Annotated in this window: 105 protein-coding genes, 2 tRNA genes and 1 riboswitch (2 of these 108 cut by a window edge); of the genes, 69 read left to right on the top strand and 38 right to left on the bottom strand. The window is 72.0% G+C overall.

The genetic code is table 11. The annotated features are described in order from the left end of the window. The 3 genes in view from OG440_RS05710 to OG440_RS05700 are tightly spaced (each overlapping or abutting the next) and all read right to left on the bottom strand, a layout consistent with a single transcriptional unit that may run on beyond the window. Window positions 1-515 carry the 5' end (the start) of a thiolase family protein gene (locus OG440_RS05710; protein ID WP_406005732.1) on the bottom strand. The gene continues 700 nt to the left of window position 1, outside the view, so only the first 515 of its 1,215 coding nucleotides appear in the window; the start codon lies at window positions 513-515; the stop codon falls past the left edge of the window. Beyond that, a complete protein-coding gene (locus OG440_RS05705; protein ID WP_406005731.1) occupies window positions 512-1,159 on the bottom strand; it encodes a CoA transferase subunit B in 648 nt (215 codons plus the stop codon). Before OG440_RS05705 ends, OG440_RS05710 begins: the two co-directional genes overlap by 4 nt. Next, on the bottom strand, window positions 1,159-1,941 hold the full coding sequence (locus OG440_RS05700; protein WP_406005730.1) for a CoA transferase subunit A: 783 nt from the start codon (window positions 1,939-1,941) through the stop codon (window positions 1,159-1,161). The genes OG440_RS05705 and OG440_RS05700 overlap by 1 nt, the downstream gene beginning before the upstream one ends. A gap of 212 nt (window positions 1,942-2,153) precedes the next feature. Between OG440_RS05700 and OG440_RS05695 the strand changes: the two genes are divergently transcribed. Further along, window positions 2,154-2,630 carry a MarR family winged helix-turn-helix transcriptional regulator gene (locus tag OG440_RS05695; protein WP_406005729.1) on the top strand — a complete coding sequence of 159 codons (477 nt, stop codon included), beginning with the start codon at window positions 2,154-2,156 and terminating at the stop codon, window positions 2,628-2,630. A gap of 82 nt (window positions 2,631-2,712) precedes the next feature. On the opposite strand, the gene OG440_RS05690 is transcribed toward OG440_RS05695, so the two are convergent. Then, window positions 2,713-3,708, bottom strand: coding sequence for a DUF3048 domain-containing protein (locus OG440_RS05690; RefSeq protein WP_406005728.1), 996 nt, complete (start codon window positions 3,706-3,708; stop codon window positions 2,713-2,715). 373 nt (window positions 3,709-4,081) lie between these two features. Here OG440_RS05690 and OG440_RS05685 point away from each other — a divergent pair, with 373 nt between their 5' ends. Further along, a complete protein-coding gene (locus OG440_RS05685) occupies window positions 4,082-5,272 on the top strand; it encodes a zinc-dependent alcohol dehydrogenase (protein ID WP_406005727.1) in 1,191 nt (396 codons plus the stop codon). Window positions 5,273-5,733: 461 nt separating this feature from the next. On the opposite strand, the gene OG440_RS05680 is transcribed toward OG440_RS05685, so the two are convergent. Next, window positions 5,734-6,822, bottom strand: coding sequence for an ATP-dependent DNA ligase (locus OG440_RS05680; protein WP_406005726.1), 1,089 nt, complete (start codon window positions 6,820-6,822; stop codon window positions 5,734-5,736). Between the two features lie 111 nt (window positions 6,823-6,933). On the opposite strand from OG440_RS05680, the gene ligD reads away from it, so the two are divergent. Further along, window positions 6,934-7,971, top strand: coding sequence for a non-homologous end-joining DNA ligase (ligD, locus tag OG440_RS05675; protein ID WP_406005725.1), 1,038 nt, complete (start codon window positions 6,934-6,936; stop codon window positions 7,969-7,971). A 10-nt stretch (window positions 7,972-7,981) separates the two neighbouring features. Here ligD and OG440_RS05670 read toward each other — a convergent pair whose 3' ends face one another. Further along, the gene (locus tag OG440_RS05670; RefSeq protein ID WP_406005724.1) at window positions 7,982-10,147 is read right to left on the bottom strand and encodes an OmpL47-type beta-barrel domain-containing protein; all 2,166 of its coding nucleotides are present in this window, start codon (window positions 10,145-10,147) and stop codon (window positions 7,982-7,984) included. A gap of 44 nt (window positions 10,148-10,191) precedes the next feature. Next, on the bottom strand, window positions 10,192-12,669 hold the full coding sequence (locus OG440_RS05665; RefSeq protein WP_406005723.1) for a ThuA domain-containing protein: 2,478 nt from the start codon (window positions 12,667-12,669) through the stop codon (window positions 10,192-10,194). A 199-nt stretch (window positions 12,670-12,868) separates the two neighbouring features. Between OG440_RS05665 and OG440_RS05660 the strand changes: the two genes are divergently transcribed. Next, on the top strand, window positions 12,869-13,957 hold the full coding sequence (locus tag OG440_RS05660) for a multicopper oxidase domain-containing protein (protein ID WP_406005722.1): 1,089 nt from the start codon (window positions 12,869-12,871) through the stop codon (window positions 13,955-13,957). Between the two features lie 146 nt (window positions 13,958-14,103). Further along, window positions 14,104-15,129 carry a LacI family DNA-binding transcriptional regulator gene (locus tag OG440_RS05655; RefSeq protein WP_406005721.1) on the top strand — a complete coding sequence of 342 codons (1,026 nt, stop codon included), beginning with the start codon at window positions 14,104-14,106 and terminating at the stop codon, window positions 15,127-15,129. A 101-nt stretch (window positions 15,130-15,230) separates the two neighbouring features. Here OG440_RS05655 and OG440_RS05650 read toward each other — a convergent pair whose 3' ends face one another. Next, a complete protein-coding gene (locus OG440_RS05650) occupies window positions 15,231-16,022 on the bottom strand; it encodes a VOC family protein (RefSeq protein ID WP_406005720.1) in 792 nt (263 codons plus the stop codon). A gap of 290 nt (window positions 16,023-16,312) precedes the next feature. On the opposite strand from OG440_RS05650, the gene OG440_RS05645 reads away from it, so the two are divergent. Then, entirely contained in the window at window positions 16,313-16,558 is a 246-nt protein-coding gene (locus OG440_RS05645; protein WP_406005719.1) for a WhiB family transcriptional regulator, read from the top strand. A gap of 390 nt (window positions 16,559-16,948) precedes the next feature. Here OG440_RS05645 and OG440_RS05640 read toward each other — a convergent pair whose 3' ends face one another. The 4 genes from OG440_RS05640 to OG440_RS05625 all read right to left on the bottom strand — a co-directional run bounded on the left by OG440_RS05640 (window position 16,949) and on the right by OG440_RS05625 (window position 21,429). Next, window positions 16,949-17,923: an acyl-ACP desaturase gene (locus OG440_RS05640; RefSeq protein WP_406005718.1), complete on the bottom strand. Its 975-nt coding sequence runs from the start codon at window positions 17,921-17,923 to the stop codon at window positions 16,949-16,951. A 216-nt stretch (window positions 17,924-18,139) separates the two neighbouring features. Then, window positions 18,140-18,916 (bottom strand): dimethylargininase, encoded by a 777-nt coding sequence (gene ddaH, locus OG440_RS05635; protein WP_406005717.1) that lies wholly within the window; start codon window positions 18,914-18,916, stop codon window positions 18,140-18,142. 206 nt (window positions 18,917-19,122) lie between these two features. After that, window positions 19,123-20,745, bottom strand: a complete 1,623-nt coding sequence (locus tag OG440_RS05630) for an ABC-F family ATP-binding cassette domain-containing protein (protein ID WP_406005716.1) — start codon at window positions 20,743-20,745, stop codon at window positions 19,123-19,125. A gap of 267 nt (window positions 20,746-21,012) precedes the next feature. Next, window positions 21,013-21,429, bottom strand: a complete 417-nt coding sequence (locus OG440_RS05625; protein ID WP_406005715.1) for an SsgA family sporulation/cell division regulator — start codon at window positions 21,427-21,429, stop codon at window positions 21,013-21,015. Window positions 21,430-21,653: 224 nt separating this feature from the next. On the opposite strand from OG440_RS05625, the gene OG440_RS05620 reads away from it, so the two are divergent. The 4 genes from OG440_RS05620 to mmpA all read left to right on the top strand — a co-directional run bounded on the left by OG440_RS05620 (window position 21,654) and on the right by mmpA (window position 24,317). Further along, a complete protein-coding gene (locus OG440_RS05620; RefSeq protein WP_406005714.1) occupies window positions 21,654-22,799 on the top strand; it encodes a WD40/YVTN/BNR-like repeat-containing protein in 1,146 nt (381 codons plus the stop codon). 50 nt (window positions 22,800-22,849) lie between these two features. Continuing rightward, on the top strand, window positions 22,850-23,179 hold the full coding sequence (locus OG440_RS05615; protein ID WP_406005713.1) for a plasmid stabilization protein: 330 nt from the start codon (window positions 22,850-22,852) through the stop codon (window positions 23,177-23,179). Between the two features lie 77 nt (window positions 23,180-23,256). Continuing rightward, window positions 23,257-23,961 carry an endonuclease V gene (locus OG440_RS05610; RefSeq protein ID WP_406005712.1) on the top strand — a complete coding sequence of 235 codons (705 nt, stop codon included), beginning with the start codon at window positions 23,257-23,259 and terminating at the stop codon, window positions 23,959-23,961. Window positions 23,962-24,170: 209 nt separating this feature from the next. Further along, window positions 24,171-24,317 carry a morphogenic membrane protein MmpA gene (gene mmpA / locus OG440_RS05605; RefSeq protein ID WP_020129438.1) on the top strand — a complete coding sequence of 49 codons (147 nt, stop codon included), beginning with the start codon at window positions 24,171-24,173 and terminating at the stop codon, window positions 24,315-24,317. Window positions 24,318-24,342: 25 nt separating this feature from the next. Here mmpA and OG440_RS05600 read toward each other — a convergent pair whose 3' ends face one another. Further along, window positions 24,343-25,515, bottom strand: a complete 1,173-nt coding sequence (locus OG440_RS05600) for a saccharopine dehydrogenase family protein (protein ID WP_406005711.1) — start codon at window positions 25,513-25,515, stop codon at window positions 24,343-24,345. Between the two features lie 185 nt (window positions 25,516-25,700). On the opposite strand from OG440_RS05600, the gene OG440_RS05595 reads away from it, so the two are divergent. The 3 genes from OG440_RS05595 to OG440_RS05585 are packed head-to-tail and all read left to right on the top strand — an operon-like array spanning window position 25,701 to window position 30,472. Next, window positions 25,701-26,981, top strand: coding sequence for a CaiB/BaiF CoA transferase family protein (locus OG440_RS05595; protein WP_406005710.1), 1,281 nt, complete (start codon window positions 25,701-25,703; stop codon window positions 26,979-26,981). Window positions 26,982-27,020: 39 nt separating this feature from the next. Further along, window positions 27,021-28,235 carry an acetyl-CoA C-acetyltransferase gene (locus tag OG440_RS05590; RefSeq protein WP_406005709.1) on the top strand — a complete coding sequence of 405 codons (1,215 nt, stop codon included), beginning with the start codon at window positions 27,021-27,023 and terminating at the stop codon, window positions 28,233-28,235. 41 nt (window positions 28,236-28,276) lie between these two features. Continuing rightward, window positions 28,277-30,472 (top strand): 3-hydroxyacyl-CoA dehydrogenase NAD-binding domain-containing protein, encoded by a 2,196-nt coding sequence (locus OG440_RS05585; RefSeq protein ID WP_406005708.1) that lies wholly within the window; start codon window positions 28,277-28,279, stop codon window positions 30,470-30,472. 37 nt (window positions 30,473-30,509) lie between these two features. Here OG440_RS05585 and OG440_RS05580 read toward each other — a convergent pair whose 3' ends face one another. Beyond that, window positions 30,510-31,250: a MerR family transcriptional regulator gene (locus tag OG440_RS05580; protein WP_406005707.1), complete on the bottom strand. Its 741-nt coding sequence runs from the start codon at window positions 31,248-31,250 to the stop codon at window positions 30,510-30,512. 218 nt (window positions 31,251-31,468) lie between these two features. Between OG440_RS05580 and OG440_RS05575 the strand changes: the two genes are divergently transcribed. The 3 genes from OG440_RS05575 (at window position 31,469) to OG440_RS05565 (ending at window position 34,465) form a co-directional block, all read left to right on the top strand. Continuing rightward, a complete protein-coding gene (locus OG440_RS05575; protein ID WP_406005706.1) occupies window positions 31,469-32,944 on the top strand; it encodes an amino acid permease in 1,476 nt (491 codons plus the stop codon). A gap of 73 nt (window positions 32,945-33,017) precedes the next feature. Then, complete coding sequence (locus OG440_RS05570) at window positions 33,018-33,500, top strand: Appr-1-p processing protein (RefSeq protein ID WP_406005705.1); 483 nt, start codon at window positions 33,018-33,020, stop codon at window positions 33,498-33,500. A gap of 5 nt (window positions 33,501-33,505) precedes the next feature. Continuing rightward, window positions 33,506-34,465, top strand: a complete 960-nt coding sequence (locus OG440_RS05565; protein WP_406005704.1) for an adenosine kinase — start codon at window positions 33,506-33,508, stop codon at window positions 34,463-34,465. Window positions 34,466-34,539: 74 nt separating this feature from the next. Here OG440_RS05565 and OG440_RS05560 read toward each other — a convergent pair whose 3' ends face one another. Next, window positions 34,540-36,033 (bottom strand): M1 family metallopeptidase, encoded by a 1,494-nt coding sequence (locus OG440_RS05560; protein ID WP_406005703.1) that lies wholly within the window; start codon window positions 36,031-36,033, stop codon window positions 34,540-34,542. 200 nt (window positions 36,034-36,233) lie between these two features. On the opposite strand from OG440_RS05560, the gene OG440_RS05555 reads away from it, so the two are divergent. After that, window positions 36,234-38,177 carry a Xaa-Pro dipeptidyl-peptidase gene (locus OG440_RS05555; protein WP_406005702.1) on the top strand — a complete coding sequence of 648 codons (1,944 nt, stop codon included), beginning with the start codon at window positions 36,234-36,236 and terminating at the stop codon, window positions 38,175-38,177. Between the two features lie 14 nt (window positions 38,178-38,191). Here OG440_RS05555 and OG440_RS05550 read toward each other — a convergent pair whose 3' ends face one another. Further along, window positions 38,192-39,154, bottom strand: a complete 963-nt coding sequence (locus OG440_RS05550; protein WP_406005701.1) for an FAD-dependent oxidoreductase — start codon at window positions 39,152-39,154, stop codon at window positions 38,192-38,194. A gap of 149 nt (window positions 39,155-39,303) precedes the next feature. Here OG440_RS05550 and OG440_RS05545 point away from each other — a divergent pair, with 149 nt between their 5' ends. After that, window positions 39,304-40,944 carry an ABC-F family ATP-binding cassette domain-containing protein gene (locus OG440_RS05545; RefSeq protein WP_406005700.1) on the top strand — a complete coding sequence of 547 codons (1,641 nt, stop codon included), beginning with the start codon at window positions 39,304-39,306 and terminating at the stop codon, window positions 40,942-40,944. Between the two features lie 133 nt (window positions 40,945-41,077). Here OG440_RS05545 and OG440_RS05540 read toward each other — a convergent pair whose 3' ends face one another. From OG440_RS05540 to OG440_RS05530, 3 genes are all read right to left on the bottom strand, one after another. Further along, on the bottom strand, window positions 41,078-43,492 hold the full coding sequence (locus OG440_RS05540) for a Tex family protein (RefSeq protein ID WP_406005699.1): 2,415 nt from the start codon (window positions 43,490-43,492) through the stop codon (window positions 41,078-41,080). 81 nt (window positions 43,493-43,573) lie between these two features. After that, entirely contained in the window at window positions 43,574-43,705 is a 132-nt protein-coding gene (locus tag OG440_RS05535) for an LPFR motif small protein (protein WP_330347479.1), read from the bottom strand. 168 nt (window positions 43,706-43,873) lie between these two features. After that, window positions 43,874-44,623 carry an enoyl-CoA hydratase/isomerase family protein gene (locus OG440_RS05530; RefSeq protein ID WP_406005698.1) on the bottom strand — a complete coding sequence of 250 codons (750 nt, stop codon included), beginning with the start codon at window positions 44,621-44,623 and terminating at the stop codon, window positions 43,874-43,876. Between the two features lie 349 nt (window positions 44,624-44,972). On the opposite strand from OG440_RS05530, the gene OG440_RS05525 reads away from it, so the two are divergent. Further along, window positions 44,973-45,491: an ATP-binding protein gene (locus OG440_RS05525; protein WP_406011261.1), complete on the top strand. Its 519-nt coding sequence runs from the start codon at window positions 44,973-44,975 to the stop codon at window positions 45,489-45,491. A gap of 3 nt (window positions 45,492-45,494) precedes the next feature. Here the strand turns inward: OG440_RS05525 and idi are convergent, their stop codons facing one another. Both idi and OG440_RS05515 read right to left on the bottom strand, forming a co-directional pair. After that, window positions 45,495-46,088 (bottom strand): isopentenyl-diphosphate Delta-isomerase, encoded by a 594-nt coding sequence (gene idi / locus OG440_RS05520; protein ID WP_406005697.1) that lies wholly within the window; start codon window positions 46,086-46,088, stop codon window positions 45,495-45,497. A gap of 186 nt (window positions 46,089-46,274) precedes the next feature. Then, window positions 46,275-47,216: a cation diffusion facilitator family transporter gene (locus tag OG440_RS05515; protein WP_406005696.1), complete on the bottom strand. Its 942-nt coding sequence runs from the start codon at window positions 47,214-47,216 to the stop codon at window positions 46,275-46,277. 542 nt (window positions 47,217-47,758) lie between these two features. Here OG440_RS05515 and OG440_RS05510 point away from each other — a divergent pair. From OG440_RS05510 to OG440_RS05415, 20 genes are all read left to right on the top strand, one after another. After that, a complete protein-coding gene (locus OG440_RS05510; RefSeq protein WP_406005695.1) occupies window positions 47,759-49,597 on the top strand; it encodes a DUF5941 domain-containing protein in 1,839 nt (612 codons plus the stop codon). Further along, on the top strand, window positions 49,594-50,346 hold the full coding sequence (locus OG440_RS05505; RefSeq protein ID WP_406005694.1) for a sugar phosphate nucleotidyltransferase: 753 nt from the start codon (window positions 49,594-49,596) through the stop codon (window positions 50,344-50,346). Before OG440_RS05510 ends, OG440_RS05505 begins: the two co-directional genes overlap by 4 nt. Further along, window positions 50,334-51,395 (top strand): iron-containing alcohol dehydrogenase family protein, encoded by a 1,062-nt coding sequence (locus tag OG440_RS05500; RefSeq protein ID WP_406005693.1) that lies wholly within the window; start codon window positions 50,334-50,336, stop codon window positions 51,393-51,395. The genes OG440_RS05505 and OG440_RS05500 overlap by 13 nt, the downstream gene beginning before the upstream one ends. Further along, window positions 51,373-52,152 (top strand): CDP-alcohol phosphatidyltransferase family protein, encoded by a 780-nt coding sequence (locus OG440_RS05495; protein WP_406005692.1) that lies wholly within the window; start codon window positions 51,373-51,375, stop codon window positions 52,150-52,152. Before OG440_RS05500 ends, OG440_RS05495 begins: the two co-directional genes overlap by 23 nt. Then, window positions 52,149-53,033: a glycosyltransferase family 2 protein gene (locus OG440_RS05490; protein WP_406005691.1), complete on the top strand. Its 885-nt coding sequence runs from the start codon at window positions 52,149-52,151 to the stop codon at window positions 53,031-53,033. Before OG440_RS05495 ends, OG440_RS05490 begins: the two co-directional genes overlap by 4 nt. 100 nt (window positions 53,034-53,133) lie before the next feature. Further along, a complete protein-coding gene (locus tag OG440_RS05485) occupies window positions 53,134-54,063 on the top strand; it encodes an ABC transporter permease (protein WP_406005690.1) in 930 nt (309 codons plus the stop codon). After that, window positions 54,056-54,847 (top strand): ABC transporter ATP-binding protein, encoded by a 792-nt coding sequence (locus OG440_RS05480; protein ID WP_406005689.1) that lies wholly within the window; start codon window positions 54,056-54,058, stop codon window positions 54,845-54,847. The genes OG440_RS05485 and OG440_RS05480 overlap by 8 nt, the downstream gene beginning before the upstream one ends. A 360-nt stretch (window positions 54,848-55,207) precedes the next feature. Then, window positions 55,208-56,110, top strand: a complete 903-nt coding sequence (gene hpnC, locus OG440_RS05475; RefSeq protein WP_406005688.1) for a squalene synthase HpnC — start codon at window positions 55,208-55,210, stop codon at window positions 56,108-56,110. Then, window positions 56,107-57,057: a presqualene diphosphate synthase HpnD gene (gene hpnD, locus OG440_RS05470; RefSeq protein WP_406005687.1), complete on the top strand. Its 951-nt coding sequence runs from the start codon at window positions 56,107-56,109 to the stop codon at window positions 57,055-57,057. Before hpnC ends, hpnD begins: the two co-directional genes overlap by 4 nt. Next, a complete protein-coding gene (locus OG440_RS05465) occupies window positions 57,057-57,209 on the top strand; it encodes a DUF6380 family protein (protein ID WP_406005686.1) in 153 nt (50 codons plus the stop codon). The genes hpnD and OG440_RS05465 overlap by 1 nt, the downstream gene beginning before the upstream one ends. After that, a complete protein-coding gene (hpnE, locus tag OG440_RS05460) occupies window positions 57,206-58,627 on the top strand; it encodes a hydroxysqualene dehydroxylase HpnE (RefSeq protein WP_406005685.1) in 1,422 nt (473 codons plus the stop codon). The genes OG440_RS05465 and hpnE overlap by 4 nt, the downstream gene beginning before the upstream one ends. A gap of 110 nt (window positions 58,628-58,737) precedes the next feature. Next, window positions 58,738-59,766, top strand: coding sequence for a polyprenyl synthetase family protein (locus tag OG440_RS05455; RefSeq protein ID WP_406011260.1), 1,029 nt, complete (start codon window positions 58,738-58,740; stop codon window positions 59,764-59,766). A 119-nt stretch (window positions 59,767-59,885) separates the two neighbouring features. Continuing rightward, the gene (gene shc, locus OG440_RS05450; protein ID WP_406005684.1) at window positions 59,886-61,907 is read left to right on the top strand and encodes a squalene--hopene cyclase; all 2,022 of its coding nucleotides are present in this window, start codon (window positions 59,886-59,888) and stop codon (window positions 61,905-61,907) included. Then, window positions 61,907-62,548, top strand: a complete 642-nt coding sequence (locus OG440_RS05445) for a 1-hydroxy-2-methyl-2-butenyl 4-diphosphate reductase (protein WP_406005683.1) — start codon at window positions 61,907-61,909, stop codon at window positions 62,546-62,548. Before shc ends, OG440_RS05445 begins: the two co-directional genes overlap by 1 nt. A 5-nt stretch (window positions 62,549-62,553) precedes the next feature. Continuing rightward, a complete protein-coding gene (hpnH, locus tag OG440_RS05440) occupies window positions 62,554-63,576 on the top strand; it encodes an adenosyl-hopene transferase HpnH (protein ID WP_314219708.1) in 1,023 nt (340 codons plus the stop codon). 4 nt (window positions 63,577-63,580) lie between these two features. Then, complete coding sequence (gene ispG, locus OG440_RS05435; protein WP_406005682.1) at window positions 63,581-64,738, top strand: flavodoxin-dependent (E)-4-hydroxy-3-methylbut-2-enyl-diphosphate synthase; 1,158 nt, start codon at window positions 63,581-63,583, stop codon at window positions 64,736-64,738. Between the two features lie 26 nt (window positions 64,739-64,764). Next, window positions 64,765-66,687: a 1-deoxy-D-xylulose-5-phosphate synthase gene (gene dxs, locus OG440_RS05430; RefSeq protein WP_406005681.1), complete on the top strand. Its 1,923-nt coding sequence runs from the start codon at window positions 64,765-64,767 to the stop codon at window positions 66,685-66,687. Then, window positions 66,684-68,069, top strand: coding sequence for an aspartate aminotransferase family protein (locus OG440_RS05425; protein WP_406005680.1), 1,386 nt, complete (start codon window positions 66,684-66,686; stop codon window positions 68,067-68,069). The genes dxs and OG440_RS05425 overlap by 4 nt, the downstream gene beginning before the upstream one ends. 130 nt (window positions 68,070-68,199) lie before the next feature. Next, the gene (locus OG440_RS05420; RefSeq protein ID WP_406005679.1) at window positions 68,200-68,832 is read left to right on the top strand and encodes a helix-turn-helix domain-containing protein; all 633 of its coding nucleotides are present in this window, start codon (window positions 68,200-68,202) and stop codon (window positions 68,830-68,832) included. After that, window positions 68,829-68,951, top strand: a complete 123-nt coding sequence (locus tag OG440_RS05415) for a DUF6126 family protein (protein ID WP_020129477.1) — start codon at window positions 68,829-68,831, stop codon at window positions 68,949-68,951. The genes OG440_RS05420 and OG440_RS05415 overlap by 4 nt, the downstream gene beginning before the upstream one ends. 88 nt (window positions 68,952-69,039) lie before the next feature. Here the strand turns inward: OG440_RS05415 and OG440_RS05410 are convergent, their stop codons facing one another. Next, entirely contained in the window at window positions 69,040-69,837 is a 798-nt protein-coding gene (locus OG440_RS05410; RefSeq protein ID WP_406005678.1) for a tyrosine-protein phosphatase, read from the bottom strand. A gap of 219 nt (window positions 69,838-70,056) precedes the next feature. Between OG440_RS05410 and OG440_RS05405 the strand changes: the two genes are divergently transcribed. The 5 genes from OG440_RS05405 (at window position 70,057) to OG440_RS05385 (ending at window position 76,433) form a co-directional block, all read left to right on the top strand. Further along, window positions 70,057-72,132 carry an alpha-galactosidase gene (locus tag OG440_RS05405; RefSeq protein ID WP_406005677.1) on the top strand — a complete coding sequence of 692 codons (2,076 nt, stop codon included), beginning with the start codon at window positions 70,057-70,059 and terminating at the stop codon, window positions 72,130-72,132. Window positions 72,133-72,400: 268 nt separating this feature from the next. Continuing rightward, window positions 72,401-72,595: riboswitch (cyclic di-AMP (ydaO/yuaA leader) on the top strand. A 4-nt stretch (window positions 72,596-72,599) separates the two neighbouring features. Next, complete coding sequence (locus tag OG440_RS05400; RefSeq protein WP_406005676.1) at window positions 72,600-73,556, top strand: peptidoglycan DD-metalloendopeptidase family protein; 957 nt, start codon at window positions 72,600-72,602, stop codon at window positions 73,554-73,556. Between the two features lie 296 nt (window positions 73,557-73,852). Then, a complete protein-coding gene (locus tag OG440_RS05395; RefSeq protein WP_406005675.1) occupies window positions 73,853-74,569 on the top strand; it encodes a DUF6250 domain-containing protein in 717 nt (238 codons plus the stop codon). Between the two features lie 126 nt (window positions 74,570-74,695). Then, window positions 74,696-75,481: an SGNH/GDSL hydrolase family protein gene (locus tag OG440_RS05390; protein ID WP_406011259.1), complete on the top strand. Its 786-nt coding sequence runs from the start codon at window positions 74,696-74,698 to the stop codon at window positions 75,479-75,481. Between the two features lie 190 nt (window positions 75,482-75,671). Beyond that, entirely contained in the window at window positions 75,672-76,433 is a 762-nt protein-coding gene (locus tag OG440_RS05385) for an SIMPL domain-containing protein (RefSeq protein WP_406005674.1), read from the top strand. Between the two features lie 159 nt (window positions 76,434-76,592). On the opposite strand, the gene OG440_RS05380 is transcribed toward OG440_RS05385, so the two are convergent. Both OG440_RS05380 and OG440_RS05375 read right to left on the bottom strand, forming a co-directional pair. Beyond that, entirely contained in the window at window positions 76,593-77,213 is a 621-nt protein-coding gene (locus tag OG440_RS05380; protein WP_406005673.1) for a TetR/AcrR family transcriptional regulator, read from the bottom strand. 58 nt (window positions 77,214-77,271) lie between these two features. Beyond that, window positions 77,272-78,459: a Glu/Leu/Phe/Val dehydrogenase dimerization domain-containing protein gene (locus OG440_RS05375; RefSeq protein ID WP_406005672.1), complete on the bottom strand. Its 1,188-nt coding sequence runs from the start codon at window positions 78,457-78,459 to the stop codon at window positions 77,272-77,274. A gap of 179 nt (window positions 78,460-78,638) precedes the next feature. On the opposite strand from OG440_RS05375, the gene OG440_RS05370 reads away from it, so the two are divergent. From OG440_RS05370 to OG440_RS05345, 6 genes are all read left to right on the top strand, one after another. Beyond that, the gene (locus OG440_RS05370; protein WP_406005671.1) at window positions 78,639-79,868 is read left to right on the top strand and encodes an MBL fold metallo-hydrolase; all 1,230 of its coding nucleotides are present in this window, start codon (window positions 78,639-78,641) and stop codon (window positions 79,866-79,868) included. Window positions 79,869-80,178: 310 nt separating this feature from the next. Beyond that, window positions 80,179-82,584 carry an ATP-binding protein gene (locus OG440_RS05365; RefSeq protein WP_406005670.1) on the top strand — a complete coding sequence of 802 codons (2,406 nt, stop codon included), beginning with the start codon at window positions 80,179-80,181 and terminating at the stop codon, window positions 82,582-82,584. Window positions 82,585-82,646: 62 nt separating this feature from the next. After that, window positions 82,647-83,081 (top strand): roadblock/LC7 domain-containing protein, encoded by a 435-nt coding sequence (locus OG440_RS05360; protein WP_062642785.1) that lies wholly within the window; start codon window positions 82,647-82,649, stop codon window positions 83,079-83,081. A gap of 2 nt (window positions 83,082-83,083) precedes the next feature. Beyond that, a complete protein-coding gene (locus tag OG440_RS05355) occupies window positions 83,084-83,455 on the top strand; it encodes a DUF742 domain-containing protein (protein ID WP_020129490.1) in 372 nt (123 codons plus the stop codon). Continuing rightward, window positions 83,433-84,089 carry a GTP-binding protein gene (locus OG440_RS05350; RefSeq protein ID WP_406005669.1) on the top strand — a complete coding sequence of 219 codons (657 nt, stop codon included), beginning with the start codon at window positions 83,433-83,435 and terminating at the stop codon, window positions 84,087-84,089. The genes OG440_RS05355 and OG440_RS05350 overlap by 23 nt, the downstream gene beginning before the upstream one ends. 62 nt (window positions 84,090-84,151) lie before the next feature. Continuing rightward, the gene (locus OG440_RS05345; RefSeq protein WP_406005668.1) at window positions 84,152-84,724 is read left to right on the top strand and encodes a GAF domain-containing protein; all 573 of its coding nucleotides are present in this window, start codon (window positions 84,152-84,154) and stop codon (window positions 84,722-84,724) included. 46 nt (window positions 84,725-84,770) lie between these two features. Here OG440_RS05345 and OG440_RS05340 read toward each other — a convergent pair whose 3' ends face one another. Next, complete coding sequence (locus tag OG440_RS05340) at window positions 84,771-85,376, bottom strand: GPP34 family phosphoprotein (protein WP_406005667.1); 606 nt, start codon at window positions 85,374-85,376, stop codon at window positions 84,771-84,773. Window positions 85,377-85,629: 253 nt separating this feature from the next. Here OG440_RS05340 and tdh point away from each other — a divergent pair, with 253 nt between their 5' ends. From tdh to OG440_RS05300, 8 genes are all read left to right on the top strand, one after another. Then, entirely contained in the window at window positions 85,630-86,658 is a 1,029-nt protein-coding gene (gene tdh, locus OG440_RS05335; RefSeq protein ID WP_406005666.1) for an L-threonine 3-dehydrogenase, read from the top strand. Between the two features lie 67 nt (window positions 86,659-86,725). Next, window positions 86,726-87,922, top strand: coding sequence for a glycine C-acetyltransferase (locus OG440_RS05330; protein ID WP_406005665.1), 1,197 nt, complete (start codon window positions 86,726-86,728; stop codon window positions 87,920-87,922). A 62-nt stretch (window positions 87,923-87,984) separates the two neighbouring features. Beyond that, window positions 87,985-88,887, top strand: coding sequence for a LysR family transcriptional regulator (locus OG440_RS05325; RefSeq protein ID WP_406005664.1), 903 nt, complete (start codon window positions 87,985-87,987; stop codon window positions 88,885-88,887). Window positions 88,888-88,933: 46 nt separating this feature from the next. Beyond that, on the top strand, window positions 88,934-89,530 hold the full coding sequence (locus OG440_RS05320) for a helix-turn-helix domain-containing protein (RefSeq protein WP_406005663.1): 597 nt from the start codon (window positions 88,934-88,936) through the stop codon (window positions 89,528-89,530). Further along, window positions 89,527-90,054 (top strand): GNAT family N-acetyltransferase, encoded by a 528-nt coding sequence (locus OG440_RS05315; protein WP_406005662.1) that lies wholly within the window; start codon window positions 89,527-89,529, stop codon window positions 90,052-90,054. Before OG440_RS05320 ends, OG440_RS05315 begins: the two co-directional genes overlap by 4 nt. 30 nt (window positions 90,055-90,084) lie before the next feature. Then, complete coding sequence (locus OG440_RS05310; protein WP_406005661.1) at window positions 90,085-90,444, top strand: MmcQ/YjbR family DNA-binding protein; 360 nt, start codon at window positions 90,085-90,087, stop codon at window positions 90,442-90,444. Window positions 90,445-90,545: 101 nt separating this feature from the next. Continuing rightward, window positions 90,546-90,622: transfer RNA gene (locus OG440_RS05305), tRNA-Pro, on the top strand. A 190-nt stretch (window positions 90,623-90,812) separates the two neighbouring features. Further along, complete coding sequence (locus OG440_RS05300; RefSeq protein ID WP_406005660.1) at window positions 90,813-91,493, top strand: sigma-70 family RNA polymerase sigma factor; 681 nt, start codon at window positions 90,813-90,815, stop codon at window positions 91,491-91,493. Window positions 91,494-91,573: 80 nt separating this feature from the next. On the opposite strand, the gene OG440_RS05295 is transcribed toward OG440_RS05300, so the two are convergent. The 5 genes from OG440_RS05295 to OG440_RS05275 all read right to left on the bottom strand — a co-directional run bounded on the left by OG440_RS05295 (window position 91,574) and on the right by OG440_RS05275 (window position 95,962). Then, the gene (locus OG440_RS05295; RefSeq protein WP_406005659.1) at window positions 91,574-91,999 is read right to left on the bottom strand and encodes a (2Fe-2S) ferredoxin domain-containing protein; all 426 of its coding nucleotides are present in this window, start codon (window positions 91,997-91,999) and stop codon (window positions 91,574-91,576) included. A gap of 2 nt (window positions 92,000-92,001) precedes the next feature. Further along, window positions 92,002-92,541, bottom strand: coding sequence for an NUDIX hydrolase family protein (locus tag OG440_RS05290; RefSeq protein WP_406005658.1), 540 nt, complete (start codon window positions 92,539-92,541; stop codon window positions 92,002-92,004). A 15-nt stretch (window positions 92,542-92,556) separates the two neighbouring features. Continuing rightward, window positions 92,557-93,702, bottom strand: a complete 1,146-nt coding sequence (locus OG440_RS05285) for an amidohydrolase family protein (protein WP_406005657.1) — start codon at window positions 93,700-93,702, stop codon at window positions 92,557-92,559. A 1-nt stretch (window position 93,703) separates the two neighbouring features. After that, complete coding sequence (locus OG440_RS05280) at window positions 93,704-95,107, bottom strand: glutamine synthetase (RefSeq protein WP_406005656.1); 1,404 nt, start codon at window positions 95,105-95,107, stop codon at window positions 93,704-93,706. Window positions 95,108-95,170: 63 nt separating this feature from the next. Further along, complete coding sequence (locus OG440_RS05275; RefSeq protein ID WP_406005655.1) at window positions 95,171-95,962, bottom strand: SAM-dependent methyltransferase; 792 nt, start codon at window positions 95,960-95,962, stop codon at window positions 95,171-95,173. 120 nt (window positions 95,963-96,082) lie between these two features. Here OG440_RS05275 and OG440_RS05270 point away from each other — a divergent pair, with 120 nt between their 5' ends. Both OG440_RS05270 and OG440_RS05265 read left to right on the top strand, forming a co-directional pair. Next, a complete protein-coding gene (locus OG440_RS05270; protein WP_406005654.1) occupies window positions 96,083-96,937 on the top strand; it encodes a Cof-type HAD-IIB family hydrolase in 855 nt (284 codons plus the stop codon). Window positions 96,938-97,020: 83 nt separating this feature from the next. After that, complete coding sequence (locus OG440_RS05265) at window positions 97,021-98,271, top strand: amidohydrolase (RefSeq protein ID WP_406005653.1); 1,251 nt, start codon at window positions 97,021-97,023, stop codon at window positions 98,269-98,271. A gap of 21 nt (window positions 98,272-98,292) precedes the next feature. Here OG440_RS05265 and OG440_RS05260 read toward each other — a convergent pair whose 3' ends face one another. From OG440_RS05260 to OG440_RS05245, 4 genes are read right to left on the bottom strand one after another with little or no spacing between them, the layout of a single operon-like run. Further along, entirely contained in the window at window positions 98,293-98,625 is a 333-nt protein-coding gene (locus OG440_RS05260) for a DUF3140 domain-containing protein (RefSeq protein ID WP_171400748.1), read from the bottom strand. A 34-nt stretch (window positions 98,626-98,659) separates the two neighbouring features. Further along, a complete protein-coding gene (locus OG440_RS05255; RefSeq protein ID WP_406005652.1) occupies window positions 98,660-99,142 on the bottom strand; it encodes a Dps family protein in 483 nt (160 codons plus the stop codon). Then, complete coding sequence (locus tag OG440_RS05250; RefSeq protein WP_406005651.1) at window positions 99,139-99,396, bottom strand: WhiB family transcriptional regulator; 258 nt, start codon at window positions 99,394-99,396, stop codon at window positions 99,139-99,141. The genes OG440_RS05255 and OG440_RS05250 overlap by 4 nt, the downstream gene beginning before the upstream one ends. Before the next feature lie 54 nt (window positions 99,397-99,450). Beyond that, a complete protein-coding gene (locus OG440_RS05245) occupies window positions 99,451-100,251 on the bottom strand; it encodes an alpha/beta hydrolase (protein ID WP_406005650.1) in 801 nt (266 codons plus the stop codon). Window positions 100,252-100,363: 112 nt separating this feature from the next. On the opposite strand from OG440_RS05245, the gene OG440_RS05240 reads away from it, so the two are divergent. Together OG440_RS05240 and OG440_RS05235 are read left to right on the top strand one after the other, a co-directional pair. Further along, window positions 100,364-101,551 (top strand): thiolase family protein, encoded by a 1,188-nt coding sequence (locus OG440_RS05240; protein WP_406005649.1) that lies wholly within the window; start codon window positions 100,364-100,366, stop codon window positions 101,549-101,551. 139 nt (window positions 101,552-101,690) lie between these two features. Continuing rightward, entirely contained in the window at window positions 101,691-102,464 is a 774-nt protein-coding gene (locus OG440_RS05235; RefSeq protein WP_406005648.1) for a sulfite exporter TauE/SafE family protein, read from the top strand. Between the two features lie 45 nt (window positions 102,465-102,509). On the opposite strand, the gene OG440_RS05230 is transcribed toward OG440_RS05235, so the two are convergent. From OG440_RS05230 to OG440_RS05220, 3 genes are read right to left on the bottom strand one after another with little or no spacing between them, the layout of a single operon-like run. Continuing rightward, window positions 102,510-104,591 (bottom strand): MDR family MFS transporter, encoded by a 2,082-nt coding sequence (locus tag OG440_RS05230; RefSeq protein WP_406005647.1) that lies wholly within the window; start codon window positions 104,589-104,591, stop codon window positions 102,510-102,512. Window positions 104,592-104,649: 58 nt separating this feature from the next. Further along, window positions 104,650-105,423 carry a precorrin-6A synthase (deacetylating) gene (cobF, locus tag OG440_RS05225; protein WP_406005646.1) on the bottom strand — a complete coding sequence of 258 codons (774 nt, stop codon included), beginning with the start codon at window positions 105,421-105,423 and terminating at the stop codon, window positions 104,650-104,652. Window positions 105,424-105,466: 43 nt separating this feature from the next. Then, on the bottom strand, window positions 105,467-105,997 hold the full coding sequence (locus OG440_RS05220; RefSeq protein ID WP_406005645.1) for a DUF309 domain-containing protein: 531 nt from the start codon (window positions 105,995-105,997) through the stop codon (window positions 105,467-105,469). A gap of 100 nt (window positions 105,998-106,097) precedes the next feature. Here OG440_RS05220 and OG440_RS05215 point away from each other — a divergent pair. The 5 genes from OG440_RS05215 to OG440_RS05195 all read left to right on the top strand — a co-directional run bounded on the left by OG440_RS05215 (window position 106,098) and on the right by OG440_RS05195 (window position 110,072). After that, window positions 106,098-106,174: transfer RNA gene (locus OG440_RS05215), tRNA-Pro, on the top strand. A 181-nt stretch (window positions 106,175-106,355) separates the two neighbouring features. Continuing rightward, entirely contained in the window at window positions 106,356-107,342 is a 987-nt protein-coding gene (locus tag OG440_RS05210; RefSeq protein ID WP_406005644.1) for an aldo/keto reductase, read from the top strand. A 92-nt stretch (window positions 107,343-107,434) separates the two neighbouring features. Further along, entirely contained in the window at window positions 107,435-108,007 is a 573-nt protein-coding gene (locus tag OG440_RS05205; RefSeq protein ID WP_406005643.1) for a TetR/AcrR family transcriptional regulator, read from the top strand. A 125-nt stretch (window positions 108,008-108,132) separates the two neighbouring features. Beyond that, window positions 108,133-109,311, top strand: a complete 1,179-nt coding sequence (locus tag OG440_RS05200; RefSeq protein WP_406005642.1) for an acyl-CoA dehydrogenase family protein — start codon at window positions 108,133-108,135, stop codon at window positions 109,309-109,311. Between the two features lie 2 nt (window positions 109,312-109,313). After that, window positions 109,314-110,072 carry an SDR family NAD(P)-dependent oxidoreductase gene (locus OG440_RS05195; protein ID WP_406005641.1) on the top strand — a complete coding sequence of 253 codons (759 nt, stop codon included), beginning with the start codon at window positions 109,314-109,316 and terminating at the stop codon, window positions 110,070-110,072. Between the two features lie 21 nt (window positions 110,073-110,093). Here the strand turns inward: OG440_RS05195 and OG440_RS05190 are convergent, their stop codons facing one another. Continuing rightward, window positions 110,094-110,879 (bottom strand): GntR family transcriptional regulator, encoded by a 786-nt coding sequence (locus OG440_RS05190; protein WP_406005640.1) that lies wholly within the window; start codon window positions 110,877-110,879, stop codon window positions 110,094-110,096. A gap of 586 nt (window positions 110,880-111,465) precedes the next feature. On the opposite strand from OG440_RS05190, the gene OG440_RS05185 reads away from it, so the two are divergent. Beyond that, window positions 111,466-112,485, top strand: coding sequence for a sugar ABC transporter substrate-binding protein (locus OG440_RS05185; RefSeq protein WP_406005639.1), 1,020 nt, complete (start codon window positions 111,466-111,468; stop codon window positions 112,483-112,485). Continuing rightward, window positions 112,485-112,788, top strand: the 5' end (the start) of a protein-coding gene (locus tag OG440_RS05180; protein ID WP_406005638.1) for an ABC transporter permease. 773 nt of this gene lie beyond the right edge of the window; the window shows 304 of its 1,077 coding nt (coding positions 1-304); it begins with the start codon at window positions 112,485-112,487; its stop codon lies off the right edge, out of view. Before OG440_RS05185 ends, OG440_RS05180 begins: the two co-directional genes overlap by 1 nt.

Raw genomic sequence — 112,788 nt, 5'->3', positions numbered from 1 at the left:
TCGGCCGACTCGCCCAGCGGGATCGTCCACTGCGGGTCCATCCGCGGATTGACCATCCGCCAGCCCAGCGTCGTCGAGTACACCTCGGTGTGCCCGGCCGGGAACGCCCGGTCCGACTTCGGCAGCACGTACGGCGCGCGGGTCATCGACTCCACCCCGCCGGCCACGACGACGGAGGCGTCGCCGACCGCGATCGCGCGGGCGGCCTGGACGACCGCCTCCAGACCGGAGGCGCACAGCCGGTTGACGGTGACACCGGGCACGGAGGTGGGCAGGCCCGCGAGCAGCGCGCCCATGCGGCCGACGTTGCGGTTCTCCTCGCCGGCCCCGTTGGCGTTGCCGAAGTACACGTCCTCGATACGAGCGGGGTCCAACGCGGGTGTACGGGCGACGAGTTCACGGATGGCGTGTGCGGCGAGGTCGTCCGGCCGTACCGGGGCCAGGGCGCCGTTGTAGCGGCCGATCGGGGTGCGGACCGCGTCGACGATGTAAACGGTCTTGAAACCGTTGCTCATGACGGGACCCCCTCGGCGAGCCGGACCTTGGCGGCAGTCTTCGTCACGATCTCCTCGGCGGTCACGCCCGGCGCGGTCTCCACCAGCACCAGGCCCTCCTCGGTGACGTCGAGGACACCCAGGTCGGTGATGATCTTGTTCACGCAACGCTTCCCGGTCAGGGGCAGCGCGCAGTCCGTGAGGATCTTGGGGCTGCCGTCCTTGGCGGTGTGCGTCATGACGACGATGACCGTACGGGCGCCGTGCACCAGGTCCATCGCCCCGCCGATCCCGGTGATCAGCTTGCCGGGGATCGCCCAGTTCGCCAGGTCGCCACGCTCGGACACCTGCATCGCGCCGAGCACGGCGACGTCGATGTGCCCGCCGCGGATCATGCCGAAGGACAGTGCCGAGTCGAAGAACGACGCGCCGGGCAGGACCGTCACGGTCTCCTTGCCGGCGTTGATCAGATCCGGGTCGACCGCGTCCTCGGTGGGGTAGGGGCCGGTGCCCAGGATGCCGTTCTCGCTCTCCAGCACCACCTCCACGTCCGCCGGGAGGTAGTTGGGGATCAGGGTCGGCAGCCCGATGCCGAGATTGACGTACTGACCGTCCCGCAACTCGCGCGCGGCGCGGGCGGCCATCTCCTCACGTGTCCAGGCCATCACTCGCTCACCGTCTTCTCTGTCGCCGGCGCGGAGACCGTCCGCTGCTCGATCCTCTTGTCCGCCGCCTGCCGCGGGGTCAGCGCGATCACGCGCTGCACGAAGATGCCCGGCAGATGGACCGCGTCCGGGTCGAGCTCACCGGGCTCCACGAGTTCCTCGACCTCGGCGATCGTGATCCGTCCGGCCATCGCGGAGAGCGGGTTGAAGTTGCGGGCGGACTTGTTGAACACCAGGTTGCCGTGCCGGTCGCCCTTCGCCGCCCTGACCAGCGCGAAGTCGGTGCGGATACCGTGCTCCAGCACGTACTCCGCGCCCTCGAACTCCCGCACCTCCTTAGGCGGCGAGGCGAGGGCGACGCCGCCCTCGCCGTCGTAACGCCACGGCAGTCCGCCCTCGGCGACCTGGGTGCCCACGCCCGCGGGGGTGTAGAAGGCGGGGATCCCGGCGCCGCCGGCCCGCAGCCGCTCGGCCAGCGTGCCCTGCGGGATCATCTCGACCTCGAGCTCACCCGACAGGTACTGGCGGGCGAACTCCTTGTTCCCACCGATGTAGGAACCGGTTACCCGGGCGATCCGCCCGGCCGCGAGCAGTACCGCGAGGCCCGACTCCATCGCACCGCAGTTGTTGGAGACGACCGACAGACCGGCGACGCCCCGCTCGTACAAAGCCTGGATGAGGACGTTCGGCACGCCGCTCAGCCCGAACCCACCCACTGCCACAGACGCGCCGTCCGGCACGTCGGCCACCGCCTCCAGGGCCGTGGCGACCACCTTGTCCATCCGTGAAGCCCCATCTCTTCCACGCGCCCCCGGCCGACAATTAATCAGGGCACTGATTATTTCTCCGAGGTTGCCCACACGCTGCCACCGCGGACCGGAGCAGTCAAGACCCCAGGCCGGAGGGCTGACCAGGGTCACCCGGCCACGAGACTCGGTCGGTCACACGCGGTATCGTTCAGTACACCGACGAAATCTCACGCTGAGGAGCGCACATGGCCGCGGTGGATCTCACCAGCCACCCCGGGCACCTGGCCCGGCGGCTCCAGCAGGCGCACTACCTGCTGTGGAACACCATGGTCTCCGAGGAGATCACCTCGCCGCAGTTCGCGGTCCTCAACGCGCTCGTCGCCGAGCCGGGCCTCGATCAGCGCACGGTGGGGGAGCGGGTGGGACTCGACCGTTCCACCATCGCCGAGGTGATCAGCAGGCTCATCCGCCGGGGACTGCTCGACAAGGTCCGCGACCCGCAGGACGGGCGTCGCTACCTGCTGGGACTCACCGACGAAGGACAGCGCACCCACCGCAGACTGACCGTGCGCACCGCCCGGATGAACCAGGTGTTCCTGTCCCCGCTCTCCGCCACCGAACAGACCCAGTTCCTCGAACTCATCCAACGCGTGTCGGACGCGGCGGAGGGGCTGCGCAACCCCGCCGAGAACCCCGCGGAGCCCCTGGTCGCACCGTCCTGACCAGGGCGGCCGGCTTCGGTCGGGTCGCGTGACCGCCGGGTGGCGTGACCGTCGGGATGCGTGACCGCCGGGCCGAGTGACCTCAGGGTGCCTGCGCGAACACCACCCACACCTGGCCGTCGGCGAAGCGGACCGGTGCGCCGTCGGCGGTCGTGAAGTCCGTGCCGTCCGTGGCCGTCGCCCGCTTCCAGTTCACGTCGTGACGGCGACCGTCGCGCAGCACCAGCGCCTTACCCGCACCCACCGTCTCGGTGTAGGGCGTGTTGTTGCCGAGAAAGTCGTGGAAACCCGACGCCCGCACCTTCACGTACTGCACGACCACCGTGGCCGGCGCCACCCGCCGACCGTCGCTCGTCACCGTCGGCGCGCCGTCCGTGGACACCAGCCAGCCGGCCCGGCTCGCGGACCAGGTGAAGGTGAAACGCGCCGCCGGGTAGCGCACCGAGAGCGCGGGCTGCGCCGTACCCCCGGAGGGCGCGGGGCCGTAACGGAAACCGGTGGTCAGCGCGGCGGTACCCGGCGCCGACGGCAGCAGACGACCGGGACGCACATAGAGGTTGTGCGGCGCGGCCCGCGCGGTGCCCCGGTAGTAGGCCCCGGCGCCCGCGGCGTCCTCGGGCGTGACGGCGTCCAGCGGCGCCCGGTCGATCAGGGGCAGCAGCCTGCCCTGCGCCCCGGAGAACGCCAGCACCGGCCGCGCGAACTGGCCCAGCAGCTCCAGATCCGACTCGCGGGCGCTGCGCACGGGACCCACGGCATCCGGCATCTTGGTCGCGTACACGGCCATCAGCCGGCTCAGCCCGCCCTCCACCTGTTCGACGTAGACGATGTCCGCGGAGTCGAGGCCCGTCTGCGGCCGCGCGTCGGGGGCGTTGTCGATCTTCACGGCGAGCAGGGAGCCGGCGACGGCGCCGGGACTGGTGCTCCCACTCGGGTTCGGCTGCTGCGACGCGCTGCGGCCGTCGTCGTCCGTCGAGGGCTCGCGGCTCGTCGTGCAGCCCGCGACGAGGACGAGCGCCAGCAGGCCGGCGAACAGCGCCGCCGCCACCGAGACGGCCCCGGGACGTCCGGGACGCATCGCGCGCGCCGGGCGTCTCGGGTCTTTCGCGTGTTTCGCCTGTTTCGGGTGTCGTGAGTGTCGCGGGTGTCTTGGGCGTATCGAACGACTCGTGCCTGTCATGGCCACCCCGTTTCGTGTCTCGATTGTGCGCTCGTCCGTTCGAGAGTGGCTATGCGTGGCTGTGGGGTGCGGGGTGCGGGGTGCGGGGTGCGGGCTGTGCGGGCCATGCGCGCTGTAGGGGCGGTGGGGGTGAGGGGTGGGCGCTGTGCGGCGGGCGGGCGGGTGGCGCGTCGTGGTTCGGGGCCGGGCGGTCGGGTACCCGGGCGGCAGCCAGGACCCGGTACCCCCGGACCAGCCGGGACGGGCCGGTCGGCGGAGGGAGCGCGGCGCGATGAAGGCAGTGACCTGGCAGGGCAAGCGGGACGTACGGGTGGACACCGTTCCCGATCCGACGATCCAGGAACCGACGGACGCCGTCATCCGCATCACGTCCAGCGGCCTGTGCGGATCCGACCTGCACCTGTACGAGGTGCTCACCCCGTTCATGACCCCGGGCGACATCCTCGGCCACGAGCCCATGGGCATCGTCGAGGAGGTCGGCGCCGCGGTACCCGACCTCCGGGTCGGCGACCGGGTCGTGGTGCCCTTCCAGATCGCCTGCGGCAACTGCTGGATGTGCCTGAACGCGCTGCCCACCCAGTGCGAGACGACCCAGGTCACCGGCGAGGGGATGGGCGCCGCCCTGTTCGGCTACACCCGTCTGTACGGTGCCGTGCCCGGCGCCCAGGCCGAGTATCTGCGGGTACCGCAGGCCCAGTTCGGCCCCATCAAGGTGCCGGAGGGCCCGCCCGACGACCGCTTCGTCTACCTCTCCGACGTGCTGCCCACCGCCTGGCAGGCGGTCGCCTACGCCGACATCCCCGAGGGCGGCAGCGTCGCGGTGCTCGGCCTCGGCCCCATCGGTGACATGGCCTGTCGCGTCGCCCAGGTGCGCGGCGCGGGGCGGGTGTTCGGCGTGGACCTGGTCGGCGACCGGCTGCGCCGGGCGCGTGCGCGCGGCGTGGAGACGTACGACCTCCGCAGCTTCGACAGCGAGAAGGAACTCGTCGCCGCGATCCGCGACGAGACCGACGGCCGGGGCCCCGACGCCGTGATCGACGCCGTCGGCACCGAGGCGCACGGCAGCGCGGCCGCCCGCATGATCCAGAACGCCTCCGCCCTGCTGCCGAGGAAACTGAGCGGCCCGCTCGCGGAACGCTTCAGCGTCGACCGGCTCGCCGCCCTGAACACCGCCATCGAGCTGGTGCGTCGCGGTGGCACCCTCTCCCTCGTCGGCGTCTACGGAGGCATGGCCGACCCGCTGCCGATGCTCACCATGTTCGACAAGCAGCTCCAGATCCGCATGGGGCAGGCGAACGTACGCCGGTGGGCCGACGAGATCCTGCCGTACCTCACCGACGAGGACCCGCTCGGCGTCGACGACTTCGCCACCCACCGCGTGCCGCTGTCGGACGCCCCGCACGCGTACGAGATGTTCCAGCACAAGCAGGACGGCGCGGTGAAGGTCCTCATGACGCCGTGAGAACGGTTCGCCCTGCGGGGCCTGCCGTCCAAGCGGTTCGCGGTGCGGGGTCTGCCGTGCCCAAGCGGTTCGCGATGCGGGGTCTGCCGTCCCCAAGCGGTTCGCGATGCGGGGTCTGCCGTCCCCAAGCGGTTCGCGATGCGGGGTCTGCCATCCTCAAGCGGTTCGCGCTGCGGGGCCGTCCAGGCGGTTCGCGCTGCGGGCCCGTGGCCGTGAAAGCGGTTACGGAAGAGGGAGGAGGGCAGGTCGGCGGCGCGGGAGAGCCGAGCCAGGCAGGTCGGGCCGCGAGGGAAACCGGTTGCGGATCGGGTTGCGCCTGAAAGCGATTGTGGAGCAGCCGGCGAGTTGCAACCGGTTGTGGATCAGGATTCGTTTCCGAAACCGGTTGCCGGACACGACCGAGGCGTAACCGCTTGCGGATCACGCTCCCGGCTGGTGGATCACGCTCACACCCTTGTGGATCATGTTCCTGATCCCTTCGCGGGCGGGGCTCCGAGGATCTCCGCCAGGTCGTAGCGCACCGGTTCCTCCAACTGCGCGTAGGTGCAGCTGTCCGGGGTGCGGTCCGGGCGCCAGCGACGGAAGCGGGCGGTGTGCCGGAACCGCGCCCCGTTCTCCATGTGGTCGTACGCCACCTCGACCACCCGCTCGGGCCGCAACGGCACCCAGGACAGGTCCTTCTTGCCCGACCAGCGGCTCGGCGCCCCGGGCAGCCGTGCCGTCTCGTGCGCGGCCTCCTGCGACCAGGCCGCCCACGGATGGCCCGCCGCGTCCTCCATGCGCAGCGGCTCCAGCTCCTCGATCAGCTCCGCCCGGCGTTTCATGGGAAAGGCGGCCGACACGCCGACGTGCTGGAGGACGCCTCGGTCGTCGTACAGACCCAGCAGCAGCGATCCGACCACCGGACCGCTCTTGTGGAAGCGGTATCCGGCGACGACCACGTCCGCGGTCCGCTCGTGCTTGATCTTGAACATGGCGCGCTCGTCCTGGCGGTAGCGCAGCGTGAGCGGTTTCGCGATCACTCCGTCCAGGCCCGCGCCCTCGTACTCCTCGAACCAGCGCCGGGCCACCTCGGCGTCGGTCGTCGCCGGCGCCACGTGGACGGGGGCCGTCACCCCGGCGAGCGCCTCGGTCAGCTGCTCCCGCCGGTCACTCAGCGGCACGTCCAGGAGTGACCGGTCGTCCAGCGCCAGCAGGTCGAAGGCGACGAACGACGCCGGGGTCCGTTCGGCGAGCGTGCGCACCCGGGAGTCCGCCGGGTGGATGCGCTCGGTGAGGGCGTCGAAGTCGAGCCGGCCCTCACGGGCGATCACGATCTCCCCGTCCAGCACACACCGCTGCGGCACCCGTTCCCGCAGCGCCTCCACCAGTTCCGGAAAATACCTGGTCAACGGCTTTCCGGTGCGGCTGCACAACTCGATCTCGGCACCGTCGCGGAACACGATGGCCCGGAAACCGTCCCACTTCGCCTCATACTGCATGTCCGGTGGAATCGTCGCCACCGACTTGGCGAGCATCGGCTTCACGGGCGGCATCACCGGCAGATCCATGTTCCCGATTCTGCGCGAGGAACGCGGGGTCCGCCCGGTGTGCGGGCCGTCCGGTCCACGGGCCGCCGCGAGCTGATGCGAGCTGTCGAAGGTGTGTCTACCGTGGCTCGCATGGGCGATGCGGTGGAACTAAAAGTGGCCGGCCGGACGGTACGGCTGTCCAGCCCCGACAAGGTGTTCTTCCCGGAGCGCGGCTTCACCAAGCTGGACCTCGCCCGCTACTACCAGGCGGTCGCACCCGGCATTCTGCGTGCCCTGCGCAACCGCCCCACCACCCTGGAGCGGTACCCGGACGGCGTCACCGGCGAGTCCTTCTTCCAGAAGCGGGCGCCGAAGAACATGCCCGACTGGATCCCGACCGCTCACATCACCTTCCCCAGCGGTCGCAGCGCCGACGAGATGTGCCCGACCGAGGAGGCGGCCGTCCTGTGGGCCGCCCAGTACGGCACCCTCACCTTCCATCCGTGGCCCGTGCGCCGCGACGACGTCGACCGCCCCGACGAACTGCGCATCGACCTCGACCCGCAGCCCGGCACCGACTACGACGACGCTGTTCACGCAGCCCACGAACTGCGCTCTGTGCTGGAGGAGTTCGGCGGTCTGCGCGGGTGGCCCAAGACCTCCGGCGGCCGTGGCCTGCACGTCTTCGTGCCGATCGAACCCCGCTGGACGTTCACCCAGGTCCGGCGTGCCGCCATCGCCGTCGGTCGGGAGATGGAACGGCGGCTGCCGGAGCGGGTGACGATCAAGTGGTGGAAGGAGGAGCGGGGCGAGCGCATCTTCATCGACTACAACCAGACCGCCCGCGACCGCACCATCGCCTCCGCCTACTCCGTACGTCCCCGTCCGCACGCGCCCGTCTCGGCGCCGCTGCGCTGGGAGGAGGTCGGCGACGCCCACCCCGCCGACTTCGACCTCGCCACCATGCCGGCCCGGTATGCCGAACTCGGCGATGTGCACGCCGACATGGACGACCACGCGTACTCCCTGGAGCCCCTCCTCGAACTCGCCCGACGCGACGAACACGACCACGGTCTGGGAGATCTGCCGTATCCGCCGGAGTACCCGAAGATGCCAGGAGAGCCCAGGCGGGTGCAGCCGAGCCGCGCCCGGCACGAGGACGCCCCGGGCGGACCCGGGGCGTCCTAGGCCTTCTCTCTCAGAGTTCCTTGATGCGGATGTCCCGGTACGAGACGACGTCCGTGGTGCTGTGGACCTGGAGCCCGAGGTAACCGGAGGCGAAACGCCGTCCGTCCGTGCCCGGGTCGTCCGCGCGGGGCGGGGAGAACTCCTGCCCACCGGTGTTGTCGAACTCGTTGATCAGCACACCGTTGCGGTAGACCGAGTAGTGCTGGTCGACCACCCTGATCTCGTAGTCGTTCCAGGTGCCCTTCTGTGTGACGCCGGCGCCGGCGAGTCCCACCCGGTCGAAGCCGTACACGGACCCGGTCTTGTACATGTCCCCGTCGGGCCGGTCGAGCACCTGCACCTCGTGCCCGTACTTGATGGCGACCCACTCGGGTCGCGGCTCCTCGGCATGGTCGTGGACCCACGGGAAGCGCACGAACACACCGGAGTTGGCGTTGCCCGTGCCCGGGGCGTCGTCGCGCCACTGGAGCTTCAGCGAGAAGTCGCCGTACTTGCGCTCGGGGAACCACAGCATGCCCAGGCCCTCGCGGGAGGTCCCGCTGGTGATCGATCCGTCGGGGTTCTGCGCGAACGATCCGCCCCCCACCTGCTGCCACTTGGCGAAGGAGCCCGCGCTGCCGTCGAGGATCGTGCGGTAGCCCTCGGTCTGGCCGGGCTTCCCGATCCCGGACTCGCGGGCGGCCTCCTGGACGGCGTCGTACTCGCGCTGGTCGACGATCCCCTCGCCGAGCAGTGCGTCGAGGACCGTCTTGACGTGCTTGAGGAACAGCGCCTGGGACGTCCACTCCCTCTCGTCCTCGATCAGCTCGTTGATCCGGCACCGCTTGTCGGTCAGCCGGTTCGGCACCCCCGAGTCGACCGTGCCGACGATCACCGTCAGCCGGTCGTCGTACTCCGGGCAGTTGGGTGCGGGGACCTGGCTCGACACCACCGTGAAGGTCACCGTGCGCGCGGTGGAGGTGTTGCCCGCCTTGTCGGTGGCGCGGTAGGCGACGGTGTGCGGGCCCGCTCGGTCGACCACCACCGGGATGGTGTATGCGATGTACGGTCCACCGTCGAGTGAATACTCGATGCGGTCGACACCCGACCCGTGCTCGTCCGTCGCGCTCACGGTCACCCGGGCGTTGCCGACATAGGCCCCGGCGGAGTTCTTCGTGCCCTCGACGGTCACGCCGGTCACCGGTGGTGTGGTGTCCTGCGGGGCCGCCGCCACCACGGTGAACCGGACGCTCTTCTCGGCGGCCGCGTTGCCCGCCTTGTCGGTGGCCCGGTACCGCACGGTGTGGGTGCCGACCTGGTGCACCATGACGGGCGCGGTGTACGGCTGCCAGGCCCCGGAGCCGACCGCGTACTCGATGGTGTTGACGCCGGAACCGGTGTCGGAGGCCGACACGGTGACGGTCGCCATGTCGATGTACGTGCTGTCGGGATGCTGCTCGCCGGTCACCGTGGCGGAGGTGTCCGGGGGTGTCGTGTCGTCGGAGGGCGGGGCGACGACCGTGAACGCGGCGGTCTTCTCCGCGGAGACGTTGCCCGCCTTGTCGAACGCCCGGTAGCGGATCTGATGGCTGCCGACCTGGTCGACGACGACCGGTGCGGTGTACGGGATCCAGTCGCCCGCAGTGCCGACCGCATACTGGATACCGTCGACCCCCGACCCGCCCTCGTCACTCGCACCGATCGCGACACTCGCCGAGCCGACGTACGCGCCCTGCGCGTTCTGTGTGCCGGTGACCTGCGCCGACGTCTCGGGCGGTGTCGTGTCCTCGCCACCGCCCTCCGTCACCACGAGGATGCCCTGCATCTGGCCGTGGCCGGGGATGGTGCAGTGGTAGAAGTAGCGCCCCGGGGTGAGGGTGACCTCGGCGGTGTGCCGGCCGCCCAGGTCGTCGTTCGGGTTGGCCAGGATGTTCAGCGTGACGTCGTCGTTGAACTCGGGGTCGGTGGTCGCGAACGTCAACGTATGCGGCATGCCCATGGTGTTGCCGGTCGCCACGCTGTTCTCGAAGACGATCGTCGTCCGGCCCGCCACCGCCGTCGCCGGCGCGGAACCGTACCGGGTGATGTCGTCGCCGGCGGTCCAGGTGAGCACCTGGGCGGCGGCTGCTGCCGGTGCGGGCCGTGCCACGGTGGGCGCCGCCTGAAGACCGAGCATCATCAGCACGGCGGCCAACATGGCCGTCCACATTGTTCGTTTCCGTATCAGCCGGGTCCGTCGTGTCACCGCACACCCCTCGCCAGTCGGTCGGCGGCGGGTGTCGGGCCGCCGCCCTGGTAAGTGACCCTCCACAGCGCCGATTTGGCGTCCGAGGTGAAGAAGCCGCGGCCGTAGTCGAGGACGTACAGGGCGCCGTCCGGGCCGAACTTCCAGTCCATGAGGTTCTTGATGCCGTCGTTGCCGACCGGCACGATCTTCTTCAGCGACTCCGAGTGGACCGGCAGACCGCCCGAGCCTTGTGTCCTCGGGTCCATGACGACCGCGTTGCGCGGCTGATCGGCGTCGTAGAAGTCACCGACGAACCACTTGCCGTCCCAGTACGCGGGCCACTTGACCGTGCTCGCGACGGCGGTGTCGTAGCGGTAGACCGGACCGTTCATCGCCGCCTGCCCGCCGCCCTTGAGCCATGGAAGCCGGTAGGTCGCCTGGTCCTGCCGGTAGGAGGGGACGCCGGCGGCATCGCGCGGGTAGTCGGGTGCGCCGCCCTGGGGCGAGTACCAGATGTTGTTGCCGGTGACCGGCGGCAGATTCACCAGTCCGTCGTTGTTCGGCGACTCGTTCTTCGGGTGGTCGCAGTCGTACCAGCCCAGGGGCTGCGACGGATCGGGCAGGTTGCGGTCCCGGTAGGGCTGCTTGTTGCCCATGCAGTACGGCCAGCCACGGTTTCCCGCCTGGGTGATGACGGCGAACGTGTCGTACTTCGCCGGTCCCCAGGTGGACGACGGCTCGCCCGCGTCCGGGCCGACCCAGCCCGCGTACAGGATGTCCGTGGCGCGGTCGACGGAGATGCGCGCGGGGTTGCGGACGCCCATCACGTAGATCTCGCCGCGGGTCTTGCCGCCGCCCTCGGCGGTCTCCCGGCCCGTGAACAGGTTCCCCGCGGGAAGCGTGTACGTCCCGTCGGGTTCCGGATGGATGCGCAGGATCTTGCCGTTGAGGTTGTGGGTGTTCCCGGCGGTGCGGCGCGCGTCGGCGAAGGAGACGCCCTTGAAGTTCGGCTGCGGGTTGTTGCCGGAGTAACCACCGCTGAAACCACTGGAGTTGTTGTCACCGGTGGCGATGTACAGGTTGCCCTTCGAGTCCCAGGCGAGCCCGCCCCCCGCGTGGCAGCAACTGTGCACCTGTACCGGCCACTCGAGCAGCACCTTCTCGCTGCCGAGGTCGAGCCGGTTCGTGGCGAGGTCGAGCGTGAAGCGGGAGACGCGCCGCTCAGCCATCCGGGTGTCACGGTTGACGCCGGGGTGGGGCGTGTAGTGGAGGTAGACCCAGCCGTTCTGCTCGAAGCGCGGGTCGAGCTCGATGCCGAGGAGACCTTCCTCGACCTTGACGAGCTCGTCGCCACCGCCCTTGTTGCCGAAGACCGTCAGTTCCCCGGCCAGGGTGACCTTCTTGGTCGCCGGATCGTAGACGTGGATCTGGCCCTTGCCCTTGCCCACGTCCGGGTTGTTCCAGTCGGTGATCACCGGCCGGGAGGAGTCGGCGCCGCCCCGCCCGATGTAGAGAACCCGGCCGTCGGGCGCGGTGACCAGGCCGTGCGGTTCACCGATCTGGTCGTTCTGGCCGGGCTGGTTGGCGGGGGTCAGCCGCTCGGCCTTGTAGTTCTTGGTGATGGTCGCTTTGCAGTCGGCCTGCACGAGTCGGGACGTCCACAGCAGGGCGCCGCGCAGATGTGCGCGGAAGTCCGTCTCGTCGTACGACGAGACCGTGCCGCCCATGCCGGTGTAGAAGGAGCGGCCGCCGTCGTAATCGCGGCACCAGCTGACCGGATGGTCGGCGCCGTTGGCGCTCGCGCCCGGCCGGTAGGTCGCCTCGCGCACCCGGGCGACGGTGTGCACCTCGCCGGACGGGTTCTTCGCCCAGTTCGGCCACAGGTCCGGGCGCTTCCACTCCAGGGGCAGCTCGCCGGTGGCCGGATGCCGTCGGTCGCCGACCTCGACGGTGGCCCGCTGCACGGCCGTCGGGCTCGACGCGGCGGGACGGGCGCCGATCAGGCCGGTGAACCAGTCCGAGTACGGCTCGGCGCGGGCCGCGTCGTGGACGCCGACGAATCCGCCGCCGGCCTCCATGTAGGCCTCCAGGCCCGCTTCCTGCTCCGGGTCCAGGACGTCACCGCCGCCGGTCAGGAACACGACGGAGTTGTAACCGCCGAGCCGTGTCCCGTCGGTGAAGACCGAGGCGTCGTCCGTGGCCTCGACCTCGAAGCGCCGGTCCGCTGGCCCGGACAGCCCGATCCGCTCGATGGCCTCGATACCGGCGTTGACGACCGGTGACTCGTCCCCGGCCGCGGCCGATCCGTGGAAGATCAGCACCTTTACGTCGGCGCCGCCCGGTGGTGACTTGATGGACATCGTTGTCAGGGGTGGCTCGGGGGTCGGGCGCGCGTCCGCGGCCGGGGCGGACAGCAGGCCGGCGACGAGCGTGGCGCACGCCACGGCGGTCACCCGGATTCGTTTTCTGGGACTCAACCCTCGTAAGTGCATGGGCGCCTCCTCGGTCACAGCGACAGCGCCAAGGAAGCTAGACCCCATGTGTATGACTCGCCAATAGCTATGACCGCAATGGCACGAACTTTGTCCTGGGTGTGGAGAAACTGCGGAACGGCCGGTACCGTCTCACGGGTTCGTCACAGGCTCGTCTTCTTCATCGTCGCAAATTCCGTACCAGGGTGGGGAGTTCGGCATGGACAGGCGCGGTTTCAACCGCCGGGTGCTGCTGGGCGGCGCGGCCGCCGCGACATCGTTGTCCTGGGGGCCCAGGGCGGTGAGCGCCACCGGACCGGCGAGGACCGCCCCGGCGGGGGGAGCGGTCAGGCACCTCAAGCTGTACGCCGAGAAGCTCGCCGACGGCCAACTCGGCTACGGCTTCGAGAAGGGAAAGGCGACCATTCCCGGGCCGCTGATCGAGCTCAACGAGGGCGACACCGTGCACATCGAGGTGGAGAACACCCTGGAAGTGGCGGCGAGTCTGCACGTCCACGGTCTGGACTACGAAGTGTCCAGCGACGGAACGAAGTTGAACGGCAGTGACATCGAGCCCGGCGGTACGCGCACCTACACCTGGCGCACCCACGCGCCCGGTCGCCGCGCCGACGGCACCTGGCGGGCGGGCAGCGCGGGTTACTGGCACTACCACGACCACGTCGTGGGAACGGAGCACGGCACGGGCGGCATCCGCAAGGGCCTGTACGGACCGGTGATCGTCCGGCGCAAGGGCGACATCCTGCCCGACGCCACCCATACGATCGTCTTCAACGACATGACGATCAACAACAGGCCGGCCCACGCGGGTCACCAGGGCCCCGACTTCGAGGCGACGGTGGGCGATCGGGTCGAGTTCGTGATGATCACGCACGGCGAGTACTACCACACCTTCCACATGCACGGTCATCGCTGGGCCGACAACCGCACGGGCCTGCTCACCGGTCCCGACGACCCCAGCCAGGTCGTCGACAACAAGATCGTGGGGCCGGCCGACTCCTTCGGCTTCCAGGTGGTCGCGGGGGAGGGGGTGGGCGCCGGCGCGTGGATGTACCACTGCCATGTGCAGAGCCACTCCGACATGGGGATGGTCGGGCTCTTCCTGGTGAAGAAATCCGACGGCACGATCCCGGGATACGAACCGCATGCGCCGCACGAGTCTCCCGCGTCTCCTGCCTCCCCTGCGTCTCCCGTGCCTCCTGCGTCTTCCGTGTCTCCCGCGCCGGACGAGACCGGCCACGGACACGAAGGCGGCGACGCGCACGAGAGCGGCGTCGCGCACCAGCACTGAGGGGCGGAGGCGCCGAGGGGCGCAGGCACGGAGGGGCGGAAGCGCCGTCGGCGCCGCCCCCGGCGCGCCGACGGCGGGAGAGCGCTCTCACCCGGCCGTCGCGCCGGAGCTATCCTGAGCCGCAGCCGGCCAGGAGGAGCCCCGAAGTGACCGAGACAGCGTCGCGACCCACGCTGGAGGCCGTGGCCGCACGGGCCGGGGTGTCCCGGGCGACCGTGTCGAGAGTCGTCAACGGCGGCGACGGCGTCCGCGAGCCGCTCGTCGAGCGGGTCCGGCAGGCCGTGGAGGAGCTCGGGTACGTCCCCAACCAGGCGGCGCGCAGCCTGGTGACGAAGCGGCACGACGCGATCGCCGTGGTCATCGCGGAACCGGAGAGCCGGGTCTTCGCCGACCCCTTCTTCGCACTCCAGCTCCGCGGCATCAGCAAGGAACTGACGTCCCACGACAACCAGTTGGTGCTGCTCCTCACCGAGGGCCGCGACGACCACGCCCGCGTCGCCCGTTACCTCGCCGGCGGCCATGTCGACGGGGCCCTGGTCTTCTCGTTGCACCTCGACGACCCGCTCCCCGGTCTGATCCAGGGCGCCGGCGTGCCGACGGTGTTCGGCGGCCGTCCCGGCTGGAGCGACGGCACCCGGGACGTGGTCTACGTCGACAGCGACAACCGGGGCGGTGCCCGCGAGGCCGTACGCCTGCTGGCCGGGCTCGGCCGCACCCGCATCGCCCACATCACCGGCCCCCTCGACCAGACCTCCGCGGCGGACCGGCTCGACGGATACCGCGAGGTCATGGGCGAGGACGACCCGCGGCTCGTCGTCGAGAGCGACTTCACCCCCGGCGGCGCCGAGCGTGCCATGCGCGAACTCCTCGACCGCCGCCCCGACCTGGACGCCGTGTTCGCCGCCAACGACCTGGCCGCCTCGGGCGCCCTGCGCGTCCTGCGCGAACGCGGACGGCGGGTGCCCGAGGACGTCGCCGTGGTCGGCTTCGACGACATGCTGCCGGTCGCCGAGCAGTGCGACCCGCCGCTGACGACGGTCCGTCAGAACATCGAGGAGATGGGCCGGATCATGGCCCGCCTCCTGCTGCGCCGCCTCGATCCGCGCATCGCCGACGAGACGCCGGGCCGGGTGGTCCTGCCCACGACGCTGGTGCGCCGCGCTTCGGCCTGACCGCACCGCCGTCCCGCTCACCCCCGGCACGGCGCGGCAGGGGAGGGGGCACCGAACGGCACGGTACGGAGAGACCCGCGGCCCGGCACTCCCGTACCGCCTCACATCTCCTGTGGCACGCTCTTGATCACGGCGAAGCGTGCGCCGTAGGGGTCGGCGAGCTTGGCGATGCGGCCGACGCCCTCGACGTCCGTGGCCGGCATCCGCACCCGGCCGCCCAGTTTCTCCGCCTCGGCCACCACCGTGTCAGCGTCGGCGACCTCGAAGTACGGCAGCCAGTACGCTCCGCTCTCGGCCTCCGTGGCGTCGTCGGCCAGCGGCACGATCCCGCCGAACATGGCCTCCTCCCCGGCACCGGCCGGGTTGACGCAGGTGTACGTCCCGCCGGGGAAGGGCGCGGCCGACGTCTCCAGGCCCAGCGTCGCGTTGTAGAAGGCGGCCGCCGCGGCGATGTCCGGCGTGTACAGCTCGACCCAGCACAGCGCGCCGGGTTCGTTCGCCACGTCCACGCCCACCGTCCGTCCCGGCTGCCAGAGGCCGAACGGCACGCCCGCCTGGTCGGCGAGGACCGCCATCGTGCCCTGGCCCATCACGTCCATCGGCGCGAGGAGGACCGTGCCGTGCTTGTGCTGGGCGGTCTGCGCCGTGGCCTGCGCGTCCGCCGTCCTGAAATAGACCGTCCACGACGGCGGGCCCTGCCCGGGTTCGGTCTGCATGCCGCCCGCGACGGTCTTCCCGTCCAGCTGGAAGAAGCCGTAGCCACCGGCGTCGGGTCCCGCCGACCGGAACCGCCAGCCGAAGAGAGAGCCGTAGAAGGAGGTGGCGCCCTCGATGTCGGACGTGCCGACATCGATCCAGTTCGGCGCGCCGTCGACGAAACGGGTGGTGAGCATCGTTGCCCTCCTCGAAGGGATCCCGGCCTCTGCACTGCCGAGTCTCGCACCGCCCACCGACAAACGCCGCCGGAGCACGGCCACCGGCGGACACGGCAGGTCGCGGGAGAGTGGCCACGCGTGCGCCCGGCGCCTGCGCCCGGCGTCCTCGAAGAGGGTGCCGCGTGCACCGCGCGCCGCCGTGCGCGGCGGTACGCGGCAGGAGCATCATCGGGCGGCCAGGGGCCTTCGCGCGCCGCGTATATCCGGCATTGATCGAACGTTTTTCGCCGCCGGGCACGATCCTGGCCATGTACACCGACACGATTCCGACACTCGACCTCGGCTGGCAGCGCGAGGCGCTGTGCGCACAGACCGGGGCGGAGTTCTTCTTCCCCGAGCCCGGCAGCTCGGTGCGGGACGCGAAGCGCATCTGCGGCATGTGCGAGATGCGGTCCGCCTGCCTCGAGTACGCCCTGGCCAACGATGAGCGCTTCGGCGTCTGGGGCGGCATGTCCGAGAAGGAGCGCCTGAACCTGCGGCGCACGGCGCACTGAGCCGCGCCGTACAGACGACCCCGAATCCGAGTGACCGCGTCGCGGGGGTGCGGTGCGGATCCGGGGGCGTCCGGTCGTGGCGCGAGCAGCGCGCACTCCCCTCACCCTCGGTCTCGCCCGGGCGCGGGATGCCGGCTCCACGCGCGGTTCGGCCCGCGCGGTTGGGCCCGCGCGGATCGAGGCCGCGTTCCCGTCGCCCCGGGGCAGACCGATCCGGGCCCGGATCCGGTCGGCGGTGTCCTCGTCGGTCAGCCCGCGCAGGAAGCCGACCGCCTAGCGGCCCGTGTCACCGTCACCCAGGGCGGCATGATGCCGCAGGTCGCGAACGGCCCGCACCGGGAGGTCGATCTCCCTGTGCGAGCCGTCGAAGCGATCGGTGGCGGAGGCGGGTCAGCCGGCCGCCCGCGCCGCCATCCGGGCCTTGCGCGCCGCCAGCTTCTCGTCGAACTTGGACGCCTCCGAGTCGAGCCCGCCCATGTACAGGCCGATCTCCTCCTGCGCCTTCTGGCCCTCGGGGCCGAGACCGTCGATCTCCATGACCTTCAGGAAGCGCAGCACGGGCTGGATGACGTCGTCGTGGTGGATGCGCAGGTTGTACACCTCGCCGATCGCCATCTGCGCGGCGAACCGCTCGAAGCCGGGCATGCCGTGACCGGGCATGCGGAAGTTGACGAGGACGTCGCGGACGGCCTGCATGGTCAGGTCGGGGGCCAGCTCGAACGCGGCCTTCAGGAGGTTGCGGTAGAAGACCATGTGGAGGTTCTCGTCGGTCGCGATGCGCGCCAGCATCCGGTCGCAGACCGGGTCCCCGGACTGGTGGCCGGTGTTGCGGTGCGAGACGCGGGTGGCCAGCTCCTGGAACGCGACGTAGGCGACCGAGTGCAGCATCGAGTGCCGGTTGTCGGACTCGAAGCCCTCGCTCATGTGGGACATGCGGAACTGCTCCAGCTTGTCCGGGTCCACGGCGCGCGAGGCGAGCAGGTAGTCACGCATCACGATGCCGTGCCGGCCCTCCTCTGCCGTCCAGCGGTGCACCCAGGTGCCCCAGGCGCCGTCGCGGCCGAAGAGCGAGGCGATCTCGTGGTGGTAGCTGGGCAGGTTGTCCTCGGTGAGCAGGTTCACGACGAGCGCGATCCGGCCGATCTCGGTGACCTTGGACTGCTTCTTCTCCCAGGCTTCGCCGTCCTCGAAGAAGCCGGGGAAGTTGCGGCCGTCGCTCCACGGCACGTACTCGTGGGGCATCCAGTCCTTGGTGACCTTCAGATGCCGGTTGAGTTCGGTCTCGACCACTTCCTCCAGCGCGAACAGCAGCTTGGCGTCGGTCCAGACGGCGGGGCTGCCGAGGTGAGGGGAGGTGATCGTCACGAGAACTCCAGGGGGACGTGAAGCGGAGCGGAACACTCCGGCGAGCGAGGCCGGACGTACGGAATCGTAGGCTACGTATCCGTAGGTTACGAAGCCGTAGGTTAAGAACGCCGTAAACATCGCTGATCAGCCGTGTTGCGTCAAGGGATCCCGGGCATGTCGAACAGCCCCGGGAGCCGCAGGTCCCAGGGCTGAAAGGGTGGCGGGATCACCCGCTCAGGCGTACAGCTCACGCAGCCGTACCGAGAGGCATGTCACACAGCCCTCGAGTTTCTCGAATTCGCCGATGTCGACGAGGACGGGTTCGAGACCGAGATCGGCGAGCAGGTCCGCCGTCTTCGGCGCGGCGGCCGACAGGAGCACGTGCGGGCCGCCCAGCAGCACCACGTGCGCGCCGGCCTCCTCGGGCACCGACAGGAAACGCGGGAACAGCGACGGCCGGTCCACCTTGGGGATGTGACCGACCACGGTGCCGTCCGGCAGCGCCGTGACCGCCGACTTCAGGTGCAGCACCTTGTTCACCGGTACGGCCACGACCCGCGCGCCCAGCGGCTCGAAGGCGGCGCGCACCTGCTGGACGCCGGCCGCGTTGGTCCGGCCGCCCCGGCCGACGTAGATCGTGTCGCCGATCTTGAGCACATCGCCGCCGTCCAGAGTGCCCGGCTCCCAGATCCAGTTCACCGAGCAGCCGAGGCGGGCCACGGCCTCCTCGACCCCGAGGGTCTCGTCGCGCCGGGACTCGGCGCCGGAGCGCGCGATCAGGGCGACGTTCTTGTACATCACCACCGTGTCCTCGACGAACACGGAGTCCGGGCAGTCGTCGGCCGGGTCCACCTCGACGGTCTCCCAGCCGTGCGCCCGCAGGGCCTCGGCGTACGCCTCCCACTGCTCCAGGGCGAGCTCCACATCGACCTTCTCCCGCTCGACGTGCGTCACCAGGCCTTCGGCGAGGCGCGGGCTGGGGCGGCGGATGAGGGCCTTCTTGCTGGGCACGTCCAGGTCTCCGAATCGGGTGGCACCACCGGCGCCTCGGACGCGGCGCCGGTCAGCCATCATGCAGGGCGGGACCACCAGGACAAAACCCCGCGGTAACAATGTGCCCCTCCTGAGACCGTGCCACGACCGGCGGCCCCGGGCGGGGTCCGCGACGACCCGCCCGGCTCGCGCCACCCGCCCCGCCCGGCCCTCCCAGGTCCGGCCTAGGCCGGATCCGCCACCTCCGACGCCGTCGTCTCCCGCAGTTCCCCGTCCAGCAGCAGCCACCGTGTGATGCCGATGGACTCCAGGAACGGCAGGTCGTGGCTGGCCACGATCAGCGCCCCCTCGTAGGACTCCAGGGCGGTGGTGAGCTGGCGCACGCTCGCGATGTCGAGGTTGTTGGTCGGCTCGTCCAGCATGAGCAGCTGGGGCGCCGGCTCGGCCAGCATCAGCGCGGCCAGGCTCGCCCGGAAGCGTTCCCCGCCGGAGAGTGTCGCCGCCTTCTGGTCGGCTCGGGCGCCCCGGAACAGGAAGCGGGCCAGCCGGGCCCGGATCCGGTTGTTGGTGGCGCCCGGCGCGAACCGGGCCACGTTCTCGGCGACGGTGAGCTCGTCGTCCAGGATGTCGAGGCGCTGGGGCAGGAATCGCAGCGGCACGTGCGCGTGCGCCTCGCCCGCCTCCGGCGCCAGCTCCCCGGCGACGGTGCGCAGCAGCGTCGTCTTGCCGGCGCCGTTGCGCCCGACCAGCGCGACCCGCTCGGGACCGCGCAGGTCGAGACCGCCGTCCACGCGCGCGCCGTACGCGAGCCGGAGGTCCCGGAGCAGCAGGACCTCCCGGCCCGGCGGTACGGCCGTGTACGGCAGGTCGACGCGGATCTCGTCGTCGTCGCGGACGGCCTCCACCGCGTCGTCGAGCCGGTCCTTGGCCTCGGCGAGCTTCTCCTCGTGCAGGATCCGGTGCTTGCCCGCCGACTCCTGGGCCGAGCGCTTGCGCGCGCCCATGACGATCTTCGGCTCGCGCTTGCTGTCCCACATCTTCTGCCCGTACCGCTTGCGGCGGGCCAGCTTGAGGTGGGCGTCGACCAGTTCGCGTTTCTGCTTCTTCAGGTCGGCCTCCGCGACGCGCACCATGCGCTCGGCGGCCTCCTGTTCGGTGGCGAGGGCCTCCTCATACGCGGAGAAGTTGCCGCCGTACCAGGTGACCTCCCCGGCGCGCAGGTCGGCGATCTGGTCGACGAGGTCGAGCAGTTCCCGGTCGTGGCTGACGACGACCAGTACGCCTGGCCAGGACGTGACGGCCGCGTACAGCCGCCGCCGGGCGTGCAGGTCGAGGTTGTTGGTCGGCTCGTCCAGCAGCAGGATGTCCGGCCGGCGCAGCAGCAGCGCGGCGAGCCGCAGCATGACCGACTCGCCGCCCGACACCTCGCCGATGGTGCGGTCGAGGTCGATGTGGCCGAGTCCGAGCTCGCCGAGGGTGGCCAGCGCGCGCTCCTCGACGTCCCAGTCGTCGCCGAGGGTCTCGAAGTGCCGCTCGGAGGCGTCACCGGCCTCGATGGCGTGCAGCGCGGCCCGCTGTGCGGCGATGCCGAGCGCCGCGTCGACCTTCAGCGTGGTGTCGAGGGTGACGTTCTGGGGGAGGTGGCCGACCTCGCCGGCGAGGCGCACCGTGCCGTCGGCGGGGGCGAGTTGCCCGGCGATCAGCTTCAGCAGGGTCGACTTGCCGGAGCCGTTGACGCCGACGAGTCCGGTCAGGCCGGGGCCGAAGGCGACGTCGAGCCCGTCGAAGACGGGGGTCCCGTCCGGCCAGGAGAAGGCGAGGGAGGTACAGGTGATGGAGTGAGTCAAGGCGGGCCTCGTGGTGGCGTGTGCGGTCAGGGGCGACACGTGTCGAGACACCGGAAAGCGGCGACCACCGCGGCAGCGGGGGAGCGCGGAGACATGCAGGAAGTCCTGCTCCGCAAGGACGGCTCGAAGGCCGAGGTCGCACGCGGCGCACACACCTCAGCGGTGTGGCGCGGTGTCTCGAGACCTCAGACGAGCAACGTCCTTCTCCTATCGGCGGCAACAGAACCGTTCTACACGGTAGGAAAGCCCGTAAGGGCTGTCAACGGATTAACAGGCGTCCCGCATCAGCTCCGCCAGGTCGTGGTCGAGGTCGAGCTGCCGGTACTCCGTGCCGGTGGGCACCAGCTCGCTCGTGGCCTGGAGGAAGTCGCGGATCTTCTCGGTGTGGACGTGGACGACGGCGGTGCCCTCGGGCGCGTGGAACTCCAGCACGGTGCGGCCGTACCCGTAGGGCCGCACCCGGACGTCGCCGTGGCCCTCGGCGTCGTGCAGGCCCGCGGCGAGCAGTTCGCGGGCGAAGGTCCAGCAGACCTCGACGCCCTCCAGGGTGGCCGGGGCCGGGAAGGTCATGCGGACGGCGAACGGGTCCTGCCGGTCGTAGGACAGGGTGGCGGGGATGCTCTGCATCCGGGGCGCGGCGGCGACCAGGCGCGCCTCTACGGACTGCTCTATGACGGTGGACAACGCCTTGCTCCCTCGTGTCGGCGGGACGATCTTCCGGGCGGTGCGTCCGGACACTGGAAGAGACGCTGGAACCTGTCGATCCGTGCACACCCTTTGCGAGTGACCTCGGTCACCGTCTTTCATGCACGCGAGTGACTCACCTCTCCTGCGGTGCCTCCCGGGGCGGTTGAGGTGCTCGCGGCCATCTGGACGTCACCGAAAGCCGTGGGCTAGCTTCGCCCGCCATGAGGCGCTTGGGGAACACGCGACGCACGATTCGTCCAGCACGCGGGAGCCGCCGGGTGGCGGTGGCGGCCGGCGGGGCGGCACTGGCCCTCCTGACCGCCCTGCCGGCCCAGGCGCAGCCGTCGGCCTCCCAGGGGCAGGCACCGTCGGCGCACACCCCGGGGGCCGCGGCGCCGCACTGGGACCTCAAGGACACCGGCGCGACCGCCGTACGGTTCCGGGGCCTCGCGGCGGTCGACCGGCACACCGCCTGGGTCTCCGGCACCGAGGGCACCGTCCTGCGCACCACCGACGGCGGCGAGAGCTGGCGAAACGTCTCGCCTCCCGGCGCCGCCGACCTCCAGTTCCGCGACATCGAGGCATTCGACGCGCGCCGCGCCGTGGTGCTCGCCATCGGCGAGGGCGAGGCGTCGCGCGTCTACCGCACCGAGGACGGCGGGACGACCTGGACGGAGTCCTTCCGCAACACCGACACCCGCGCCTTCTACGACTGCCTGACCTTCTTCGACCGCCGTCACGGACTCGCCATGAGCGACCCGGTGGACGGAAGATTCCGCATCCTGTCGACCGACGACGGCGGCCGCTCCTGGAACGTGCTGCCCGACGACGGCATGCCGGCCGCCCTGGACGGCGAGGCGGGCTTCGCGGCCAGTGGCCAGTGCCTGGTCGCCTCGGGGACGAAGGACGTCTGGCTGGCCACCGGCGGGGCGGCACGCGCGCGGGTGCTGCACTCCTCCGACCGCGGACGGACCTGGACGGCCGCCGACACCCCCGTCCCCGCCGGGGACCCCGCGCGCGGGGTCTTCGCCGTCGCCTTCCGCGACCGCACCCACGGCCTCGCCGTCGGCGGCGACTACCGCGCCGACCAGCCCTCCCCGCGGGCGGCCGCCACGACCGGCGACGCGGGCCGCACCTGGCGGCCGGCCACCACGCCCCCGCCCGCCTACCGCTCCGGCGTCGCCTGGCTCCCGCACAGCCGCTCCGCCGCCCTCGCCGTCGGCCCCACCGGAACCGACCTGACCACCGACTCCGGCCGCACCTGGCGCACCGTCGACACGGGTTCGTACGACACCGTGGACTGCACCCCCGACCTCGGCTGCTGGGCCGCCGGTGAACAGGGGCGCGTGGCACGCCTGGAGAGCTGAGCCGTTTTCGGGGTACCCGGTGGGCGCGAACGCGAAAGGAGTGAGCGCCCATGCCACGCGGTTCCAGCCCCAAGCGGGAGCGCCAGTACGAGCACATCAAGGAGAGCGCGCAGGACCGGGGCGAGAGCGCCGGACGCGCGAAGGAGATCGCCGCCCGGACGGTCAACAAGGAGCGTGCCCGGTCGGGCGAGTCCAAGACCGCCAGTCGTACCTCGACCCAGGACATGTCGTCCGGCAAGCGGGGCGGTCAGCGGTCCGGCAAGGGCCCCCAGGGGCCCACGTACGACCAGCTCTACGAAGAGGCCAAGCGGCGCGGAGTCAAGGGCCGTTCGGACATGAACAAGAGCCAGCTCCAGCGCGCGCTCGGCGACAAGAGCTGACCTGATCCGACCCGACGCGTCCGCGCCGCGACCCGATCGTGTGGCCCGTCCCCGGAAGCCGTACGCTCGTCCGCACGATGACGACCGTGGACATTCCGGCGGGCTGGCCCGCGACCGAGGAAGCGGCGCGCGCCGTCCAGGACGAGCTGCGGGCCCGGGTGGTGCTCGACGAACCGGGACCGCCGCCCGGGACGGGCTGCGTGACGGGCGTCGACGTCGCCTACGACGACGAGCGCGACGTCGTCGCGGCGGCGGCCGTCGTGCTGGACGCGGCGAGCCTGGAGGTCGTCGCCGAGGCCACCGCCGTCGGCCGGATCTCCTTCCCGTACGTGCCCGGGCTGCTCGCCTTCCGCGAGATCCCCACCGTGCTCGCCGCCCTGGAAGCCCTGCCCCGGCCGCCCGGCCTGGTCGTCTGCGACGGCTACGGCCTGGCCCATCCCCGCCGGTTCGGTCTCGCCAGCCATCTGGGCGTCCTCACCGGCCTGCCCACGATCGGCGTCGCCAAGAACCCGTTCACCTTCACGTACGAAGACCCCGACGCCCCGCGCGGATCGGCGTCGCCGCTCCTGGCGGGCGACGACGAGGTGGGGCGCGCGCTGCGCACCCGGGCGGGGGTGAAGCCGGTGTTCGTGTCCGTCGGCCACCGCGTCACCCTGGACGAGGCCTGCGCCCACACCCTCGCCCTCACCCCGCGGTTCCGTCTCCCCGAGACGACCCGCAGGGCGGACGCGCTGTGCCGGCGCGCTCTTCAGGAAGCGACCACCCGCCACCGACCGACCTAGTGTCCGGGCCCACGCGGACCGCCGGGCAGGCCGCCCCGGCAGGCCGCCCCGGCAGGCCGCCCGAGCGCGCGCCCGACGGGCGGCCCGAGCGCGCCCGACCGGGCGACCTGGGCACGCCTGTTGCGCGCCGGTCGAGTACGTCGTCTGAGTACGTCACCTGAGTAGCCGTACGGATGTGCGACCCGTGCTCCGCTCGGCAGGCTGGGCCCATGACCACGCACCGTGCCCCCAAGCCCCTCGCCGACCCGAACCGGCCCGTCGAGCGGGCCGTGAACGCCGCGCTGATCCTCGCCGTCCTGGCGGGTGTCGGCTGGATCGCGGGCATGATCTACACGCTGGTGCAGTGGCCGGTATGAGGCCGCGCGGAGGCCACGGGGACGGTCAGCGGCGCGCCGCCACGCGGAAGCGGACACCCGCCCGGGTCAACCGCGCGGTCAGCGCGTCGCCCATCGCCACGGCCGTCGTCACCTGTCCCGCGGTCGGCGGGAGGTCGTCGCAGGCCAGGGCCAGCGCAGCCTCGGCGAACATCTTCGCGGTCTCGTCGTAGCCGGGGTCGCCGCCCGCCACCTCGGTGCACACCCGCCGTCCACCGCCCTCGCCGACGAACCGCACCGAGAACCAGCTCCGCGCCCGCTTCTGCGCGCTCGGCCCGTCCCCGGGCTTGAGCCGGTCCGACAGCCAGCGCCGGGCGGGCGGCAGCTGGGCCGCCGCGGCGAGCGCGCCGACCGCCGCGACCCCGCCGATGGCGACGGGCAGCCGCCGCACGGCCGCGTAGTGCCGGTAGCGGAAGTCGGGGCCGTAGCGCGGCAGCGCCCTCGCCGACCGCAGCACGATCTGCGGGTCGATGGTCGGCAGCGGCAGCGCCCAGGCACCGACCTCCGGGGCGAACCGGGGCGCGCCCACGGGCGCCGCGGCCCGGCGGCCCATGAGCCGCGGTTCGTGCCGGCCCCGATCCCGTGCGGCGGCCAGCAGTTGCCGGCCACGCGCGAACTGGCCCAGGGCGGAGGCGAAGGTGCCGCCCGAGAAGGTCGCGTCGACGCTCACGAAGCCGTCCACGGTCAGGGGCACGCCCTCCGGGAGCTGCCGGACGGTGAAGTACACGCCCAGGTCGTGCGGGACGGAGTCGAAGCCGCACGCGTGGAGCAGCCGCGCACCCGTCTCCCGCGCGCGTGCGTCGTGCCGGACGTACGTCAGGTCCACGAACTCCGGCTCGCCGGTGAGGTCGAGGTAGTCGGCGCCGGTGTCCGCGCAGGCCGCCACGAGTTCCTCGCCGTACGACACGTACGGGCCCACCGTGGTGGCCACCACGCGCGCGTGCTCCGCGAGGGCGCGCAGGGACGCCGGGTCCGAGACGTCGGCCCGCAGCACCCCGGCGTCCGCTCCCAGCCGCTCGCGCAGCCGCTCCAGCTTCTTCTCGTCGCGGCCCGCGATCGCCCAGCGCAGACCGGGGGGCGCGTGGGCGGCGAGGTACTCCGCGGTGAGCGTTCCCACGAATCCGGTGGCCCCGAAGAGCACGATGTCGTACGGACGGTCCGACCTCTTCAGCCTGCTCATGACATCCCCTCGTCGTCGTGCATCCCGCGCCGCTGTCGCCGGCTGAGGCTAGCGTGAGCGGTGCGGAGGCCGACGGCAGGTGCCCCTAAGTGTCTAAGCGCTTGCTCGTTCACCTCTTGTGCCCACTGGAACACGTTCTTAGCATCACTGGTGTTACATCGGTTGTGTCACAGCGAGGGGGCTGGATGACGACGGCACGGACGGCCGGGCACGGCCCGCTGGCGGGCGTGCGCGTGGTGGAACTCGCCGGGATCGGACCCGGCCCCTTCGCGGGCATGATGCTGGCCGACCTCGGCGCCGACGTGGTCCGCGTGGACCGTCCCGGCGGCTCCTCACTGGGCATCGATCCCGCCCACGACGTCACCAACCGCAACAAGCGCTCCGTGATCGTCGACCTCAAGGCCCCGGAGGGCCCCGCGCGCGTGCTCGATCTCGCAGCCCGTGCCGACGTGCTCATCGAGGGCAACCGGCCGGGTGTCGCCGAGCGCCTCGGCGTCGGCCCCGTGGACTGCCACGCGCGCAACCCCCGTCTGGTCTACGGCCGGATGACCGGTTGGGGCCAGGACGGCCCGCTCGCCGACCGGGCGGGCCACGACGTCTCCTACATCGCCGTCACCGGCGCGCTCGGCATGATCGGCGCCCCGGACCGGCCGCCGCCCGTCCCCGCCAACCTGCTCGGGGACTACGCGGGAGGCTCCCTCTACCTCGTCGTCGGTGTCCTCGCCGCCCTGCACCACGCGCGCGTGAGCGGCACCGGCCAGGTCGTGGACGCGGCCATCGTCGACGGCACCGCGCATCTCTCCGCGATGATCCACGGCATGCTCTCGGCCGGCGGCTGGCAGGACCGGCGCGCCGCCAACCTGCTCGACGGCGGCTGCCCGTACTACGGCACCTACGAGACCGCCGACGGCGGGTACATGGCCGTCGGCGCCCTGGAGCCGCAGTTCTACGACGCGTTCGTGGACCTTCTCGGCCTCGAGGACCTCCGCGAGGCCCGCACGGACTGGACCCGCTGGGGCGAGCTGCGCGAGGCCGTCGCCGCCCGCTTCCGGTCCCGCACCCGGGACGAGTGGACGGCCCGTTTCGAGGTTTCCGACGCGTGCGTGGCGCCCGTACTGTCGCTGCGCGAGGCCCCGCGCCACCCGCATCTCGCGGCCCGCGGCACCTTCACCGAGCACTCCGGCATCACCCAGCCGGCCCCCGCGCCCCGCTTCTCCACGACGCCCACGACCGTCCGCACCGGGCCCGCGCGACCGGGCGCCGACACGCGCGAGGTGGCCCGCGACTGGGGCATACCGGAACTCGTGACGGACCTGATGAGGACGCCCGCCGAGGCGGCGGCGGGGAGCACCGCCGAGGCGGACGCGAAGACCACCGCGAGAACGCCCCCCGAGGCGACCGCGAAGACCACCGTGACGTTCACCGCGACGACCCCTGTGACAGACCTCCCGCACCAGGGCGACTGACCCCGCCCCGCACGGCCCACCCTCCCGAAAGGCTTACCAGTGAGCACCGAAGCGTACGTGTACGACGCGATCCGCACCCCGCGCGGGCGCGGCAAGGCGAACGGCGGCCTGCACGGCACGAAGCCCATCGATCTCGTCGTCGGCCTCATCCACGAGCTCCGGGACCGCTTCCCGGGCCTGGACCCGGCCGCCATCGACGACATCGTGCTCGGCGTCGTCGGCCCCGTGGGCGACCAGGGGTCCGACATCGCGCGCATCGCCGCGATCGCCGCCGGACTGCCGGACACGGTGGCGGGCGTGCAGGAGAACCGCTTCTGCGCCTCGGGTCTCGAGGCCGTCAACCTGGCCGCGATGAAGGTCCGTTCGGGCTGGGAGGACCTCGTCCTGGCGGGCGGGGTGGAGTCGATGTCCCGGGTGCCGATGGCCTCGGACGGCGGCGCCTGGTTCAACGACCCGATGACCAACCTGGCCGTCAACTTCGTGCCGCAGGGCATCGGCGCCGACCTCATCGCCACCATCGAGGGCTTCTCCCGTCGTGATGTCGACGAGTACGCGGCCCTGTCGCAGGAGCGGGCGGCGACGGCCTGGAAGGAGGGCCGATTCGACCGTTCCGTGGTGCCGGTGAAGGACCGCAGCGGCCTCGTCGTCCTCGACCACGACGAGCACCCGCGTCCGGGGACCACCGCCGACTCGCTCGGCAGGCTGAAGCCCTCCTTCGCCGACATCGGCGAGCTGGGCGGCTTCGACGCGGTGGCGCTCCAGAAGTACCACTGGGTGGAGAAGATCGACCACGTCCACCACGCGGGCAACTCCTCCGGCATCGTCGACGGCGCCTCCCTGGTCGCGATCGGCTCCAAGGAGGTGGGCGAGCGTCACGGGCTCACCCCCCGCGCGCGGATCGTCTCGGCGGCGGTCTCCGGCTCCGAGCCGACGATCATGCTCACCGGCCCGGCGCCCGCCACCCGCAAGGCCCTCGCCAAGGCCGGCCTGACCATCGACGACATCGACCTCGTCGAGATCAACGAGGCGTTCGCGGCCGTCGTCCTGCGCTTCGTCAAGGACATGGGCCTGTCCCTGGACAAGGTCAACGTCAACGGCGGCGCCATCGCCCTCGGTCACCCGCTCGGCGCCACCGGCGCGATGATCCTCGGCTCGCTCGTCGACGAACTGGAGCGCCAGGACAAGCGCTACGGCCTCGCCACCCTCTGCGTCGGCGGCGGCATGGGCATCGCCACCATCGTCGAGCGCGTCTGACCCCCCTGCGGAAACCCAGAGACTTCTACGGAGACCCCGTCATGACACAGAGCACCACCATCCGCTGGGAACAGGACCGTACCGGCCTCGTCACCCTCGTCCTGGACGACCCCGACCAGTCCGCGAACACCATGAATGCGGCCTTCCGCGCCTCCCTCGCCGCGGTCACCGACCGTCTGGAGGCCGAGAAGGACTCCATCCGGGGCATCGTCCTGACCTCCGCGAAGAAGACGTTCTTCGCCGGCGGCGACCTGCGCGACCTCATCCGCGTCACCCCCGCGACCGCCCAGGAGCTGCTGGACGGCGGACTGGAGATCAAGCGCAACCTCCGCCGCATCGAGACCCTCGGCAAGCCGGTCGTCGCCGCCCTGAACGGCGCGGCCCTCGGCGGCGGCTACGAGCTCGCCCTCGCCTGCCACCACCGCGTCGCCCTGGACGCGCCCGGCTCGAAGATCGGCTGCCCCGAGGTCACCCTCGGCCTGCTCCCCGGCGGCGGCGGTGTCGTGCGCACGGTCCGGCTGCTGGGCATCACCGACGCCCTGCTCAAGGTCCTCCTCAAGGGCACCCAGTACAGCCCGCGGCGAGCCCTGGAGAACGGCCTGGTCGACGAGGTCGCCGTCTCGCCCGACGACCTGCTCGCCAAGGCCCGCGCCTTCATCGACGCCAACCCCGAGTCGCAGCAGCCCTGGGACAGGCCGGGCTACCGCATCCCGGGCGGTACCCCGGCGAACCCCCGGTTCGCCGCCAACCTGCCCGCGTTCCCGGCCAGCCTGCGCAAGGAGACCAACGGCGCCCCCTACCCGGCGCCGCGCAACATCCTCGCCGCGGCCGTCGAGGGCGCCCAGGTGGACTTCGAGACCGCACAGGTCATCGAGGCCCGCTACTTCGTCGAACTGGCCGCGGGACAGACGTCGAAGAACATGATCCAGGCGTTCTTCTTCGACCTCCAGGCGGTCAACTCCGGCGTCAGCCGCCCCCAGGGCATCGCACCCCGCCAGGTCCGCAAGGTGGCCGTCCTGGGCGCCGGGATGATGGGCGCCGGCATCGCCTACTCGTGCGCCCGCGCGGGCATCGACGTCGTCCTGAAGGACGTCTCCCTGGAGGCCGCCCTCAAGGGCAGGGCCTACTCCGAGAAGCTGTGCGCGAAGGCCGTCTCCCGGGGCCGTACGACCCAGGAGAAGGCGGACGCGCTGCTCGCCCGCATCACGCCCACCGCCGACCCCCAGGACCTGGCCGGCTGCGACGCGGTGATCGAGGCCGTCTTCGAGGACACCTCCCTCAAGCACAAGGTGTTCCAGGAGATCGAGCAGATCGTCGCCCCCGACGCCCTGCTGTGCTCCAACACCTCCACCCTGCCGATCACCGCCCTCGCCGAAGGCGTCGAGCGCCAGGACGACTTCGTCGGGCTGCACTTCTTCTCGCCCGTGGACAAGATGCCGCTCGTCGAGATCATCAAGGGCGGCCGCACCGGCGACGAGGCGCTCGCGCGCGCCTTCGACCTGGTCCGGCAGATCAAGAAGACGCCGATCGTCGTCAACGACTCGCGCGGCTTCTTCACCTCACGGGTGATCGGCCACTTCATCAACGAGGGCGTCGCCATGGTCGGCGAGGGCATCGAGCCCGCATCCGTGGAACAGGCGGCGGCCCAGGCCGGCTACCCGGCCAAGGTCCTGTCCCTCATGGACGAACTGACCCTCACCCTCCCGCGCAAGATCCGCAACGAGTCCAGGCGGGCCGTGGAGGAGGCGGGCGGTGTCTGGCCCGGCCACCCCGCAGAGGCCGTCATCGACCGCATGGTCGACGAGTTCGGCCGCACCGGCCGCAGCGGCGGAGCGGGCTTCTACGAGTACGGCGAGGACGGCGGGCGGGCCGGGCTGTGGCCGGGCCTGCGGGAGCACTTCACGCGCGCGGGGACCGAGATCCCCTTCCGGGACATGCAGGAGCGCATGCTCTTCGCCGAGGCCCTCGACACGGTCAAGCTCCTCGAAGAGGGCGTTCTGACGTCCGTCGCGGACGCCAACATCGGCTCGCTCCTCGGCATCGGCTTCCCCGGCTGGACCGGCGGGGTCCTGCAGTACATCAACGGCTACGAGGGCGACCCCGAGGTCGGCACCGGGCTTCCCGGATTCGTGGCACGCGCGCGTCAGCTCGCCGAGCGCTACGGCGACCGCTTCACCCCGCCCGCGCTGCTGCTGGAGAAGGCGGAGCGGGGGGAGACCTTCACGGACGGGCGCTGAGCCGCCGGGCACGGACGGGCGCTGAGCCGCCGGGCCGTCACGGGGAGCCGTCCGCCGGCGGCTCCCCGAGCCACTCCCGCAGCTCCTCCGTCAGCGACCGCTGGAAGGCCGTCAGCAGGGCCTGGACGACCAGCGGCTGCATGTGCGCCGACAGCGACCTCACCGCCTGCGCGTCGCGCTCCGGCACCTCCTCGCGCAGCAGCCGCGACAGCTCGTGGGCCGCGGCGCGCGCGTGGTCGAGGAGGACCGTCCGGGCGGCGAGGATCGCCTCGGGCGACAGCGGCACGTCGAGGAGCCGCACACCCAGCCGCAGCAGCCCCGCGTCGACCCGGTACGCGTCCTCGCCGGCCGGGTCGCCGTCGCCGCTACCCGGCACGCCCAGCACACCCATCGCGGCGAGCCGGTCCACGTCCTCCTCGCCGAGCGCCCGCCCGGCCAGCCGCCGGAGCTCGTCGCGGCCCACCGTCTCCACGGCGTCCGGCGCCCACGAGGCCACCACGGCCCGGTGTACGGCGAGGTCGTGGGCGTCGAGACCGGGCGGCAGGCGGTCCAGATAGCGTTCGATCGCCGCCAGCGTCAGGCCCTGCCGGCGCAGCTCCTCGATCAGCGCCAGGCGCGCGAGATGCCCGGGACCGTAGTGCCCCACCCGGCGCGGACCGATGACCGGCGGGGGGAGCAGCCCCTTGGTGCCGTAGAAACGCACCGTCCGTACGGTGACCCCCGCCCGGGCGGCCAGCTCGTCGACCGTGAGGGCCGGCTCCTCGGTCTCGATCGTCATACGCAGCAGTATCGCTGTCACACCAGCGCGGTGACACCGGCCGGCCCCCGGCGTGCACCGGGTGCGAGGCGACCCGCTGTGACATGGAACACCGCATGGTCGCCGGTGCCTCCGGGAAGCAGCTGCCTTGGTCTGTGCCCCTTCCGGGTGCCGCGGGCCACGACCGTACGGACACCCGGGCGTACCCCGCCCGGGCGCACCAGAGAGTGGTACCACCCGTGAGCAAGGACAGCGTGCGCACGGCCGAAGTCGCCGCCCACCCCCAGGCGACCGCGACACCCGCGGACGCGGGCGACGCCGGCTACAGCAAGGACCTCAAGCACCGCCACGTCAACATGATCGCCATCGGCGGCGCCATCGGCACCGGCCTCTTCCTGGGCGCCGGGGGACGCCTGAACAGCGCGGGCCCGGCCCTCGCGCTCGCCTACCTCGTCTGCGGCGTCTTCGCCTTCTTCGTCGTCCGCGCCCTCGGCGAGCTGGTCCTCTACCGGCCCTCCTCGGGCTCGTTCGTGTCCTACGCGCGCGAGTTCCTCGGTGAGAAGGGCGCCTACGTCGCCGGGTGGATGTACTTCCTGAACTGGTCGACGACCGGCATCGCCGACATCACCGCGATCGCGCTGTACACGCACTACTGGAGCCTGTTCACGAGCGTTCCCCAGTGGGTGCTCGCGCTCGTCGCCCTCGCGGTCGTCCTGGCCGTGAACCTGATCTCGGTGAAGATCTTCGGCGAGATGGAGTTCTGGTTCGCGATCGTCAAGGTCGCCACCCTGGTCGCCTTCATGTGCGTCGGCATCTTCCTGCTCGCCACCCGGCACCAGGTGGGCGGCCAGACGCCCGGCCCCGGCGTGATCACGGACCACGGGGGCCTCCTCCCGCACGGCACGATGCCCGTCGTCCTCGTCATGCAGGGCGTGATCTTCGCGTACGCCGCGCTGGAGCTGGTCGGCGTCGCCGCGGGCGAGACCGCCGAGCCGGAGAAGGTCGTCCCGCGCGCGGTGAACTCGATCATGTGGCGCGTCGGCCTCTTCTACGTCGGCTCCGTCGTCCTGCTCGCGCTGCTGCTGCCCGGCTCGGCGTACACGGCCGACGAGAGCCCCTTCGTGACCGTCCTGTCGAAGATCGGCGTCTCGGGCGCCGGGGACGTGATGAACCTGGTGGTCCTCACGGCCGCCATGTCCTCCCTGAACTCCGGCCTGTACTCCACCGGCCGCATCCTGCGCTCCATGGCCACGGCGGGCTCTGCCCCGAGGTTCACCGCCCGGATGAACCGCAGCCAGGTCCCCTACGGCGGCATCCTGCTGACCTGCGGTGTCTGTGTGCTCGGTGTGGTCCTGAACTTCCTCATGCCCAGCCAGGCCTTCGAGATCGTGCTGAACGTCGCCTCCCTCGGCATCATCAGCACCTGGGTGATCATCATGATCTGCCACCTGGTCTTCGTCCGGCGCGCCAGGGCGGGCCTCCTCACCCGTCCCGGCTTCCGGCTCCCCGGCAGCCCGGTCACGGAGATCGTCACGATCGCCTTCCTGGTCGCCGTCCTCGCTCTGATGGGGAACGACCCCGAGGTCGGCCGCAAGACGCTCCTGCTGATCCCGGTGGTCGCGGTCGCCCTGGTCGGCGGCTGGTTCGCGGTCCGCGGCAGGGTGTCGCACATGACGGACGCCGAACCTACGGGGCTGTCCCGGCGCCCGGAGTAGGCGCCGGAGCAGCCACCCGGGCCGCGGGCCGCGGGCCGACGCCACTGTCAGTGGCACCGCCTACGGTGGCGTCATGTCGGAGATCGCTTATGTCAGGGGTGACGCCACGGCCCCGTCGGTCAAGGGCCCCAAGGTGATCGCCCACGTCTGCAACGACCTCGGGGGATGGGGCAAGGGCTTCGTCCTGGCGCTGTCCCGACGCCGGCCGGAGCCGGAGGCCGCCTACCGTGCCTGGCACCGGGAGCGCGCCTCGAACGACTTCGGCCTGGGCGCACTCCAGCTCGTCCGGGTGCGGCCCGACATCCGGGTCGCCAACATGATCGGCCGGCACGGCACGCGCACGGGCAGCAAGGGCGTCCCCGTGCGCTGCCCGGCCATCGACACCGCCCTGGCGCGCCTGGCCGAGCACGCGGTCGAACTCGGCGCGTCCGTGCACATGCCCCGGATAGGCTGCGGTCTCGCCGGCGGCAAGTGGTCCCGCGTCGAGCCGCTCGTCATCGGGCGGCTGGTCGAGCGGGGCGTCGCGGTGACGGTGTACGACCACGGGGAGGGGTAGCGCCCATGCGCGCCGACAGCGAGACCACCGAGAACGCGAGCACCGGGGACACCGGGCACGCCGACGACATCGACGTCCTGGTCCTGGGCGGGGCGGGCGTGGACACGATCGTGTACGTACCGGAGCTGCCGCTCCCGTACGCCGACAGCTACATGATCGACGGCGGGATCCGCGCCCGTGCCGGACAGACCGGCGACTTCGTCGCCCTGGGGCTGGCCGCCCTCGGACTGCGCACCCACCACCTCGACTTCCTGGGCGACGACCCCGAGGGAGACCTGGTCCGCGCCCTGCACCGGGACAAGGACATCGCCCTGACCGCCGTCCCGCAGCCCGCCGGGACCAAACGGGCGGTCAACCTGGTCGGCCCGGACGGGCGGCGGCTGTCGCTGTACGACAACAGCCGCGGGCGCCCGGACGACCGCTTCCCCGAGGACACGCTGCGGACCCTCGCCGCCGCGTGCCGGCACGCGCACGTGTCCATCACCCACCCCTGCGCCGAGGCCCTGCCCGTACTGCGCGAGGCGGGTGCCGGCATCTCCACGGACCTGCACAACTGGGACGGGGAGAATCCGTACCACGAGGCCTTCGCCCACGAGGCGGACGTCGTCTTCGTCTCCGTCACCGCCCTGACCGACCCCGAGACGACGATGCGCCGCATCGCCGGGCGGGGCCGCGCCGAGGTGGTCGTCGCCACGGCCGGCGCCAAGGGCGCGTACCTGCTCACCGGCGGCGAGCTGACCCACGTCCCGGCCGCCGTCCCGCCCGGCCCGGTGGTCGACTCCAACGGCGCGGGGGACGCCTTCGCGTCCGCCTTCCTGTTCGGCCGTCTCGCCGGCGAGACGCCGCTGCGGTGTGCCGAGTACGGCGCGCTGGCCGGGGCGTACGCCTGCACGGTGCCGTCCACGCAGAGCGCCGCCCTGTCGCGCGACGCCCTGCTGGCCCGGGCGGCGGCCACCGGGCGGTAGCGCCGACCCGGGCCAGGTGCCCCTGCGTCAGGAGGCAGTCCGCAGTCCGGGGCGTCGGAATGCGGCGGCGGGGCTCAGTGCTCGTGCACGTCGTTCGTCGCCGCGATCTTCTTCCAGGACTCGGGCTGCGCGGGGGCGGCCGTCACCTCGGCGATCGACGCCGTCCGTGCCGCCGGCGCCGCCGGCTTGACCGGCTGGAACAACCAGGTGTCGAACAGGGGGCCCAGTTCCCTCCCGGAGATCTGCTCGGCGTACTTCTGGAAGTCGACGACGCTCGCGTTGCCGTACGCGTGCTTCTTCGGCCAGCCCTTGAGGACGGCGAAGAAGGCGTCGTCGCCGATCTCGTCACGCAGCGCCTGGACCGCCAGCGCACCCCGGTCGTAGACGGCGATGTCGAACTGGTCGGCCGGGCCCGGGTCGCCGGGCGGCACCGTCCAGAACGCGTCGTCGGCCGGGTGCGAGGCGTACGTGTAGTCCGCGAGTTCCTGTGCGGTGCCCTCACCCTCGTGCTCGGACCACAGCCACTGCGCGTACCGGGCGAAGCCCTCGTTCAGCCAGATGTCCTTCCACCCCGCCACGGACACGTAGTCGCCGTACCACTGGTGGGCCAACTCGTGCACCACGACGGAGACGTTGGAGCCGTTCGCGAACTGCCGGGGGCTGTAGAACGGCCGGGTCTGCGTCTCCAGCGCGTACCCGGTGTTCGTGTTCGGCACGTACCCGCCGAGCGCGTCGAAGGGGTACGGCCCGAAGTACCCGCCGAGCCAGTCGGCGATCTCCCCGGTCCGCTCGATGCTCGCCCGGGCCGCGCCGGCGTTGTCGCCCAGGTCCTTGCTGTAGGCGTTGACGACCGGGATTCCGCTCTCGGTCCTCCCGGTCGTGATGTCGAACTTCCCGACAGCGAGGGTGGCCAGATAGGTGGCCTGGGGCTTGTCGGAACGCCAGTTCCAGCGGGTCCAGCCCAGCCGTGAACTCGTCGACTGCAGCGTGCCGTTGGAGATGGCCTGCGAGCCGTCGGGCACCAGCACCGACACGTCGAAGGTGGCCTTGTCGAGCGGGTGGTCGTTACCGGGGAACCACCACCAGGCCGCCTCGGGCTCGTTGGCGCCGACCCCGCCGTCCGCGGTGCGGTGCCAACTGGTGAAGCCGTACGCCTGTTTCGACGACGGGATCCCGCTGTACCGCACCACGACCGTGACCGTCGCGCCCTTGGCGAGCGGTGTCTTCGGCGTGATCTCCAGCTCGTGCTCGCCCGAGGTCGCGAAGGAGGCCTTGGCGCCGTCGACGCGCACCTCGCTCACGTCGAGCAGGAAGTCCAGATCGAACCGGGACAGTTCCTGCGTGGTCTTCGCGAGGATCGTCGCGGTCCCCTCCAACTCGTCCGTGGCGGGCTGGTACTTCAGCCGCAGGTCGTAGTGGGAGACGTCGTATCCGCCGTTGCCGTACGCCGGGTAGTAGGGGTCGCCGATGCCCGGGGCGCCGGGGGAGGCGCTCGCGGCCGATGCCGGGATCGCCAGCAGTACGGACGCGGCAGCGAGTGCGCCCGGCGCGATGATTCTGCGGTGCACGAAAGCTCCAAGTCGTAGGGTCACACGGTCTGTTCGGAGCCTATTGACTCCCTGTGTCCCAGGGCCTGCCCAGCGCCGCCCCTGTCACACGATCGCCATTCGGCCGTCACGCGCGGCCCGCCCCAGGGGCGTGATCCGGCCACAGCGGGCCCACAGCCGCCCTCTTATGTACGGGAGTTGACGCGGGTACCGTCCCGCGCATGTGGACACGCATGCGCTTCACGATCTGGAGACCGCTCGCGACCGCCGCCATCACCCTCCTGGTGGCCGCCTTCCTCACCCCGGCCGCGGCCCACGGCACCCCGCGCGAGAGCCGGCCCGTGTACTCGTACGAGAACGCCGTCCGCGAGGCCGTCTGGGTGGACACCGGACTCGACGGCGACGGCGACGGGAAGGCGGACCGTGTCGCCGTCGACATCGTCCGCCCCCGCGAACCCGCCGCACAGGGCCGCAAGGTGCCCGTCATCATGGACGCCAGCCCCTACTACTCCTGCTGCGGACGCGGCAACGAGAGCCAGCGCAAGACCTACGACGCAGCCGGAGACGTCGTCCAGATGCCGCTGTTCTACGACAACTACTTCGTGCCCCGCGGCTATGCCTTCGTCGGCGTCGACCTGGCCGGCACCAACCGCTCCGACGGCTGCGTCGACGTCGGGGGACGCTCCGACGTCCAGTCCGCCAAGGCCGTCGTCGACTGGCTGAACGGCCGCGCCAAGGCGTACACCACCCGCACCGGCACCACGACCGCCGAGGCGGGCTGGACCAACGGCAGAACCGGCATGATCGGCAAGAGCTGGGACGGCACCATAGCCAACGGCGTGGCCGCCACCGGTGTGCGGGGCCTGAAGACCATCGTCCCGATCGCCGCCATCTCCTCCTGGTACGACTACTACTTCGCCCAGGGCGCCCCCCTCTACGACTCCGGCCCCGACTGGCTCTCCGACTACGTCGACAGCCCCGAGGCCCGCGCCGAGTGCGCCACCGTCCAGCGGCAACTGGTCGAGGGGGCCCCGCGCACCGGCGACCTGACGTCGCTGTGGGCCGACCGCGACTACGTCCGGGACGCGCGCAAGGTGAGGGCGAGCGTCTTCCTCATCCACGGCCTCCAGGACCTCAACGTCCGCACCAAGCACCTCGGCCAGTGGTGGGACGCCCTCGCCGAGAACGGCGTCGAGCGCAAGATCTGGCTCTCCCAGACCGGCCACGTCGACCCCTTCGACTTCCGCCGCGCCGCCTGGGTGGACACCCTGCACCGCTGGTTCGACCACGAACTCCTCGGCTACGACAACGGCGTCGACCGCGAACCCATGGCCGACATCGAACGCCACCCCGACCAGTGGGTCACCTCCGCCGTCTGGCCGCCGCACGGCACCCGGACCGCCACCCTGCGTCCCGCCACCGGCGCGCAGCCCGGCGTCGGCACCCTCGGCCTGCGCAAGGGCACGGGCACCGCCGCCTTCACCGACGACCCGCGGCTGAGCGAGACCGAGTGGGCCGCGCGGATCGACACCCCGACCCCCGACAAGGCCGGATTCGTCACCGGCCCCCTCACCCGTGACCTGCGCCTGTCCGGCTCGTCCCAGGTCACCGTCACCGCCACACCCACCACCGCGACGGCCCACCTGAGCGCTGTCCTCGTCGACGTCGGACCCGACACCATCCGCGACTACGCGGCGAGCGGCGAAGGCATCAGCACGCTCACCGACCGCACCTGCTGGGGCGCCGGTACCCCGGGCGACAGCGCCTGCTTCCGGGAGACCGGCGCCAGGACCGCGGAGGTGGGGCAGACGGTCGTCAGCCGGGGCTGGGCCGACCTCGGCACCTACGCCGACCCCGGCAGGGGAGTCCCTCTCACCCCGGGCAGGGCGTACACCCTCACCCTCGACCTGGCGGCCACCGACCACGTCGTCCCGGCCGGTCACCGTCTCGCACTGATCGTCGCGGGCACCGACAGGGACCTCATCGACCCGCCCGCCGACACCCCCACCCTCACCCTGGACCTGTCCGGCACCTCGGCCCGGGTCCCGTTCGTCGGCGGCGCCGACGCGTTCGCCCGTGCCACGTCCGGATCGGCGGCGGCCACCGCCGACACCCGGCCCCTGGACGGCGTACGGGCACCGCACGACACGTACCGGATCCCGTAACACCGCGCGCGGGGTCAGGAGGCGGCCGAGAGCACCAGCCCGGCCGCCTCCTCCGCGCAGCCCCACGCCACCGTGACGCCCGCCCCGCCGTGTCCGTAGTGGTGCACCACCGGCCGGCCGTCGGGCAGCTCCGCCCGCTCCAGCCGTACCGTGTCCCGGACCGGCCGCAGCCCGACCCGGTGCTCCAGGACCCGCGCCCCGGCGACCTCCGGCCGCAGGGCCGCGCACCGCCGTACGATCGCCTCGGCCACCTCGGGATCCGGCTCCAGCGACCACGCGTCGTCCTGGGCGGTACCGCCGAGCAGCAGCCGGCCGCCGTGCGGGAACAGGTAGGCGATCTCGCCGTCCGGGCCGGTGGAGACCAGCCAGGTGTCGACGCCGGGGTTCTCCACGACGACGAGCTGCCCCCGGACGGGCCGCACCGACGGGTCCACCGCCAGCCGCCCGGCGTCGAGTCCCGTGCAGTTGACCACCACCGGCGCCTCCGCCTCCGCCAGATCGGTCACGGTGCGCTCCTCGACCGTGCCGCCCGCGCGGAGCAGCCGCTTCCGGAGCCAGGGCAGATAGGTCGACATGTCGATCAGTGGCAGCCGTGCCCGCACGGCGGTCCCCGCGCCGTACTCGCCCGCCGTCGTCCGGCGCATCCCGGCCAGCTGGCCCGCCGCCCAGCCCTCGACCTCGTCGAGGTCCGTCTCGCCCAGTATCCCGTCGACCAGGCGCACACCGGTCTCTTCGGGCCGCCCGGCGAGCTCCTCGTAGATCTCCAGCGAGCGCAGCGCCCACGCCCGCGCCGACACCTTCGGCCGGATGTGGTACGGCCACCACAGCGCCCCGGCCACGGCCGAGGTGGTCCGCTCGACCGGATCGCGCGTCCAGACCCGGACCCGCAGGCCGCGTTCGGCGAGCACGACCGCCGTCGCCAGCCCGATGACCCCGCCGCCGACCACGACCACATCGCCGTTCCACCGAGTGTCCACGCCCGGACGTTAACCGACCGCACCGCCCGACGGCGAGATCGCGCAGGCATCGCGGGAGACACGGGGCATGGCGCGCGGGCCGCGGGGAGACCGACGTGAGCGGACCGACACGACCCCACCCCCGGACGACCACTAGGATCGACGACCTGATGACTGCCACCCTCGTCGCCAAGAACCTCGCCGCCGGCCACGGCGACCGCTCCCTCTTCTCCGGGCTCGACCTCGTCGTCGCCCCCGGGGACGTGATCGGGCTGGTCGGTGCCAACGGCGCGGGCAAGTCCACCCTGCTCAAGCTGCTCGCCGGGCTCACCGCGCCCGAGCAGGGCGAGCTCAGGCTCTCCCCGCCGACCGCGACCGTCGGCCATCTGCCCCAGGAACCGGAGCGCCGACCCGGCGAGAGCGTGCGGGACTTCCTCGCCCGCCGCACCGGCGTCGCCGAGGCTCAACGCACCATGGACGAGGCCACCCAGGCCCTGGTCGACGGGGCGCCCGGCGCCGACGACGCCTACGCCACGAGCCTCGAGCGCTGGCTCGACCTCGGCGGCGCCGACCTCGACGAGCGCGCCGAGGAGGTCACCGACTCGCTCGGCCTCGGAGTCGGCCTCGACCAGCCGATGACCTCCCTGTCCGGCGGTCAGGCCGCCCGCGCCGGCCTCGCCTCCCTCCTTCTCTCGCGCTACGACGTCTTCCTCCTCGACGAGCCGACGAACGACCTCGACCTCGACGGCCTGGAACGCCTGGAACGCTTCGTGAAGGGGCTGCGGGCCGGGACCGTCGTCGTCAGCCACGACCGCGAGTTCCTCACCCGCACGGTCACCAAGGTCCTCGAACTCGACCTCGCCCAGCAGCAGATCAACCTCTACGGCGGCGGCTACGACGCCTACCTGGAGGAGCGGGACGTGGCCCGCCGGCATGCCCGTGAGGACTTCGAGGAATACGCCGACAAGAAGTCGGCCCTCCAGGACCGCGCGCAGACACAGCGCTCCTGGATGGACAAGGGCGTGAAGAACGCGCGCCGCAAGGCGGGCAACGACAACGACAAGATCGGCCGCAAGTTCCGCAGCGAGGCCAGCGAGAAGCAGGCCGCGAAGGCCCGGCAGACCCAGCGCATGATCGAACGCCTGGACGTCGTCGAGGAGCCCCGCAAGGAGTGGGAACTGCGCATGGAGATCGCCACCGCCCCGCGCTCCGGCGCGGTGGTCGCGACCCTGCGCGAGGCCGAGGTACGGCGCGGCGACTTCACCTTCGGGCCGGTGTCCCTGCAGATCGACTGGGCCGACCGGGTCGCGGTCACCGGCGCGAACGGCGCGGGCAAGTCGACCTTCCTCGGCGCGCTCCTCGGCCGGATCCCGCTGGACGCCGGACAGGCCACCCTCGGCTCGGGCGTCCTGGTCGGCGAGGTCGACCAGGCACGGCAGCTGTTCCACGGCTCCGAGTCCCTGCTGGACGCGTTCCGCGCGGCCGTGCCCGACACCGAACCCGCCGAGGTGCGCACCCTGCTGGCCAAGTTCGGCCTGAAGTCGGACCACGTCACACGCTCGGCGGCCACCCTGTCACCCGGCGAACGCACCCGCGCCGCGCTCGCGCTGCTCCAGGGGCGGGGCGTCAACCTCCTCGTCCTCGACGAGCCGACGAACCACCTGGACCTGCCGGCCATCGAGCAGTTGGAGTCGGCCCTCGACGCCTACGAGGGCACGTTGCTCCTGGTCACCCACGACCGCCGCATGCTGGACGCCGTCCATGTCACGCGCCGCCTGGAGATCGCGGCCGGCAAGGTGACCGAGCGCTAGGTCGTATCCGCGAAGTCCCGCCGGGCACGCGACGCCCGGCACCCGCGCTCGACCTGGGCCCTCCGACGCCGGGCCCCGTCCCGCCAGGGCTGCCGGGGCCCGGTGGGCCGGACCCCGGCGTCGCGCTTCGCGGTCAGCGCCTGCCCTTCTTGGGGTCGACGAGGCCCGCGCGCCGCAGGGCGTCGGCCATCGCGCTGTTGCCCGGCGGGGGAGCCTGGCGCGAACCACCGCCGCCCCCTCCGCCGGCGCCCGCGCCGCGCTGCCCGCCCTGCTGCCGCTGCTGCGGCGGACGACCACCGCTCCGCTGCGGGCGGCCGCCGCCGGAGGACTGACCCTGACCGCCCTGCGGGGCCGCCTCGTCGTCCAGCCGGAGAGTCAGCGAGATCCGCTTGCGCGGGATGTCGATGTCGAGGACCTTCACCTTGACGATGTCACCGGGCTTGACGACGTCCCTGGGGTCCTTGACGAACGTCTTCGACAGCGCGGAGACGTGCGCCAGACCGTCCTGGTGGACACCGATGTCGATGAACGCCCCGAAGGCCGCCACGTTCGTCACGACCCCCTCCAGGACCATCCCGGAGGACAGGTCGGAGATCTTCTCCACACCCTCCTTGAAGGTGGCCGTCTTGAAGGCGGGCCGCGGGTCGCGCCCGGGCTTCTCCAGCTCCTTGAGGATGTCCGTGACGGTCGGCAGCCCGAACGTCTCGTCCACGAAGTCCGTCGGCCGCAGCGAGCGCAGGACACCCGTGTTGCCGATGAGGGAGGCCACCTCCTGGCCGGAGGTCTTCACCATGCGCCGCACCACCGGGTACGCCTCCGGGTGGACGCTGGAGGAGTCCAGCGGGTCGCTGCCGCCGCGGATGCGCAGGAAGCCCGCGCACTGCTCGTAGGCCTTGGGGCCCAGCCGGGCCACCTTCTTCAGCTCGGAACGGGAGGTGAAGGGACCGTTGGCGTCCCGGTGCGCCACGATGTTCTCGGCGAGGCCGGTGGAGATGCCGGACACCCGCGACAGGAGCCGCGCCGAGGCCGTGTTGACGTCCACGCCCACGCCGTTCACACAGTCCTCCACCACCGCGTCCAGCGAACGCGACAGCTTCACCTCGGACAGGTCGTGCTGGTACTGGCCCACGCCGATCGACTTCGGGTCGATCTTCACCAGCTCGGCGAGCGGATCCTGGAGCCGGCGCGCGATCGACACGGCGCCGCGCAGCGACACGTCCATGTCCGGCAGCTCCTGGGAGGCGAAGGCGGAGGCCGAGTACACGGAGGCGCCCGCTTCGGACACCATCACCTTGGTGAGCTGCAACTCCGGGTGCCTGGTGATGAGTTCACCGGCGAGCTTGTCGGTCTCGCGGGATGCCGTGCCGTTGCCGATGGCGATCAGGTCGACGGAGTGCTCCTTCGCCAGCCGCGCGAGCTTGGCGATCGCCTCGTCCCACCTGTTCGCCGGGACGTGCGGGTGGATCACGTCCGTGGCGACGACCTTGCCGGTCGCGTCGACGACGGCGACCTTCACGCCCGTACGGAACCCGGGGTCCAGGCCCAGCGTCGCGCGGGTGCCGGCCGGCGCGGCGAGCAGCAGGTCACGCAGGTTGGCGGCGAAGACGTCGACGGCATCGTCCTCGGCGGCCGTCCGCAGCCGCAGCCGCAGGTCGATGCCGAGGTGCACGAGGAGGCGGGTGCGCCAGGCCCAGCGGACCGTGTCCGTCAGCCACTTGTCACCGGGACGGCCCCGGTCGGCGATGCCGAATCTGGACGCCACGATGCCCTCGTACGACGAGGGGCCGGGCTGCTCCGAGGGCTCCTCCGGTTCCAGGACGAGGTCGAGGACCTCCTCCTTCTCGCCGCGCAGCATCGCCAGGACGCGGTGCGAGGGCAGCGCGGTGAACGGCTCGGCGAAGTCGAAGTAGTCGGCGAACTTCGCGCCCGCCTCCTCCTTGCCCTCGCGCACCTTGGCGGCGAGGCGCCCGCGCCGCCACATGCGCTCGCGCAGCTCGCCGATCAGGTCGGCGTCCTCCGAGAACCGCTCGGTGAGGATCGCCCGGGCGCCGTCCAGCGCGGCCTGCGGATCGGCGACGCCCTTGTCGGCGTCGACGAACGCGGCGGCCGCCGCCTGCGGATCCACCGTCGGGTCGCCGAGCAGCCCCTCGGCGAGCGGTTCGAGACCCGCCTCGCGCGCGATCTGCGCCTTGGTGCGCCGCTTGGGCTTGTACGGCAGGTAGATGTCCTCCAGCCGCGCCTTGGTCTCCGCGCCGAGGATCTGCGCCCGGAGCGTGTCGGTGAGCTTGCCCTGCTCGCCCACCGACTCCAGGATCGCCGTCCGGCGCTCCTCCAGCTCCCGCAGGTAGCGCAACCGCTCCTCGAGCGTGCGCAGCTGCGCGTCGTCGAGCATCTCGGTCGCTTCCTTGCGGTAGCGGGCGATGAAAGGCACCGTCGAGCCGCCGTCGAGCAGCTCCACGGCGGCCTTCACCTGCCGCTGCCGTACGCCGAGTTCCTCGGCGATCCTGCTTTCGATGGACCCTACTTCGATGGACCCGGGTGTCGTCACGATCCCGTACCGCCTTCTCCACTGAGGTTGCGCGGCAATTGTGGCAGGTGACACCGACACTCGGGGATCAGGGCGCGGTCATCAGGCCCTGCGGCTCCGGGCGGAGCCCGAGGCCCCGCCGAAGAGCCGGGCCAGGGCCCGGAAGGGCAGGGTCACGACGGTGGCGACGGCGCCACCGATCTGTCGCAGTACGTCTGCGATCGCACGGAACACGAGCTTCCCCTTTCGTCGCCCGGCCGCTGTGGCCGAGGATGTCCGGGTACCTCGAGATCGTCGGAGCATGCTCACGACTCGTGTCGGCCGAGGCGGGGGCACCCGTCACCGCCGCCCGGCGGGCGGAGCGGGCCGCGAAGAGGCGTGGAGTGCGACCCCGCGGTCGCTTCATCCTGACGTGGTCCAGGTGAAGCGCGGCTCCCGGCGCTCCAGGAACGCGGCGACGCCCTCCGCGGTGTCGCCGCTGCCGCGCGCCTGCGCGCTCCAGTGGGCGTCCCGGTCCCCGCGGCCGTCGGCGAACTCCTTCGCGGCGGCCTGCGTCAGCTGTGAGCGGGACACCAGTACGCGGGTGAACTCCGCGACCCGCTCCTCGAGTCCGTCGACGGGCAGCACCTCGTCGACCAGGCCCGTGCGCAGCGCCCGCTCGGTGCCGATCAGCTCACCCGAGAAGAGCAGGTACTTGGCGGTGGCCGGGCCCACCAGGGACACCAGGCGGCGGGTGGCGGTGGAGGGGTAGACGATCCCGAGCTTCGCCGGCGTCACCCCGAACAGCGCGCCCTCCTCGGCGAAGCGCAGGTCGCACGCCGCGGCGAGCTGGGCGCCGCCGCCGACGCAGTGCCCCCGGACCGCCGCCAGGGTCGGCTTCGGGAACGCCGCCAGGGCCTCCTCGGCACGCACCGCAAGCTCCTGCGCCTCCCGCGGCGACTTCTGGAGGGTGGAGATGTCGGCCCCCGCGCAGAAGGTGCCACCCGCACCGGTCAGCACGAGTGCCCGCACCGACGGGTCGCCGGCCAGGGTGTCGAGCAACGGGGGCAGCGCGGCCCACATCGCGGACGTCATGGCGTTGCGCTTCGCCGGGTGGTGCAGGACGACGGTGGCGACCGCGTCGGTGACGCCGTGCAGCAGATCGGGCTCCATGCCCCGGATGCTAACCACCAGGTCGTCCGCATGATCGAGGGGAGCCGGGATGAGAGGCACGACACGGGCGGCAAAGGCGACCAGAGGCGATCAGAGCGAGCGATAGGGGGCCGAAGATTCCCCAAGTCGCCCAAAGGGGAGGAGTGGCGCCACCGAACCCGTACAACCCGAAGAGTGCGCGAAGTCGGCGCCGATACGACAGAAACGGTCCTGCGGTCGACTTCGGCATCCGGGGCCGGTCGGAAACGTTCGATAACTGCTGACTTCTGTTCAGTCATCGGGAGGGGAGCGCCGCGGTACCAACACTTCACGTGTGGTGACAATCGAGCGCGAGGGTGGCGACCGGACGATGGACGATCAGGGGCGCGGGCCCGACCCCCGCCCGGAGGGCGACCCGGGCGAACCCTCCGCATCCTCGGCGGGGGCCGAGCCCCGGCCGCTGCCCTACGAAGGCGTCTGGCGGTTCACCGCGTCCGCCGTGGACGCCTCGGTGCCGCAGGCGCGCCACGCCGTGCGGGACCTGCTGTACCGCCAGGGGGTGCCGGTCTCCGACGACCTGGCCCAGGGGCTCCTGCTGATCGTCTCCGAGCTGGTGACCAACGCCGTCCGGCACGCGGCCGTGCTGTCGCCGGTGCTCGCCGTGGAGGTGGCGGTCGGGGCCGAGTGGGTGCGGGTGTCGGTGGAGGACAACCACCCCTACCGCCCGACCGCCCTGGAGGCCGACCACGCCCGCACGGGCGGCCGGGGTCTGCTGCTGGTACGGGAGATCACCCGGGAGGCGGGCGGGATCTGCGACGTCGAGCACACGGCGGGCGGCGGCAAGGTGATCTGGGCCGCCCTGCCGCTCAAGCCCGTGCGGGTGCCCTGAGGGTCACCAGCCGGCCGACGGCCCCGTCAGCTCCCTGACCGCGGGGCGCGCGGCGTCCAGCACGGTCATGAACCAGGAGGAGAAGGCGTCCCCGGCGTGCCGCTCCGCCAGCCCCGCGGGCGTGACGAAGGCCGTGTCGTCGACCTCCTCCGCGTCCGGCCGCAGCGGGGACTGCACCAGCCCGACGAACAGGTGGTTGTACTCCTGCTCCACCAGACCCGACTCCGGGTCGGGGTGGTTGTAGCGGACCGTGCCCGCCTCGGCGAGCAGCGACGGGGAGACGCCGAGCTCCTCGAACGTGCGCCGCGCGGCCGCCGCGAACGGCGCCTCACCGGGGTAGGGGTGACCGCAGCAGGTGTTGGACCACACGCCGGGGGAGTGGTACTTGCCGAGCGCCCGCCGCTGGAGCAGCAGCCGGCCCCGCTCGTCGAAGAGGAACACGGAGAACGCGCGGTGCAGCTGCCCCGGCGGCTGGTGGGCGGCCAGCTTCTCCGCGGTGCCGATCGTGACGCCGTTCTCGTCTACCAGCTCCAGCAAGATCGCGTCCGCGGTGCCGTTCGACGACGTGTGTGTCGCGGTGGCAGGTGTGATCGGCATACCCATCCTTAACATCGGTCCTCGCGTCCCCAGTCTGCCGTACGCGTCCGGCACTCCCGGCACTTCGCGCGAAAGCGCGCATGTCCCGCACGGCGAGGGACCCGGTAGGTGATCTTGCCCGGCGCGGTGGGCGGGGAACCGTACGGAACGTCTGTGCGGATCACACCGCGCGACCGGTGGACACGCTCAGTGACAGAGCCGCGCCTCGTGCTCGGCGTGCCCGCTCGGCTCCAGCTGGAAGGTGCAGTGCTCCACGTCGAAGTGGTGGCCCAGACAGCCCTGGAGCTCGTGCAGCATCTTCTCGTGGCCGATCGCGTTCAGTACGTCCGAGCGCACCACCACGTGCGCCGACAGGACCGGCATCCCGGAGGTGATGGTCCACGCGTGCAGGTCGTGGACGTCCTCCACGCCGTCCAGGGCGAGTATGTGGGAGCGCACCTCCGCCATGTCGACGTCCTTGGGGGCCGCCTCCAGCAGCACGTCGAGCGTCTCGCGCAGCAGCTTCACGGTGCGCGGCACGATCATCAGGCCGATGACGAGCGAGGCGATCGGGTCGGCGGTCTGCCAGCCGGTGGTCAGGATCACCACCGCCGAGATCAGCACCGCCACCGAGCCCAGCGCGTCCGCCGCCACCTCCAGGAAGGCCCCGCGCACGTTCAGGCTCTCGGCCTGGCCGCGCATCAGCAGCGACATCGAGATCACGTTCGCGACCAGACCGAACGCGCCGAACCAGATCATCAGCCCGCCCTCGGTCGCGGCGGGGGTGAAGAACCGCTGGACCGCCTCGTACAGGACGTAGCCGCCCACCCCGAGCAGCAGCAGGCAGTTGGCGAGGGCGGCCAGGATCTCGGCGCGGGCCAGCCCGAAGGTGCGGTTCGCGCTCGGCGGCCGGTTGGCGAAGTGGATGGCGAGCAGCGCCATGCCCAGTCCCAGCGCGTCCGTCGCCATGTGCGCGGCGTCCGCGACCAGTGCGAGGGAGTCTGCGAGCACCCCGCCGACGATCTCGACGACCATGACGGCGAGGGTGATCGACAGCGCGACGCGCAGTCTGCCCCGGTACGCCGCCGCGGCCGTACCGGTGGGCGGCACGTGCGCGTGCGTATGGCCGTGGTCGTGCCCAGCCCCCATGGAAGCAGCCCTTCTGTGGTCCGTCGTGGGCCATCGCGTTCTGCCCCGCGATCTCAGTGAACTACGGGAGGGGGGTATCGGGCAACGCGGTACTGAACACCGTTGTCATGTGCCCTGACCTGCGGAAACGAAGAGCAGGTCAGGGAGCCTCCCGAGGCGGGGGAAGCCGACGGCCGGGCTGGGGGTGGGAAGACGTCATGCCTCCCGGTACCGCTGCCGGTACGGCTCCCGGTGCGGACGCCCCGGCGCGGTGCGCTATGCCCGCGATGTCGGCTCTGGGGGGCGCGGTTTGTCGCCCGGGCCGCCGATCACCGATGATGATCTCGGCAAAGGCCGGTTCGAGCCGGGTTCACCCCGTGCCGCCGGACGGCGCCGATCGTGCCTGAACGGGCGGTGAACACGGCGTTCCCGGCATCCGATAGCCTCTGCCGACATGCCGCCCGCCTGGTGCAGCCACTGGTGAAGTCGCCGGTGCAGCCAAGGGGCGCCTCCATCATGTACATGACCGGCGTGAACGCGCCGGACCCAGGGAGTGAGTTCGGTTGTCGACCGCCATCCTCACCGGCTCGCCGGTCCCCGGATCGTCGATCGAGGGCGATCTGCGGTCCCTCGGCTTCGACGTCCGGACCGCCTCCGACGCCGTGGACGCCGAGGCCCTCCTCGCCGCCGTCCCCGGTGACCAGCGGGTCGCCGTCGTCGACGCCCGCTTCGTGGGCCACGAGCACGCGCTGCGTCTCGGCCTCACCGACCCCCGCTTCCCGCTCGCCGCGCTCCCGGGCGCGGTGACCGCGCAACCGGCCGGCCGTCAGGCCCTGACCCGCGCGATGGCCCGGGAGAACTCGGCGAGCGGCGGCACCGCGCACGGCACAGCCACCGCCCGGGCGACGTCGAGTGTGGAGGACGTCGACAGCCTCGCCGACCGGGTGGTCGCCGCCCTCGACGCCGACGGCGCCGAGGTGTACCGGCCCGCACTGGGCACTCTGGTCGCGGAGGTCCCCGCCGACCCGCAGGCCCGCAACGAGGCACGGCAGGCCGTCGCCGCCGTCGACGACGAGGCCGTGCGCCTGAAGTCGGCCGTGAAGGCCCGCGACGGCTTCTTCACCACCTACTGCATCAGCCCGTACTCGCGCTACCTCGCCCGCTGGTGCGCCCGCCGCGGCCTCACCCCCAACCAGGTCACCACCGCCTCGCTGATCACCGCGCTGATCGCGGCGGCCTGCGCGGCCACCGGCACCCGGGGCGGGTTCGTCGCGGCCGGCGTCCTGCTGATCGCGTCCTTCGTCCTGGACTGCACCGACGGCCAGCTCGCCCGCTACTCCCTGCAGTACTCCACGCTCGGCGCCTGGCTCGACGCCACCTTCGACCGCGCCAAGGAGTACGCCTATTACGCGGGCCTCGCCCTCGGCGCCGCCCGCGGCGGCGACGACGTGTGGGCCCTGGCGCTGGGCGCGATGGTCCTCCAGACCTGCCGGCACGTCGTCGACTTCTCGTTCAACGAGGCCAACCACGACGCCACCGCCAACACCAGCCCCACCGCCGCCCTCTCCGACAAGCTCGACAGCGTCGGCTGGACGGTCTGGGTGCGGCGGATGATAGTCCTGCCCATCGGCGAACGATGGGCCATGATCGCCGTTCTCACCGCCGCCACCACCCCCCGCATCACGTTCTACGCGCTGCTCGTCGGCTGCGCCTTCGCGGCGACCTACACCACGGCGGGCCGGGTGCTGCGCTCGCTGACCCGCAAGGCCAGGCGGACGGACCGGGCGGCGCAGGCGCTGGCGGACCTCGCGGACAGCGGCCCGCTCACCGAGCTGGTGGCCCGCACACTCCCCGCAGGTCTTCGCATCCCGGCGCCGGTCGGTGCCCTGCTGGGCGCTCTCCTGCTGGTGCTCGCGGCGTCCTTCGACGGGCCCGGCTTCTCGCTCCTGCTGGCCGCGGTCATGTACGTCCTGCTCTCCGCCGACGCCGTCGCCCGCCCCCTCAAGGGCGCCCTCGACTGGCTGGTGCCGCCGCTCTTCAGGGCAGGCGAGTACTGCGTGGTCCTCGTCCTCGCGATCCGGGCCGATGTGCACGGGGCCCTTCCCGCGGCCTTCGGGCTGGTCTCCGCCGTCGCCTACCATCACTACGACACGGTGTACCGCATCCGCGGCAACGCCGGTGCGCCGCCGGCCTGGCTGGTGCGCGCCATCGGGGGGCAGGACGGGCGCACGCTGCTCGTCGCCGTGCTGGCCGTGCTGCTCACCGCCTCGCAGTTCACGGTCGCGCTCACGGTCCTCGCCGTGGTCGTCGCCGTGGTGGTGCTCGTCGAGAGCATCCGCTTCTGGGTCGCCGCCCACCGGGCAGGCGCCCCGTCCGTACACGATGAAGGAGAACCCGCATGATCGGCCTCGTGCTGGCGGCCGGCGCCGGACGGCGTCTGCGCCCCTACACCGACAGCCTGCCCAAGGCGCTGGTGCCGGTGGGGCCCGCGGGTATAGAGGGCGAGCCCACGGTGCTGGACCTGACGCTCGGCAACTTCGCCGAGATCGGTCTGACCGAGGTCGCGATCATCGTCGGCTACCGCAAGGAGGCCGTGTACGAGCGCAAGGCGGCGCTGGAGGCGAAGTACGGCCTCAAGCTCACCCTCATCGACAACGACAAGGCCGAGGAGTGGAACAACGCCTACTCCCTGTGGTGCGGACGTGACGCCCTCAAGGACGGCGTGATCCTCGCCAACGGCGATACCGTCCACCCCGTCTCCGTCGAGCGGACACTGCTCGCCGCCCGCGGCGAGGGCAAGAAGATCATCCTCGCCCTCGACACCGTGAAGTCCCTCGCGGACGAGGAGATGAAGGTCGTCGTCGATCCCGGCAAGGGCATGACGAAGATCACCAAGCTGATGGACCCCGCCGAGGCCACCGGCGAGTACATCGGCGTCACCCTCATCGAGGGCGACGCCGCCCCCGAGCTGGCCGACGCGCTCAAGACCGTGTGGGAGACCGACCCGCAGCAGTTCTACGAGCACGGGTACCAGGAACTGGTGAACCGGGGCTTCCGTATCGACGTGGCGCCGATCGGCGACGTCAAGTGGGTGGAGATCGACAACCACGACGATCTCGCCCGTGGACGGGAGATCGCGTGCCAGTACTGACCCGGCTGATCCCCTCACCGGTCGTCGTGGACATCCGCCCGGGTGCCCTCGACGACCTGGTCGGGGTCCTCGCCGACGAGCGCATCTCGCACTCGGGCAAGCTCGCGATCGCCGTCAGCGGTGGCTCCGGCGCCCGGCTGCGCGAGCGCCTCACCCCGGCCCTGCCCGGCGCCACCTGGTACGAGGTCGGCGGCGGGACCCTCGACGACGCCGTCCAGCTGGCCACCGACATAAAGGCCGGCCACTTCGACGCGGTCGTCGGCCTGGGCGGCGGCAAGATCATCGACTGCGCCAAGTTCGCCGCGGCACGGGTGGGCCTCCCCCTGGTCGCCGTACCCACGAACCTCGCGCACGACGGCCTGTGCTCGCCGGTCGCCACCCTCGACAACGACGCGGGCCGCGGCTCCTACGGTGTGCCGAACCCGATCGCCGTCGTGATCGACCTGGACGTCATCCGCGAGGCACCGGTCCGCTACGTGCGGGCCGGCATCGGGGACGCCGTCTCCAACATCTCCGCGATCGCGGACTGGGAACTCGCCAACCGGGTCAAGGGCGAGAGGATCGACGGCCTCGCCGCCGCGATCGCCCGGCAGGCCGGTGAGGCGGTGCTGCGCCACCCCGGCGGCGTCGGCGACACCGACTTCCTCCAGGTGCTCGCCGAGGCGCTGGTGCTCAGCGGCGTCGCGATGTCGGTGTCGGGCGACTCCCGCCCGTCCTCCGGCGCCTGCCACGAGATCAACCACGCCTTCGACCTGCTCTTCCCCAAGCGGGCGGCCGCCCACGGCGAGCAGTGCGGGCTCGGCGCGACCTTCGCGATGTACCTGCGCGGAGCCCACGAGGAGTCGGCCTACATGGCCCAGGTGCTGCGCCGGCACGGACTCCCGGTCCTGCCGCAGGACATCGGCTTCACGGTGGACGAGTTCGTCCGTGCCGTGGAGTTCGCTCCCGAGACCCGGCCGGGCCGCTACACGATCATCGAACACCTCGACCTCAAGACCGAACAGATCAAGGACATCTACGCCGACTATGTCAAGGCCATCGGTAGCTGAACTCAGACCGGTCGTCCACCCTCCGGGGGTGAAGGACCGGCGCAGCGGTGAGCACTGGATGGGACGCCTCTACATGCGTGAGGTGTCCCTGCGGGTCGACCGCTACCTGGTCAACACCAGGGTCACACCCAACCAGCTCACGTACCTGATGACCGTCTTCGGCGTGCTCGCGGCCCCGGCCCTGCTGGTGCCGGGGATCACGGGCGCCGTGCTCGGCGTGGTGTGTGTCCAGATGTACCTGCTGCTGGACTGCGTCGACGGCGAAATCGCCCGCTGGAAGAAGCAGTACTCGCTCGCCGGGGTCTACCTGGACCGGGTCGGGGCGTATCTCACCGACGCCGCCGTGCTGGTCGGCTTCGGACTGCGCGCCGCCGACCTGTGGGGCAGCGGGCGGATCGACTGGCTCTGGGCCTTCCTCGGCACGCTGGCCGCGCTCGGCGCGATCCTGATCAAGGCCGAGACCGACCTCGTCGGCGTCGCCCGGCACCAGGGCGGTATGCCGCCGGTCAAGGAGTCGGCGTCCGAACCGCGCTCCTCCGGGATGGCGCTGGCCCGCCGGGCGGCCTCGGCGCTCCAGTTCCACCGGCTCGTCCTCGGCATCGAGGCGTCCTTGCTGATCCTGGCCCTGGCGGTCGTCGACCAGGTGCGCGGCGACCTCTTCTTCTCCCGGCTGGGCGTCGCCGTGCTGGCCGGCATCGCGCTGTTGCAGACCCTGCTGCACCTGGTGTCCATCCTCGCGTCGAGCAGGCTGAAGTGAGCGCGCCCGGGAAGGTCGGCGCGGTCGTCATCACCATGGGCAACCGCCCGGACGAGCTGAGAGCGCTGCTGGACTCGATCGCCAAGCAGGACGGCGAACGCGTCGAGGTGGTCGTGGTCGGCAACGGCTCGCCCGTCCCGGACGTCCCCGAGGGCGTCAGGACGATCGAGCTGCCCGAGAACCTCGGCATCCCCGGCGGCCGCAACGTGGGCATCGAGGCCTTCGGCCCCAGCGGCCGCGACGTCGACATCCTGCTGTTCCTGGACGACGACGGCCTCCTGGCCCACCACGACACCGCCGAACTGTGCCGCCGGGCCTTCGACGCCGATCCGAAGCTGGGCATCGTCAGCTTCCGGATCGCCGACCCGCAGACCGGTGTCACCCAGCGCCGTCACGTACCCCGGCTGCGTGCCGCCGACCCGATGCGCTCCTCCCGGGTCACCACGTTCCTCGGGGGCGCCAACGCCGTGCGCACCAAGGTCTTCGCGGAAGTGGGCGCACTCCCGGACGAGTTCTTCTACGCCCATGAGGAGACCGACCTGGCATGGCGGGCCCTCGACGCGGGCTGGATGATCGACTACCGGTCCGACATGGTGCTGTACCACCCGACGACCGCGCCCTCGCGGCACGCGGTGTACCACCGCATGGTCGCCCGCAACCGGGTCTGGCTGGCCCGGCGCAACCTTCCCGCTCCGCTGGTCCCCGTCTATCTCGGGGTCTGGTTGCTGCTCACCCTGGCGCGCCGCCCCTCGGGGTCCGCGCTGAAGGCGTGGTTCGGCGGTTTCCGGGAAGGCTGGAGCACTCCGTGCGGACCTCGTAGGCCCATGAAGTGGCGTACGGTGTGGCGGCTGACCCGACTGGGCCGGCCCCCGGTGATCTGACAAGCTCGTCCCTGAGGGCTCCCCGGGCCGTACCGCGGGCCCCCCGGCTCATGCCGGCCTCGTCAAGGCCGCGCATCCCGAAGACGAAAGTTTCCTACCTGTGAGTGAGACAACGCATGACGTCGGAGTCGTGGTGACCGCGCCTCCGTCGCCCGACGAGGGCCTCACGGCGGCACAGTTGGCCGCCAAGTACGGGCTGGCCGTGAGCGGTGCCCGGCCCGCGCTGCGGGAGTACGTCCGGCAGCTCTGGGGGCGCCGGCACTTCATCATGGCGTTCTCCCGGGCGAAGGTGGCGTCCCAGTACAGCCAGGCCAAGCTCGGCCAGCTGTGGCAGGTGGCCACGCCGCTGCTGAACGCGGCCGTGTACTTCATGATCTTCGGCCTGCTCCTCGACGCCGGCCGGGGCATGTCGAAGGAGGTGTACATCCCGTTCCTCGTCACGGGCGTCTTCGTGTTCACCTTCACGCAGAGCTCGGTGATGACCGGCGTCCGGGCGATCTCGGGCAACCTCGGCCTGGTCCGCGCCCTGCACTTCCCGCGCGCCTCGCTGCCGATCTCGTTCGCCCTCCAGCAGCTCCAGCAACTGCTGTACTCGATGCTGGTGCTGTTCCTGGTCGTGATCGGCTTCGGCAGCTACCCGGACGCCTCCTGGGCGCTGATCGTCCCGGTGCTCGTCCTGCAGTTCTGCTTCAACTCCGGTCTGGCGCTGATCTTCGCCCGGGCCGGCGCGAAGACCCCGGACCTGGCGCAGCTGATGCCGTTCGTGATGCGGACCTGGATGTACGCGTCCGGCGTGATGTTCTCCATCCCCGTCTTCCTCGCGGACAAGCCGCAGTGGGTGGCCAACATCCTCCAGTGGAACCCGGCCGCCATCTACATGGACCTGATGCGCTTCGCGCTCATCGAGGAGTACAGCGCCGAGAACCTTCCCGCGCACGTCTGGGCGGTCGCGGGCGGCTGGGCCGTCCTCTTCGCCCTCGGCGGCTTCGTGTACTTCTGGCAGGCGGAGGAGAGGTACGGCCGTGGTTGAGCCGCTCGCGGGACAACGGATCCCGACCGTCATCGCCGACGAGGTCCACATCGTCTACCGCGTCAACGGCGCCAGGTCCGGCAAGGGCAGCGCCACCGCGGCGCTCAGCCGTATCGCCAGGCGCGGGCGCCGCGATCGCGAGGAACGCGGTGTGCGCAAGGTGCACGCGGTGCGGGGCGTCTCCTTCGTCGCCCACCGCGGTGAGGCCGTCGGCCTGATCGGCTCGAACGGCTCCGGCAAGTCCACGCTGCTGCGCGCCATCGCCGGTCTGCTGCCGCCCGAGAGCGGCAGGGTCTACACCGACGGCCAGCCCTCGCTGCTCGGCGTCAACGCGGCCCTGATGAACGACCTGACCGGGGAGCGCAACGTCACCCTGGGCGGGCTGGCCATGGGCATGTCCCGCGAGCAGATCAAGGAGCGCTACCAGGAGATCGTCGACTTCTCCGGCATCAACGAGAAGGGCGACTTCATCACCCTGCCGATGCGCACCTACTCCTCGGGCATGCAGGCCCGGCTGCGGTTCTCCATCGCCGCCGCCAAGGACCACGACGTCCTGATGATCGACGAGGCCCTGGCCACCGGTGACGCGAAGTTCCGTGGGCGCTCCGAGGAACGCATCCGGGAGCTGCGCGAGCACGCCGGCACGGTGTTCCTGGTGAGCCACAGCAACAAGTCGATCAGGGACACCTGCGACCGCGTGCTGTGGCTGGAACGCGGCGAACTGCGGCTGGACGGTCCCACCGAAGAGGTCATGCGGGAGTACGAGAAGTTCTCGGGCAAGTAGCGCGATTCGGCCAGGGCTCCGCCGGAACTGTTCGGCGGGGCCCTGCGTCTGCAAAGGAAGCGTCAACTCCGGTGCAGCCCAGGAATCTTGACGCCAATCGGTGTGTTGTTGTGATGTCCCGGATGCCCCCGCGAACCGTCCCGCGTTGTACAACGTAAGCTGGACCGGCCCCCGAATCGCGCCAAGTGGGGCGAAAACGCGCGGTGCCCGCCGTCGGGGTCGCTGCGCAGGCGGCTGGGCGGCGTGTCCGAAATAGTGTGTATTAGGTCAGCAGTGTAGAACGGGAGATGTGACGGCGATGGCTACGGAAACTCCCCAGGTCGACGCAGGCCGTGCCGTCCCCGACCCGGGATGTCGACGATGACGGCGCCCGCCGTGCCGCGCGTCGGCGACCCGGAGCGCGGCACGCTCGACAAGGCCGCCGACGAGAACTTCCCGGTGGCCCCCTTCTTCCTGCCCAAGGCCTGGCGCGACGACCTGATGGCCGTGTACGGCTTCGCCCGGCTGGTCGACGACATCGGTGACGGCGACCTGGCCCCGGGCGGCGAGGATGCCCGGTTGCTCGGCGTGTCGGCCACCGCCGCCGAGGACCGCCTCGCCCTGCTGGACGCCTTCGAGGCCGATCTGCGCCGGGTCTTCGACGGCACACCCCGCCACCCCCTGCTGCGCCGCCTCCAGCCGGCCGTCCGGCGCCGCTCGCTCGGCCCCGAGCCCTTTCTCGGCCTGATCGCCGCGAACCGCCAGGACCAGCTCGTCACGCGCTACGAGACCTACGACGACCTCCTCGCCTACTGCGAGCTGTCCGCCAATCCCGTGGGCCGGCTGGTCCTCGCCGTCACCGGCGCAGCCACCCCCGAGCGGATCCGCCGCTCCGACGCGATCTGCACCGCGCTCCAGATCGTCGAACATCTCCAGGACGTGGCCGAGGACCTCGGCCGCGACCGTGTCTATCTGCCGGCCGCGGACATGAGGCGCTTTCACGTCGAGGAATCGGATCTGGCCACGGACACCGCGGGCGCGTCGGTGCGCGCGCTGGTCGCGTACGAGGCGGAACGAGCCCGCGATCTGTTGCTTGAAGGCGCCCCCCTGGTGGGTAGCGTTCACGGCAGGCTGAGGCTGCTGCTCGCGGGCTTCGTGGCAGGGGGAAGGGCGGCGATCAAGGCGATCGCGGCCGCCGACTACGACGTACTTCCCGGCCCGCCCAAACCCGGCAGGCTCCGGCTGCTGCGTGAGGTGGGCGTGACCCTGCGAGGAGAGGGGTGATCCGGACCGTGGAGCCGTCACCGCACGTGCCCGCGCCGGTACTCGCCGCCTACGGCTACTGCGAGACCGTCACCGGACAGCAGGCCCGTAACTTCGCCTACGGCATCCGGCTGCTGCCCACGCCCAAGCGCCGCGCGATGTCGGCGCTGTACGCCTTCTCACGCCGCGTCGACGACATCGGCGACGGCGCGCTGGACGGCGAGGTCAAGACCGCCAGGCTCGAGGAGACCCGGGCGCTGCTGGCCCGGGTCCGCGCGGGCGAGGTCGAGGAGGACGACACCGACCCCGTCGCGGTCGCCCTCGCGCACACGGCGCGGGTCTTCCCCATCCCGCTGCGCGGCCTGGACGAGCTGATCGACGGCGTGCTGATGGACGTGCGCGGCGAGACCTACGAGACCTGGGACGACCTGAAGGGGTACTGCCGCTGTGTGGCGGGCGCCATCGGGCGGCTCTCGCTCGGCGTGTTCGGCACCGAGCGGGGGGCGCGCGGCGCCGAGCGCGCGCCGGAGTACGCCGACACGCTCGGGCTCGCGCTGCAGCTCACGAACATCCTCAGAGACGTCCGCGAGGACGCCGAGGGCGGCCGTACCTATCTGCCCGCCGACGACCTCGCGAAGTTCGGCTGCTCGGCCGGGTTCGACGGGCCGAAGCCGCCGGAGGGCTCCGACTTCGCGGGTCTCGTGCATTTCGAGGTGCGGCGGGCCCGCGCCCTGTTCGCCGAGGGCTACCGCCTGCTTCCCATGCTCGACCGGCGCAGTGGCGCCTGTGTCGCCGCCATGGCGGGCATCTACCGCCGCCTCCTGGACCGCATCGAGCGCGACCCCGGGGCCGTGCTGCGCGGCCGGGTCTCGCTGCCCGGACGCGAGAAGGCCTATGTGGCCGTACGCGGACTGTCGGGCCTGGACGCCCGGCATGTGTCGCGGCGGACCGTCAGGAGGCACCCCTGATGGACGCGACCGGTGACGACGTGGGCCAAGGTGATCCCACCGGCGAAAAGCGGCACGCAACCCTCCGGTGCGGCGCGGCGTCCCTGACTGCGACGGCCGGCGGTGCAGAGTGCGAACACCATGGCCGGTCCGCACGGGAGGGCGCAGGATGAACGACGAGCAACTCGCGGACGCCTCGCAGGCGTCCGGCCCTCCGGGACGCACGGCCGTCGTCGTCGGGGGAGGGCTCGCCGGGGTGACCGCCGCGCTCGCGCTCGCCGACGCGGGCGTACGCGTCACCCTGCTCGAAGGCCGGCCCCGGCTCGGCGGCCTGGCCTTCTCCTTCCGACGCGGCGAACTGACCGTGGACAACGGACAGCACGTGTACCTGCGCTGCTGCACCGCCTACCGCTGGTTCCTCGACCGCATCGAGGCCGGCGCGCTGGCACCCCTGCAGGATCGTCTCGACGTGCCCGTCGTCGATGTGGCCAGACCCGAGGGCCGTCGGCTCGGCAGGCTGCGGCGCGACGCGCTGCCCGTGCCCCTGCACCTGGGGCGCAGCCTCGCCACGTATCCGCATCTCTCGCTCGCCGAACGCGCCAGGGTGGGCCGTGCCGCGCTCGCGCTCAAGGGACTCGACCTCGCCGATCCGCGGCTGGACGCACAGGACTTCGGCAGCTGGCTTACCGCGCACGGTCAGTCGGCACGCGCCGTCGAGGCCCTCTGGGACCTGGTCGGGGTCGCCACCCTCAACGCGGTCGCGCGCGACTCCTCACTGGGGCTCGCCGCGATGGTGTTCAAGACCGGTCTGCTGTCCGACCCGGGCGCCGCCGACATCGGCTGGGCGCATGTCCCGCTGGGCGAACTGCACGACCGGCTCGCCCGCAAGGCGCTCGACTCCGCGGGCGTGCGTACCGAGGTCCGTACACGCGTCACCTCCCTCTCTCTTGACGAGAACGGGGCCTGGAGCGTTCAGGTTCCCGGCGAGACGCTCCGGGCGGACACGGTCGTCCTCGCCGTACCGCAGCGCGAGGCGTACGACCTGCTGCCCGGCGGGGCGCTCGACGAACCCGAGCGGCTGCTGGAGATCGGCACCGCGCCCATCCTCAACGTGCACGTCGTCTACGACCGCAAGGTGCTCGACAAGCCCTTCTTCGCGGCGCTCGGCACACCCGTGCAGTGGGTCTTCGACCGCACCGCCGCCTCCGGGCTGCGCGAGGGCCAGTACCTCGCGCTCTCCCAGTCCGCCGCGCAGGACGAGATCGACGAACCCGTCGCCGTGCTGCGCGAGCGCTACCTGCCCGAACTCCGGCGGCTGCTGCCCCGCACGCGCGACGCCGAGGTGCGGGACTTCTTCGTGACCCGGGAGCGCACGGCGACGTTCGCCCCCACCCCCGGTGTCGGGCGCCTTCGGCCCGGCGCCCGCACCAGAACCCCCGGCCTGTACCTGGCCGGAGCGTGGACCGCCACAGGGTGGCCCGCGACCATGGAGAGTGCGGTCCGCAGCGGTGTGAGCGCGGCGGACGCCGCGCTGAGTGCCCTGGGCCGGCCCCGCCCCCACCGTCTCTTCGAGTTCGAGGAGGCGGCCTGATGCTCGATCAGCACGGCTCGGCACACCCCCGCACCCTCTCCGGCACCGCGACAAGAGGAGAAAACGTGCCCACTGTGCCCCCGGCCACGCCGGCCGCTCGGAGGACCGCGGTGGACGTCACCGCGCTCCTGGAGCGCGGCCGCACCCTGGCCACACCGGTGCTGCGGGCGGCCGTCGACCGTCTGGCACCGCCCATGGACACGGTCGCCGCCTACCACTTCGGCTGGATCGACGCCCAGGGCAACCCGACCGACGGCGACGGCGGCAAGGCCGTGCGTCCGGCGCTGGCCGTGCTCTCCGCGGAGGTGACCGGGGCCGCGCCCGAGGTCGGCGTCCCCGGCGCGGTCGCCGTCGAACTGGTCCACAATTTCTCGCTCCTGCACGACGACCTCATGGACGGCGACGAGCAGCGCAGGCACCGGGACACCGTCTGGAAGGTGCACGGCCCCGCCCAGGCCATCCTGGTCGGCGACGCCCTGTTCGCCCTCGCGGGCGAGATCCTCCTCGAACTCGGCACGGCCGAGGCGGCCCGGGCGACCCACCGGCTGACCGTCGCCACCCGTGCCCTCATCGACGGCCAGGCCCAGGACATCTCCTACGAGCACCGCGACCGGGTCAGTGTCGAGGAGTGCCTGGAGATGGAGGGCAACAAGACCGGTGCCCTGCTGGCCTGCGCCAGTTCCATCGGCGCCGTGCTCGGCGGGGCGGACCGGCGCACCGCCGACGCCCTGGAGAAGTACGGCTACCACCTCGGCCTGGCCTTCCAGGCCGTGGACGACCTGCTCGGCATCTGGGGCGACCCGGAGGCCACCGGCAAGCAGACCTGGAGCGACCTGCGCCAGCGCAAGAAGTCCCTGCCGGTGGTGGCCGCCCTCGCGGCGGGCGGTTCCGCCTCCGAGCGGCTCGGGGAGATCCTCGCCGCCGACGCCAAGAGCAGTGACTTCGAGACCTTCTCCGAGGACGAGTTCGCGGCCCGCGCGGCCCTCATCGAGGACGCGGGCGGCCGTGACTGGACCGCCGGGGAGGCACGCCGTCAGCACGCCGTCGCCCTGGACGCCCTGAACGCCGTGGACATGCCCGAGCAGGTGCGGGACCGGTTCACGGCGCTCGCCGACTTCGTCGTCGTACGAAAGAGATGATCCCTATCGGTCGAATAGCCCTCGCGTAGTCGCCGGCCGGTGTGCGAGGAGAGAGAGCACCGGCCGACGGCGGACCCACAGCAGACGCAACGCCATGCACACTGCACGAAGGGGAAGCCATGACAGCGACGACCGACGGAAGCACCGGGGCCCTGCCGCCCCGCGCTGCCGCGGCCAGCGAAACCGACATCACCATCCCCGTGACGGCCGGGGTACAAGAAGCCGCCGCAAGCGCCATGCAACGCGCCACCGACTTCCTGCTCGCCCAGCAGGACGCCGAGGGCTGGTGGAAGGGCGACCTCGAGACGAACGTCACGATGGACGCCGAGGATCTGCTGCTCCGTCAGTTCCTGGGCATCCGCGACGAGTCCACGACCCGGGCCGCCGCGCTCTTCGTCCGCGGCGAGCAGCGCGAGGACGGTACGTGGTCCACTTTCTACGGCGGTCCGCCCGACCTCTCCGCCACCGTGGAGGCGTATGTGGCCCTGCGGCTGGCGGGCGACGATCCCGAGGCGCCGCACATGCGCCGGGCCTCCGGGTGGGTCCGCGAACAGGGCGGCATCGCCTCCGCCCGGGTCTTCACCCGGATCTGGCTGGCCCTGTTCGGCTGGTGGAAGTGGGAGGACCTGCCCGAACTCCCCCCTGAGCTCTTGTTCTTTCCTAAATGGTTCCCGCTGAGCATCTACAACTTCGGCTGCTGGGCGCGGCAGACGATCGTGCCGCTCACCGTCGTGTCGGCGAAGCGCCCGGTGCGCCCGGCGCCGTTCTCCCTCGACGAGCTGCACACCGACCCCGCGAACCCCAACCCCGCCAAACCCCTCGCCCCGGTCAACAGTTGGGAAGGACTCTTCCAGCGGCTCGACAAGGTGGTGCGCGGCTACCGGTCGGTCGCGGTCCGCAGGCTGCGCGGGGCGGCCCTGAAATCCGCCGCCCGCTGGATCATCGAGCGGCAGGAGAGCGACGGTGCCTGGGGCGGCATCCAGCCGCCGGCGGTGTACTCGGTGATCGCCCTGCACCTGCTCGGCTACGACCTGCGACACCCCGTGATGCGGGCGGGACTCGAGTCGCTCGACCGCTACGCCGTGTGGCGCGAGGACGGCGCGCGGATGATCGAGGCCTGTCAGTCGCCGGTGTGGGACACCTGTCTGGCGACCATCGCCCTCGCCGACGCCGGACTTCCCGCCGACCACCCGCAACTGGTCAAGGCGGCCGACTGGATGCTCGGCGAACAGGTCGTCCGGCCGGGCGACTGGTCCGTGAGCAGGCCCCAACTTCCGCCGGGCGGCTGGGCGTTCGAGTTCCACAACGACAACTACCCCGACATCGACGACACCGCCGAGGTCGTCCTCGCGCTGCGCCGGGTCAAGCACCACGACCCGGAGCGGATGGACCGGGCCATCGCGCGCGGGGTGCGCTGGAACCTCGGGATGCAGTCGAAGAACGGAGGCTGGGGCGCCTTCGACGTCGACAACACCAGCCCGTTCCCGAACCGGATGCCGTTCTGCGACTTCGGCGAGGTCATCGACCCGCCGTCCGCCGACGTCACCGCGCACGTCGTCGAGATGCTGGCGATCGAAGGCCTCTCGCACGACCCGCGCACCCGGCGCGGCATCGAGTGGCTGCTGGCCCAACAGGAGCCGGACGGCTCGTGGTTCGGGCGCTGGGGCGTCAACTACGTCTACGGCACGGGGTCGGTGGTGCCCGCCCTCGTCGCGGCGGGTCTGCCCGCGCAGCACCCCGCGATCCGGCGGTCGGCCGCCTGGCTGGAGCGGGTGCAGAACGACGACGGCGGCTGGGGCGAGGACCTGCGCTCCTACCAGGACGCCGCCCGCTGGAGTGGCCGGGGCGCTTCGACGGCGTCCCAGACGGCCTGGGCGCTGATGGCGCTGCTGGCGGCCGGGGAGAAGGACTCCAAGGCCGTCGAGCGGGGCGTCGCCTGGCTCGCGCAGACCCAGCGGGAGGACGGCTCCTGGGACGAGCCCTACTTCACCGGCACCGGTTTCCCCTGGGACTTCTCGATCAACTACCACCTCTACCGGCAGGTCTTCCCGCTGACAGCGCTCGGCCGGTACGTCCACGGAGAGCCGTTCAGCAAGCAGCCCGCCCCGCACGCGGCTGTCACCGAGGCCAAGGGGAGCTGATGAGCGCGCAGTCCGTCCCGTCGCCGCTGCTGATCGCCTGCGCCCTCGGCATCGAGCACCTCGCCCTGCGCATGGGCGACCGCGGCGGAGCCGACGGGCCGGTCACCGTCCTGCGGACGGGTATGGGACCGAAGGCGGCGGAGCGTTCCGTCACCCGCGTCCTGGCCGACCCGTTGTTCGACGGGGCGGCCGTGCTGGCCACCGGGTTCTGCGCCGGCCTCGCCCCCGGTATGCACCCCGGCGACCTCGTCGTCGCAGAGGAGACCCGCGACCCGCGCGGCAGTGTCCCCTGCGTCGGCACCGAGCTGCTCGTCAAGGAACTCGTGCGCACCCTGCCGGGGCGCACCGTCCACACCGGCCCCCTCACCGGCTCCGACCACGTCGTTCGCGGTCACGAGCGGGCCGATCTGCTGGCGACCGGCGCGATCGCCGTCGACATGGAGTCGGCGGCCACGCTGCTGAGCGCCGTGCGCGCGGAACCGCGCCCGGTTGCGGCCGTCCGGGTGGTCGTGGACGCTCCTGAACATGAACTCGTCCGGATCGGCACGGTACGCGGTGGAATATCTGCCTTCCGCGTTCTTCGATCGGTCCTGCCTGCTTTTTTCGAATGGCACCGTAATGTTCTGCTCCCCCGGAGGTGAGCCGCATGGCCATGCCACTGCGCCAGTCCATCAAGGTCGCTACTTACCTGGCCGAACAGAAGCTCCGCAAGCGGGAGAAGTTCCCGCTCATCGTCGAGCTGGAGCCCCTCTTCGCCTGCAACCTCAAGTGCGAGGGCTGCGGCAAGATCCAGCATCCGGCGGGAGTGCTCAAGCAGCGCATGCCGGTCGCCCAGGCCGTGGGCGCGGTGCTGGAGTCCGGTGCGCCGATGGTGTCCATCGCGGGCGGTGAGCCCCTGATGCATCCTCAGATCGACGAGATCGTGCGGCAGTTGGTGGCCAAGAGGAAGTACGTCTTCCTCTGCACCAACGCCATGCTGCTGCGCAAGAAGCTGGAGAAGTTCACCCCCTCTCCCTACTTCGCCTTCGCCGTGCACATCGACGGGCTGCGGGAGCGGCACGACGAGTCGGTGGCCAAGGAGGGTGTGTTCGACGAGGCCGTGGCGGCGATCAAGGAGGCCAAGCGGCGGGGCTTCCGGGTGACCACCAACTCGACCTTCTTCAACACCGACACCCCGCAGACCATCATCGAGGTGCTGAACTACCTCAACGACGACCTCAAGGTCGACGAGATGATGATCTCGCCCGCCTACGCCTACGAGAAGGCTCCCGACCAGGAGCACTTCCTCGGGGTGGAGCAGACCCGCGAGCTGTTCAAGAAGGCCTTCTCGGGCGGGAACCGGCGCCGCTGGCGGCTCAACCACTCGCCCCTGTTCCTCGACTTCCTCGAGGGCAAGGCCGACTTCCCGTGCACGGCGTGGGCGATCCCCAACTACTCGCTCTTCGGCTGGCAGCGGCCCTGCTACCTGATGAGCGACGGGTACGTGCCGACGTACCGCGAGCTGATCGAGGAGACGGACTGGGACAAGTACGGCCGGGGCAAGGATCCGCGCTGCGCCAACTGCATGGCGCACTGCGGCTACGAGCCGACCGCCGTCCTCGCCACCATGGGCTCGCTGAAGGAGTCCCTGCGCGCCCTGCGGGAGACCGTCAACGGAAACCGGGAGTGACCGCATGACCGCCGTCTCCCTGGGCGTCCCCGGGATGCCGGTCCGGCCGGTGGCGTCGCGCCGCAAGAGCCGGCAGATCCAGGTCGGATCCGTGGCGGTCGGCGGAGACGCCCCGGTGTCGGTGCAGTCGATGACGACGACGCGTACCTCCGACATCGGCGCCACCTTGCAGCAGATCGCGGAGCTGACGGCGTCCGGCTGTCAGATCGTGCGGGTGGCGTGTCCTACGCAGGACGACGCGGACGCGTTGGCGACGATCGCCCGCAAGTCGCAGATCCCGGTGATCGCGGACATTCATTTCCAGCCGAAGTACGTGTTCGCCGCGATCGAGGCGGGGTGTGCGGCGGTGCGGGTGAATCCGGGCAACATCAAGCAGTTCGACGACAAGGTCAAGGAGATCGCCGAGGCGGCGAAGGAGCACGGCACGCCGATCCGTATCGGTGTGAACGCGGGTTCGCTGGACCGGCGGCTGCTGCAGAAGTACGGCAAGGCGACGCCCGAGGCGCTGGTCGAGTCGGCTCTGTGGGAGGCCTCGCTGTTCGAGGAGCACGGTTTCCGGGACATCAAGATCTCCGTGAAGCACAACGATCCGGTGATCATGATCGAGGCGTACCGGCAGCTCGCCGCGCAGAGCGACTACCCCCTGCACCTCGGTGTCACCGAGGCCGGTCCCGCGTTCCAGGGCACGATCAAGTCGGCGGTGGCGTTCGGCGCGCTGCTCTCGCAGGGCATCGGTGACACGATCCGGGTCTCCCTGTCGGCTCCGCCGGTCGAGGAGGTCAAGGTCGGCAATCAGATCCTGGAGTCGCTGAACCTCAGGCAGCGTGGTCTGGAGATCGTCTCGTGTCCGTCCTGCGGGCGGGCCCAGGTGGATGTGTACAAGCTGGCCGAAGAGGTGACGGCGGGTCTGACCGGTATGGAGGTCCCGTTGCGGGTCGCCGTGATGGGCTGTGTCGTCAACGGCCCCGGCGAGGCCCGTGAGGCCGACCTCGGTGTCGCCTCCGGCAACGGCAAGGGGCAGATCTTCGTGAAGGGCGAGGTCATCAAGACCGTCCCCGAGTCGAAGATCGTGGAGACCCTCATCGAGGAGGCCATGAAGCTGGCCGAACAGATGGAACAGGACGGCGTCGCCGCGGGGGAGCCGGCCGTCACCGTGAGTTGAACAGCACGGACCGAAGGGGGCCCGACGTGACGATTCTGGAGAACATCCGGCAACCACGCGACCTGAAGGCGCTGTCCGAGGCGGAACTCGGCGAACTGTGCGAGGAGATCAGGGAGTTCCTGGTGCACGCGGTCGCCAGGACCGGCGGACACCTGGGACCCAACCTGGGCGTGGTCGAACTGACCGTCGCGCTCCACCGGGTCTTCGAGTCGCCGGTCGACCGCGTCCTGTGGGACACCGGCCACCAGAGCTATGTGCACAAGCTGCTGACAGGGCGTCAGGACTTCTCCAAACTGCGCGGCAAGGGCGGCCTGTCCGGCTACCCCTCCCGTGAGGAGTCCGAGCACGACGTCATCGAGAACAGCCACGCGTCCACCGCACTCGGCTGGGCCGACGGCCTCGCCAAGGCCCGCCAGGTGCAGGGCGAGAAGGGCCACGTCGTCGCGGTCATCGGCGACGGCGCGCTCACCGGCGGCATGGCCTGGGAGGCGCTGAACAACATCGCGGCCGCCAAGGACCGGCCGCTGATCATCGTCGTCAACGACAACGAGCGCTCGTACGCGCCGACCATCGGGGGACTCGCCAACCACCTGGCGGCTCTGCGCACGACCGACGGCTACGAGAAGGTACTGGCCTGGGGGAAGGACGTACTGCTGCGCACCCCGGTCGTCGGCCACACGGTGTACGAGTCGCTGCACGGCGCGAAGAAGGGGTTCAAGGACGCGTTCGCCCCGCAGGGCATGTTCGAGGACCTCGGCCTGAAGTACGTCGGGCCCATCGACGGGCACGACATCACGGCCGTCGAGTCCGCGCTGCGGCGGGCCAAGCGCTTCCACGGTCCGGTGCTGGTGCACTGCCTGACCGAGAAGGGCCGCGGCTACGAGCCCGCCCTCGCGCACGAGGAGGACCACTTCCACACCGTCGGCGCGATGGACCCCCTCACCTGCGTGCCGCTGGCGCCCGCCGGCGGGCCGTCCTGGACGTCCGTCTTCGGCGACGAGATCGTGCGGATCGGCGAGGAACGCGACGACGTGGTGGCGATCACCGCGGCGATGCTGCACCCGGTGGGGCTCGGCAGGTTCGCCGCACGCTTCCCGGACCGGGTGTGGGACGTGGGCATAGCGGAGCAGCACGCGGCCGTGAGCGCGGCCGGACTGGCCACCGGTGGCCTGCACCCCGTCGTCGCCGTCTACGCCACCTTCCTCAACCGGGCCTTCGACCAGCTGCTGATGGACGTGGCCCTGCACCGGTGCGGGGTCACGTTCGTGCTGGACCGGGCCGGCGTCACCGGCGTGGACGGGGCGTCCCACAACGGCATGTGGGACATGTCCGTGCTCCAGGTCGTCCCCGGACTGCGCATCGCCGCCCCGCGCGACGCCGAGCAGCTGCGCGCGCAGCTGCGGGAGGCGGTCGCGGTGGACGACGCGCCGACCCTGGTCCGCTTCCCGAAGGAGTCGGTCGGACCGGAGGTGCCGGCTGTCGGCCGGGTGGGCGGCATGGACGTGCTGCACCGGGGCGAGCGCCCGACGGTGCTGCTGGTGGCCGTCGGTGTCATGGCGCCGGTGTGTCTCCAGGCCGCCGAGCTGCTGGAGGCCCGGGGCGTCGCCTGCACGGTCGTCGACCCGCGTTGGGTGAAGCCCGTCGACCCGGCCCTGCCCGGCCTCGCCGCCGAGCACCGGCTGGTGGCCGTCGTCGAGGACAACAGCCGTGCCGCGGGCGTCGGATCGGCGGTGGCGCTGGCCCTCGGCGACGCCGACGTCGACGTGCCCGTACGGCGCTTCGGGATCCCCGAGCAGTTCCTCGCGCACGCCAAGCGCGGCGAGGTGCTCGCCGACATCGGCCTCACCCCCGTCGAGGTGGCCGGCCGGATCAGCGCGAGCCTGGCCGCCCGGGACGTCCGGTCCGTCGACCCCGCGGTGACCGGCCCAGTCAAGGAGAAAGCTGAATGACCACGGAGTTCGACCTCGGCGCCCTCCTGGCCGAGCGCGGAGCCGAGCGCTACGAGCTGCACGGCAGGTACCTCAACCACCAGCTGCCGCGCATGCTGCACACCATCGGCTTCGACAAGGTCTACGAGCGCGGTGAGGGCGCCTACTTCTGGGACGCGGACGGCAACGACTACCTGGACATGCTCGCCGGGTTCGGGGTGATGGGACTGGGCCGCCACCACCCCGTCGTCCGCAAGGCGCTGCACGACGTCCTCGACGCCCAGCTCGCCGACCTGACCCGCTTCGACTGCCAGCCGCTGCCCGGGCTGCTGGCCGAGAGACTGCTCGCCCACAGCCCGCACCTGGACCGGGTGTTCTTCGGCAACAGCGGCACCGAAGCGGTGGAGACGGCGCTGAAGTTCGCCCGCTACGCGACCGGCAGGCCGAGGGTCCTGTACTGCGACCACGCCTTCCACGGACTCACCACGGGCTCGCTGTCGGTGAACGGCGAGTCGGGATTCCGCGACGGGTTCGCGCCGCTGCTGGCCGACACGGCGGTCCCGCTCGGCGATCTCGACGCGCTGGCGGGCGAGCTGCGGAAGGGAGACGTCGCCGCCCTGATCGTCGAACCGATCCAGGGCAAGGGGGTGCACGAGTCGCCGCCCGGCTACCTGCGCGCCGCCCAGGAGCTGCTGCACCGGCACAAGGCGCTGCTGATCGCGGACGAGGTGCAGACCGGTCTCGGCCGGACCGGCGACTTCTACGCCTACCAGCACGAGGAGGGCGTCGAGCCGGACCTGGTGTGCGTGGCCAAGGCGCTGTCCGGGGGCTATGTGCCGGTCGGCGCCACGCTCGGCAGGGACTGGATCTTCAAGAAGGTCTACTCGTCGATGGACCGGGTGCTCGTGCACTCGGCGAGCTTCGGGTCCAACGCGCAGGCCATGGCGGCCGGTCTCGCGGTGCTGTCGGTGCTGGAGAACGAGCAGATCGTGGCCAACGCGCGGGTCACGGGCGACCTGCTCAGGTCCAGGCTGGCGGCCCTGGTCGAAAAGTACGAGCTGCTGGCCGACGTCCGGGGCCGGGGGCTGATGATCGGCATCGAGTTCGGGAGGCCCAGGTCGCTGAAGCTGCGCAGCCGGTGGGCCATGCTCCAGGCGGCCCGCCAGGGGCTCTTCGCGCAGATGGTGGTGGTACCGCTGCTCCAACGGCACCGGATCCTCACCCAGGTGTCCGGTGACCACCTGGAGGTGATCAAGCTGATCCCGCCGTTGATCGTCGGCGAGCGGGAGGTGGACCGGTTCGTCGACGCCTTCACCGCCGTGATGGACGACGCGCACAGCGGCGGCGGGCTGATGTGGGACTTCGGCAGGACCCTGGTGAAGCAGGCGGTGGCCAACCGCTGAGCGCGCGGAAGTGGGGCCGACCGGGAGGCTGAGCACCGGGACCGACCGGGAGGATGAGCGGGCTCCCGACGGTTTTTGCCTCTGAGGCAAGGGATTTGCCGCAGAGGCAATATCGGCGTCCAATGGAGGCATGAACTCGCCCGAGTCCGAGAGCCCGGCGGAACCAGCCGGGGCTCTTCCCGCCGTCGCCCCCCAGCTGCGCTCCCTGCGCCGCCGGGCCGCCCTCACCCTGGAGACCGCCGCCCGCGCCGCCGGGCTGTCGCCGGCCCATCTCTCCCGGCTGGAGACCGGGCAGCGCCAGCCCTCGCTGCCGATGCTGCTCGCGCTGGCCCGCGTCTACGGTACGACGGTCTCGGAACTGCTCGGCGAGACGTCCGCCGACCGGGACGCCGTCGTCCGCGCCGCGGACATGGAGCCGACCCGCGCGGGCGGCTGGACGTACTGGCCGGCGGGCGCCTCCGGGCGCGGGATGCAGGCCCTGCGCGTCCACGTGCCCTACGGGTCTCAGGGCGACGTAGTGCGCGTACACCCCGGCGAGGAGTGGCTGCACGTCCTGCGCGGGCGGCTGCGGCTGCGCCTCGGGGACACCACCGAGCTGCTCGGGCCCGGTGACGGCGCGCACTTCGACTCGCTGACCCCGCACCGCCTCGCCGCACAGGACGCCGACGGGGTCGAACTGCTCTTCGTCCACACCCTGCTGCAGAGCCCCACGGCCACGCTGTGCCTGGGCCCGACCCCTTCGGACATCGGAGAGACGCCATGAAGGACATCGAGGAGAAGTTCCCCCGCACCCTCTGGATCCGGCTGATCATCTACATCGCGGTGGGACACGTCTTCGCGGCGTTCCTCTGGCTGCTGTTCGAGGTGGGGGCCAACCAGTAGAGCTTCCACGCCTGGTGCGGCCGGTGCGGCCGGTGCGGCCGGCATCGGCTTGCGGGCACCGCGCCGCTCACGGGCGTCCCTCGCGACGTCAGTCGAGCAGCCGGTCCCGCAGTCGCTCACGGGTCTCGGGGGAGAGGCCGAGGCCCTTCTCCAGGTAGGCGTCGACGCCGCCCCAGGTCTCCTCGATGGTCTCCACGGCCGCCGTGAGGTACTCCGCACGGGCGTCGAAGAGGGGGCTGAGCAGCTCCATCACCTCGGGGGAGTAGGCCTCGGCGGAGGTGGCGCTGCGGCGCACCCGGTAGCGGCGGTGCTTGGCGTTGGACTCCAGGTAGTCGGCGAGGATCGCCTCGCGCTCCACGCCCAGGGCGAGCAGCGTCACCGCGATGGACAGGCCCGCGCGGTCCTTGCCCGCCGCGCAGTGCATCAGGGCCGGGACGCTGTCCTCGGCGAGGGAGTGCAGCACCCGCGCGTGCTCGGCCGTCCGCTCCTTGATGATCGAGCGGTAGGAGGCGATCATCCGCCCGGCGGCCTTGCCGTCGCCGAGGATCACGCGCAGCTGGTCGATCTCGCCGTCGCGCACCATCTTCCAGAACTCGGAGCCGTCCGCCGGGTCCGACAGGGGCAGGTTCACGTTGCGCACGCCCGGCAGCTCGACGTCCGGGCCCTCCAGCTTCTGGTCCGCGGCGTTGCGGAAGTCGAAGATCGTGTGCAGGCCCAGGCCGGAGAGGAACGCGGCGTCCTCGTCGGTCGCGTGCGCGAGATGGCCGCTGCGGAACAGCACGCCGTGCCGCACCCGCCGGCCGTCGACGGTCGGCAGACCGCCCACATCCCGGAAGTTGCGGACACCGGCCAGCTCGGGCTCGGTCGACGGGATCTGCTGCGTCACGGGGGCTCCCTCCCTGTCGGTCTCCGTCGGCGCGGCTCGTGGTGGCCGACGGGCCTCCTCGACGATACGACATGGATTCCCCGGGCAACGGGTTGTCCACAGGGGGGTGCTGGGACGTCTGCCCAGGTGAAGAGTTGTCCGCGGAAAGTTGCCCGGCGGGCCGACCGCATTCGATGATGTTGGTGCTTGATCGCACCTGTTCGAATTAGTGGGGGTTTGATGCCCGAGATCGCCGACGACGGCCGCACCTGGCTCCTTTCCGGGCCGACGAGCAGCTACGCCCTCCACCTCACCGAGGCCGGCGAGCTGGTCCACCTGCACTGGGGCCCGGGCATCGCGCTCGCGGACGCCGAGGCACTCGCCGCCGTCGCGCCGTCGGAGCGCGGGGCGTCCTTCGAATCCCCGCTCGACGGCCGGGAGGAGTACCCGCTCGAGGGCGGCCCCCGCTTCGTCCGGCCCGCGCTGTCCGTGCGCACCGACGAGCGACGCGGCACCGAGTGGTGCTACGAGGACTTCGAGGCCGACGGCGACGAGCTGCGGCTGCGGTTCCGCGACGCCGGGCTGACCGTGACCCTGCACTACCGGATGCGGGGCGACGTCGTCGAGCGCTGGACGACCCTGCGCAACGACGGTGAGCGGCCGCTGGAGCTGCTGCGCGCCGACTCCGCCACCTGGACCCTGCCCGAGCGCGACGACTGGCGGCTGTCGCAGCTGCACGGCCGCTGGGCCGCCGAGTCCCGGCTCACCCGGTCCCCGCTCTCCTACGGCGAGAAGGTCATCGGCAGCCGCCGCGGCCACACCGGGCACCAGCACCTGCCCTGGGTCGCCCTGGACACCGACGCGACCGAGGAGCGCGGCGAGGTCTACGGATGTGCCCTCGGCTGGTCGGGTTCCTGGCGGATCGCCGTCGCCCAACTCCCCGACGCGCGCGTGCAGATCACCGGCGGCGCCGGGTACGACGACTCGGGCCTGCTGCGACTGGCCACGGGGGAGTCCTTCAGCACGCCCGTCTTCGCCGGCCTGTGGAGCGACGCCGGCTTCGGCGGGGCGAGCCGCGCCTGGCACGCCTACCAGCGCGCGTACGTCGTCCCGGACGCCGAGCAGGACCGGCCGGTGCTGTTCAACTCCTGGGAGGCGACGTACTTCGACATCTCCGAGGAGCAGCAGGGCACGCTCGCCCGGCGGGCCGCCGCGATCGGCGTGGAGCTCTTCGTCGTCGACGACGGCTGGTTCGGGGCGCGCACCGGCGACCACGCCGGGCTCGGCGACTGGCAGCCCAACCCCGACCGGTTCCCCAGGGGGCTGAAGCCCCTCGCCGACCAGGTCCACGCCCTCGGCATGCAGTTCGGCATCTGGGTCGAGCCCGAGATGGTCAACCCCGACAGCGACCTCTACCGGGCCCACCCCGACTGGGTGCAGTTCCAATCCGGACGAAAGCGGACGGAGTTCCGCAATCAGCTCGTCCTGAACCTCGCGCGCGAGGACGTCCAGGAGTACCTGTGGGAACAGCTCCACGGACTCCTGTCCAGCGCGCCGGTGGACTATGTGAAATGGGACTTCAACCGCTGCTTCACCGACGCGGGCTGGCCGGACGACCCCTACCCGCAGCGCCTCTGGGTCGATCACGTCCGGGCCCTGTACGCCCTGCTGGACCGGCTGCGGGCGGCCCATCCCGGGGTCGCCTTCGAATCCTGCTCCGGCGGCGGCGGACGTATCGACCTCGGGATCATGAGCCGCACCGACCAGGTGTGGACCTCCGACAACACCGATCCGCTGGACCGGCTCGACATCCAGCACGGCTTCAGCCAGATCCACCCCGCCCGGGTCATGGCGGCATGGGTCACCGACAGTCCCAACGCCCAGCTCAACGGCCGGGTCAGCTCGCTGCGCTTCCGGTTCGTCAGTGCCATGGCCGGCGTGCTCGGGGTGGGCGGGGATCTCTCCGAGTGGAGCGAGGAGGAGCTCGCCGAAGCGCGTCGATGGGTGGACCTCTACAAGGAGATCCGGCCCGTCGTGCAACAGGGCGACCTCTACCGCCTGCGGCCCCCGACGGGCGGTCTGAGCGCCGTCCAGTACCTGCGCGGTGACGAGAGCGTCGTCCTCGCCTGGCTCCAGGCGCAGCGGTTCGGTGAGGCCGCTCCGGCGCTGCGTCTGCGCGGGCTCGACCCGACGGCATCGTACGAATGCCGTGAAACGGGCGAAGTCCACCGGGGGGCGGTGCTGCTGCATCACGGGCTGCGTACCGGACTGCGGGGCGACCTTGATGCGACGGTTATCCGGCTGCGTCGTATCTGAGGTTTCTGTCCGAATTGGTTCCTTAATTCCAACTCGCTCTGGAATAAAGGAACCTGGAGAGCTGTCACGTGAGCAGCGTCATATCCGTGACCGTATGTCGTCCGTCATGTTCACGTAATTCGCATGCTTTCCAAGGGCCTTGGCGACCAACGGGCCCCCCGTCTCACGGAGTGTGACCGGGGATTCTCACAGCGGATCAAGAGAAAGGCTTCACCCGCACAACCTCTGCTTGTCCCTGTGCGTCCTGGTCGCTTACGTTCCACACCAATCCGGACGGACGCCGAATCCTGCCACCGCCCGGAGTCCGCACACTCACCCGTACATGGCAGGAGCGGGGGACCCACAGGCAGAACCGCCTGTTCCGGTCTCCGGAACAGGCTTTGGGGTAAAGCCGCGCCTCGGCGCGGCCGGGCATCTCCAGTCCGCACCCGACAGCTCACCTCGCAGGCGCCGGAGAGGAATTCGCCATGCCCGCGAAGGGTAAGCACCGCCGTCCGAAGGCCCAGCGCTTCACTCGTTCCATCGCCGTCGCCGGAACGGGCGGCGCCGCGCTCGCCCTTCCGCTCATAGGCGCCGCCGGCGCTCACGCGGCCCCCGCCCAGTCCGTCGCGCAGTCCGCCTCCCAGGCCGTTCCGGAACAGGTCGTGCAGTCCGTGCCGGTGGCGCAGAAGACGACCACCGCCACGACGGCCAAGACCTACACCGTGCGATCCGGCGACTACCTGTCGAAGATCGCCGACGAGCAGGACGTCAACGGTGGCTGGCAGAAGCTGTACCAGGACAACCGGCAGGCCGTGGGCAGCGACCCGTCGCTGATCCACCCCGGCCTGAAGCTCTCGATCGGCAAGAAGGCCGCGACCTCCGCGACCGGCGGCACCGGCTCGTCGTCCGGCTCCTCTTTGTCCTCCTCCTCGTCGAAGTCGAAGGCGTCCGGAACCACGTCGAAGTCCTCGTCCTCTTCCTCCTCCTCGAAGGCGGTCACCCAGGCCGCCGAGAGCGGCACCGGCACCTCCAGCGGTTACACGCTGCCGGTGGCGGGCGCCACCGTCGGCACCGCCTACCACACGGCCGGCAGCATGTGGTCCAGCGGCTACCACACCGGCACCGACTTCGTCGTCCCGACCGGCACCACCCTCAAGGCCGTGGGTGCGGGCACCGTCGTCTCCGCGGGCTGGGGCGGCGCGTACGGCAACCAGGTCGTCATCAAGCTCGCCGACGGCTACTACGCCCAGTACGCCCACCTGTCCCAGCTGTCCGTCTCGGCCGGCCAGACCGTGAGCGTGGGCCAGCAGGTCGGCCTCTCCGGTGCGACCGGCAACGTGACCGGCCCGCACCTGCACTTCGAGATCCGGACCACGCCGGACTACGGCTCCGACGTGGACCCGATCGCCTACCTCCGCGCGCACGGCGTCTCCGTCGGCTGACCCCCTCCGACCGCGACGACCTCCCGCCTGACACGCGGCCGAAGGCCGGACCCCGATCCCCGGGTCCGGCCTTCGGCGTGTCCGGGGTGAGCGGCTTCGGAAATGGCGCGTTCATGATCGTTCCATTGCGGTCATGTGGCGGCCCCCTTTGTCCCGTCGACAGGTGGGGCGGACTCGGGACACAGTGATCTCCATCGGCGAGCAAGCGCTTTCTGTCGTCTCTGCCGACGGCGCCGAGACCCGCCGGGATACCGAGCCGCGTCTCGGTGCCCCCGCCCATCGAAGGAGTTGGCCCCATGTCGACCACCCGCAGGACGTTCGGAGCTCTCGCCGCCGGTGCCGCGCTGGGCGCCTTCGCCCCGGCGGCCGCGGCGAGCGCCGCGAGTGCCGGGCCCCGCCGTCGCCGCCTGATCGCCCACGACGACTTCCGCCACGGCCTGCGCCAGTGGGCCGTCGAACTGGAACAGGGCGGGACGGTCACCGCCTCCCGCGGGACCCTGGAGGTCGACGTCCCCGCCGGGGCGACGATCTGGTTCAAGCGGCCGCTCACGGGACCGTACGTCCTCGAGTACGTCGCCACACCCGTCTCCGCGGGCGGGGTCCACGACCGCGTCTCCGACCTCAACAACTTCTGGAACGCCGTCGACGTGCGCTCCCCGGAAGACCTCTTCGCCACCCGGCGCGGCGGCGCCCTCGCCGAGTACGACTACCTGAAGGCGTACTACGTCGGCTACGGCGCCAACACCAACACCACGACCCGGCTGCGCCGCTACGTCGGCGAGGCGGGGGTCCGGCCGCTGGTCTACGACTACACCGAGCCGCTGCTCGTCGCGAACGAGCCGAACCACGTCCGCGTCGTCTCCGACGGCTCGGTCGTCCGCTGGTGGAACAACGGCCGGCTCGTCTTCGACTTCACCGACCCGGAGCCCTACACGGGCGGGCACTTCGCCTTTCGTACCACCTGGAGTCATTTCCGGATCAACGACTTCCGGGCGTGGTCGCTTATTCCCTGATTGGTCAACTCTTTACGGGTGTCTTATCTCACCGACCGTCAACCCCTTCCTACGATCGCGTAGGTCACATTCGAAGGTGAATGATGAACGGCTGTGGCAGACGATTCGAAGAGTGACGACAGATCAGTGATCGGGTCGTACGTGGCGGTGGGGGACAGCTTCACCGAGGGCGTCGGCGACCCCGGCCCCGACGGGGCGTTCGTCGGCTGGGCGGACCGCTTCGCGGTGCTCCTCGCCGACCGGCGACCCGAGGGCGACTTCAACTACACCAACCTCGCGGTCCGCGGGAAGCTGCTCGACCAGATCGTCGAGGACCAACTCCCCAGGGCGGTGGAACTCGCCCCGGACCTGGTCTCCTTCTGCGCGGGCGGCAACGACATCCTCCGTCCCGGCACCGACCCGGACGAGGTCGCCGAGCGTTTCGAACGCGCGATCTCGGCCCTGACCGCCGCAGCCGGCACCGTCATGGTGACGACCGGCTTCGACACCCGTGGCATCCCCGTGCTCAAGCATCTGCGCGGCAAGATCGCCACCTACAACGGGCACGTCCGTGCCGTGGCCGACCGCTACGGCTGTCCGGTGCTCGACCTGTGGTCCCTGAAGTCCATCCAGGACCGCAGGGCCTGGGACGGCGACCGGCTCCACCTCTCCCCGGAGGGGCACACGCGCGTGGCGCTGCGCGGTGGGCAGGCCCTCGGCATCGAGGTACCGGCCGACCCGGAGCAGCCGTGGCCGCTCCTCCCGCCGCGCGGCACGCTGGACGTGCGGCGCGACGACGTCCACTGGGCGCGCGAGTACCTGGTGCCGTGGATCGGGCGCCGGCTGCGCGGGGAGTCCTCCGGTGACCACGTGACCGCCAAGGGCACGCTGTCGCCGGACGACATCCGGATGCGGATAGCGGCCGTGGCCTGAACCCGCGGCCGGGTGGCACGCGGCCGGCCGTGGACGACGCACGGCCGGCCGCTCCACCAGTGAGGTGATCGCACGGGAGTGGTGCCCGGGCGGGGCCGGACACGGGTGCTGGGATGACCGCACCCCCGCCCGCGCTCGCCCCCCGCATCCGCACCGGGCACCGCCCGACGCCTCCAAGGACCGGTCCCGTATGCCCCTTCCCCGTACGTCCGTCGCCGCGGCCCTCGTCTCCCTGCTCGCCCTAAGCATCCCCGCGCTCACCGCCTCCACGGTGGCCGCGCAGCCCGCCCACCCCGCCGCGACGGCCCGTCCGCTCGCACCGGACAGCCCCGCCACCGTCACGGTCACCGGCGAGGGCAGCGCGAGCGCGCCGCCCGACCTCGCGGTCGTCGGCGCGGGCGTCGAAGCCTCCGCCAAGACCTCGCAGTCCGCGCTGGACGCCCAGAACAAGGCGGCCGCCGCGCTGCTGTCCGCCGTCCGCGCGCAGGGCGTCGCCGACCGGGACATCCGTACGGAGAGCCTCTCCCTCGACGCCGTCTACGACCACACGGGCGGCACCGCCCGGCTGACGGGTTATCAGGCCGCGCAGTCCTTCTCCCTGAAGGTGCGTGACGTGACGAAGGTCGGCGCGGTCGTGCAGGCGGTCACCGACGCCGCCGGTGACGCCGGGCGGATCGGCTTCGTGGCCTTCGACGTCGCCGACCCCACTCCCTTGCGGGCCGGCGCACGCGAGGCCGCGCACGCCGACGCCCACGCCAAGGCCGAGCAGTACGCCCGCCTCGGCGGCCACCGCCTGGGCCGGCTCGTCTCGCTCAGCGAGGACGCCTCCAGCTCCCCGCGCCCGGCGCCGTCGGCCGCGGACACCCCCGGTGCCGGTCTCGGCGGTGTGCCCGTCGCGCCCGGCGAGATCCGCGCGACGGCGACGGTGACGGCGGTGTACGAGCTGGACTGAGCCGCCGGGCCCGAGTGCGTCACCGGCGCGAGTGCGTCGCCGGGCCGGTGGGGCGCCGGACCACTCGGGAGGCGGTTCTCCGCGGAGGGGGCCGTCCACCTCCACGGCCGGCCGGCAGACGTGCCGGGCTCCGGCCGGATCGCGGCGACGGCCGGTCGCTCAGCGCTCCTGGGCGGTCAGCGCCGTGTGGTCCAGACCGAGTTCCCGGGCCAGCGCCTCGTCGACCCACTCCTGGGCCCGGACCCGGGACACCGTGCCCGCGTAGGACGTCAGCTGTACGGCGAGTCCGTCGAGCAGGGCCGTCAGGCGCAGCGCCGTGCCCGCCGGGTCCGGACACCGGAACTCGCCCGCGGCCACGCCCTCCGCGATCACCTCGGCGAGGGCCGCCTTCCACTCCCTGTCGAGATCGCGCGCGACCTCCCGCAGCGCGGGTTCGCGCAGCGACACCGCCCAGCCCTCGATCCACAGCCGCCAGCCCTTGGCCTGTCCCGTGGGCGCGTACCAGCGCACCGCCGACCGCAGCCGGCGCAGTGCCGTGGTCCGGCGGCCGACCAGCTTGCGCAGCTTCGCCAGGTCGCCCTCGGCCGCGTAGGCGAACGCGTCGGCGACGAGCTTCTCCTTCGTCGAGAAGTGGTAGAGCACCAGCGCGTTGCTCACACCGAGGGCCGCGGCCACGTCGGCGATCCTGACCGCCGCCACGCCCCGCGCCTCGATCTGCTCGATGGCCGCCCGCAGCAGCTCCTCGCGCCGCTCGGCCACACTCAACCGGACCCTCACCACGCCGTCACCCTAATCCGTCGGCGCGAGCGACGCCGGACGGGTCCGTGGCGACGGACCCTCACGGAGCGGGCCGGTACCGCCCGAAGCGTTCCGCGATCACCGGCAGCCGCTGCTCGGCGATCGTGTGCGCGGCGGCCCGGGGCGTGGTGCCGTCCGCCTCGGCGCGGGCCAGCACCAGCTCCACCAGGGCGCGCATCGAGCGACGCGTGTGGGCGAAGGCCTCGGTCGCGTCCGCGCCGATGTCGCCGAACAGCGTCCACCACCACCAGGCGTTCGTCCCGGAGTTGACGACGACGTCCGGCAACACGCTCACCCCGCGCGCGTGCAGCAGCTTCTCCGCCTCCGGCAGGAGGGGCATGTTGGCGGCCTCGGCGATCCACCGGGCGCCGATCCGCTCCTGCTCCTCGACCCCGATGGCGTACGACACCGCGGCCGGCACCAGCACCTCCGCCTCCACCGACAGCCAGGCGTCGCCGGGCAGCTCGAGGTCTCCCGGCCGCAGTACGGCGCGGTCCACGGTGCCGTGGGCGTCCCGCGCGGCGAGCAGCGCCTCCACGTCGAGACCGGCCGGGTGGGCGATGGTGCCCTTGACGTCGGCGACGGCCACGACGGTCAGCCCCGCGCGCGTGAGGAAGCGCGCGGTGGCGCCGCCCATGGTGCCGAACCCCTGCAGGGCGACCCGCGTCCCGGCGTGGGCCACGCCGGCCCGGTCCAGAGCCGTGAGCACGGACTCGGCGACCCCGCAGCCGCCCACCAGTTCGTCCAGACCGATGCCGTCGACCTCGACGGCGAAGGCCGCGGCGAGCCGCTCGCGGGCGGCGGACTCGTCGTCCAGCAGCGGATAGACCGCCTGCACGGACGACACCAGCCCCGCCTCGGCGGCCGCCCGGTCCACGAGGTCCTGGGTCAGCCCCAGGTCCTCGCCGGTGGTCCAGCAGCTCTCCACGTACGGCCGCACCGCCCGCAGGTAGCGCACCAGCAGTCCGTACGCCTCCGGGTCCCGTGGATCACAGTCGATACCGCCCTTGGCTCCGCCCAGGGGGACGTAGCGGGCCTCGGGGTCGTAGTGCAGCGCCTCCTTGAGGCTCATGCCGCGGGCCAGCCCGGTCACCTCCTCCAGGGTGCAGCCCGCCCGCATCCGCAGCCCGCCGCTGCACACGCCGCGCACCAGCCGGTCGACGACCAGGTGGCCCTGGCGCCCGGTGACGTGGTCGGTCCAGGTGAGCGACAGGAAGGGGGAGGTCATACGGACTCCTCGACCGGCGGGCCGGTACGGGTGAAACGGCTGGTACTGAACAGTGGGTCAGTATCGGAACGCGGCGGCGCCGTGTCAAAGAAGGCTCGCCCGGAATGACCGGGGTGACCCGGGCGTTGTGGGAGCGGGCGACCATAATGGAACGCCTCAGCGACTTCTCTGGAGGTACCGTGTCCGGTTTCCGTTCCCTGAGCTCCGGGCTCCGCGCTCTACAGCCCGCGGCCTTCGGCGCGGATCCGAGCGGCGAGCGCCTCGCGCGCATCCGCAGATCGCCCCACTACAAGGACGGCGTCTTCCAGAACCCCGGCGGTCCGGCACGGACCCGCCCCTCGGGCTCCACGCTCGACTTCGCCAAGGTCTTCTTCGACAAGGACCAGCGCCCCCGCCGCGCCCCCTCGGGCACCGTACCGGTGCACCCCACCACCCTGGCCGATCTCGCCAGGCCGCCGGCGACGGGACTGCGGCTGACCTGGATGGGTCACTCCAGCGTGCTCGCCGAGATCGACGGGCAGCGCGTGCTGTTCGACCCCGTCTGGGGCGAGCGCTGCTCCCCGTTCGCCTTCGCGGGGCCCAAGCGGCTGCACCCGGTCCCGTTGCCGCTGGCCGCGCTGGGCCCGGTCGACGTCGTCGTCATCTCCCACGACCACTACGACCATCTGGACCTGCCCACGATCAAGGCGCTCGCGGACACGGACACCCTGTTCGCGGTGCCGCTCGGTGTCGGCGCGCACCTCGAACACTGGGGTGTGTCCGCCGACCGGGTGCGGGAGCTGGACTGGCACGAGGCGACGAAGGTCGGCGGACTCACCCTGACCGCCACCCCGGCCCGGCACTTCTGCGGCCGCGGCCTGCGCAACACCCAGCACACCCTGTGGGCGTCCTGGGTGGTCGCGGGCGAGGAGCACCGGATCTACCACAGCGGCGACACCGGCTACTTCGACGGGTTCAAGGACATCGGCGCCGAGCACGGCCCGTTCGACGCGACCATGATCCAGATCGGGGCCTACTCGGACTTCTGGCCCGACATCCACATGACCCCCGAGGAGGGCATGCGCGCCCACCTGGACCTCCAGGGCGGTTCCGGCGGAGTGATGCTGCCGATCCACTGGGGCACGTTCAACCTCGCCACCCACGCGTGGACCGACCCGGGGGAGGGCACCCTGGCCGCCGCGCGGGCCGTCGGGGCGCGGGCCGCCCTGCCCCGGCCGGGCGAGCCCTTCGAGCCCGACGCCGAGACCGTCCCGGACGAGCCGTGGTGGCGCAATGTGGCACTCGCTCCGGCCGCCGGATGGCAGCCCCTGATCGCCACGGTAACGAAGGCCAAAGCCGATACCGAGAGTGACGAACGGCGGGATGCCGTCGAGGGCGGCGACGCGCCGGAGGCGGTCCCGGCGGGCTGACGGCACCGGAAACGTTCGACCGTGCGGGCCGGGGAGCGAAAAGCTCCCCGGCCCGCACGGTCGTTTCCGGACCACCTCCGACCAGGTCTGATCGACATCTTTCCGTATTGCCTCCCGGGTGGTGCGGCCTTATCGGTCTGTCGTGCGAAGCCTCATACCAGAGCGGGACGCTCGGCGGGTGACTTTGTCAACTGCCCATCGCACCTGACACGTTGCCGACTACTGTGAGTGGCCGTCGGGCGACACCGGGCCGAATTCTTCGGCTCCCCCGACCGACAGCCAGGCTCGACGGACCAGTACGAGGACACCGATGTCTCACCTCCGCGCACCCGCCACACGCGCCGACCGCCGTGAGGGCGGGCGGCACGGACGGCCGGTCGCCCGCCCCGCACCCGCGTCGGCCGAGACACACATACGGCCCCAGTTGCTGCGGCTCGCCGTGCTCCCGCCGACCGCGGTCGCCCTCAGCGCCTGCGCGGTGGTCCTGTTCACCGTGCGCTCCTCCGGCGTCCGGCCCGGCGTGACCCTGTGGGCGGTCCTCGCCGGAGCCGTCGCGGTGACCGGCGTCGGCATCGCGATCGCCGCCGTGGCCGCGGACCGCGCCGCCCGCTCGGTCAGTGACCGCGTGGCGGCCCTGCGGCGCGGCAGCGCGCGCGGCGAGGCCGAACTGCGTGCCGTCATCGAGGCGTTGCGCCGCGGCGAGGTCCCGCCCCGGCGCACCTCGCGCGGCGGCCCGCCCGGCGACGCGGACGACTTCGAGCTGCTCGCCGCCGACCTGGCCCGGGCCCACGACGGCGCCGTCACGGCCGTCGTGCAGGCCGCGCAGCTGTCCAGCCAGGCCGGCAGCGAACAGAAGCTGGAGGTCTTCGTCAATCTCGCGCGACGCCTTCAGTCCCTCGTGCACCGCGAGATCTCGATCCTCGACGAGCTGGAGAACGCGATCGAGGACCCCGACCTCCTCAAGGGCCTCTTCCACGTCGACCACCTGGCCACCCGCATCCGCCGCCACGCGGAGAACCTCGCCGTCCTCGGCGGGGCCGTCTCCCGGCGGCAGTGGAGCAACCCGGTCTCCATGACCGAGGTGCTGCGCTCCGCCATCGCCGAGGTCGAGCAGTACGCCCGGGTCAAGCTCGTCCCGCCCATCGACGGCGAACTGCGCGGCCACGCCGTCGCCGACGTCATCCACCTGCTCGCCGAACTCGTCGAGAACGCCACGGTGTTCTCCGCCCCGCACACCCAGGTGCTGCTGCGCGCCAACCTCGTCACCTCCGGGCTCGCCGTCGAGGTCGAGGACCGGGGCCTCGGCATGCCCGTCGAGGAGCAGAGCAGGATGAACGCCCTGCTCGCCGACCCCGACCAGGTCAACGTCGGCCGGCTGCTCGCCGACGGCCGCATCGGCCTGTTCGTCGTCTCCCAGCTCGCCCGGCGGCACGGCATCCGGGTCCGTCTCCAGAGCAACATCTACGGCGGTGTCCAGGCCGTCCTCGTCGTGCCGCAGGCGCTGCTGGGCTCCGCGCCCGGCGTCCTCGGCGCGGTGCCACGAGGACCGGACACCGACGGCGCCGGTCTGCCCCTCGCGCCCGCCGCACCTGCGGACCCGGCCGCACCCGCCGCGCCGGGCAACCCGGTACGGCCGCCCCTGCCGCCCGCTCCCCGGCGGCAGGCCACCCCGACACCCGGACCCGCGCAGCCGCACGAGCCGCGGCACAGCGCGGGCGGGGACCGGCCGACGGGCCTCGCGCACCCGCGCGAGACGCCGTCCCCTGCGCGGGACACCGACGGTGCCGGGCGGTCGTTCGTGCCGGTACGGGTGACGGGCGGCGCCATGCCTCCCGGCCCGCCGGCCGGGACGCCGCAGCCGTGGCACATCCCGGGTGCGGAGCGGAACCCTGCCCCTGCCCCGGCACCTTCTCCGACGGGGGACGACACCTCCGGCGCGGGGACGCCCCTGGTCGAGCCCTCCGGACAACGGCACCCGGGCGGCTCCGGGCCCGCCCACGCGGCCGCACCGCCCCCACCCCCCCGTCCCGCCCCCGCCGACCCGACGGCGCAGCGGCCGGGCGCGCCCGCGCCCCTGCCCGTCCGGGGCGACCGCGCGGCACGGCCCAACCCGGCCGAGGCGGTGCCCGGCATCCGGCGCGGCGACCGGCCGGTCGTCGAGGAGCACGCGGGCATCGCGCCCACCCCGCGTGTCGGCACGGTGCGCGGCACCATGGGCAAACCCCGGCTGCCCCGCCGCCGTGCCCAGGAGCACATCGTTCCCCAGCTGCGCGGCGGCCCGGCCCCCCGCCAGGACTCCGAGCAGCCCGCCGAGCACGACCCCGGCCTGATGGCCGCCTTCCAGCGCGGCATCGGCCTGGCCGAGGCCCAGCAGAGCCTGGAGGCGGAGGCCCTGGACCCGGCACCGTTCCGCCCGTCCGCTTCCCTCGGGGTCCTGCTCGACCCGGCCGCCGGCCCGGTGCCGGGCCACGAGCCCGCACGGGCGGGCCGCGATGGCGTCACCGGCGGCGCCCCGGGCGAGGGCCCGGAAGCGGGCCGGCCGGTGCCGTTCCCCGGCGACGCCGACGGACGACCGCCGCACCCGTCCCGCATACCGCAGGCGCGCGCCACCCCCGCCGCCGCGCCGCCCGAGGCGTACGGCGCGCTCGACGGACCGGACCTGCCCGGTCCCGACCGATCCACCGCCCGGCACGACGGGAGCGCACCCGCCGGATGAGCACGGTCACCCCCACCCCCAGCGCTCCCGCAGACCTTCGTACCTCAAGGAGTCGATCCACCATGGCGAGCGATGCGCCGACCGGCCAGGTATCCGATCTCGACTGGCTGATGAGCGGCCTCGTGCAGCGCGTACCGCACACCCTGAGCGCGGTGCTGCTCTCCTGCGACGGGCTGGTGAAGTCGGTCCACGGCCTCGACCCCGACAGCGCCGACCACATGGCCGCCCTGGCCTCCGGCCTGTACTCCCTCGGCCGGAGCGCCGGCGTCCGGTTCGGTGACGGCGGGGACGTGCGCCAGGTCGTCGTCGAACTCGACTCGACGCTGCTGTTCGTCACCACCGCCGGCTCCGGCGCGTGTCTCGCGGTGCTCGCCGGCCGGGAGGCCGACGCGGCCGTGCTCGGCTACGAGATGTCGATGCTTGTCAAGAGCGTCCGGCCGTATCTCATGACCGCGCCCCGGCAGCACGCCGTCGAACCGTCGGTGATGGGGCCTTGAGCGTGGCGGCGGCCGGAGACGGGCCCTGGCTCGACGACGCGGCCGGACGGCTGGTGCGCCCGTTCACGGTCAGCGGCGGCCGGACCAAGCCGAGTGTCGCCCTCGACCTCATGTCGCAGGTGATGGCCACCGGGGCGACCCCTCTCGGCTACCTCGGTCCCGAGCACGCGACCGCGCTCCACCTGACCCGCGCACCCGTGTCGGTGGCCGAGATCGCGGCCCATCTCAAGCTGCCGGCCGCGGTCACCAAGGTGTTGCTCTCGGACCTCCTCGACTGCGGGGCGCTGACCACCAAGCCCCCCGAGTACCACCACATCCCCACCGACCGGGCCCTTCTGGAGGCAGTGCTCGATGGACTACGACGACAGCTCTGAGTACGACGCGTACGACGGGCACCGCGAGTACGGCGCCCCCGGCGGCGGCTCGGACCCCTTTCCCACGGCACTGAAGATCCTGGTCGCGGGCGGTTTCGGGGTCGGCAAGACGACCTTCGTCGGCGCCGTGAGCGAGATCGCGCCGCTCAGCACCGAGGAGCTGCTCACCACGGTCAGTGCCGCCACCGACAACCTCGACGGCATCGAGAACAAGGTCGAGACGACCGTCGCCATGGACTTCGGCCGTATCACCCTCGACCCGACGCACGTCCTCTACCTGTTCGGCACACCCGGCCAGGAGCGGTTCTGGTTCATGTGGGACGAACTCTCCGAGGGCGCCCTCGGCGCGGTCATCCTCGCCGACACCCGCCGCCTGGAGGAGTGCTTCGCGGCCGTCGACTTCTTCGAGGAGCGCGGACTCGCCTTCATCATCGCCGTCAACGAGTTCGACGGCTCCCACCGCTACAACCCCGAGGAGGTGCGCGCCGCCATCGACCTCGCCCCCGACGTCCCGGTCGTGCGGTGCGACGCCCGCATCTCCGCATCCGGTGTGCAGACCCTGCTCACCCTCGTCAAACACCTCATCGCCCACGCACCGGCCGCACCCCAGCCGAGCCGCGGCGCCCACATGTGATCCCCTCACCCGACGCCCCGGAGCCCACATATGACGTACGTCCACAGCGACGGAACCCGGCCATGAGCTACGACCCGCCGCGCCCGGCCGGTCGTCTGCTGCTCACGCCGGAGGACAGGGAGGCTCCCGCGCGTGCCCGCAGGCTGCGCCGACTGGGTCTCGGGGCACAGCCGGAACCCGCCCTGGACGCCTTCGCGGACCGTCTGGCCGCGGTCGCCGGAGCGCCGTACGCCATGGTGAACTTCCTCGACGAGGAACGGCAGTTCTTCGCCGGACTGCACACCCCGCAGGGCGGCCGGGCCGCGCGCGGCGGCAAGCCCGAGGTGGGCCGCCGGCTGCCCCGCGACTACGGCTACTGCCCGCACGTCGTCGTACGGCGCAAGGCGCTGGTGCTGGAGGACGTGGGCGACTACCCGCGCTTCGCGGGCAACCCGGTCGTCGACGAGTACGGCATCCGCTCCTACCTGGGCGCCCCGCTCATCGACATGAGCGGCATGGTGCTGGGCACCGTGTGCGTCGCCGACCTCACGCCCCGGCCCTGGGGAAGGGCCGGTCTGGAGACCATCAAGTCGACGGCCGCCGAACTCGCCGGACAGCTTCAGCGACGGGAGAGCGACGGGTTCCCCGCGCCGTGAGGCAGGCCCCGGAACCCGGTCCCGCCACCGGGGCCGAGGGCGCCGGTCAGGGGGCCCGCCAGATGTTGTCGAAGGCCGCCTCCTCGATGGACCGCCGCTGTCGTACGGCCTCGAGTTCCGCCACCGCGTCGCCGACCGTCGCCAGCACCGTCACGACCGTGTCGCCGGGAAGGTCCGGGAAGCCGTCGGCGGGCTCCTCGCGCAGACCCACGGCGGCGCCCAGCGCCGCGAGAACCGGCTCGTCCGCCTCCCAGCGCCCGGTGGCGCGGCGCCGGTCCGGCGAGTCGAGCGGCTCCGTCCCCGCGGACAGGAAGGGCAGCCGGCCGTGGCGCGCCCGGCCGACCAGGCCGTCCGCCTCGAAGCGGGCCGCGTAGGCCGCGGCCAGGCCGCTGCCGCGGCGCCACAGCCAGTCCTCGACCGACTCGTACGGCACCGTCCGTACGAGTGCCGCCGCGGCGTCGGCCAGCAGGCGGTCGTCCGGTTCCGGCGCCAGGCCGGGCACCAGAAGATCGCCGTCGAGGGCGACCGCCTCGGTCCCGACGAGATCGATCACCTCGGCGCCCGCGAGGGCGAGCGACAGTTCGCCCTGCCCGACGGGGCGCACGGGCGCCACGTCCATCGCGACGAGCATCAGGTCCCGTGCTGTGGTCATCGAAGACTCCACGTCAGTCGGCCGGCCTTGTGAGGGTTGCGGTCCAGGGTGGCACGCCCCACCGTGGTGTGCGGGAAGCCGGTCCGGCCGAGCGCGGCCACCCGTGTGAAGCGGAGCTGTGGCGGCGCTTAAGAAAAGCTCGATGGACCGGGCCGGGTGAAGTGCGGCAGATTGCTGGGCGAATCCACATGTCTTCCCGGACGCGGGGCCCTTCGGGCTGCTCGCGCCGGGCCCTCACCACAGGAGCCGTAGCGTGAAGGCGCTGGTCAAGGAGAAGGCGGAGCCCGGACTGTGGCTCGCGGACGTCCCCGAGCCGGCCGTCGGGCCCGGTGACGTGCTGATCAGGGTGCTGCGCACCGGTATCTGCGGCACCGACCTGCACATCCGGTCCTGGGACGGCTGGGCGCGGCAGACGATCAGCACCCCGCTCGTGCTCGGACACGAGTTCGTCGGCGAGGTCGTCGACACCGGCCGGGACGTCGCCGACATCCAGGTGGGGGACCGGGTCAGCGGCGAGGGGCACCTCGTCTGCGGCAAGTGCCGCAACTGTCTCGCCGGGCGCCGTCATCTGTGCCGGGCCACCGTCGGGCTCGGCGTCGGCCGCGACGGCGCCTTCGCGGAGTACGTCGCGCTGCCCGCGTCCAACGTGTGGGTGCACCGGGTGCCGGTGGACCTCGACGTGGCGGCGATCTTCGACCCGTTCGGCAACGCCGTGCACACCGCGCTGTCCTTCCCGCTCGTCGGCGAGGACGTGCTGATCACCGGCGCCGGACCGATCGGGCTGATGGCCGCCGCCGTCGCCCGGCACGCGGGTGCCCGCAACGTCGTCGTCACCGACGTCAGCGAGGAGCGGCTGGAGCTGGCCCGCAAGATCGGTGCGAGCCTCGCGCTGAACGTGTCGCGGGCGTCCATCGCGGACGGGCAGCGGGAGCTGGGGCTGCGCGAGGGCTTCGACATCGGCCTGGAGATGTCCGGCCGGCCCGCGGCCCTGCGCGACATGATCGCCAACATGACGCACGGCGGCCGGATCGCGATGCTGGGACTGCCCGCCGAGGAGTTCCCCGTCGACTGGGCCCGGATCGTCACCTCGATGATCACGATCAAGGGCATCTACGGCCGCGAGATGTTCGAGACCTGGTACGCGATGTCGGTGCTGCTGGAGGGCGGCCTCGACCTCGCCCCCGTGATCACCGGCCGCTACGGCTACCGCGACTTCGAGGCGGCCTTCGCCGACGCGGCGAGCGGCCTCGGCGGCAAGGTCATCCTCGACTGGACCGCGTGACCCTCGACCGGATCGCGTGATCCTCGACCGGACCGCGCAAGTCACCGCATTTCTTAGGAGCCTTTCCATGTTCGACTCCGTGCGCGACGACGTCCGCGCCACCCTCGACGAGATCCGGGCCGCCGGTCTGCACAAGCCCGAGCGGGTCATCGGCAGCCCGCAGTCGGCCACGGTCGCCGTCACCGCGGGCGGCCGGCCCGGCGAGGTCCTCAACTTCTGCGCCAACAACTACCTCGGCCTCGCCGACCACCCCGAGGTCGTCGCAGCCGCCCACGAGGCCCTCGACCGCTGGGGCTACGGGATGGCGTCGGTGCGCTTCATCTGCGGGACGCAGGAGGTGCACAAGGAGCTGGAGGCCAGGCTGTCGGCCTTCCTCGGCCAGGAGGACACGATCCTGTACTCCTCCTGCTTCGACGCCAACGGCGGGGTCTTCGAGACGCTGCTCGGCCCTGAGGACGCGGTGATCTCCGACGCTCTCAACCACGCCTCGATCATCGACGGCATCCGGCTGTCGAAGGCCCGCCGGTTCCGCTACGCCAACCGTGATCTGGCGGACCTGGAACGGCAGTTGAAGGACGCCTCCGACGCGCGGCGCCGGCTCGTCGTCACCGACGGCGTGTTCTCCATGGACGGGTACGTGGCGCCGCTCGCCGAGATCTGCGACCTCGCCGAGCGCTACGACGCGATGGTCATGGTCGACGACTCGCACGCGGTCGGCTTCGTCGGCCCCGGTGGCCGGGGCACGCCCGAGCTGCACGGGGTGATGGACCGCGTCGACATCATCACCGGCACCCTGGGCAAGGCGCTGGGCGGCGCGTCCGGCGGCTATGTGGCGGCCCGGGCGGAGATCGTCGCCCTGCTCCGCCAGCGCTCCCGCCCCTACCTCTTCTCCAACACGCTCGCCCCGGTCATCGCCGCCGCCTCGCTGAAGGTCCTGGACCTGCTGGAGTCGGCCGACGACCTGCGGGTGCGGCTCGCCGAGAACACCGCGCTGTTCCGCCGCCGGATGACCGACGAGGGTTTCGACATCCTGCCGGGCGACCACGCCATCGCGCCCGTGATGATCGGCGACGCGGCGAAGGCGGGCCGGATGGCCGAACTGCTCCTGGAGCGCGGGGTGTACGTGATCGGCTTCTCCTACCCGGTGGTCCCGCAGGACCGGGCCCGCATCCGGGTCCAGCTGTCCGCCGCGCACTCCACGGAAGACGTCGACCGCGCGGTCGACGCCTTCATCGCCGCCCGGGCCGAACTGGAAGCTGCCTGAGCCGGAGGCGGTCCGGGCCGCAGGCGGTCTGAGCGGCCCGGACATCTTGCGATAATCGATCCATGATCGAGGCGCGGCGGCTCCACATCCTCCGTGCGGTGGCCGACCACCGCACGGTGACCGCGGCCGCCGCCGCGCTGTACCTCACCCCGTCCGCCGTCTCCCAGCAGCTGACGGCCCTGGAGCAGGAGACCGGCCACCGGCTGGTCGAGCGTGGCGCCAAGGGCGTACGCCTCACCCCGGCCGGCGAGATCCTGCTCGCCCACACCAACGCCGTCCTCGCCCAGCTGGAGCGGGCCGAGGCGGAACTGGCCGCCTACAGCTCCGGGGCGGCCGGCACGGTCACGGTAGCGGCCTTCGCGACGGGGATCGCCCTGGTCGTGGCGCCCGCGGTGGCCCGGCTGGCCGGCACCGCCCCGGGGATCCGGATCCGTGTGCAGGACGCCGAGGGCGACGCCAGTCTGCCGATGGTGCTCGACCGACAGGTCGATGTCGCGGTGGCCGTCGAGTACCGCGGGGCCCCGGCCGCCGACGATCCGAGGCTGACGCACGTCGCGCTCTACGCCGAGCCTTTCGACGCGGTCGTCCCGGTCAGCCACCGCCTCGCCGATGCCCCCGAAGTGCCGCTGGCCGAGCTGGCCAAGGACCCGTGGATCGGCCCCTACCCGGGCAACCCCTGCCATGACGTGGTCGTCCTGGCCTGTGAGAACGCCGGGTTCCAGCCCCGTCTGGAGCACTCATCGGACGACTTCCGCGCGGTCGTCGCGCTGGCCTCGGCGGACGCGGGCGTGGCGCTCGTCCCGCGCTCGGCGCTGCGCGGCATGGACCTCACGGGAGTGGTCGTTCGGCCGGTCGACGGCGTTGCGCCGACCCGGCGGGTCTTCGCGGCCGTCCGCCGGGGGGCGGAGGGCCATCCGCTGATCCGGCCGGTGCTGGAGGCGCTCGGCGAGGCGGCCAGGGTGTGAGCCGCCCGTAACAGCCCTGTCTCATATCCGGGATAACCTCCCGGATATGAGACACGAGACAGTCGGAGCGCAGGCGCCCGGGTCACCGGACCCCGTCGACGTGCGGATCGCCGGACGACTGGCCGAGCTGCGGGCCGAACGCGGCTGGTCCCTGGGGGAGTTGGCGGAACGCAGCGGCGTCAGCCGGTCCACCCTGTCACGGGCCGAGCGCGCGGAGACCAGTCCGACCGCCGCCCTGCTCAACCGGCTCTGCCATGTCTACGGGCGGACCATGTCCCGGCTGCTCAGCGAGGTGGAGGCGGAGCCCGCGCCGCTGGTGCGCGCCGGCGAACAGACCGTCTGGGAGGACCGGGTCTCCGGGTTCGTCCGGCGCTCCGTGTCGCCGCCGCACCCCGCGCTGCGCGGCGAACTGGTCGAGGGCCGGCTCGCCGTCGGCGCCGACATCGCCTACGACCGGCCGCCCGTGGCGGGCCTGGAGCAGCACATCTGGGTGCTGGAGGGCGCCCTCGAGGTCACGGCCGAGGACATCGCGCATCACCTCGGCGCCGGGGACTGTCTGCGCCTGCGGGTGTGGGGTGCGACCCGGTTCCGGTGCGCGGGCGACGAGGACGTGCGGTACGTGCTGGCGGTGGTGCTGCCATGACGGTGACCCGGCTCGACGCCTCCCGACTGCGCGCCCGCGCGGCGGAGTTGGCGGATTTGCTGATCGACGCGGTGGACGACGGCGCCTCGCTCGGCTTTCTCGCCCCGCTCGACCGGGCGGCGGCCGAAGCGTGGTGGGAGGAACGCGCGCAGGGCGTGGCCGCCGGACGGCTCGCGGTCTGGACGGCGCAGGACGGCGAGCGGGACCGGGTGGTCGGCACCGTCGGCCTGGCCTTCCCCGACAAGCCCAACAGCAGCCACCGAGCCGAGCTCGTCAAGCTGATCGTCCACCGGGACGCCCGCGGCAGGGGTCTCGGCCGCACCCTCCTGACCGCCGCCGAGCGGAGCGCCGCCGCGGCCGACGTCACTCTGCTGCACCTGGACACCGAGACCGGCAGCCCCGCCGAACGCCTCTACCGCACCGCCGGTTGGACCAGGGCCGGGGTGATCCCGGACTACGCGGCGAACCCGGCCGGGATCCTCCGCCCCACCACCCTGTACTACAAGCACGTCGCCGTCGGGTGACTGTCAGTGGCAGCCGCTACGGTGCGGAGCATGCCGGACGCCGAAGACGTACGCCGTATCGCCCTGTCCCTGCCGGACACCACGGAGAAGATCTCCTGGAACATGCCCACTTTCCGGGTCGCGGGCAAGATGTTCGCCACGCTGCCCGAGGAGGAGACCTCCCTCGCCGTGCGCTGCCCCAAGGAGGAACGCGACGAACTGGTGCTCGCCGAGCCGGGAAAGTTCTGGATCGCCGACCACGAGGCCCAGTTCGCCTGGGTGCGGGCCCGCCTCGCCGCCTTGGAGGACGAGGCCGAGCTGCGGGACATCCTCTCCGACTCGTGGCGCCAGGCGGCCCCGACGCGACTGCTCGAGGCGTACCCGGAACTGGGGGCGGCCCCGGGGGAGTGACGGCGGCCGGGCCGCGGGAAACGGGTGCGCGACCATCGACCCGAGTGCGGTATGGTTTCCATGCGTGTTCGGCCAGGGGAAACCCCAGGTCAGATGGGCAACGGGACGTGGCGCAGCTTGGTAGCGCACTTGACTGGGGGTCAAGGGGTCGCAGGTTCAAATCCTGTCGTCCCGACCAGCTTCATCGCAGGTCGGAAGGTCGTTTCCACGAAAGTGTGGAAGCGGCCTTCGTCGTTTTCCACGCCGTGCCGCGCGGTGCGAGGCGGCGAGGTGTCCGCGTCGCCCTGTGCTGTGAGTCGGCCGGACTACCTGTGGATTCACCTCACCCCGAGTGACGCCCCGCGGCCCCGCTGCCAGGATGAGGCGCCATGACCGCAGGGCACGGCAAGGCCGACAAGCATCACAGACTCCACGACTCCGCCAAGGCGGAGAAGCACCGGACGGCGCACGGCGCGACACGCGCGAAGCGGGCCGGCCGGGCGGCGCAGGCCGACGAGTCGACGACCGCGCTGGCGCTGGCCGCTCGGGGCGGGGACGCGGCGGCCGTCGAGGGGTTCGTGCGCGCCCTGCACCACGACGTGGTGCGGTACGTGGCCCATCTGAGCGCCGACCCGCAGGCGGCGGACGATCTGGCGCAGGACACGTTCCTGCGGGCGCTGAGCGGCCTGCACCGGTTCGAGGGACGCTCCTCGGCGCGCGCGTGGCTGCTGTCCATCGCGCGCCGGGCGGTGATCGACAGCATCCGGTCCGCCGCCGTCCGGCCGCGCCTGTCGGACCGGGACGACTGGCAGGCGGCCGTGGAACTGGCCCAGCCGCGCGGACTGCCCGGCTTCGACGACGGGGTCGTCCTGCTGGATCTGCTGGCCGCGCTGCCGGAGGACCGGCGGGAGGCGTTCGTGCTGACCCAGTTGCTGGGGCTGCCCTACGCGGAGGCGGCCGAGGTGAGCGACTGCCCGGTCGGCACGGTCCGCTCACGGGTGGCCCGTGCCCGCGCCACCCTGGCCGGCCTGCTCACCGAGGCCGGCGAGCCCGCGGCCGGCGCTCGGTGAGAAGCGGTCGCGCGACCGGGCGGCGTGCGGACGAGGGCCCCGGCCACCGCGCTCACGGCGGTGGTGGTCGGCGCGCGGCGTCACCGGCGGCTGCGGACCCGCCCCTCCCGCGGTGGGCTGATGAACTGGAGCTCCAGCGTGACCGGCGGGGCCGCGATCCCCGGGCCGCCGGCCGCCGCCCAGGTCAGGATCTCCTCCGTGCAGTCGTCGTCCATGGCGAAGCCGACCCAGGTGGCCCGGCCACCGGCCCGGCGTCCGCCGGCCGAGGGCTGGACGACGATCACGTTGGCCTGATCACAGGGCCCGAGGCAGTCCGTCGTACGGACCTCGAAGGCGCCGGCGGAGTCGGCGGCGGCCGCCCGCAGCCGCGCCAGCTGCCAGTCGTGGTCGTAGCCGGGGTGTTTGGCGGCGTCGCCGCAGCAGCAGCCCCTGCACACGACGAGGGTGCAGGGGCGACTGCGGGCGGCGCCGACCAGGGCGCGACGGCCGGTGGGCGCGGGTATCACGCTCAGGAGGCCGAGAGGCCCACGTGGGCCAGGGCCTGCCGCAGCAGGAACCCGTGCCCGCCCGGCATCTCGCTCTGCACCGCGAGCGACGCGGCCTCCTGCGGGCTGAACCACAACAGGTCCAGCGCGTCCTGGCGGGGACGGCAGTCGCCGGTCACCGGCACGATGTAGGCCAGCGACACCGCGTGCTGACGGGGGTCGTGGTACGGGGTGACGCCCTGGGTGGGGAAGTACTCGGCCACCGTGAACGGCTGGAGCGAGGTCGGCACCCGGGGCAGTGCCACCGGGCCGAGGTCCTTCTCCAGGTGGCGCAGCAGGGCGTCACGGACGCGCTCGTGGTGCAGGACCCGGCCGGAGACCAGGTTCCGGCTGACATTGCCGTCCGGTCCGATCCGCAGCAGCAGGCCGATGCTGGTGACTTCGCCGCTGTCGTCGACGCGCACGGGGACGGCCTCGACGTACAGGATCGGCATACGGGCGCGTGCCATCTCGAGCTCGTCGGAGGTCAGCCAACCCGGCGTGGTTTCGGTCAAGTCAGACATTGTTCGATCATACTTTCAGTGTCCGTCGGGAAGCCGGTAGACCCGGCGGGCGTTGTCCGCTCCGGCCCAGCGTGCCAGGCGCAGCGCGTCGGGCAGGCCCAGTTCGTCGGCGTCCACCCGATCCTGGAGCAGTTCCCCCAGTCCCCTGCGGAACGCCAGCGCGCCGAGCCGGTAGAACTCCGGAACACCATAGGCGTCGGAGCTGTACAGCAGTTTGCGGAACGGTGTGATCTCCAGCGCCTCCTCCAGTACCGCCCGCGCTCGCGGGGGACCCACGTGATGCAGGGTGAGCCCCACGTCCAGGTACACCTGCTCGAACACCGCGGCCAGATAGGCGGCCTGCCGCTGGTAGGGCCAGCAGTGCAGGAGCAGCACGGGGATCGTGCCCGCCGTCAGGTGCAGCCAGTCCGTGAGACGGCTGGGGTCCACCCGGTGCAGCCGGATGTCGTTGTCGCCGAAGCCGGTGTGCAGTTGGAGGGGGAGCCCCAGGTCGACGGCGGTCCACAGCAGGTGCCGGACCAGCACCGGGTCCGCCAGCCGTCCGCCGCCCGCCAGCCAGCGCCGGGCGGCGCGGGTGACGTCGGCGTCCGGGGGCCGGGCCGGGTCCAGGTCGAAGCCGGTCCGGTAGGCGGCCACCGACTTGACCGCGATCACCCCCGGCCGTCGTACCGCGTCCAGGGCGGCCGCCCGGAACGCGTCGGCGTACCCGTCGGCCTCGACACCCCGTCCGGCCACGGCCTCCGCGACGGCCTCCAGCCGGACGACCTCGTGGGCGACCGCCGGTCCGTCGGCCCCGGCCGCCCCGGCCAGTTCGGCGGGCGTGGTGACGCGGTGCGGGGCGAATCCGGTGTCGACGCAGAACACGCCGGTCCGGGCGGCGGCGAGGAAGCGCCGGTTCACCTCCCGCGGGCCGAGTTCGGCGCGCCGGGCCAGGTAGGCGTCGGCCGGGGCGTGCCGCTCCAGGTCGAGCAGCGGCGCGCAGTGGCGGCGTACGGCCACCCCGGCGGGCGTGTCGAAGGCGGACATGCCGGGCCACCGGTCGCCCTCGGTGAGCAGCGCCTCGAAGCCCGGCCGGTCCAGGGGGTCGACGACGACGCCGTGGCAGTGATGGTCCACCAGTTCCAGCTCGGCGAGGGCCTCGTGGACCGGTCCGCCGGGCATCTCAGTACTTCCAGCGGTAGGCCGCGGCCACCCGCTCGTCGTCGAGCCCGTCGACGGCGTCGATCTCGCCCTGCCGTACGGCGCCCACCGCGTCGGCGAGGACCGGCCCGAGCGCGGCCCGCAGCACCTCGTCGCCGCGGAACTCGGCGAGGGCCCCGGCGAGCGAGGACGGCAGCCTGCGCACGCCCCGGGCGGTGGCCTCCCGCGCGCCCAGCCGGGCCGGGTCTCCGGTCGTCTCCTCGGGCAGGACCGCGCCCGACCCGAGCCCGGCCAGCCCGGCGGCGATCAGGCAGCCGAGGGCGAGGTACGGGTTGGCGGCCAGGTCGACGGGTTTGACCTCCAGGTTCGCCTGCTCCGCGCGCCGGCCGGCCGTACCGCGCACCAGGCGCAGCGCGCACTCGCGGGTCTCCAGGCCCCAGGCGGTGAACACCCCGGCCCACTGGGACGGTTTGAGGCGCAGATAGCTCGCCGGACTGGGCGCGGTCACCGCCGTCAGGGCCGGGAGCCGGGCCAGCACCCCGGCCGTGAACGACTCCGCGTCGGCCGTCATGCCGTGCCGCCGCGAACCGCCCGAGTGCAGGTTCGTGCCGTCGCGCCAGGCGGAGAGATGGACGTGTCCGCCGTTGCCGACCCCTTCCGCCACGACGGCGGGGGAGAAGGACACCCGCAGGCCGTGGCGCCGGGCCAGCGCGCGGATCGTCTGGCGGACCAGGACACTGCGGTCGGCCGCCGCCACCGGGTCGAGCGCGCCCACGGAGATCTCGAACTGGCCAGGCGCGTACTCCGGATGGATCTGGTCGACGTCCACGCCCTGCGCCGCGCAGGCGGCCAGCAGCTCGGCGGTGTACTCGCTCAGCTCGACCTGCCGGGTCGCGCCGTACGCCGGTCCCGTGGCCGCCGGGACGAACTCCCCCGCGGGAGCCGAGTCCAGGCCGACCGACCACTCGATCTCGATGCCCGCCTTGAAGACGAGCCCGTGCTCGCGGGCCGCGTCCGCGACGACGCGGCGCAGGAAGGTGCGGGAGCAGCCGGGGTGCCGCTCCCCGTCCTGGGTGACGCGGTCGACCGGCGCCCAGGCCCAGCCGGGCTGCCCCGCGAGGGCCACGAGCCGGTCGAGGTCCGGGTACAGGCGCAGGTCGCCGTCCGGTGAGCCCAGCGTCCCGGTCGCGACGATGTGGTCGTTCGCCAGGAACGTGTCGAACACCGGCGACATCCCGACGCCCCAGGCCACCGCCGAGGCCAGCCCGGCCGTGGGGATCGTCTTGACCCGGCCGATACCGGCCGTGTCGACGTAGGCCAGGACGATCCCGTGCACGCCTCTCGCCGCCAGCTCGCCGCCGAGCGCGCCGGCCCGCACGACCTCCCCGGGGCGCCCACCGGGCACGGGATCGGCAAGGGTGGTCATACGTCCTCCACGGTCGGTACGTCCGTTGCGTGCCGTACGTCCGTCATGCGTGCCGTACGTCCGTCAGGGTTTCACGGCCACCGCGCCGTACTGCGGCACCACCGCGAGGGAGCCGGCCTCGCCGCGCCAGCGCGAGCAGGACACCAGGCCCGGTTCCAGCAGGTCGAGGCCCGCGAAGAACTCGGCGATCTCCTCGCCGGAGCGTGCGGTGATCGGCGGGGTCGCGTTCTCGTTCCAGAACTTCATCGCCGGGATCTGGCCCTCGCCGCCCACCGCGCTGTCGTGGGTGGGGTGCGTCAGGACCAGGAAGCTGCCGGAGGGCATGTCGGCCATGACCTCGCGGACGATGGTCCGGGCCGCGTCGAAGTCCAGGACGAAGTTGAGGATGCCCAGCATCATCACCGCGACCGGGCGGCCGAAGTCCAGGGTGCCCGCGGCGCGTTCGAGGATCCCCGCCGGGTCGTGCACATCGGCGTCGATGTAGTCGGTGACGCCCTCGGCGGTACCGGTCAGCAGCGTCCGGGCGTGCGCCAGCACGATGGGGTCGTTGTCGACGTACACGATCCGCGACTCGGGCGCGATGCGCTGCGCGATCTCGTGGGTGTTGTCGGCCGTCGGCAGTCCGGTGCCGATGTCGAGGTACTGCCGTACCCCGCGCTCCTCGGCGAGGAACCGCACCGCCTGCCCCAGGAACCAGCGGTCCGCGCGCGCGATGTCGCGGATGAGCGGGAACATCCCGGCGACATGCTCGCCGACCCCCTGGTCGACCTCGTAGTTGTCCTTGCCGCCGATCCAGTAGTTCCACACCCGCGCGTTGTGCGCGACGCTGGTGTTGAGCCGTGCCGACCCGCTCACGCGACCGCTCCTTCTCACGTCCTGCCCGCGTCACGGGCCTCGTCCGTCATTGTGCCGCCGGATGATCACCGTTGTCCCCGGTAGGGTGAAAATCCGGTGATCCCGTCCAGGAAGCAGGCCATGCCCTACTCGCACGCCCCCCGTCCGACCGCGTCCGCGTCCCCGACGGGTCCCGTCGACATCCGGCTGGTCGTCACCGACATGGACGGCACGCTGCTCGACGACGACAAGAAGGTGCCCGAGGGCCTGTGGGAGACGCTGGCACGGCTGCGGGAGCGCGGGGTGCTGTTCACCCCGGCGAGCGGGCGCCAGTACGCGACCCTGGCCGCGGAGTTCGCCGAGGTCGCCGACGGCATGGTGTTCATAGCGGAGAACGGCACCTACGTGGTGCGCGACGGGGAGGAGCTGAGCTCCGATCCGCTGGCGCCGGGAGTGGTCGCGCGGGTGATGGACGCCGTGCGGGGGCTGACGTCCGACGGCGTGGACGTGGGCGCCGTCGTCTGCGGGAAGCGGTCCGCGTACGTCGAGCGGGCCGACGAGGCGTTCCTGGCCGAGGTGGGCCGGTACTACGTCCGGCACCGGGTCGTCGAGGACGTCACGGCCGTCGGCGACGACATCATCAAGGTCGCGCTCTTCGACTTCGGGTCCGCCGAGCGGACCACCGCGCCGGCTCTCGCGCCCTTCGCGCGGACCCACCAGGTCGTCGTCTCCGGCGAGCACTGGGTCGACGTCATGAACCGCACCGCCAACAAGGGCGCCGCGCTGCGCGCCCTCCAGCGGGAGCTGGGCATCACGCCCGCGCAGACCATGGTGTTCGGCGACTATCTCAACGACCTGGAGATGCTGGACGCCGCCGACTGGTCGTTCGCCATGGCCAACGGCCACCCGGAGGTCGTGCGCCGCGCCCGTCACCTCGCGCCCTCCAACAACGACAACGGGGTACTGCGCACCGTCACGCGCCTGCTGGACCTCTGACGTCCGGGTTCACCCCTCCCTGAGGCACCCCGCCCGCGGCATCCCGCCTGCGGCGCCGGGACCGCTCTCCTAGGCTGCGCGGTATGACCGAACCGGCCGTCGTCGCTGTCGCCCGTCTGACCCGCGAGATCACCGCGGATCTCGATCCCGGCCGGCTGGCGGGCTTCTACCAGGACCTGCACCGCCACCCCGAGCTGTCCTTCCGGGAACACCGCACCGCCGCGAAGCTGGCCCTGCGGCTGCGCGCGGCGGGGTACGAGGTGACGGAGGGGGTGGCCCGCACCGGGGTCGTCGGCGTCCTCGTGAACGGCGACGGGCCGGTGGTGTGGCTGCGCGGCGACATGGACGCGCTGCCCGTGCGGGAGGCGACCGGACTGCCGTACGCCTCGACCGTCGAGGGGCTGATGCACGCCTGCGGCCACGACCTGCACGTCACCTGGCTGGCGGCGGCCGCCGAGGCGCTCGCCGCCGCCCGCGAGGCCTGGTCCGGGACGCTCGTCGTGGTCGGACAGCCCGCGGAGGAGGCCGGGGGCGGCGCGGCGGCGATGGTCGCGGACGGGATCCACACCCGCTTTCCGCGTCCGGACGTGCTGTTCGGCCAGCACGCGGCGCCGGGGCTCGCCGGGTTCTACCCGCACACGCCCGGCCTGACGCTGTCGGCCTCGGACGATGTCGAGGTCGTCGTGCACGGGGTCGGCGGGCACGGTTCACGGCCCGAGTCGACGGTCGACCCGGTCGTGACGGCCGCGTACGTCGTGACCAGGCTCCAGACCGTGGTGGCGCGCGAGATCGCGGCGAGCGAGTCGGTGGTGCTGAGTGTGGGAAGTTTCCACGCCGGTACGAGTTCCAACATCATCCCCGCCGAGGCCCGGCTCGGGCTCAACGTGCGTACGCAGGACACCCGGGTGCGCGAGCGGGTCCTCGCCGCGGTCCGGCGGGTCGTCGAGGGGGAGTGCGCCGCCGCGGGCTGCCCGGTGCCGCCGGAGATCACGGTCCACCCCGGCTGCCCGGTCACCGTCAACGACGCGGCCCTGGACGGGGAGATCGCCGCCGTGCACGGTGAACTCTTCGGTGAGCACACGGTGTTCGACTTCGGGCAGGCACTGGGCAGCGAGGACTTCTCCCTGCTCGCCCCGGCGGGCGTGCCCTACGACTACTGGTACGTGACGTCGACCCGGGCGCCCGTGTGGGAGGCGGCGCCGGGGGAGGGGTTGCGGGAGAAGGTCGACGGTGTGCCGGGAAACCACAGCCCGTTGTTCGCGCCCGACCTGTCCGTGCTGGTGCCGGGAGTGCGCACGCTGGTGTCGGCGGCGCTCTCCCGGCTCACCAGCTGAGGCGCGGGCGGCGTGCGGGGTCTACGGCTTGAGCGGATCGTGGCCGATCGTCATCAGACGGTGGCGTCCGCGGGTGTCCTCGGCCCTGGGTTCGTTCTCCAGGTCCGCCTGCGCGGTGACCGTGTCCACGACCCGGTACATCACGCGGACGTCGTCGTCGGTCAGGTCGGTGCGCCGTTTCTGGAGGATCGCCAGCACATGCTGCCCGGTGGGGGTCCCCGCCTCCTCGGGCAGGGGCTCGGCGTTCTCGTCGGCGTCACGCACCCGCAGCCAGGCGGCCAGCTCCTGCGAGGTCATGTTCACCACGCGGTGGAAGTCCTCCCACAGCGCGTCGAGTTCGAGTGCGTCGGTCATGACGGCTCCCTCGCTCCTTCCGTGGATCCGTGGATCAGCTCTCGCGCGGCCAGTTCTCCGCCTCGAACATCCACCGCTGCTTCTCCAGCTCGGCGGTGATGCCGATCAGCAGGTCCTGGGTGACCGGATCCGCCTCCTCGGTGGTCGTGATCCGCTCCCGCAGCCGGGCGATGGCCGCCCCCAGCGTCTCCGCGATCAGCTGGACGACGTCCTCGTCGCGCAGCCAGCCGTCCTTGGGGGACGGCAGGGTGAAGGCCGAGGCGATGGTCTCCGGGCGGCCGTCGGGCGGCAGGCCCAGTGCCGCGGCGCGCTCCGCGACCGTGTCGGCGTACGAACGGGCCGTCGAGACGACCTCGTCGAGCTGGAGGTGGATCGAGCGGAACCGGGGGCCCACGATGTTCCAGTGCGCCTGCTTCCCGATCAGGGAGAGGCCGAGAAGGTCCACGAGGGTGGTCTGCAACGCGTCGTAGGTGACCTGGCGGGCCGGTTCGGGCAGGGGGCTCTTCACGACAGTCATGCGGTACTCCTCGTCTTCGCGTCGTGCCTTGCGGTACGGAGCAGTTCCGCGCGTTCCTCCTCGCCGGTGCCGCCCCACACGCCCGAGGTCTGTCCGATCGCGCACGCGTAGGACAGGCACTCGGTACGTACCGTGCAGCGGTCGCAGACGCGCTTGGCCGTCGCGACGTCGCGCAGGGCGGGTCCGCTCGTGCCCACGGGGAAGAACAGCTCGGGGTCCTCGCCCACACAGGCGGCACTGCGCAACCACTCCATGCAGGCGCGGGTGCCCCGGCCACACCACCGCAAACAGCCGCATCGCGTCCCGCCTCAGTGAGCGAGGACACCGTCCAGGAAGCGCGTCACGTCCGCGAACACCTCGGCGCGGTTCGTCTCGTGGAAGACCTCGTGCCGGGCTCCCGGGTAGATCCGCTCGGTCGGCCTGCCGCCGCTCAGCCGCTCGACGCCGGCCCGGCTGCCGGGTAGCGGGACCAGCCGGTCGTCGTCCCCGTGCAGCCACAGCAGGGGCAGCGGCCCGAGGTCGCCGCCCTCGGCCACGCGCTCCAGGGTCCGTACGAACGCCTCCAGCGTCGGCCGCTTCATCGGCCCGTGCCACACCAGCTCGTCCGCCGCGTAGGCCGCGCCCACCGCCGGGTCGCGGGAGAGGGCGGCGGGCGAGACGGGGAGGTCCGGGATCTCCGCCTGTGCCAGCAGCCGTCCGGGCAGCTCCCAGCCGCCGATCACCGGACCGGACAGGACGAGGGCGGTGAGCGTGCCGTCGTACCGCTGGGCGTACCGGGCCGCGATCAGGCCGCCCATGGAGTGCCCGACCACGATCAGGGGGAGGTCCGGGTGCGCGGCCCGGGCGAGCAGGGTCACGGCGTGCGCGTCGGTGACCACGTCCTCGAAGTCCTCGATCACCACGCGCTCGCCCGACGACCGTCCGTGACCCATGTGGTCCGGGGCGAAGACGGCCGCGCCGTGCCCGGTCAGGACGCCGGCGAGTTCGCCGTAGCGGCCCGCGTGCTCGCCGTAGCCGTGCACCAGGAGGACGAGGCAGCGGGGCCGCGGAGGGGACCACTCGCGCACGGCGAGCGTGCCGCGGGTCCCGGTGAGAACGTGGTCGGTCATCGCTGCTCCCGCTGCGTCGGTGGGGGCCGGTGAAGGCCTGGGGGCACCTTCCCAGGGGGCGGGGCCCGGGTCTATAGTCCAAAACTAGCAGTGCTAATCAAGGAGTCCTCACGTGCGTCCCGTCCACTTCGCGGCCGCCCGCCGCACCCCCGTCGGCAGACTGCGCGGAGCCCTGTCCTCCGTACGGCCCGACGATCTCGCCGCCACCGTGATCCGGGGCCTGGTCGCCGAGGTGCCCGCCCTCGACCCGGCCCGTGTCGACGACGTCTACTGGGGCGCCGCCAACCAGGCGGGCGAGGACAACCGCAACGTCGCCCGGATGGCCGCCCTGCTCGCCGGCCTTCCGGAGACCGTGCCCGGCGCCACGGTGAACCGGCTGTGCGCCTCCGGGCTGGAGGCCGTCACGATCGCGGCCCGTACGATCGCCGCGGGCGAGGCCGACATCGTGCTGGCCGGCGGCTCCGAGTCGATGAGCCGCGCCCCCTTCGTCCTGGCCCGCCCCGACGAGGCCCTCCCGCACCGCGTCGAGACGGTCGACACCCGGCTCGGCTGGCGGCTGGTCAACCCCGCCATGAAGGACCTGCACGGCGTGCTGTCCATGGGGGAGACCGCCGAGGAGGTCGCCACGCGGTACGGCATCACACGCGAACGCCAGGACGCGTTCGCCCTGCGCAGTCACCGACTGGCGGCGCTGGCCCGCAAGGACGGCCACTTCGACGACGAACTCCTGCCCGTGCGGCGCCCGGACGGCGTGGTCGTGGACACCGACGAGGGCATCCGCGAGGACACCTCGCCGGAGAAGCTGGCGAAGCTGAAGCCCGTGTTCCGCGAGGGCGGCACCGTCACCGCGGGCAACTCCTCACCCATGAACGACGGCGCCGCCGGGCTCCTCCTCGTCAGCGAGGAGGCACTCAACGAACTGGGGCTGGAATCCCTGGGCCGCTATGTCGCCGGCGCCACCGCCGGTGTGCACCCCGACGTGATGGGCATCGGTCCCGTTCCCGCCACCCGCAAGGCGCTCGCCCGGGCCGACTGGAGCGTCGACGACGTCCAGGAGGCCGAGTTCAACGAGGCGTTCGCCGCCCAGGTGCTCGCCTGCGTCGACCAGCTCGGCATCGACCCCGGCCTGGTCAACCCCAGCGGCGGTGCGATCGCCCTCGGCCACCCGCTGGGCGGCTCGGGCGCCCGCATCCTCACCACCCTCCTGCACCGCATGCGCCGCACGGGAGCGGAGCGAGGGCTGGCCACGATGTGCGTGGGCGTCGGACAGGGCAGCGCGGTGCTGGTCGAGCGGCACTGAGCGGTCGAGCGGCACCGAGCCCCGACCGCGCCGGCCGGGGCTCCCTGGCCTCCCGGGACGTGAGGTCGCCGGGCGGGACGGCCGCCAGGCGAGACGGCCTGCCGGCCGTCCGGTGGGGGTGCGTACCATCGGCCTCCGCATGAACACGATGAACTTGTGGCACATCACCGGCTGGGAGTTCGTGGCGCTGGCCCTCGCGGCCCTGCTCGTCGGCTTCTCCAAGACGGCCGTCAGCGGGGCCAACACGGTCAGCCTCGCGATCTTCGCGGCGATCCTGCCCGCCCGCGCCTCGACGGGCGTCCTGCTGCCGATCCTGATCGCCGGCGACGTCCTCGCCGTCCTCACCTACCGGCGGCACGCCCACTGGCCCACGCTGTGGCGGCTGTTCCCGGCGGTCGCGGCCGGCGTGGTCTTCGGGACCGTGTTCCTCGTGTGGGCCGACGACGCGATGGTGCGCACCTCGATCGGCGCGATCCTGCTGCTGATGGCGGGCGTCACCGTATGGCGGCGCCGCACGGCCGAAGCGCGCGACGAACCCGACGCCGTGGTCACCCGGGCCGGCCGCGTCAAGGCCCGCTCCTACGGCGTCCTCGGCGGCTTCACCACCATGGTCGCCAATGCCGGCGGCCCGGTGATGTCGCTGTACCTGCTCTCGGCCGGCTTCCGCAAACTCGGCTTCCTCGGTACCTCCGCGTTCTTCTTCCTGATCGTCAACGTCTCGAAGGTGCCGTTCAGCGCCGGCCTCGGACTCATCGACGGCTCATCGCTTCTCCTGGACGCGGCACTCGTCGCGTTCGTCGTCCCGGGCGCGCTGCTCGGCAAGTGGGCCGTGCCGCGCATCAACCAGCGGCTCTTCGAGCAACTGGTGATCGCGGCGACCGTGGTGGGCGGCCTCCAACTGCTGCTGCGCTAGGAACCGTGCCGACAGGCCGCGGCCCTACGGGCCGGGCGCCGGGCTTCAGGGCGCCGCGACGGCCGCCGGTACCGGCCGGTGCCGGGGCAGGCCCTCGTCGAGATCCTCGACCAGGAGCCGCTTGGCGATGGTGTCCACCACCGCCCGCAGATCGCCGCCGGCCGGGCGGCCGATGTCCCGCGTCACCCGCTCCTCCAGCCACTCGCCCCACGCGTGGGTGATCACCGCGGCCTCGCGTCTGCCCGCCTCCGTGTGGGACAGCAGGGAGCCGTCGCGGGTCAGGTAGCCCTCGTCGACCATGCGGTCGAAGACCGGCAGCAGCACCTCCGGCGGCAGCCGGCGACGGGCGGCTACGAGTCCGAGGCTGGTGTGGCCCACCATCCGGGTGAACAGCTCGACCTGCATCACCGCCCAGGCCCCGGCCACGTCGAGGCGCGTGTCGCAGTCCTCGACGACCCGGCGCGCGGTGTCCGCGTCGGTACCGCCGATGATCTTCGCGACGGACGCCTCCAGCACCCGCCGGGAATCCGCGCCGGACGGCTGGCCGAACCCCTCTCCCATGTCGGTGGAGCTCATCCGCGCGCTGTCGCGCAGCTCGACCTGCTTGAGGAACAGGGCGACGACGAAACCGAGGGCCGCGACCGGCACCGTCCACAGGAACACCGTCTGGATGGTGTCCGCGTAGGCGTGCACGATCGGGTCGGCGACCGCCGGGGGCAGCCGGTGCAGGCCCTCCGGGCTGGTCGCCGCCGCGCTGATGACCGCGGGATCGACGCCGCCCCCCGCCGCCGAGGTGGCGGCCTCGACGCCGTCCTCCAGGTTCGGCGCGAGCGAGTTGGTGTACAGGGTGCCGAAGACGGCCGTGCCGAAGGAACTGCCGAGCGTGCGGAAGAACGTGACCCCGGAGGTGGCGGTGCCCAGGTCGGCGTACTCGACGGTGTTCTGCACGGCGATCGTCAGCACCTGCATGGACAGGCCGATGCCGGCGCCGAGCACGAACATGTACAGCGATTCCAGCCACGCGCCCGTGCCCGGCCCCATGAGGGACATCAGATACAGGCCGACGCCCATCACCAGCGAGCCGACGATCGGGAAGAGGCGGTAGCGCCCCGTCTTGCTGACCACGTTGCCGCTGAAGACGGACGCGATGAGCAGACCGAACACCATGGGCAGGGTGCGCACACCGGAGACGGTGGCCGAGTCGCCGTCGACGTACTGGAGATAGGTCGGCAGATAGGTCAGCGCGCCCAGCATCGCGAAGCCGACGATGAAGCTGAGGATCGAGCAGACGGAGAAGACCGGATTGCCGAACAGCCGCATGGGAAGCATGGGTTGCCGCGCCCGCGTCTCGACCCAGCAGAAGAGCGCGAGGGCGATGGCGCCGCCGGCGAACAGGCCGATGATGACGCCCGATCCCCACGCGTACTCGTTGCCGCCCCAGCTCGTCGCCAGGATCAGCGCGCTCGCGCCGACCGCGACGAGCGCGATGCCCAGGTAGTCGATGACCGGCCGGACCGCCGACTTCACCACCGGGATGGTGCGGGCGGCCGCGAAGACGACGAGGATCGCGATGGGCACGTTGACGTAGAAGGCCCACCGCCAGGACAGGTGATCGGTGAACAGCCCGCCCAGCAGCGGTCCGATGACGGTGGCCACGCCGAACACGGCCCCGATCGCGCCCTGGTACTTGCCCCGCTCCCGCAGCGGGATGACGTCGGCGATCAGTGCCATCGCCGTCACCATCAGACCGCCCGCGCCGACGCCCTGCATGGCCCGCCAGGCGATCAGCAGCGACATGTTGGTCGCCAGACCGCACAGGAACGATCCCGTGATGAACACGATCGCCGAGACCTGGAAGACCACCTTGCGGCCGAACAGGTCACCGAACTTGCCGACCAGCACGGTCGCGACGGTCTCCGCGAGGAGGTACGAGGTGACCACCCAGGACATGTGCGCGGCCCCGCCGAGATCCGACACGATCGTCGGCAGCGCCGTGCCCACGATCGTCTGGTCCAGGGCCGCGAGGAGCATCCCCAGCACGATCGTCCCGAAGACGATGTTCCGTCGGCGCGCGTCCAGGACGGGCGGCTGGGTGGCGGCCGGGGCGATTTCCTCGGTGACGGTCACGAGGTCACGATCACACCGGCACCCCTGCCCCGCACCCGGGGACGGGCCGCCCGAGGGGCTACTCGCGTTCCCGGTTGCGGCGCAGCAGGTAGGTGTCCATGATCCAGCCCTTGCGTTCGCGCGCCTCGGCGCGCAGCCGCTCGATACGCGGGCCGGCCTCGGCGATCGGACCGGAGACCAGGATCTCGTCCGGGGTCCCGATGTAGGCGCCCCAGTAGATGTCGACGTCCTCCTCGGCGTACTGCCGGAAGGTCTGGCGGGCGTCCAGCATCACCACCACGTCGTCCACCCCCTCCGGGAAGCCCTCGGCGAGCCGCCGGCCCGTCGTGATCTGCACCGGACGCGCCACCCGGTTCAGGCCCGTGCGATGGCGGGCGACGAGCGCCGAGACGCTGCTGATGCCGGGGACGACGTCGTACTCGAAGGTCACCGCGCCCCGGGCGAGCACCTCCTGGAGGATGCCCAGCGTGCTGTCGTACAGCGCCGGGTCGCCCCAGACCAGGAAGGCTCCGCTCTCGTCCTCGCCGAGCTCCCCGGCGATCAGCCGCTCGTAGATCTCGGCGCGGGCGCTGCGCCAGTCGCCGACGGCGGGGGAGTAGGCCGCCCCGCCGGCCGCGCGGTCCCGCTCCGGGTCCCGGGCCTCGACGACCCGGTACGAGCCGTGCGGCACGTGCGTGTCGAGCATGTCGTGACGCAGCCGTGTCAGGTCGCTCTTCACCTCGCCCTTGTCCAGGACGAAGAACACGTCCGTGCTGCGCAGCGCCCGGACCGCCTGGAGGGTCAGCTGGTCGGGGTCGCCCGCGCCGATACCGATGACATGAATCTTTCGCACGCCCCCGAGTCTGCCGTACGCCACCGACGGTGACCGGGCCGGGTCAGCGCAGCCGGGGCGCCCGGTCCCTCGCGTCCACGGCGGCGCCGGTCCGCTCCACGGTGTCCGCCAGCTCCCGCGCCCAGTGGGCCAGCGCGGCGAGATCCATCCCGTACGGCCGGTCCTGTCCCGCGCCGGCCTCCCACTCCCGCACCGCCCCGGCACCGCGCCGCAGCAGCCGCGCCCCGCCGGTGAGGTTCCCCCGGGCGGCGTGGGTCAGGCCCACCGCGAGCTGTGCCAGCCCGCGCCACAGGGTGCGCTCCGACGCGGGGCCCGACTTCCAGGCGTCCTCGAAGACCTCGTGCGCGTGGAACGGCCTGCCGGCGTCCAGCAGGGCCTGCGCCTCGGCGACGGTCGCCTCCGGGGTGCGGACGACCCCCTCGGGCTGCCGCTCCACACCGGGCGTGCCGTACGGCAGCGGCCGGCCGAGGCCGTCCCGCGGCCGGGCACTGCGCGCCCGGCCCTCGCCGTCGCGGTCCCGGGGACCGGCGGGCCGGCCGCCGCTCGTCCCTGCTGTGCTGTCCAAACGGTCCATACCGCGATTGTCCCGCGTCCGGGCCCCTTACGGCGCACGGCCCGGCGTGGGGTAAAGTGCTGTTCGCGCGATCGCACGGCGAACACCGTGCGCGGCGCACCGGGACGTGGCGCAGCTTGGTAGCGCACTTGACTGGGGGTCAAGGGGTCGCAGGTTCAAATCCTGTCGTCCCGACCAGCTTCACGGCAGGTCGGAAGCCGCTTTCTCGTGATCGGGAAGGCGGCTTCGGTGCGTTCGGGGGCCGCCGCTCCCGTGGGCCCGGCTTCGCGGTCCGGTAAAAGCCCTTGCCCTGAAGCGCACTTCAAGCGCAAGACTCCCGATCGGGCCGGAGGACACCGGCCGAACGGGAGGATCCAGCATGAAGTACCGCACCATAGGCACCGACCCGGCCACCCGCCGCGAGGTCAGTGTGCTCGCCCTCGGGGCCATGCTCTTCGGGTCGGTGACGGACGAGGAGACGTCCTTCGCGATTCTCGACCGGTACGTCGAGGCCGGCGGCAACTTCGTCGACACGTCCGACAACTACGCCTTCTGGGTCGACGGCGGCCAGGGCGGCCAGAGCGAGGAACTGATCGGCCGGTGGCGGCGCAGCCGGGGCGTCGGCCCCGAGATCGTCGTCGCGACCAAGCTCGGGGCCCGGCCGCTGGCGCCCGGCACCAGCTACACGGACAACCCGGAGGGCCTCTCGGCGAAGGTGATCCGCGAGTCCGCCGAACGCAGCCGGGAGAGGCTCGGCGTGGAGAAGCTGGACCTGCTCTACGCCCACATCGACGACCACGCCGTCCCGCAGCGCGAGACCGTCGAGGGCTTCGCGGAACTCGTCGCCGAGGGCACGGTCGGCCTGCTCGGCGTGAGCAACCAGGCCGTGTGGCGGGTGGAGCGGGCCCGCGCCCTCGCCGCCGCGGCCGGACTGCCCGGCTACGAGGTGCTCCAGTACCAGCACAGTCATCTGCGCCCTCGGTCCGACGTCCCGAGCGGGCTCTTCCCGGACGGCAGCCTCGGGCACGCCGGCGCCGAACTCCTCGGCTACCTGAGGGCCGAGCCCGGCCTCACCCTGGTCGCCTACTCGCCGCTGCTCGCCGGCGCCTACGTGCGGCGGGACAAGCCCCTGCCGCCGGACTACGACCACCCGGGCACCCCGGCCCGGCTCGCCGTGCTGCGCGAGGTCGCCCGGGAGAGCGGCGCGAGCGTCAACCAGGTCGTGCTCGCCTGGCAGTTGGGCGGGCGGACGCCGATCGTCCCGCTGGCCGGGGCGTCGTCGGTGGCGCAACTGGAGGAGAACCTCGCCGCCGTCGACCTGGAGCTGACCGCGGACCAGCGTGCCCGCCTGGACGCCGCGCACTGACGAACGGGCGCCGAACGGGCCCCGATCGGGCGCCGGTCGGACGCCGTCCCGCCGGGCGACCCGGGAGCAACCGGGGAGGCTAGGCTGGGATCATGCCGTCCACCCGCCGTACCGCCAGACAGGCCGACCTGCTGGAACGTCTCGTCGCGCTGCTGACGGCGGAGGGGTTCTCGGACCTCACCCTGGACGACCTCGCCGAGCGGCTGCGCTGCTCCAAGACGACCCTGTACCAGCTCGCCCGCAGCAAGCAGGGGCTGGTCGTGGAGGCGGTCAAGCACTACTTCCGCGGGGCCACCGAGTCGGTCGAGAAGCGGGTGGCGCAGACCGTCGACCCCTCCGACCGCGTCCGCGTGTACCTGACCGCCGTGGCCGAACAGCTGCGCCCGCTCTCGCGCCGGTTCCTCGACGACGTGGCGGACTTCCCGCCCGCCCGCGAGGTGTACGAGGCCAACACGCGGATGGCCGCGGAGCGGGTGCGCCGGCTGATCGCCGAAGGTGTCTCGGACGGCGCCTTCCGCGAGGTGCACACCGCGTTCGTCGGCGAGGTCGCCGCCGCGACGATGCGCCAGATCCAGCAGGGCGAGCTCAAGAGCCGCACCGGGCTGAGCGACGCGGAGGCGTACGAGCAGCTCGCGTCGCTCATCGTGCACGCCGTGTCCTCCTGAAGCGAACGATTGCCGACCGCCGTCGGATGCCACGCGCCGCCTCTGTGCCGTACTGTGAATGATACGTTCGTACGCACTCCAGTATCATTCCCAGTACTCACCGGTACTCCTACGTGGAGGTCACCATGCCTGCCACTCGCGCCTTGCCGACCGAGGAAGCCGTCGAGCTCATCCAGCTCACGCGCACCCTCGCCACCAAGGAACTCGCGCCCCGGGTCGCCGACGCGGAGGCGGAGGCGGCGTTCCCCCGGGACGTCTTCCGCACCCTCGGGCGCAGCGGCCTGCTCGGACTGCCCTTCGCGGAGGAGGACGGCGGGGCGGCCCAGCCGTACGAGGTCTACCTCCAGGTGCTGGAGGAGGTCGCCGCGGTCTGGTCGAGCGTCGCCGTCGGCATCTCGGTGCACGCCCTGTCCTGTTTCCCGCTGGCCCGGTTCGGCACCGAGGAACAGCGGCGCAGGTGGCTGCCGGACATGCTGGGCGGCGAGCTGCTCGGCGCGTACTGCCTGTCCGAGCCGCACGCCGGCTCCGACCCGGCCGCCATGCTCACCCGCGCGGTCCGCGAGGGCGACGAGTACGTGCTCAACGGAACCAAGGCCTGGACCACGCACGGCGGTTACGCCGACTTCTACACGGTCATGGCCCGCACCTCCGACGACCGCGCGCACGGCATCTCCTGCTTCCTGATCCCGGCCGGCACCCCGGGGCTCACCGCCGACCCGCCGGAGCGGAAGATGGGCCTGACGGGCTCGGCGACCGCGACCATGCGCCTGGAGGACGTCCGGGTGCCGGTGGAGCGCCGGATCGGGCTGGAGGGGCAGGGGCTGAAGATCGCGCTCGCCTCCCTCGACTGCGGCCGGCTGGGCATCTCGGCCGTCGCCACCGGCCTCGCCCAGGGAGCCCTCGACCACGCGGTGCGCTACGCGCGCGAGCGGGAGACCTTCGGCAAGCCGATCATCGAGCACCAGGGACTGGCGTTCGTGCTCGCCGACATGGGCGCCGCGATCGAGTCGGCGCGGGCCACCGCGCTGTCCGCCGCCCGGTTGAAGGATCTCGGCCTGCCCTTCACACGGGAGGCGTCGATCGCCAAACTCGTGGCCACGGACAATGCCATGAAGGTGACCACGGACGCCGTGCAGGTCCTCGGGGGGTACGGGTACACCCGCGACTTCCCGGTGGAGCGCTATATGCGCGAAGCCAAGGTCATGCAGATCTTCGAAGGAACCAACCAGATCCAGCGCATGATCATCTCGCGCGCGCTGGACCGCGACGAGGGCGGTGTGCTCACCGTCCTCGGCAAGGAGTGATGATGCAGCTCGAGAACACCGCCGCCCTTGTCACCGGCGGTGCGTCCGGCCTCGGCGCGGCCACCGCGAAGGCCCTCGCCGAGGGTGGCGCCCGGGTCTTCGCCCTCGACCTCAAGGACGGCATCGACAAGGCGCCCGAGGTGCCCGGCGTGACCTACGTGCCCGCCGACGTCACCGACCCCGAGCAGGTCGGCGCCGCCGTCGCCACCGCCGCGGGCTCCGGTGTCCCGCTGCGCACGGTCGTCAACTGCGCCGGTATCGGCCCGTCCGCGCGGATCCTCGGCAAGAGGGGCGTCCACGACCTCGGCCTGTACGCCAAGGTGATCCAGATCAACCTGGTCGGCACCTTCAACGTGCTCGCGCTGTCCTCGGAGGCCATCGCCGCGACCGAGGCCGACGAGAACGGCCAGCGGGGCGTCATCGTCAATACCGCCTCCATCGCCGCGTACGACGGGCAGATCGGCCAGGCCGCCTACGCGTCCTCCAAGGGCGGGGTCGTCGGTCTGACCCTGCCGGCCGCCCGCGACCTCGCGCAGTACGGGATCCGGGTGTGCACCATCGCTCCCGGCATCGTGGAGACGCCGATGCTGGCGACCGTGTCGGAGGAGTTCCGCGCCTCGCTCGCCGAGGGTGTGCCCTTCCCGCGCCGCCTGGCCCGGCCCGAGGAGTACGCCCGGCTGGCGCTGGCGATCGTCGACCACGACTACCTCAACGGCGAGACCATCCGGATGGACGGCGCGCTGCGCATGGCCCCGAGGTAGGTCGCCGGGCCGTGCCGGCCGTCAGGGCCTGACCAGCAGCCGGAAGTCGAACGCGTACCGGGACGCGCGGTAGATGTGCGTCCCGTACTCGACCGGCCGGCCCGTGTCGTCGTACGCCGTGCGCTGCATCGTCAGCAGGGCCGCCCCCTCCTTCTCGGCGAGGAGTTCGGCCTCCTGGGCGGTGGCCGAGCGGGCGCCGATGGTCTGGCGGGCGCTGTGCAGGGTGATGCCCGCCGAACGCAGCAGCCGGTACAGGCCGGTCGACTCCAGACGTTCCGTGTCGAGGTCCAGGAGGGCCGGGGGCAGGTAGTTGCACAGGAACGCCACCGGCTGTCCGTGCGTGGCGCGCAGCCGCTCCAGGAGAGTGACCTCGCTGCCCTCCGGGACGCCGAGGGCCGCCGCCACGTCGGCGGTCGCCGGCACGTGTTCGTTGCGTACGACTCGGGTCGTGGGTCCCTGCCCGGCCGCCTCCAGGTCGTCGTAGAGGCTGCTCAGTTCCAGCGGCCGTTTCACCTGGCTGTGCACGACCTGGGTGCCGACGCCCCGCCGTCGTACCAGGAGCCCCTTGTCGACCAGGGACTGGATGGCCTGGCGGACGGTCGGGCGGGACAGGCCGAGCCGGGTCGACAGGTCGATCTCGTTGCCGAGGAGGTTGCCCGGGGCGAGCGCCCCCTGCTCGATCGCCGCCTCCAGCTGCTGGGCGAGCTGGTAGTAGAGCGGCACGGGGCTGGTGCGGTCCAGGGCGAAATGCAGCGGGTCGAGCGCGGAGCCGGGCACGGCACGGGATCGGTCGCCGGTCTTCGCCATCGGGGCACCTCCTCGGGTCGGCGGGGTCGGGCGGGAGAACGGCCGGGAGAGCGGGCGGCCCGGGTCGGCCGGATCGGAGGGATCAGCCGGATCGGGCGGGTCGGCCGGCGGCGTCGGGCCGGCCTGACGCGAGGCGCGTCAACTGCCGTGGGGCGAGGGCGACACGGTTCTTCTCGATCGCCTCCGGCCGTGCGAGGGGTACGGACGGTCGCAAGGGGTAAAGATCGGTCCCGGTAGGACTCGTCATGATCACGCCCGGTGGCTGAGCCCATTCGGCCATGTGCGACGCTCCTCCTGGTGATCGGGGGCCTGGCGTCTCCCAGGTGTAGGTCCAGGGGACCCGCACTGTCAAGAGTTTGTACTTACATTCGGACCTGAGCGTGAAATGATGTCTTAACAAAGTATTGACAGTGAGCCCGCCAAGGGATTGGATCCGGCATCAAGCAGCGCACACCGGGTCCGAGACACCTGAACAGTCGCGGACCTGGCCCCATGGCCCCAATCTGAGTAGAAACGGGCCCCGGATCCTCGCGATCGCCTCCCTATTTCCCTCGTTTTCTCCGTCGCACAGTGAGGTGCAGGAAAGATGGACAGCTCTTCTCCCTCCCGCTCGAGCAGAATCGCCCCGGTCGTGGCCATGGCCGCGGCGGTGGCCCTGACCCTCGCAGGCTGCTCCAGCAGCTCCGGCGGCAAGAAGTCCGAGGAGAGCGCGGACGGCGCTTCCGCGGGCAAGGCGAGCACCCCGCAGATGACGGTCGCCCTGGTGACCCACCAGTCGCCCGGCGACACCTTCTGGGACATCGTCCGCAAGGGTGCCGAGGCGGCCGCCGCGAAGGACAACGTCAAACTGGTCTACTCCGCCGACCCGAACGCCGGCAACCAGGCCAACCTGATCCAGAACGCGATCGACCAGAAGGTCGACGGCATCGCGGTCACCCTCGCCAAGCCGGACGCGCTGAAGGACGTCATCGCCAAGGCGAAGACCGCGAAGATACCCGTGGTCGGCCTCAACTCCGGTGTCAGCGAGTGGAAGAACCTCGGCCTGATGGAGTTCTTCGGCCAGGACGAGACCGTGGCCGGCGAGGCGCTCGGCAACAGGCTCAACTCCGAGGGCGCGAAGAAGGCCGTCTGTGTCATCCAGGAGCAGGGCAACATCGGCCTCACCCAGCGCTGCGCGGGTGTGAAGAAGACGTTCTCGGGCACCACGGAGACCCTCTACGTCAACGGCACCGACATGCCGTCCGTGAAGTCGACGATCACCGCCAAGCTGAGCCAGGACAAGGCCATCGACTACGTCGTCACCCTCGGCGCCCCGTACGCGCTGACCGCGGTGCAGTCGAAGGCCGACGCGGGCAGCAAGGCCAAGATCGCGACCTTCGACCTCAACAAGGACCTCACGAGCGCCATCGACAAGGGCACGATCGAGTTCGCCGTCGACCAGCAGCCCTACCTCCAGGGCTACTTGGCGATCGACTCGCTGTGGCTCTACAAGAACAACGGCAACTACATGGGCGGCGGCGAGCAGCCGGTGCTGACCGGTCCGGCCTTCGTGGACAAGACCAACGTCGACGCGGTCGCCTCGTTCGCCGCGAAGGGCACCCGGTGATGAGCATGACCCAGCATGCCGGGCCGGCGGTGACCACACCGCCGGCCCCCGGCCGCAAGGAGAGTGACGGCCGGACCAAGCAACGCCCGCTGGCTCTGCGGCTGTTGGCCCGCCCCGAGGTCGGTGTGTTCCTCGGTGCGGTGGCGGTGTACGTGTTCTTCCTGATCGCGGCACCGCCGGTGCGTGACGGCAGTTCGATGGCCAACATCCTGTACCAGTCGTCGACGATCGGGATCATGGCGCTGCCGGTCGCGCTGTTGATGATCGGCGGCGAGTTCGACCTCTCGGCCGGTGTCGCCGTCA

This window comes from Streptomyces sp. NBC_00637, from assembly GCF_045161545.1.
In the GTDB taxonomy this organism is placed as follows: domain Bacteria; phylum Actinomycetota; class Actinomycetes; order Streptomycetales; family Streptomycetaceae; genus Streptomyces.
The sequence above is the reverse complement of the archived record's forward strand: the minus strand, read 5'-3'. Positions and strand labels throughout refer to the sequence as shown.

What these genes read in the sequence shown, in the direction of transcription:
- OG440_RS05705 (WP_406005731.1), bottom strand. Translation starts at nt 1,159, where the DNA reads ATGGCCTGGACACGTGAGGAGATGGCCGCCCGCGCCGCGCGCGAGTTG.
- OG440_RS05700 (WP_406005730.1), bottom strand. Translation starts at nt 1,941, where the DNA reads ATGGACAAGGTGGTCGCCACGGCCCTGGAGGCGGTGGCCGACGTGCCG.
- OG440_RS05695 (WP_406005729.1), top strand. Translation starts at nt 2,154, where the DNA reads ATGGCCGCGGTGGATCTCACCAGCCACCCCGGGCACCTGGCCCGGCGG.
- OG440_RS05690 (WP_406005728.1), bottom strand. Translation starts at nt 3,708, where the DNA reads ATGCGTCCCGGACGTCCCGGGGCCGTCTCGGTGGCGGCGGCGCTGTTC.
- OG440_RS05685 (WP_406005727.1), top strand. Translation starts at nt 4,082, where the DNA reads ATGAAGGCAGTGACCTGGCAGGGCAAGCGGGACGTACGGGTGGACACC.
- OG440_RS05680 (WP_406005726.1), bottom strand. Translation starts at nt 6,822, where the DNA reads ATGGATCTGCCGGTGATGCCGCCCGTGAAGCCGATGCTCGCCAAGTCG.
- ligD (WP_406005725.1), top strand. Translation starts at nt 6,934, where the DNA reads ATGGGCGATGCGGTGGAACTAAAAGTGGCCGGCCGGACGGTACGGCTG.
- OG440_RS05670 (WP_406005724.1), bottom strand. Translation starts at nt 10,147, where the DNA reads ATGTTGGCCGCCGTGCTGATGATGCTCGGTCTTCAGGCGGCGCCCACC.
- OG440_RS05665 (WP_406005723.1), bottom strand. Translation starts at nt 12,669, where the DNA reads ATGCACTTACGAGGGTTGAGTCCCAGAAAACGAATCCGGGTGACCGCC.
- OG440_RS05660 (WP_406005722.1), top strand. Translation starts at nt 12,869, where the DNA reads ATGGACAGGCGCGGTTTCAACCGCCGGGTGCTGCTGGGCGGCGCGGCC.
- OG440_RS05650 (WP_406005720.1), bottom strand. Translation starts at nt 16,022, where the DNA reads ATGCTCACCACCCGTTTCGTCGACGGCGCGCCGAACTGGATCGATGTC.
- OG440_RS05645 (WP_406005719.1), top strand. Translation starts at nt 16,313, where the DNA reads ATGTACACCGACACGATTCCGACACTCGACCTCGGCTGGCAGCGCGAG.
- OG440_RS05620 (WP_406005714.1), top strand. Translation starts at nt 21,654, where the DNA reads ATGAGGCGCTTGGGGAACACGCGACGCACGATTCGTCCAGCACGCGGG.
- OG440_RS05615 (WP_406005713.1), top strand. Translation starts at nt 22,850, where the DNA reads ATGCCACGCGGTTCCAGCCCCAAGCGGGAGCGCCAGTACGAGCACATC.
- OG440_RS05610 (WP_406005712.1), top strand. Translation starts at nt 23,257, where the DNA reads ATGACGACCGTGGACATTCCGGCGGGCTGGCCCGCGACCGAGGAAGCG.
- mmpA (WP_020129438.1), top strand. Translation starts at nt 24,171, where the DNA reads ATGACCACGCACCGTGCCCCCAAGCCCCTCGCCGACCCGAACCGGCCC.
- OG440_RS05600 (WP_406005711.1), bottom strand. Translation starts at nt 25,515, where the DNA reads ATGAGCAGGCTGAAGAGGTCGGACCGTCCGTACGACATCGTGCTCTTC.
- OG440_RS05595 (WP_406005710.1), top strand. Translation starts at nt 25,701, where the DNA reads ATGACGACGGCACGGACGGCCGGGCACGGCCCGCTGGCGGGCGTGCGC.
- OG440_RS05585 (WP_406005708.1), top strand. Translation starts at nt 28,277, where the DNA reads ATGACACAGAGCACCACCATCCGCTGGGAACAGGACCGTACCGGCCTC.
- OG440_RS05580 (WP_406005707.1), bottom strand. Translation starts at nt 31,250, where the DNA reads ATGACGATCGAGACCGAGGAGCCGGCCCTCACGGTCGACGAGCTGGCC.
- OG440_RS05570 (WP_406005705.1), top strand. Translation starts at nt 33,018, where the DNA reads ATGTCGGAGATCGCTTATGTCAGGGGTGACGCCACGGCCCCGTCGGTC.
- OG440_RS05565 (WP_406005704.1), top strand. Translation starts at nt 33,506, where the DNA reads ATGCGCGCCGACAGCGAGACCACCGAGAACGCGAGCACCGGGGACACC.
- OG440_RS05555 (WP_406005702.1), top strand. Translation starts at nt 36,234, where the DNA reads ATGTGGACACGCATGCGCTTCACGATCTGGAGACCGCTCGCGACCGCC.
- OG440_RS05545 (WP_406005700.1), top strand. Translation starts at nt 39,304, where the DNA reads ATGACTGCCACCCTCGTCGCCAAGAACCTCGCCGCCGGCCACGGCGAC.
- OG440_RS05530 (WP_406005698.1), bottom strand. Translation starts at nt 44,623, where the DNA reads ATGGAGCCCGATCTGCTGCACGGCGTCACCGACGCGGTCGCCACCGTC.
- OG440_RS05525 (WP_406011261.1), top strand. Translation starts at nt 44,973, where the DNA reads ATGGACGATCAGGGGCGCGGGCCCGACCCCCGCCCGGAGGGCGACCCG.
- idi (WP_406005697.1), bottom strand. Translation starts at nt 46,088, where the DNA reads ATGCCGATCACACCTGCCACCGCGACACACACGTCGTCGAACGGCACC.
- OG440_RS05515 (WP_406005696.1), bottom strand. Translation starts at nt 47,216, where the DNA reads ATGGGGGCTGGGCACGACCACGGCCATACGCACGCGCACGTGCCGCCC.
- OG440_RS05505 (WP_406005694.1), top strand. Translation starts at nt 49,594, where the DNA reads ATGATCGGCCTCGTGCTGGCGGCCGGCGCCGGACGGCGTCTGCGCCCC.
- OG440_RS05495 (WP_406005692.1), top strand. Translation starts at nt 51,373, where the DNA reads ATGTCAAGGCCATCGGTAGCTGAACTCAGACCGGTCGTCCACCCTCCG.
- hpnC (WP_406005688.1), top strand. Translation starts at nt 55,208, where the DNA reads ATGACGGCGCCCGCCGTGCCGCGCGTCGGCGACCCGGAGCGCGGCACG.
- OG440_RS05465 (WP_406005686.1), top strand. Translation starts at nt 57,057, where the DNA reads ATGGACGCGACCGGTGACGACGTGGGCCAAGGTGATCCCACCGGCGAA.
- hpnE (WP_406005685.1), top strand. Translation starts at nt 57,206, where the DNA reads ATGAACGACGAGCAACTCGCGGACGCCTCGCAGGCGTCCGGCCCTCCG.
- shc (WP_406005684.1), top strand. Translation starts at nt 59,886, where the DNA reads ATGACAGCGACGACCGACGGAAGCACCGGGGCCCTGCCGCCCCGCGCT.
- OG440_RS05445 (WP_406005683.1), top strand. Translation starts at nt 61,907, where the DNA reads ATGAGCGCGCAGTCCGTCCCGTCGCCGCTGCTGATCGCCTGCGCCCTC.
- hpnH (WP_314219708.1), top strand. Translation starts at nt 62,554, where the DNA reads ATGGCCATGCCACTGCGCCAGTCCATCAAGGTCGCTACTTACCTGGCC.
- ispG (WP_406005682.1), top strand. Translation starts at nt 63,581, where the DNA reads ATGACCGCCGTCTCCCTGGGCGTCCCCGGGATGCCGGTCCGGCCGGTG.
- OG440_RS05425 (WP_406005680.1), top strand. Translation starts at nt 66,684, where the DNA reads ATGACCACGGAGTTCGACCTCGGCGCCCTCCTGGCCGAGCGCGGAGCC.
- OG440_RS05420 (WP_406005679.1), top strand. Translation starts at nt 68,200, where the DNA reads ATGAACTCGCCCGAGTCCGAGAGCCCGGCGGAACCAGCCGGGGCTCTT.
- OG440_RS05415 (WP_020129477.1), top strand. Translation starts at nt 68,829, where the DNA reads ATGAAGGACATCGAGGAGAAGTTCCCCCGCACCCTCTGGATCCGGCTG.
- OG440_RS05405 (WP_406005677.1), top strand. Translation starts at nt 70,057, where the DNA reads ATGCCCGAGATCGCCGACGACGGCCGCACCTGGCTCCTTTCCGGGCCG.
- OG440_RS05400 (WP_406005676.1), top strand. Translation starts at nt 72,600, where the DNA reads ATGCCCGCGAAGGGTAAGCACCGCCGTCCGAAGGCCCAGCGCTTCACT.
- OG440_RS05395 (WP_406005675.1), top strand. Translation starts at nt 73,853, where the DNA reads ATGTCGACCACCCGCAGGACGTTCGGAGCTCTCGCCGCCGGTGCCGCG.
- OG440_RS05385 (WP_406005674.1), top strand. Translation starts at nt 75,672, where the DNA reads ATGCCCCTTCCCCGTACGTCCGTCGCCGCGGCCCTCGTCTCCCTGCTC.
- OG440_RS05375 (WP_406005672.1), bottom strand. Translation starts at nt 78,459, where the DNA reads ATGACCTCCCCCTTCCTGTCGCTCACCTGGACCGACCACGTCACCGGG.
- OG440_RS05365 (WP_406005670.1), top strand. Translation starts at nt 80,179, where the DNA reads ATGTCTCACCTCCGCGCACCCGCCACACGCGCCGACCGCCGTGAGGGC.
- OG440_RS05360 (WP_062642785.1), top strand. Translation starts at nt 82,647, where the DNA reads ATGGCGAGCGATGCGCCGACCGGCCAGGTATCCGATCTCGACTGGCTG.
- OG440_RS05350 (WP_406005669.1), top strand. Translation starts at nt 83,433, where the DNA reads ATGGACTACGACGACAGCTCTGAGTACGACGCGTACGACGGGCACCGC.
- OG440_RS05345 (WP_406005668.1), top strand. Translation starts at nt 84,152, where the DNA reads ATGAGCTACGACCCGCCGCGCCCGGCCGGTCGTCTGCTGCTCACGCCG.
- OG440_RS05340 (WP_406005667.1), bottom strand. Translation starts at nt 85,376, where the DNA reads ATGACCACAGCACGGGACCTGATGCTCGTCGCGATGGACGTGGCGCCC.
- OG440_RS05330 (WP_406005665.1), top strand. Translation starts at nt 86,726, where the DNA reads ATGTTCGACTCCGTGCGCGACGACGTCCGCGCCACCCTCGACGAGATC.
- OG440_RS05325 (WP_406005664.1), top strand. Translation starts at nt 87,985, where the DNA reads ATGATCGAGGCGCGGCGGCTCCACATCCTCCGTGCGGTGGCCGACCAC.
- OG440_RS05320 (WP_406005663.1), top strand. Translation starts at nt 88,934, where the DNA reads ATGAGACACGAGACAGTCGGAGCGCAGGCGCCCGGGTCACCGGACCCC.
- OG440_RS05315 (WP_406005662.1), top strand. Translation starts at nt 89,527, where the DNA reads ATGACGGTGACCCGGCTCGACGCCTCCCGACTGCGCGCCCGCGCGGCG.
- OG440_RS05310 (WP_406005661.1), top strand. Translation starts at nt 90,085, where the DNA reads ATGCCGGACGCCGAAGACGTACGCCGTATCGCCCTGTCCCTGCCGGAC.
- OG440_RS05300 (WP_406005660.1), top strand. Translation starts at nt 90,813, where the DNA reads ATGACCGCAGGGCACGGCAAGGCCGACAAGCATCACAGACTCCACGAC.
- OG440_RS05290 (WP_406005658.1), bottom strand. Translation starts at nt 92,541, where the DNA reads ATGTCTGACTTGACCGAAACCACGCCGGGTTGGCTGACCTCCGACGAG.
- OG440_RS05285 (WP_406005657.1), bottom strand. Translation starts at nt 93,702, where the DNA reads ATGCCCGGCGGACCGGTCCACGAGGCCCTCGCCGAGCTGGAACTGGTG.
- OG440_RS05280 (WP_406005656.1), bottom strand. Translation starts at nt 95,107, where the DNA reads ATGACCACCCTTGCCGATCCCGTGCCCGGTGGGCGCCCCGGGGAGGTC.
- OG440_RS05270 (WP_406005654.1), top strand. Translation starts at nt 96,083, where the DNA reads ATGCCCTACTCGCACGCCCCCCGTCCGACCGCGTCCGCGTCCCCGACG.
- OG440_RS05265 (WP_406005653.1), top strand. Translation starts at nt 97,021, where the DNA reads ATGACCGAACCGGCCGTCGTCGCTGTCGCCCGTCTGACCCGCGAGATC.
- OG440_RS05260 (WP_171400748.1), bottom strand. Translation starts at nt 98,625, where the DNA reads ATGACCGACGCACTCGAACTCGACGCGCTGTGGGAGGACTTCCACCGC.
- OG440_RS05255 (WP_406005652.1), bottom strand. Translation starts at nt 99,142, where the DNA reads ATGACTGTCGTGAAGAGCCCCCTGCCCGAACCGGCCCGCCAGGTCACC.
- OG440_RS05250 (WP_406005651.1), bottom strand. Translation starts at nt 99,396, where the DNA reads ATGGAGTGGTTGCGCAGTGCCGCCTGTGTGGGCGAGGACCCCGAGCTG.
- OG440_RS05245 (WP_406005650.1), bottom strand. Translation starts at nt 100,251, where the DNA reads ATGACCGACCACGTTCTCACCGGGACCCGCGGCACGCTCGCCGTGCGC.
- OG440_RS05235 (WP_406005648.1), top strand. Translation starts at nt 101,691, where the DNA reads ATGAACACGATGAACTTGTGGCACATCACCGGCTGGGAGTTCGTGGCG.
- OG440_RS05220 (WP_406005645.1), bottom strand. Translation starts at nt 105,997, where the DNA reads ATGGACCGTTTGGACAGCACAGCAGGGACGAGCGGCGGCCGGCCCGCC.
- OG440_RS05210 (WP_406005644.1), top strand. Translation starts at nt 106,356, where the DNA reads ATGAAGTACCGCACCATAGGCACCGACCCGGCCACCCGCCGCGAGGTC.
- OG440_RS05205 (WP_406005643.1), top strand. Translation starts at nt 107,435, where the DNA reads ATGCCGTCCACCCGCCGTACCGCCAGACAGGCCGACCTGCTGGAACGT.
- OG440_RS05200 (WP_406005642.1), top strand. Translation starts at nt 108,133, where the DNA reads ATGCCTGCCACTCGCGCCTTGCCGACCGAGGAAGCCGTCGAGCTCATC.
- OG440_RS05195 (WP_406005641.1), top strand. Translation starts at nt 109,314, where the DNA reads ATGCAGCTCGAGAACACCGCCGCCCTTGTCACCGGCGGTGCGTCCGGC.
- OG440_RS05190 (WP_406005640.1), bottom strand. Translation starts at nt 110,879, where the DNA reads ATGGCGAAGACCGGCGACCGATCCCGTGCCGTGCCCGGCTCCGCGCTC.
- OG440_RS05185 (WP_406005639.1), top strand. Translation starts at nt 111,466, where the DNA reads ATGGACAGCTCTTCTCCCTCCCGCTCGAGCAGAATCGCCCCGGTCGTG.